Raw genomic sequence first — 115,343 nt, 5'->3', positions numbered from 1 at the left:
ACCACCGGCAGGCACAAAACCGTGACGCAACAACTGTAATTCAACCTTGGCGCCCATGCGCCGCAGCTGCGGCAACCAGGCTAGCTGTAGAAAATCAGTCGGAGGCGCCATCGGGTTATGAGTACCACCCGATATACGCACCCGACTGGCTTCAGGCGCCAGCAGCAACGCCGGCAACAGCGTCTGCAATACCAACGTGCAGCTACCCGCCGTGCCGATCGCAAAACTGAAATCCCCGCCGCGAATCGGACCCGGCTCGAAGGACAGGCACTGCGAACCCAATTCCGCACCTTGCACTTTTGCATCGCAAACCTGAGCCGCAGCCAGTACGGCAGTCAGGTGCTGACGCAACAATCCGGGCCGGCTGCGTTTGGCTCTGATGTTTTTAATTTGCAGTGCGCGACCGGTCACCATCGACAGGCTTAAAGCGCTGCGCAACACCTGGCCACCGCCAATGGCGCCATCCAGTTCAATCACTTCCTGTTTCATCTTCATCCTTATGCGTAGTGCCCGACAGTCTCTCTCAAGTAATCGTCGAGCAATCGCGAGTCTTCCTGAGTACGCGGCAGTTTAGGTACGGCACGCTCCAACTCTGCGGCGATGAACGCGTGCAGGGCGTTGCGTCTTGGGCCGTATGCACTTTCATCGGCGTTGCGTTTGAGCACCAACAACTCGGCGACTTCATCCAGCAACGACTGATCATCGACTGTGCTCAGCAAGTCGGCGAACGTCATCGGCGGGCGACCCAGCCCTTGATCGATCCAGCGCACGGCGAGCAACGGCCGTAGAACGTAGAAGTACTTCTTGAATCTCACGCTATCGCCTTGCAGATAACCGCGAAAGTTCTTCTTGGCCATCGACAGATAATGGTTTCGTGCTGCCGGTGGGCTGTAGAAGGTTTCGGCCAGCTCACGCAGACGCCCGGTCGCGGCAGGTTCGCTGCGATACACCAAAGGCGAATCCAGCCACTCGAGCAAGGTCGGATTGGACTTGCGCAACAAACCCAAGGTCTTGCGCAACTCCCAGCCGCTGACATCAAGCTCATCGTCCAGCGGTCGCTCGATTACATCCCGCGCGGTATCAACCTGGACGAACCAGTCGGGTTTCTCTACATACACAAAACGCACATCGTAATCGCTGTCAGTCGAAGCAAAACCCCAGGCTCGGCTACCGGATTCGCAGGCATAAAGCACGGTGACGTTACGCTCGCGTTCGATGCGTTCCAGCTCTTTCAGGACTCTGGCGCGCATCTCGGGCGCCAGAGGGTGATGATCGTGATATTCCATTTTCCCTATCCTTTTACGCACACTACCTGACGCAGGGTGTGCAGCACTTCCACCAGCTCACGCTGGGCGTGCATGACTTGGTCGATGTCCTTGTAGGCCATCGGTATTTCATCGATGACAGCAGCATCCTTGCGGCACTCCACGTGGGCGGTGGCGCGGATCTGATCTTCGACGGTGAACATGTTTTTCGCTTTGGTGCGACTCATGGTGCGGCCGGCACCGTGGCTGCAAGAGCAGAATGATTCCTCGTTACCGAGCCCGCGGACGATGAAGCTTTTTGCCCCCATCGATCCCGGAATAATCCCCAGTTCGCCCTTCTTCGCCGACACTGCGCCTTTTCGGGTGACCAAAATATCCTCACCAAAATGCCGTTCTTTTTGCACATAGTTGTGGTGGCAGTTCACCGCTTCCAGTGCAACCTCAAAAGGCTTGCTGATCACCTGCCGCGTCGCTTGAATCACCGCTTGCATCATCAGTGCGCGGTTCTGTTTGGCGAAATCCTGGGCCCAACCGACCGCCTCGACGTAATCATCGAAGTGTTGGCTGCCTTCCTCGAAGTAGGCCAGGTCGCGATCAGGCAGATTGGCGATGTGCTGACGCATATCCGCCTGCGCCAACTGAATGAACAGGTTGCCAATAGCGTTACCGACCCCACGGGATCCACTGTGCAGCATGAACCAGACCCGATTGGCTTCATCCAGGCACACCTCGATGAAATGGTTGCCGCTACCCAACGTGCCCAAATGCCCACGGTTGTTGGTGTTGGCCAGCTTCGGATACTTGTCAGTGATCGCCTTGAACCGCGGGTCCAGCGCCGACCAGGCCTTATCGGCTTGTTGAGGTACATCGTCCCAGGCGCCCTTGTCCCGACGTGAACGTGTGGATGTGCGCCCGTGCGGCACCGCTTTCTCGATCGCGCAACGCAGGCCATGCAGGTTGTCCGGCAAATCACTGGCCGTCAGTGACGTGCGCGCGGCAATCATGCCGCAACCGATATCCACCCCGACAGCAGCCGGAATGATCGCCCCAACGGTAGGAATCACGCTGCCTATAGTCGAGCCCTTGCCCAAATGCACATCCGGCATCACTGCCAGGTGCTTGAAGATGAACGGCATCTTTGCGGTGTTCATCAACTGCTGTCTGGCTTCGTTTTCTACCGGGACGCCCTCGGTCCACAGTTTGATCGGTTTGCCGTTGGCGACTTCCAGCAGTTGGTAGGTATGTTCTTTCATGATTTCGATTCTTTTCTATTGGCCGATTGTCTCGGCGTTGTTCTGGAGCCTGGGGCGACAAGGTTTGGTGAAACATGCATCGCGCTCTACCGCTGAGCTACAGCCTTTCGGCTGGCGGGACTCGAACCCGCGACCACGTTGTCCTGTAGTTCCACCGGCATTCGCCGGGCAAATCTTAAAAGGTGGCACGACAAAAAATGAGTGACTGTTGCGCGTTACCGCGCACCGGGGTTAACCGGTCCTGGATGTACAGCCAATCGGCATTCGTGCCTTTCACACACGCTGACAAGGGTTTGATGAGACGTCGTTTGATGTAGTCCCATCGGCATTCAGCGCCTGTAAAAAACTCAATTCTGCGTGTTGACGATCAAAGTTCCATGGCTTCGATCGCTTTCACCCAGTGTTGCGCGCCATAGTTGCCACGGGTGAACTGTTCAATCACATCGAACACCGCGTCGCTAAAACCACCGACATTCAATATGTCCTCGCGGTCCGCCGCCTGCGTTGTGGCGCCGGGTTGCATATCGATGCACACCAACCGTGCCTGCGGGTTGATCTGCTTGATCCGCTCCCATTGCCGCATCGTCTCAGTGCCGCCGTGGTGACGCGCATCGATCCAGGACTCGTTATCCGAGACAAGAATCAGCGTATCGACCCTGGCTTTGGCGTTCGCCAGTTTTGCCAGCGGCGCCGAGCAGTTCGTCCCGCCACCACCTATTGCAGCCAGTTTTGCGGCATTGCTCATCACGCTGTCGCGAGGGTTGAGCTGAATATCCACCACCTGCGTTTCAAACGGCATCACCTGAGCTGCCGGCTGTTTGCGTAATACCGCCGCAGCCACCAGCGCAGCCACATCAATGCAGCGTACTGCCGTGGTCGCGCCTTGACGATAACCGGTCACGGGACTGTGCATCGAACCCGAGACATCCGGGCAAACGATCACCGAACCTTGCAACGTCGGAACGTTGGCCAACGACAGTTCCAGCGCTTCCTGCAATGCTTCACGCACCACGTGCGGAACGTCATTGCCAGTCATGCGATAGGCCGCAAGCAACTGGTATGGATAAACCCGCGCCTTGGCTACCGCTTCGGCATCAGCCAGGCGTACCGCTGCATATTTGGCGAATCCCGGCACCTGAAACGCACCGTGGCGTGCCAATGTATTCAGGTTCATGCGCAGCCCCTGCCACCCCATGTTCCGTGCTTGAGACGCCCATTGTTCTTTGCTCAACGTTTCATTGCCGAGCAACTGAAAGGGTACCTGCGGCACCTCATCGCTCGCCCCGCTGCGAAACGCCAGCAACGAGCGTGTCAGTGCTGGCAGCGTCTGCACATCCACCGGCTTACCGATCAGCCAGGCAAAGAAGGCTGCACGCCATGCCTCATGGGGTTTTGGGTGAACCATCTTCACCACGTCTGCCAACGATGGCTGGTTACCAATCGACGCCTGCAACAGCTGATATTCACTGGCGTTGTTCAACCAGTTTTGCACCAGACGCTTTGGCTGCGACCCGAGCGACTTTCGCCCTGTCACGCCGCTGCGCAGGATCTGCACGAAATTACGCAGCATCTTTCCACTGTCTACCACTTGCTCAAACAGCTCCGGCACCAGCATTGAACGCTGTGCCGTCAGGGCTGCCAGCATCAAGGCCGGCATGTCTTTCATATGGCCTTTTTTACGAGCGTAAAGCGCGGCCTTAGCCACATATCGGCTGTCCAGTTCGGTCACCAGTTGCAACACATTCTCCAGCTGGCTTTCGGCCGAAGCGTAAAAGGTCTGGTTCAGGCAACCGGTCGCGGCCAGTTGGGCAAGTTTGTGTTTGGCTGTGTAGGCATAAGCCGGAGCTTGAGCCGCGTTCAGCATGTCGCAAGCTGGCACTGTTGCCTGTTGGGTGTTGAACAGCTTGAAGTTGGCCATCGTGGCGTCTCGCTCTGTTGTCTTGTTCGTTGCCAGAGGTATTGCAGTCGACGTGCCAGTTTTGTTCCTACGACGAACTTTATTTTTATCTTATTGATTTTTAAGTATTTTTTAAGTTTTGTGAAAAACACATCTCAAGTTTTAGAAAAATCTGCCGTCTATTAACTATCTTCAGTTATCGCTATTTATCTTTTGGTATACGCATGTCAAAGAAGCGCACGGTCGCCATCGGATTTATCGGATCTACACTCGACCGCGTTGGCAAGGGCGCCAATCGCTGGAGTCACTGGCGACCGAGCGTGGGGCTGTGCCAGCAACAAGATGTGGTGATTCATCGGCTCGAGCTGATCCATGGCACCGATGCCCGAGACGTCAGCCTGGCCGAGCGTGTTCGCGAAGACATTCGCCAGGTCTCGCCAGAGACCGAAGTGCACCTGCACCCGATGTCGCTGCGCAACCCGTGGGATTTCGAAGAGGTGTACGGCGCACTTCACGACTTCACCACCGCCTATCGTTTCGACACTGAACACGAGGACTACCTGGTGCACATCACCACCGGGACCCACGTGGCGCAGATTTGCTGGTTTTTGCTCACCGAAGCGCGCTACCTGCCGGCAAGGCTGATACAGACCTCTCCCGCTCGCCGGCTTAACGAGCAAGAGCGCGCCATCGGCACCCACGCCCTGATCGATCTCGATCTGTCGCGCTACGACCGCATTGCCACGCGCTTCGCCCATAAACGCCTGGAAGGCCTGGCCTTTCTCAAATCAGGGATCGCCACCCGAAACGCCGCGTTCAACCGCGCCATCGAGCAAATCGAGCGCGTCGCGGTGCGCTCGCGAGCGCCGATGCTGCTGATCGGCCCGACCGGCGCAGGCAAATCCTTTCTGGCCCGACGTATCTATGAACTCAAGCACAGTCGCCACCAGGTGCAGGGCCGTTTCGTCGAAGTGAACTGCGCCACACTGCGCGGTGACGGCGCCATGTCGACCCTCTTCGGCCATATCAAAGGCGCGTTCACCGGCGCGCAAAACGCTCGCGACGGCCTATTGCGAGCCGCCGATGGTGGCATGCTGTTTCTGGATGAAATTGGTGAGCTGGGCGCAGATGAGCAAGCCATGCTGCTCAAGGCCATCGAGGAGAAACGCTTCTTCCCTCTAGGATCGGACAAGGAAGTGGAGAGCGATTTCCAGATCATCGCCGGCACTCACCGCGACTTGCGCAGCCGGGTGGCCGAAGGCCTGTTTCGCGAAGACTTGTATGCGCGAATCAACCTGTGGACATTCGACCTTCCCGGTCTGGCCGGGCGCCGCGAAGACATCGAGCCGAACATCGATTTCGAGCTCGCGCGCCACGCCCGCGAACAAGGTCACATGGCGCGCTTCAACCTCGAAGCACGACGCCGCTACCTGGCCTTTGCCAGCTCAAGTGAAGCCGCGTGGCTGGGCAACTTCCGAGAGCTTTCAGCCTCCATCACCCGCATGGCGACATTAGCCGACAGCGGGCGAATCGATGAAACCCAGGTTCAGGAAGAAATCGATCGCCTGCGCTATGCCTGGGGCCTGGCACAACCGGATGACGGGCTCGACCAACTGCTCGGTGAAAACCTTGATATCGACCTGTTTGATCGACTGCAACTCAAAGCGGTGCTCGACGTCTGTCGTCAGTCAGACAGCCTGTCTGATGCTGGGCGACGGTTATTTGGAGTGTCCCGTCAAGCAAAGGCGCAGCCGAATGATGCTGACCGACTGCGCAAATACCTGGCGCGTTTTGCCCTCGACTGGAAGCAGGTGTCAGGCTGATGCAGCCGCCGCGAACGCGCGCTTCAGATCCTCAATCAACGCCTCGACATCCTCCAGCCCGATGTGCAAGCGCAGCACCGGATTCAATGAACGGTCCGCCGCACTCTGGCGATCCTGGGTGTCGGCCACGGTGATCAGACTTTCGAAACCGCCCCAGGAAGCGCCCAATCCGAACAGCTGTAACGCGTCAATGAAGCGCTCGACATAAGCGGCGTCCGCCTCGTTCAGCTCAAAGGACAGCAAGCCGTTGCTGCCTTTGAAGTCCCGTTGCCACAAGGTGTGGCCAGGGTGGTCGGGCAAGGCCGGATGGAACACCCGTTTCACCTGCGGTTGCGCTTGCAGCCAATGGGCGATTTCCAGCGCCTGGCGCTCATGCACCTCCAGTCTCGGTGCCAGGGTTCGTGCGCCGCGCAATACCAGATAAGCGTCATCCGGGCTGACGGTGACGCCAAAGATGTCGCTCATGGATGCCAGCGGTTGCCAGGCATCTTCGCGGACGCAGACGCTGCCCATGACCACATCGCTGTGACCGCACAGGTACTTGGTCAGCGCCATGATCGAGATGTCCGCGCCGAGGGTCAGCGGTCGGTACAGGTAACCCGAGCCCCAGGTGTTGTCGACGGCCAGCAGAATGCCTCGCGGTTTGCACAGGGCGGCAATGGCCGGCAAGTCGCAGAGTTCGTACAGCAAGGAGCCCGGGACTTCGGTGTAGACCATTTTGGTGTTGGCTTGCAGTTGCGCCTGCAAATCGCTGCCGTCGGGGACGAAGTAGCTGACCTGGATGCCGAACGGCTCAAGAAATTCCCGGGCCAGACGCCGCACCGGTGCGTACACCGCATCGGTGATCAGCACATGATCGCCGGGGCGCAGGTACGCCAGAAACGTCTGCGCGACCGCCGCTAGCCCGGTGCCGAACAGACGGGTGCGATAACCGCCTTCCAGTTCGGTGACCAGGTCTTCGAGGGCGAACGCGGTTGGATTGCCGCGCGCGCCGTAACTCAACACCCGCTCGGTGTCACGGCGGGCACGGGCGTCACGCATTTGCGCGAGGTTGTCGAACAGTACCGTGCTCAGACGGGTGACCGGCATGTTGACCGAACGACCGCCACTGCCCTGCTCAGTGCGTGCCGAATGGACCAGGCGTGTGCGTACCCGCGAATCCTCGGTGGCGTGAGGTTGCAGTGGTTTGAGACTGGCGATCTCATCGTCACTCATTTGCGCCAGCAAGCCGATTTCCCAGGCCAGGTACTGCCGCGCCGCATCCTTGTTGCCGGAGTGCCGATCATGGGTGAAGAACAGGAAATCGATGCACTGTTCATTGGCCGGTGTGTCCGGACTTTCCTGCACAGTGAAACCGGCCGTACGCCAGGCAGCGAGTCCGCCTTCCAGCAGTCGCAGTTGTGCGCGCTGGGTTTCCGGCAATTCCTGCACAGCGAACGCTGCCAGCAGCGGATCATCGGCCAGCAGAACCAGAGGACGCTGCTCGCCCGCTACGTGTGTCGCCAACAGTGAACGGATCGACCAGCGAGAGCCGGCAATATGGCCCTTGCGAAAGGTCATGCTCGGGCGCAAATCGATCAGCGCGACGGCGTCGTCCTTCAACGCGTCGGACAGTGCCTGCACCGAGATCGATGGCAACGCCTCATGGGCGGCAACTTCGGTCCCGGGCAACGCCAGACCGCTGCTCACGCCCCCTTCCAGCACATACGCCTCATGCCCCAACTGGCGCAGCCAACTGGCGACAATCGGCGCGCGAACGCCATCACTGTCAATCAGCACCAATCGTGCCTGACGCACGCCGACATACAGGTCGGTGGATTGAATCAACTGCCCGCCCGGCGTGTGCTGTGCGCCGGTCAGACTGCCAGCGGCAAACTCCTCGGCGGTGCGCACGTCGCACAGAAACAGACTGCGCCCGACCTCTTCGGCCCACTGCTCGACCTGTGCTGCCGTAACCGTTTTCACCCCGGCCCGTTCCGCCAGCCCGGCAGCGGCCAGGCGTTGCGCCGCCAATGGCGCAACGGATACCGCATCGGCATAACGACGGCTGCTGCCGTGTTCCAGCTGAAAATCTTCCAGGTACCAGCCCTGAGTACCGTTCTCCAACGCGTAGACCGGATTCTTCAAGCCCAGGTTGATCAGCGTTTGCGCGCCGATAATGCTGCGGGTCCGGCCGGCGCAATTGACCACGATTGGCGTGGTGTCATCCGGCACCAGATCATGGATGCGATAACCCAGCTCACCGTTCGGGCAGCACACGGAACCGGGAATGGTCATCTTGCGGTATTCATCGAACGGCCGGCCGTCCAGCACCACCAACGGTTCGCCACGGGTTTGCCATTCGGCCAACTGCTGCGCGGTGACATGCGGCGTGTGGCTGGCCTCCTCCACCAATTCGCCGAACGCCTTGGACGGCACATGCACGCCGGCAAACAACTGATAACCGGCAGCCTGCCAGCCATCGGCACCACCCTCGAGAACGTGCACGCGCTCATACCCCAACGCCTGAAGACGCCGGGCAGAACGCGTAGCGACATCGCCGCCATTCTGGTCATAGATCACCAGCCGCACCTGAGGGTTCGGCGCCAGCCGCCGAGCCTCCAGCTCCAGTCGGCTGTAGGGCAGATTGACCCCGTAAAACAGATGGGCCTCGCCATACTGGCCGTGTTCGCGCACATCAAACAGGGCGATTTCCTGCCCGTCGAACAGCCACTGTTGCAATTGCCCTGGGGTTACGGTCTGGCTCATGGAAGTCCCGCTTGAAAAGTAATTATTGAAGCGCCAGAGAGCGCTCATTGGCCGCCACGTCGCGGCCCTTCGCATACGCACGTTGAATCGCCGGCCGTGCCTTGAGGCGTTCGCGCCAGGCGTGGATGTGCGGGAAGTCCGCCAGGTCCTGGCCCTGACGTTGCGGCTGGATCCACGGGAAAATCGCCATGTCGGCGATGGAGTACTCGCCCGCCACATACGGCACGTCAGCCAGACGCGTTTCCAGCACCCAATACAGCCGCGTCGCTTCGGCACTGAGCAGGTCGAGGGCAAACGGAATCGGCTGCGGCGCCTTCTCCTTGAACACCTGCAACTGACTCAGGTACGGCGTGATATGCCCCACCTGCCAGAACAGCCACTCCTGGACTTTCTGCCGCTCGACACTGCCGGCCGGCGGCAGAAAACGCCCGGCCTTGTCGGCCAGGTAATTGAGAATGGCGCCGGATTCGAACAGGTTCAGCGGCTCGCTCAACCCCTCGGGTGCATGGTCGACAATCGCCGGGATCCGTCCATTGGCGCTGATCCGCTGGAACGCCGCCTGCTTCTGCTCGCCCTCGCGGATGTTGATCGGCACCACTCGGTAATCCAGCCCGAGTTCTTCAAGCAGGATGCCGATCTTCAAACCGTTGCCGGTCGGCCAGTAGTACAAATCGATCATGCGTAGGCCTTGATCGACGGCGCCATTTGCGAGGCGTTGTAATTGAGAATGCGCCCGTCCGCTTCGACGCCATAACGGCCGTTGAGGGATTCCAGCGGCAAGCCGTAGAGATGGAAATGCAAGGTCGCACTCTCGCCTTCAACGCGAATGCCGTGCAGGTCTTCACCGAGAAACGAAATCGACGTGCCGGGTTGCACGATCACTTCCTTTTGCAGATGCAGGGTGGTGAAACCCGGCTCGCGGCCTTCGTCATCACGACCATAGACGTAGTTGATCTCCTGGCCTTCGACGGCGCTGATGATCGCCCAGGTTTCGTGGTTGTGCGGGAGCGTGCTTTTGCCCGGCAACAACGAGTTCAGGTACAGCGTCGGCGTGTCGCCGTCGTCATTCAGACGGTAGCGAAACGCGGTGCTGCCCTGCCCCGGCACTGGCGCGGGAAACGCGTCGAAATTGAACAGATCGCGGCGCTCGGCCAGGGCTTCGAGCAGGGAGACGATCTCCACCAGCGCGGCGCGGTCGACGCCACGTTGGTTGATGACGCGGATTTTCTTCAGGAAATCCTCGATGACGGCGGCACGGTTTTCGGTACTCATGGACAGGCTCCTCGGTATTAGACGGACAGGCTGTAGCGACCCAGGTTGGTCAGCAGATACGGATCGTTGGCAACGGCGGGACGGCGTCCCGGATCACCCAAGGCATGGCGCAGGAATTCCTGGGTACGCTCGCTGCTCGGGTGCTGGAAAATCTGTGCGGCGCTGCCGTGCTCGACGATCACGCCGTTTTCGGTGAAGTAGACGATGTCGCTGATCTCTTCGGCGAAGCGCATTTCGTGGGTGACCAGCACGCAGGTCATGCCCTCTTCGGTCAGCTCGCGAATCACCGTCAGCACTTCGCCGACGGTTTCCGGGTCAAGGGCCGAGGTCACTTCATCGAACAGGATCAATTCCGGGCGCATCGCCAGCGCCCGGGCAATCGCCACACGTTGTTGCTGGCCGCCGGACAGTTGCCCCGGATAGGCATCGGCCTTGTGCTCCATGCGCACTTTCGCCAGCAAGGCACGCGCTTCTTTTTCGGCCTCGATGCGGCTGCGCCCCAACACCTTGCGCGGCGCAATCACCAGGTTTTCCAGCACCGACAAATGCGGGAACAGGTTGTACTGCTGAAAGACAAACCCCACGCGCTTGCGCAACTCGATGCGCTGGGCTTCCTGCGCCAGCGTGTGCACCTCGGTGGTGCCGACGCGGATGCTGCCGCGTTGGGGCTGCAACAACCCGGTGATGCAGCGCAGGATGGTCGATTTGCCGGAACCGGAGGGGCCGATGATCGACACCGCCTGCCCACGATGAACGTCGAGGTCGATGCCTTTGAGCACCGGGTTACTGGCGAACGACAGGTGCAAATCGCGCAGGCTGACCAGAGGCTCGGCGACGGTTTCAGTAGAAGGCATAACGTCGCTCCAGGCGTTGGGTGAGACGGGAAATCGGGTAGCAATAAGCGAAGAACAGCACCAGCAGGCTCAGGTAAATCACCACGGTGAAGCCGGTCATGTTCACGGTGTTGCTGGCGATCTGCGCGGTGTCGATCACGTCATGCACACCCACCAGCGAGGCCAGCGCCGTGCCCATGGTGATCACCGCATACAGGTTCATCCACGGCGGCAACATGCGTTTGAAGCACTGGGGCAGGATGATCGAGCGGAAAATCTGCCCACGTGTGAACGCCAGCGAACGGGCCGCTTCCCACTGCGTGCTCGGAATCGAAGCAATGGCGCCACGGAAGATTTCCGCGACGTTGGCACTTGCCGGCAAGGCCAGGCCGATGGTCACCTTGACCCAGTCGGGGAACGAGACGTAGGCGCTGCCGATCTTGATCTCGAACGGGAACACATAGGTGGTGAAATAGATCAGCACCAGCCACGGCGCATTGCGGAAAATCTGCACCCAGATCCGTGCCGGGAAACGCAGCAGACGCAGCGGCGACAACGCCAGTGCGCCCACCAGCAACCCCAGCACCGAACCCAGAGCAATGGCGACCAGACTGATCAGAATGTTTTGCCCGAAGCCCACGGCCAGGGCTGGTGACCATTGCAGCAGCGCCTTGAGCACCGGGCTTTGCGGGGCCAACCACAGCAACCCGAGCACAACGCAGATCAGCAGCAACAATTTGCCGACGTGCCGCCGCGGCCAGGTCACCGGCGCGGTGACGGACGATTCAATGGCCATAGCCGGGCATCCTCAGGCGCGCTTCCAGGTAGCGCCCCACACAATTGACGATAAAACTCAGCAGACCGAAAAAGCTCAGAATCAGGATCATCAGTTCCAGCACGTTATCGCTCTGGGTCCAGATCATGATCGACGCGTAGGTGATATCGCCCACGGCAATCGCCGAGGCGACGGCGGTCATCTTCACCAGGTCGATCAGGTTGTTGATCAACGATGGCAAGGCGAAGCGCAAGGCCAGCGGCAGTTGCACGTTCCACAACAACTGCCGAGCGTTGAACGCCAGGGAACTGGCCGCTTCCAGCGTCACACTCGGCACCGCCTCGATGCCGGCTCGCAAGGCTTCGGCATGGAATGCGCCCTTGTGCAGCGAAATCACAATCACCACCCAGGCGAACGGCGTCAGCGGGTTCGCCGCGCCGACCGCCTGGGTCAGCAACATGTTCAGCACCAGGAAGGCGCAATACAGCTGCACCAGCGTCGGCGTGTTGCGGGTGACTTCGACGAACACCCGCGCCGGTTTCGCCAGCCACGGCTTGCCCGACGTCAGCATCGCCGCCAATCCCACGCCGGCGAGCAGACTGCCGACGATGGTGAACAGGCACAACAACACCGTGGTCAGCGCGCCCTGCACCAGGGTGCCGCGTTGATAGGCGTCCAGCAGAAAGCTGTAGTTCAGGCCGAACCCGGCGCTCCAGCGGACGAAAAGCTCCAGCCAGTGACTCATGCCGTACCCCGCAGTTGCGCGCAGGCCCGGGCAATGCGGCGTCCGGCTTCAGCCACGCTGTCGGTCGCGGTGGCGATGGACAGGCGGAACCACGGCGACAGGCCATAGGCACTGCCCGCTACGCCAGCCACCCCTTCCTCCAGCAAATAGGCGACGACGTCGGCGTCGCTGTTCAAACGGACGCCGTCAGGACGATAACGCCCCAGCAAACCGGCGCAGCGCACAAACACAAAGAAACCGCCCTGAGGCTCAAGCACTTCGAGACCGTCTACGTCGCGCAACGTGCTCACCAACACATCCCTTCTCAGCTGATAAGCCGCAACGTGCTCGGGCAGGAAATCCAGCCCTCCGTCAAAGGCCGCCAATGCAGCCGCTTGCCCCACCGAGGAAGCCCCGGAGGTCGATTGCGACTGCACGACCGCCATGGCGCCCGTCAGCAGTTGTGGCCCGGCACCGAAACCGATGCGCCACCCCGTCATCGCGTAGGTCTTGGACACACCGCCGACCAACAGGCAGCGCGCTTGCAGATCCGGCGCGACATTGAGCAGGCTCTGCGGCGGCTGACCGTCGAAACGGATGTGCTCATAGAGTTCATCCAGCAGGATCAACACCTGCGGATGACGGCGCAGCACCTCGGCGAGCGCCTGCAACTCGGCTGCGCTGTAGACCGCGCCGCTGGGATTGCCGGGGCCGTTGAGGATCAACCAGCGCGTGCGCTCGCCGATGTGTTGCTCCAGTTGCGCGGCTGTCAGCTTGCAGCCCTGCTCCAGACCGCATTCGATAAACACCGGCTCGCCACCGTTGAAACGCACGCTGTCCGGAAACGACGGCCAGTACGGCGTGGGCACCAGCACTTCATCGCCTTCGTCGAGGGTCGCGGCAAAGGCGTTAAAGATGATTTGCTTGGCACCGTTGGCAATCACAATGGAGGGCAGCGAATACTCCAGTGCGTTTTCGCGCTGGAGCTTGCGTTGCACGGCAAGTCGCAAAGCCTTCACGCCCGGCGTCGGCGTGTACTTGGTGGCACCGGCGGCGATGGCGGCATACGCCGCCTGCTTGATGTGTTCGGGCGTGTCGAAATCCGGCTCGCCAGTGGTCAGGTCGAGAATGTCGCGACCGGCTTCGCGCAACTCGGTAGCGCGGGATTTGGCGGCGGCGTTGGCCGACAAGGACACACGCTGCACACGCCTGGAAAGTCTTAGTGTCATGGCTGGGCAACCTCCACGACCTTGCCCGGATTGAGCAGGTTTTTCGGGTCCAGCGCTTGCTTGATGCGCCGCATCAGATCCAGCTCCACCGGGCTTTTGTAGCGATCCAGCAGGCCCAGCTTGCGTTGGCCGATGCCGTGTTCGGCGCTGATCGAGCCGCCGTGGGCATGGGCGCTGTCGTGAACCAGCAGGCTGAGCGCCGCGTAGTTCGCCATGTGCGTATCCACCGTCGAATCCAGCGGATGAGCGACGTTGTAATGCAGGTTGCCGTCGCCCAGATGGCCGAAGGTGAAATGCCGGACACCGGGAAAGTGCGCCTGCAACAGCGCATCGGTGTGGCTGACGAACGCCACGACCTGGGAAATCGGCACCGAGATGTCGTGCTTCATGTTGCGGCCGGCACGTTTCTGCGCCTCGCTCATGTTTTCGCGCAACAGCCACAGCGCTTCACTTTGTGCGAGGCTTTCGGCGATCAGCGCATTGGCCAGCAAATCCTTTTCGAACGCATCGCCGAGCACCGCTTCAAAGGCATCGCGGGCGTGAGTTTCGCTGTGGTTATCCGAGAGTTCCAGCAACGCGAACCAGGGTTGGCTGACACCGAGAAAAGGTTGCGGTCCCTCGGGAAATTGCTCGCGCAGCAGCGCCAGGCAATCGGCACTGAGCAGTTCGAAAGCGGTGAGGCTGGCGCCAAACCCGGCGCGGGCATGGGACAGGAATTGCACCGCTTGCGCCAGCGAGTCGAAGGCCAGCAACGCCGTGGCTTGCGCCTTGGGCAGCGGGAACAGTTTCAGCGTGGCTGCGGTGATAATGCCGAGGGTGCCTTCGCTGCCGATGTACAGGTCGCGCAGGTCATAACCGGTGTTGTCCTTGCGCAGACCGCGCAGGCCATTCCAGATTTCACCCTCGGCGGTCACCACTTCCAGCCCCAGCGTCAGCTCGCGGGTATTGCCGTAGCGCAACACGGCGGTGCCGCCGGCGTTGGTGCCGAGATTGCCGCCAATCGTGCAACTGCCTTCGGCGCCCAGACTCAGAGGAAACAAGCGACCGGCCTCACGGGCGACGTCCTGCACGTTTTGCAGAATGCAGCCGGCTTCGACGGTCAGCGTGTCGTTGTCGGTGTCTACGGCGCGCACCCGGTTCAAGCGATCCAGTAACAGCAACACCGCACGGCCGCTGGCGTCCGGGGTGGCGCCGCCCATCAGCCCGGTGTTGCCGCCCTGCACCACCACGGGCGTATCGGCGGCCACGCAGGCGCGGACCACTGCCGCGACCTCTTCGGTATTGGCCGGGTGCACCGCGGCAATGACCTGGCCGACGTAACGGCCCTGTTTATCGGTCAAGTACGGCGCGGCCTCTTCGCTGCTCTGCACATGGCTGGCGCCGAGCAGTTGCTGCAAGTCTGCGAACAGACTCACGGAAGCACCGCCAGCGGCGCGGCATTGCGATATTTTTCGTGCAAGTCACGCAGGGCCTGAGACGGCGCCATGCCCGTGCGCTCGCCCAGCTCGATCAACCAGCCGCTGCGGTGCCAGTCGCGCACGATGGCATCGAGTTTCGCCTGGGTATCGTGCTCGCCTTTACGCAACCAGATCACCGAGTTGGAGGGGATCAAATCACCCGGCAGCGGGATTTCATAACCGGCCCACTCGGCATCGCTCAACAACGCATGCATGGTCGGGCTGACATGCACCGCCGCCACGCAGCCATTGCCGCGCAGCGACAACAACGACTCGGACTGGCTGCGGAACGCGTTGATCTCGGCGCCGTAGGTTTCCTGCAACGGCTTGATGAAGTTGCTGCCCTGGGACACGCACACCGGCTTGCCCTTGAGGTCGGCCCATTGGGTAATGCCCGAGCCTTTGCGAATCAACGCCGCGCCGCCCACCTCTTCATAAGGCGTGGGCACATAATCGAGGATCTCGGCGCGCTCGTCGGTGAACTGCATGTTGGCGATCAGGATGTCGACCTTGCCCTGCTGCAAAAACTGCACGCGATTCGGCGCCAGGACCGAGACAGTGCTGGCTTCGACGCCCAAGGCCTTGGCAACGCCTTTGGCCAGCTCGACGTTGTAGCCCAGGTGTTCGCCCGTCTTCGGGTCGATGGTGCCGAACGGCGGCCCGCTGAGAATCACCCCGACACTGATGGCGTGGCGCTGCTCGATCTTGTCCAGCGTGGCATCGGCTTGAGCCAGGCTCGCACCCAACACGACAGCGCCGGCCAGGCACAGCGAGGACAGGTTTTTTACGGAAAAATAGCGATTCATGCGCGACTACCTTGAACAGCCGTCGCGCAATGCGCCGGCGTAGTGAAGACGATGAGTTGAATCAGGCGCCGTTGGCCTGAAACTTCTTTTGCAACTCGACCAGCGCCGGTGACGCGGGCGTGATGTGGTTGCGGGTCTGCGCCTCGATCAGCCAGCCGCTGCGGTGCAGCTCCTTGACGATCGGGTCGAGCCTGGCCTGGGTGTCGCTTTCGCCGCGACGGGTCCAGATCACCGAGGGCGCCGGGTTCAGTTCCGGGGAGATCGCCCGGTAGTCTTTCCATTCGGCACTGTCGGCGATCAATGGATTGACCAGCGTGGCGTCGTGCACTGCGGCGACGCAGTTATTGCCGCGCAACGCCAGCAAGGATTCCGACGAGCTCTTGAAAGCTTTGATCTCGACGCCCAACTCGGTGAGCGGCTTGACGTAGCTGCTGCCTTGCGAGGTGCAGACCGGCTGCCCCTTGAGGTCTTCCCAACGGCTGATCTTGCTGTCCTTGAGCACCGCCGCGGTGCCGCCGACCCGGTAAAACGGCGTCGGCACAAAACCGAGAATCTCGCCGCGTTCCGCCGTCCATTCCATGTTGGCGATCAGCAAATCGACTTTGCCCTGCTGCAAAAACTGCACGCGGTTGGCCGGCAAGACTGGGACCAGCTCCACTTCAGCGCCCAACTGGCGACCCAGTTCCTGAGCGAGTTCGACGTTCAAGCCGCGCGGCTTCTGGGTGACCGGATCAATCCCGCCAAACGGGCCGCCCGACAACAGCACGCCGACCGCCAGCGCATGACGCTGCTCGATCTTGTCCAGCGTCGCGTCAGCCTGGGCAGCCGTGCTGGCGGCCAGTGAGACCAGGGCGCCCAACATCACAGGTAATATTCGTTTTACAGGTGTGCGCTCGAACAACATGGTTTTCCCCCTCATGGATGATCGGCGTCCCCCGACCTGATGTGGGGGATCCTAGGTACAGCGTTGGTGTAACGGAAATTCAAATATCTAATATCGTTATAACTTGGCGTTTAGCGCTGAAAGACAGAATGGCTACAACCCCTGTATTTGTTGCTTAAAACCCCTTTCGCACTGAATAACTCAGAAAAAACACATAACGAGTCTTAATGCTTATGTTTAAACTCGTGATGTAAAAACAGCCCTGGAAACGCCCATGTCGACCCTGCCCACGCTTGATCTCGAATTGCTGCGCACTTTCATCGCGGTGGTGGATCACCACAGTTTTGCCGAGGCCGGCGCGCAACTGGACCGCACGCAATCGTCAGTCACCCAACACATGCAACGCCTGGAGCAACAGGTCGGGGTGAATCTGTTCGAGAAACGCGGGCGGCAAAAACAACTGACGGAAGCCGGGCTGCAGTTGCTGCGCCACGCACGGCAAATGCTCTCGCTCAACGACGAAGCCTTGAGTTCCCTGCGTGAAAGCAGCTTGAGCGGCGTGTTGCGCATCGGCTCGCCCCATGACATCGCTGACACGATCCTGCCGCCGATCCTCAGCCACATCGCTCGCTCGGCACCGCGCTTGCGCCTGGAAATCGACGTCGGTCGCAGCCCGTTCCTGATGGAAGACCTGCACCGGGGCAAGGTCGACATGGTGATTTCCACTCGCGAAGACCCGAACCTCGAAGGCTTTGCCTTGCGCACCTCGCCGGTGTGGTGGATTTGCTCGGCGCAATACCTGCACAACCCCGGCGAACCCTTGCCGCTGATTCTCGTGGATGAGCCAAGCATCTATCGGCGCTATGCACTGGAAGCGCTGGAACGCGCGAACATTCCCTGGCGTCAGGCGTACCTGGCGTCGAACCTGATCGGCATTAAAGCGGCGACGCGCGCGGGACTGGGGGTCACCCCCCGAAGCATGGAAATGCTCGGCCCGGACATGCGTGTGCTGGGTGAAAATGATGGATTGCCGCGACTGCCGGACGTCACTTACTACCTGTGGATCCGGCCTAACACCGCCAACCTGATCGCGCGCAAGGCCTATGACCTGATCCGCGCGAGCCAGGGCCTGTCGTTTTCTTGAGAGTCGATTCAGAGCTTGGCAATCGAGACCTCGGTGGATTTGACGAAGGCGATGACTTCGCTGCCCACCCTCAATTCGAGGTCGCGCACCGAGCGGGTGGTAATCACCGAGGTGACGATCCCGGATGCGGTTTGCACATCGATTTCCGAGACCACTTCGCCTTCGACGATTTCCTTGATGACGCCCTTGAACTGGTTGCGAACGTTGATCGCTTTGATGGTCATGATGCGGCTTCCTGTGTGATGTCGAACGCATCCGAACGGATGTGCAGGCGCCCAAAGTGCACCTCCCGGAACGACATTAAAAGGAATATATAATTATCTATTTATATCTTTTAGGAATATAAGACCTCGCCCGCATTTGCATGGCACGCCAAATCTGTAGGAGCCCGACTTGCTGGCGATGGCGATCTCACGGACGCCATCGCCGGCAAGCCGGCTCCTACAAAATCGCGGGGGGATTCGGGATTGAGGTTCACGCCAAACCTGTAGGAGCCCGGCTTGCCGGCGATGGCGGTCTTGCGGGCGCTATCGCCAGCAAGCCGGCTCCTACGGATCGGGGGTGTGTTCGGGATTGGGGGTTCTCGCCACACCTGTAGGAGCCCGGCTTGCTGGCGATGGCGATCTGGCGGACGCCTTCGCCGGCAAGCCTGGCTCCTACAAAATCGCGGGGGGATTCGGGATTGGGGTTCACGCCGAACCTGTAGGAGCCGGCTTGCCGGCGATGGCGGTCTGGCGGGCGATGGCGGTCTGGCGGGCACCTTCGCCGGCAAGCCTGGCTCCTACAACATCGCGGGGGATTCGGGACTGAGGTTCACGCCGAACCTGTAGGAGCCGGCTTGCCGGCGATGGCGGTCTGGCGGGCGCCTTCGCCGGCAAGCCTGGCTCCTACAAAATCGCGGGGGTGTTCGGGACTGGGTTTACGTCGGGTTAAGACAGGCATGAAAAAGCCCAACCTGAAGAGGTTGGGCCGAGGTATTGAACAGGCATGTGTTTCCGTTCACTGGCGCGTATCCATCATTTTGTCGGCGAGCGCCTTGGCTCTTTCAATCAACAGATTCTGCCTGTCCTCATGAGTGGCCCCTCCTACAACCGGCGCCGTCAGATTGCTTTCCGCAATCAGCGCAGCGCAAAAATATTGATCCCAGACAGCTTTGTCCGCGGACGTCTGTGCGGTCATTCGGTCGGCAATCATCTCCGGCTCCTCCTGATGAAGTAGCACTGCCAGTTTACGCCCGATTCAAGCACATCCAAATGTCACCATTCGTCGCTAATGTAGACGCGACAAAGAATTGCCACAGCCTCTGGCGCAGGGATTGCAATCGCCGGTCGTAATCGCCCGGAAACGACGTAATTCTGACGCGACAACCATCAAATCAATATTTTGGACGCCAGCCATGCGCTGGGTCTTTTACCCGGAGATGTAACGTGTCAACTCTCAACGAAATCGCAGCGAACCACGCGAAAATGGCGAAAAAACTGGCGGGAGAGTCGACCGAAATGTGTGAGCGACAGCCGCTCGTAGTGGGTGGGTTTGAGGTCACTTCCGTTGTTGATGAGCAACCCCATGTGCCAATGCACCTCATCGTTGCCGGGCAGGACAGCCACCTCGTCCAGGCTGCTGGCTACTTGCCCTGAGTTATTGCGACAGACTCAACGACATCGCCGCGACGTTTACGCAGACCTGAAACGAAAAAAGGGATCAAGCATCTGGATGCATGATCCCCTTTGACGGATATGAAACAGCGGACCTCGCGATCAGTGGTCAGGGTTGACGTAGCATCCGCCGCGCCTTTCAGCTCGATTCGCTTTCCCGGATGAGCTTCTTGTTAATCTTCCCGACGCTGGTTTTAGGGATCTCGGCGACGAACCTGAACCGCTTGGGGATCGCCCATTTATTGATACGGCCACGCTCGACAAACCCTTGCAGGTGCACCTCCAGCATCTTGCGGTCGAGGTATTGCCCAGGCTCGCACACCACCAGCGCCATTGGCCGTTCGCCCCATTGCTCGTCCGCAATGCCCACGACCGCGACTGACATGACGGCCGGGTGTTCGCTGATCAGGCTTTCCAGTTCCAGGGAGCTGATCCACTCCCCGCCCGTCTTGATCACATCCTTGATTCGATCTTTGATTTCCACCCCTCCCAAAGGGTCAATGGAGGCCATGTCGCCGGTGTGCAGCCAGCCGTTGTGCCAAAGCTCTGCCCCCTTTTCGGGCTCCTTCAAATAGCCTTGGGTCAACCAAGGCGCGCGCACCACGATCTCGCCCAGGGACTCTCCGTCATGGGCAACGTCATTGCCATTGGCATCGATGATTTTCAGGTCGACCATCGGCACGGTTGTGCCAGTCTTGATGCGGATCGCCAGTTGGGCTTGCGTGGATTGTGCGAGGTCTTCGTCGCGCAGGTAAGTCAGGCACAGCAACGGGCAGGTTTCCGACATGCCGTAACCGCTGTGTACCTGAATACCTTTGGCACTCGCTTCACTGGCGATGCCCAAGGTCAGCGCGCTGCCGCCCAGGAGCATTTTCCAGCCATCAAAACGAGTCCGCTGCGCTTCCTCGCAGTTCAGGATCATTTGCAGAATGGTCGGCACACAGTGGGAGAACGTGACCTTCTCCTCTCGATACAGCCTGACCAGGCTGTTGGGCTCGTAGCGGCCGGGGTAGACCTGCTTGATGCCCATCAGGGTGGCGACATAGGGCACACCCCAGGCGTGCACGTGAAACATCGGTGTGATCGGCATGTAGACATCATCGGAGCGCAGCAGCGGCAACCCCTGGTAGACGCCCAAAGTGCCCACGGCATTCAAGGTGTGCAAGACCAATTGGCGGTGGGTGAAATACACGCCTTTAGGGTCGCCGGTAGTGCCCGTGGTGTAGAAAAGGGTCGCCACCGAGTTTTCATCGAAATCGGGAAAGTCGTACTGGTCTGCGGCCCCGGCCAACAGGTTTTCATATTCCCCCAGCACCGGCAGCGACGTGGGAGTGGCTGTGTCGTCCGTAAGCTGCAAGTAACCTTTGACGGTGTTGAGCTGACCCTGAATCTGTTCAACCAGAGGCAGGAAATCGTCATGCACGAGCACCAGGTCGTCCTCGGCATGGTTCATGGTGAAGAGCACCTGATCCGGCGAAAGACGAATGTTCACGGTGTGCAGCACCGCGCCGATCATCGGCACGGCAAAGAAACATTCCAGGTAGCGATGGCTATCCCAGTCAAGCAGGGCCACCGTGTCCCCGGCCTTGACGCCGGCAGCGGTCAAGGCGTTGGCCAGCTTGCGTATCCGCTGGTTGAGCGTCTGGTAGCTGTAGCGCAGCTTGTCGGCATACACGATTTCCCGGCCCGGCTCGTAGCGCACGCCGGACAACAACAATTGCTTGATCAGCAAGGGATAGGCGTAGGCGCCGTCGGCGGGCGGAATTATTTTTGTCGCCATCATGGTTGTGGTTCCCGGTCCTTTTTTACGTGAGCTCAGAACTGCTCTGCATCCAATTTATAGAGGCATTCGCTGCCAGCCTTGGCCGACGCGCTCAACGAGTGGATACGTGGCAGCAGACGGGCGAAGTAGAAGCGTGCAGTGGCCAGTTTGCTGACATAGAACGCGTCCTTGGAATGCGTGCTCATGGCCGCTTTGGCCATTCGCGCCCACATGTAGGCGTACGCGGTGTAGCCGAACACGTGCAGGTATTCGACCGAAGCCGCGCCGATTTCATTCGGGTTGTTCTGGGCTCGGTCCAGCAACCATGCGGTCAGTTCGTCGAGGGTGTCGACGGCGGCGTTCAACGGTCTGGTGAACTCGCCGAGGTCAGCGCAGGCATTGGCGGTAAAGTTGCGGATTTCCGAAGCGAACAGCCGGTAGAGCGCCCCGCCGCTGCCGACGATTTTGCGCCCGGCCAGGTCCAGTGACTGGATACCGTTGGTGCCTTCGTAGATCTGGGTGATGCGCACATCGCGAACCAATTGCTCCTGGCCCCATTCGCGGATGTAGCCATGGCCGCCGAAGGCTTGCTGGCCATGCACGGTGGTTTCCAGCCCCATGTCGGTGAGGAACGCCTTGGCCACAGGGGTCAGAAGCGACACCAGTTCCTGGGCGCGGCTGCTGATTGACTCGTCTTCGCTGTACTTGGCGGTATCCAGCTGCAGGGCCACGTAGCTGGAAAACGCCCGCCCGCCTTCGTTCAAGGCCTTCATGGTCAACAGCATCCGTCGTACATCCGGGTGAACGATGATCGGATCGGCGGCTTTGTCCTTGTTCTGCGCGCCCCTCGGCGAACGGCTTTGCAGGCGGTCACGGGCGTATTCGACGGCGTTCTGGTACGAGCGTTCGCCTTGCGCCAGGCCCTGAATACCCACGCCCAGACGTTCGTAATTCATCATGGTGAACATCGCCGCCAACCCTTTGTTCGGTGCGTCGACGATCCAGCCGGTGGCGCCGTCAAAGTTCATCACGCACGTGGCGGAGGCCTTGATGCCCATCTTGTGCTCGATGGAACCACAGGACAGCGAGTTGCGCTCGCCCAGCGAGCCATCGGCATTGACCAGCACCTTGGGCACCAGGAACAGCGAAATGCCTTTCGGTCCCGCCGGTGCATCCGGCAAGCGCGCCAGAACCAGGTGAATGATGTTTTCGGTCAGGTCGTGCTCACCGCCGGTGATGAATATCTTGCTGCCGCTGATCTTGAAACTGCCGTCGGCCTGAGGTTCGGCACGGGTGCGAATCAGGCCCAGGTCTGTGCCGGCATGCGCTTCGGTCAGGCACATCGAGCCGGTCCAGGTGCCGTCGTACAGGTTCGGCAAGTAGGTGGCTTTCAGTGCTTCGCTGGCGTGAGCATTGATCGACAGGCACGCGCCGGCCGTCAGCATCGGGTACAGGCCGAAGGACAGGCTGGCCGAATTGACCATCTCTTCGACCTGGGCCGAAATGGCCTTGGGCATGCCCATGCCACCGAACCGTGGATCGCCACCTACGCCCACCCAGCCACCTTCGGCAAAAGCCTTGTAGGCGGCGGCAAAACCATCCGGTGCCGTCACCGAGCCATTGCTCCAGGTGCAGCCTTGTTCATCGCTGCTGCGGTTCAGCGGTGCAATCACTTCGGCGCTGATCTTGCCGGCTTCTTCGAGGATCGCGGCGGCCGTTTCTTCATCGATTACCTCGGCCAGGCCAGGCAATTTGGCCCACAACCGGGACACCTGGAAAACCTCGTTGAGTACGAAGTGCATGTCACGCAAAGGAGCTTTGTAATCAGACATCGTTGGCTTACTCGGAAGTGGTCAGGGCATGAGGCATGCCCGGACGTTGAGAGATTTCGGTGTTGTCGGCTTGCGCAACAGGGCCGGGCGCCAGCGCCCGTTCGCGCAACAGGAAATAAGACAGGGCAGGAATCAGCACCAGCGCACCCAGCATGTTCCACAGGAACATGAAGGTCAGCAGGATGCCCATGTCGGCCTGGAACTTGATCGGCGACCAGACCCAACACACCACGCCAGCCGCCAGGGTGATGCCCACCAGCCCGACCACCCGGCCGGTGAAGGACACCGCATTGCGGTAGGCCTGGGACAGCGGCAAGCCCTGGCGCTGGAAGTGCAGTTGCACGCTGAGCAGGTACAAGGCGTAGTCAACACCGATGCCCACGCCGAGGGCGATCACCGGCAAGGTCGCAACCTTTACGCCGATCCCCATGGCGACCATCAGCGCTTCGCAGAGGATCGAGGTCAGTACCAGTGGCAACAGCGCCACCAGCGTGGCGCGCCAGCTGCGGAAGGTGATCAGGCAAAACAGCGTCACTGCCGCGTAGACGTAAAGCAACATGGTGCGATTGGCTTCGCGCACGACGATGTTGGTCGCTGCTTCGATGCCCGCGCTGCCGGCCGCCAACAGAAACTGACGATCTTCGGTGCTGTTTTCCTTGGCGAACTTGTCGGCAATCGCCACCACCGCATCCAGCGTTTCAGCCTTGTGATCCTTGAGGAACGTGATCACCGGCATCAGCGAGCAGTTGTTGTTGAACAGCTCAGGCGAGTTGACCGAAGCCTGCTGCGCGGCGTAGTTGAGCACGTCCTGGTTGCGCTGGATGCTGTTGAGCTTGGGGTTGCCTTCATAGGTGCCAGCAGTGATCTGCCGCACGGCGTTGACCAGCGAGGTCGTCGCCTGCACGCCTGGATACTGTTGCAGCTCCCAGGCCAAACGATCGGCAAGAACCAACGTCTTGTAGTTCAGGCAGCCTTCCGGCGCAGTCTTGATCATCACCGCAAACAGGTCGCTGGACAGCGCGTAATGCTGGGTGATGTAGGCGTTGTCGCGGTTGTAGCGCGAGTCGGCACGCAGCTCCGGCGCACCGCTTTCCAGATCGCCGATCTTCAGGTTGAGACTGACCATGAAGCCGCCGATGCCCATCAACACGGCGACCAATACTGCGCCGGTCGCCCACTTGGCGGTGGTGAAGCGGTCGAGCAGGTCCCAGAGTTTGCCAAAGCCCTTGTGGTGTTCGGCGCGGGTGTCGATTTTCAACGCGCGTTCGGCAGCCTTGGCACCAACACCGACATAGGACAGTGCCACCGGCATCAGCAACAGCGAGGTGAAGATCAGCACCGCGACGCCGATGCTGGCGGTGATCGCCAGGTCCTGGATCACCGGAATGTCGATCAGCATCAGCACCGCGAAACCCACGGCGTCGGCCAGCAACGCGGTGACGCCGGCAATGAACAGGCGGCGGAAGGTATAGCGCGCGGCGATCAACTTGTGAGTGCCTCGGGCGATGTCCTGCATGATGCCGTTCATCTTCTGTGCGGCGTGGGACACACCAATGGCGAAGATCAAAAACGGCACCAGCACCGAGTACGGGTCGATGGCATAACCGAGCCAGGCGACGATACCCAGTTGCCAGACCACCGCAATCAGCGAGCAGCCGACCACCAGCAACGTGCTGCGCACACAACGGGTGTAGGCATAGATGATCGCCAGCGAAGTGATGACCGCCAGGCCGAAAAACATCATCACCTGAATCAGGCCATCGATCAGGTCGCCCATCAGTTTGGCGAAGCCGATGACCCGAACCTTGTATTGGCCCTTGCCCTCTTCCCCGGATTTGCGCGCCGCGCTGTCGCCGGCGAATTCGATCTTGTCGCGCAACTGCTCTTCGAGCATCTGCGAGAACGCGTGATAGTTGATGGGCTGACCACCGGCGGCGGCTTTGTCCAGCAGCGGCACGATCAGCATGCTCGATTTGAAGTCGCTGGCCACCAGGCTGCCGACCAGACCGGCGCGGGAGATGTTCTGGCGCAGTTGCTCGATTTGTTCAGGCTGGCCGGAATAGGTATCGGGCATCACCGGGCCACCCTGGAAACCATCCTCGGTGACTTCGGTCCAACGCACCGCCGGGCTCCACAGGGATTTCATCCACGCGCGGTCGACGCCGTCGGTAAGGAACAGCTGGTCGTTGACCTGCTTGAGTACGTCGAGGTAAGCGGGGTCGAAAATATCACCCTGGGTGTTCTCGACCACCACGCGCACCGAGTTGCCCAGGCCACGCAGCGACTGACGGTTCTCCAGGAAATTCTGGATGTACGGCTGGCTCTGCGGAATCATTTTTTCGAAGCTTGGGCGCAGCTCCAGGCGTGTCACGGCCATGAAACCCAGCACCACGGTGGCCATTGCCATCAGCAGCATGAACAGCGGCCGATAGTTGAACACCCACCGTTCGAGGAGGTTGCCGGAGTGCTGGTCGAAATCCCGCAGGTCGCGGATTACCGGCATGGCGTCTTGTTTGATATTGCCCATGTCTGGGTTCTCGCTCTTAGGGTTCGAGGGCTAGCGTCTGGGCGCCACGGCTGCCCGCGACCACCAACGCACCAGCAGCGGACTGGGTAACACCGGCGATCGGGGTCGGCACCGGTTGGCGCAACAGGTGCAATTGCGCGCCCGTGCCCTGGCTGACCAGCATCTGCCCACCCTGGGTGAACAGACGGTAGTCGCCACGGGCACCGATCAGGCCAGCGGTGATGCTGACGTGCAGGCCGGTGTCGAGTGCCGCCCAGTTATGGCCGCCATCGGTGCTGCGCAGGACGTTGCCGCGCAGGCCATAGACGAGCGCTTCGCCAGGCTTGCCGAGCACGCCGAAAAAGCTGCCTTGATACGGCGTCGGCACGGCGCTGAAGCGTTGGGTGTGGTCATCCCATTTGAGCAACAGGCCTTGTTCGCCGGCGATGTACAACGCGTCGCCGGTGGAAGCGATGGCGTTGAGGTGGAAACCTTGCGGGTTGTCTGTGCGATCCTGAAATGGTGTCCAGCTCTGGCCGCCGTCCTCGGTGCGCAGGATCAGGTTGAACACGCCGACCACATAACCGACTTTGTCGTTGGCGAACCATGTGTCGAGCAGCGGTTTGTCTGCGCCCTGCTCGATCAACCGCTGGCCTTCGGCAACCAGCAACGGCCATTGTTCATTGCCCGGTTCGGCACTGGCCAACGCCGTGTAATGCTTGACCAGCAAGGCGCCGATCTGGCGGCCATCGAGCTGCTTTTGCCAGGTCGCGCCGGCGTCGCTGCTGTGCAGCACCACACCGTCGTTGCCCACCGCCCACCCTTGGGTGGTGGTCGGAAAATTCACCGCCGTAAGATCGGCACTGACCGGTACCGCTGCCTGCTGCCAGTGCTTGCCGGCATCATCGGAAAACAGAATATGGCCACGCTGGCCGACGGCGACCACGCGTTCACCGGCGCGAGCCATGCCGGACAACGGACTGTTGATGGCCAAGGCACTGACTCTGGCGGGCAGGTCCAGCACATCGACGTAATCAGCCGCGACGGTGACGCCCTGCAACAGGCCGAGCACAACGCCAAACGCCACCTGCAAATAATTCTTATACGAACACATACCGCGTCCTCTTCGGAAAACCTGGCGCCCACGCCGTCGGCGCACGGCCCACCGCCTTGTGAGCGGTGGACCTTGTAGGCGCTTTTTTGCGGTTGGCTTAGCGAATGCCGCTGCCGGCCAGGGATTCCGACGACCATTGGGCCTTGGAAAGCGGATCGATGTACTTGATGCCGCCATAAGGCCCGACCACGCCGTTGATGTTGTAGGAACCACCGACCAGGTCGTAAATCATGAAGGGCGTGGAATCCGGGACCTGCTTGTCGTAGCTCTGGCTGAGGAAGGCGAAGGAGCCACGGTACAACTGACCACGAGCGTCGTATTGATCCGAGGCCAGAGCGGTCCAGCTGTCTTCATCAAGGTAGAAGCGGCGCTTCTGATAAATGTGGCGGGAGCCGGCCTTGAGGTTGCCCTCCACCACCCAGACGCGGTGTTTTTCCCAGCGCACGAAGTCCGGTGCCAGGTGATTGGCGGTGGTCAGCGACTTCGGATCCTGGGCGTAGGTCAGCTTGTAGGTGTTGTAGGGCACAATCATTTCCTGCTTGCCCACCAGCTTCCAGTCGTAACGGTCCAGCGCACCGTTGAATACGAAAACATCGTCGTAGGTGCCCGCGCCGGCGGTGCCTGGGTTAGGCGTGTCGTAAGCCAGGTTCGGTGCCAGTTTGACCCGACGTTGACCCGGCAAGTACTGCCAGGCACGGCGCGGTTGCTGCAGCGGGTTGGCGGCGTCCTTGAGCATCACCGCTTCACCGGCCCGGCGCGCAGGGCCGGTGTACGACAGCTTCATCTGGTAGTACACGTCGGCGCTGCTGATCGGCTGCGCCAGGTTTTCGTAGATCGGGTAGGAGATGAACGCCTGCCCGGTGGTGGCCAGGCTCGGCACGCCGGCGGAGTCAACGTTCCAGGAGTCGTACTTGGAGTTGATGCTCACGCCTTGATAGCGCAGCAGGAAGTTCCACATCGCTTCGCTGCCCGATTGCGGGATCGGGAACGGTACGCCCGGCAGCACGTTATCGATGGCCAGACCGCCTTCGAGGGACTTGGCGCCGCTGGCATTCTTCACGCCGTTATCGAGGATGGCTTTTGGCAGCGAAACGGTGCGGTGGGTCGGGTATACATCGACACGGTAAGTCGGGAAACGCTTGGCCAGTTCCACCGTGGTAGCACTGAGCATGCCCTTGTACTGATCGACGTTTTTGCCGTCGATCACCAGCAACGGTTTTTCACTGGCATACGGATCCGGGCGCATGCTGTCACCGGATTTGAAACTGGCCGGCGGCGTGGTCAGGCCACCGTCGTAGGCGGGGATGGAACCATCAGCGTTCCCGGCCTTTTCGGCGCCCACCAGGGTCAGGCTACTGCCCAACTTGGCAGCGTCCTGGGTTGAAACAGCGGCCTGTGCCTGAGCGGCCAGGACCATGGCCAGCGAAGCGGCCAACACGGTTTTTGCGAATTTCATCTTGTTATTCTCCTGCTTGCATTGAGCAAATCAGTGTTGAATCAAAAAGTGGTTTTCATCGTCAGGTAAACGGCGCCACGGTCCTCAGTCGTTGCACCACCACCGGAAAAGGCTGAGTAGCCACCGGCGAAACAGGCGTAGTTTTCGTTACCGCTAAAGGCGTTCGGCGCAGCGCCGTCACCTCCGGTCGGGCCGGTACTCACACCACTGACATTGCACTTGTCGGTCTTGCCGAAAGAGTCCACGTACTTCAGGTCGACAAAGTATTTGTTGTACACAACGGCCCCGAGACCGATGGCGTAGTTACCGGTGTCTTTGGCACCGCCACCGGAGACCGGTGAAACGCCATCGAGACCGACGTTGATGGACATCGGCGCGTTGAGGTCGACACCGGGAAACACCTGGTACCAGGTCGGTGTGAAGTTGACCGCGATGCCCCAGTTGTCCCGGGTCGGCGCGTCGATGCCGTGGTAGGTACCCTTGCCCTTATAGAGCGCCTCATTCTTGCTATCGAGCTTGAGCAGGTTGCTGTAATACAACTCGCCAAGCAGGGTTGCCGAATCGAATACAGGCGTTTTGGCAATCGTCATCAGACCGTTGAGCGTCCAGTGCAAGGTGTCGCCGGTGGCGGCCATGCTGTCGCCCTTCTGCGGGGTGTCATAAACCACGCCGGTGGCAGCCGTACGCGCCGGCAACAGGCCAAGACCCGCGCCCAGGCCCAGCGGACTGTTAGTGCTGACAACGGCCGGAATACTCGCCAGCGGCATGTTGTGACGAATGTTCAGGTCCGAACCCACGCTCACCCCGCCCACATCCTTGGACAGGCTCAGGCCAACGATCTTGATGTTGTCGGCATAGGCCATTTGATAGGTGGCGGTGCTCAGCGAGTTGAGCGTATTGATCACTGCGGGCACTTGCCCTGCCGGGCGAGTTCCGTTCGGGTTGGCCGAGCTCAGGCCTCGGGCATCCAGCCAGGCTTGCGGGAGGATTTCCGAGGTTTCGCGGTAGTAAACGCCGAGGGTGCCGTCCAGCCAGGCTGGCGACCACTTGGCCATGAGGCCCCAGTCGCCGCGCTTGTCCGGCGTCAGGTCATGCCCGCGACGCACGTTGGTCAAGCCGTTGCACGGCGCCAGGCCGCAACCCAGAGGGCTGCCAGGCACGACAGCATTAGTGTTACCCAGCAGGAACGACTGCGCGCCGAAACCGACCAGGTCGGAGCCGCCGTAGTAGGTGCCGGCTTCCGGCAGGCGTGCGGCGTCCCAGTCGAGAAAGTACTGGGCGGCCACGGTCAGTTCGGGATTGATCGTGAAGGACATCGACAGCTGATTGCGCGGAACGAACAGCTCCTTGGCTTCGGTACCCGGCGACGCGGCCAGCTTGGCCAGGTCCAGGCCGGACTGGCCGTAGCTGATCGAATGCACCGGGTTGAGAATGGTCTCGCCCCAGAACACGTTGTGCTGGCCGGCCTTGAAGCTCAGCATCGACTCCTCGCCCACTTCGGTGCTGTAGAACACGAAGGCGTCGAGGATTTCGCCGGACGGGCCGGTGTAGTAACGCTGGGCATAGTTGCTCAGGTGCGGGCTGCCGTTGCCGACGTTGTCATTGGTGACCCCGGCCAGGCGCGGGTCGTTGGCGACCAGGCCCGAGGTTGAACCGTTGCCGTTGACGAACGGGTTCGAATTGGAACCGGTGTTCTCGTAGGCCTTGTCGTACCAACTGGCGGCGCTGACGCGAAAGCCCATGTGGTTCTGGTACACCACGTCCATCTCGGTCAACAGGTCGACGCGGTTGGTGATGTTGGTCCCGGCCTTGCGGAAGTTGTAGTCGCCGTCGTTGTTGTTCGGCGTGCCCAACATGCGCTTGTCCGCGCTTTCAGTGCGTACGCCATAGTTGTACTTGATGGTGTTATCCAGGCGAACGGTCCAGTCCGGGTTACCTGTCTCGATCTCTGCCGCATGGGCCATCGGCACCGTTGCCGCGAGAATGGCTGAGGCCAGCAAGGTGTAGCGTGAAGCGGTGAACCCGTGACTCTTATTGTTGTGCATTGCGTTGTCTCCGCCATTTTGTATTTGTTTTAAGCGCAGCCGCCCTCGCGCACCCTCTTGTTCCAGGGGTTTGCGTTTTTCAGGAGTGAGGGCAAATGCCGGATGGCGCGAGCCAACCGGCGCCTGAACTAGCGATCCAGCTCGAGGATGAGGGCTTCGGCTTGCGGCCAGTGCCCGTACCCGGCAGCAGGATTGAGATGACCGACGTCACCCAGATTGAGCAGTTCGCTGCCCCAGCCTTCGGCCATGTGCGTGACAGCTTCCAGGCTGGCGAGGTGATCGTTGGTGCTGGCGGCCACCAGACTGCGGAATGGCAGCGGGCCATTGGGTAGAGGGTCCCAACCCTGGCTACGCAGGGTTTCAGGCGATGGGTAGCCTGACGGCCAAGGGGCATCGAGGTCAGGTGGAGCGGCCAGCAGCGCGCCCTTGATCGGCCGGCGGTAGTGCGCGGCCCAGTGCGCGACCATCAGTACGCCGGCGCTATGGGCGACCAGGATCACCGGCCCGTCGATCTGCTCCAGCGCGTGCTGGATCGCTTGCACGCGCTTGTTGCAATCGAGCTTGTCGGTCTCCTGCGGCGGCACACTACGTACCTTGCTCAGCTTGGCTTCAAGCAACGTCTGCCAATGTTCGGCAACGTGCTCGCGCAGGCCCGGTACGATCAGAACGGTTGCGGCAGTTTGCAGTTTGTCCACTTCAGCACCTACGCTTTCTCGATGACTCGACTGGCTCTGTGGCCAGGGGCTTTTTGTAGGACTGACATTAAAGAGCGCCCACCCCAGGCGCTTTTCATTGGACGTCAGGCACTTTTCTTTTCATGACAGATTTCCAGGTATTGGCGCGCGCCGACCACTGGTCGAAAATCCCCACAGGTTCTCTGCAGCTCACTGTAATCAATGGGTGTGCGTCGATTGCTCCACGACAACGGAGGTGATTGCGGACAGAAACTGGCGAGCGCCCTCGACAACATCACAACTGTTCAATCGCTGATGTGCTGGATATAGTCGCCACGCTCATCTGAATCGCAACCGGCCCAGGAAAGACCTTCGCATGCCCAAGCTTGTTCGCGCCGCCGTCTTGACCAACTACCTGGAGGTTACTCAATACCTGGGGTTCAACCCGCGCGATGTACTGGCCGGCGTCGGCTTGAGCAAAGCCCTGCTGCAAGCCCCTGAACATCGCATTCCCATCGATGCCGCCGTGCGTCTGCTGGAGGATTCAGCCGCCGCCAGCGGCTGCCAGAACTTCGGCCTGAGCATGGCCGAGTCGCGCCAGCTCTCGGACTTCGGCGTGGTCAGCCTGCTGCTCAGCCATCAGCGCACGCTGCGTGATGCCTTGCAGGTGGTGGTGCATTACCGGCACTTGATGAATGATTCGCTGGCCATCTTCATTGAAGAGGCCGGCAAGATGGTGATCATTCGCGAAGAGGTGGTCACCGACTCGCCGATGCCCAGTCGACAGGCCACCGAGCTTGCCATCGGCGTGATGTTCCGACTGTGCGCCGCCCTGCTCGGCTCTCACTGGCATCCCTACAGCGTCAATTTCACTCACCAGCCCCCCGACAACCTTCAACTGCATCGTCGCCTGTTCGGCTGCACCCTGGAGTTCGGCAGTGAGTTCAACGGCATCGTCTGCGCAGGTGCCAGTCTGGACATGACCAACGCCAATGCCGACCCGGCCATGGCCCGCTACGCCCAGAGCTACCTCGATTCGCTGCAAAGCCACCAAGGCACTTCGATGCTGTTCGAAGTGCGCAAGGCCATCTACCTGCTGCTGCCCATGGGCCGCGCCACCATCGAGCAAGTCGCGCAGAGCCAGGGCATGAACGTTCGCACCCTGCAACGTCGCCTGAAGGATGATGGCTGTGCGTTCAACGATGTGATCAACGATGTGCGCCGCGACCTGGTGCTGCGTTATCTGGACAACCCGAATTACACGCTCGGTCGCATTGCCGACATGCTTGGCTACTCGATGGCGAGTTCGTTTACGCGGTGGTTCATCAGCCAGTTCGGCATGCCGCCGGCGACGTGGCGGGTGCAAAAGCAAGGTTCGGCAAAAGCCCCGACGGACGCTGCCCCGCCCAAACCCTACTGATATCGCGCCTGTTGTAGGAGTGAGCCAGACAGCCGACCAATCTCTTTCAGGTGTACATATCCATTCCTGCGGTAACGGCCGCTATGGGTTTCGCCCTTACGGCGAGTCACTTGCAGAAGCGGCAAGTAACCAAGCGCTCTTGCCCCTTTCGTTCGGTGCCTCGCCTAGGCTCGGCATGCCCTCGCTCCGGCCCTGCTCCGTGGGCCCGCCGCCATCGGCCATCCATGGCCGGGGGCGGCTAACCCGGCATCCATGCCGGGTTGCCCACTGCGCAGAACCTGCGCTCGGCCTCTCGAGGGGGCGCTCAGATCAAAAGCGGAAGGCGAGCTAACGCTCGGCCTGATGAGTGGTGGAAATCAAAAGCGTATGGGATTCCCTGTAGGAGCCGGCTTGCCGGCGAAAATCGTCTGGACACCGCGTTCATTCAGACAGCCCGCGTTATCGTTGACGTCCATCGCCAGCAAGCTGGCTCCTACAATTTTGACCGTGTGAACCCGATCCCGTGTAGGAGCCGGCTTGCTGGCGATGGCGTCCGTCCAACCAACACATTAATTGTCTGACCCACCGCTATCGCCAGCAAGCCGGCTCCTACAGGGGAGCGGTGTACATGCTCGGAATGAGTGAGCGCAGCAGAGAAGGAGAACGCGTACGCAAATGAGCCAGGTCGGCTTTCAGGCCGCCTCGGCGGCTGTGGCGGTGGTCGCCCCCTCGAGAGGCCGAGCGCAGGTTCTGCGCAGTGGGCAACCCGGCAAGGATGCCGGGTTAGCCGCCCCCGGCCAGGGATGGCCGATGGCGGCGGGCCCACGGAGCAGGACCGGAGCGAGGGCATGGCGAGCATTAGCGAGCCACCGAACGAAAGGGGCAGAAGCGCTTTGGTTACTTTCGCGCTTTTCGAAAGTGACTCGCCGTAAGGGCGAAACCAATAGCCGCCATCACCGCAGCAATGGATATGTACTCAGACAACAATCCCCCACAAGCTTTGACACAGCATGGATCAACGTCGGCAAAGACACCGACGGAGGTCAACGATGACGTGGGAAGCTTGGCCTCTGGCCCTTCCCTGGCGAGCTTGCACCGGGCAAAAAAAACGGCGACTGCTGGCACAGTCGCCGAAAAAAACCGGTGTTGTCGACACCGGTCGAGGACACCACCACAGTGAGGAGTCAACCGCGGTGCAGCCCTCTGTCAAAAAGCGTTATGCGTCGGGTGTCAAAAGCCCCAGTGCAGCAACAACAGCACCAGCACGACGAGAAACACCGTCTCCCCCACCATCAACAGGATCGGCTTGATACCCACCGCCGCCAGCTCCTTGAGCTGGGTCTTCATGCCCAGGGCACTGATGGACACCACCAGGCACCAGCGCGACAGCTCATTGATCGAGCCCTGCACCACCGGGGCCACCCAGCCGGTGCTGTTGATGCACGCCAGCAACAGGAAACCGACGGCGAACCACGGCAGCAACGGCGGTCGCTTGCCGGTCGGATCGGCGCCCTGCATGCGGGTGATCATCGCGGCGGTGACGATCACCGGCAGCAGCATGGCGACCCGCATCAGCTTGACCACCGTGGCCGTATCGCCAGTCTCGGTCGACATGCTGTAACCGGCGCCGACCACCTGGGCCACGTCATGGATGGTCGCCCCGAGAAACACCCCGGCCACTTGCGGCGACAGTTGCAGCCAATTGGCAATCATCGGGTACACGATCATCGCCAGAGTCGACAGCGCCGACACCCCAATCACCGTGAACAAGGTCGCGCGTTCTTTCTGCGGATGATTGGGCAGCGCTGCCGCCAGCGCCAACGCGGCCGATGCACCACAAATCGCGGTAGCCCCTCCGGTGAGCATGCCGAACAAACGCTGGAAGCCCAGCGCCTTGGCCGCGATCACCGACACGCCGATGGTCACCACCACCAGAATCACCACCAGCGCCACTGGCTTCCAGCCCAGCGCAGCCATCTGTTCGAGAGTGATGCGCATGCCCAGCAGCGCCACGCCGATGCGCAACACAGTGCGCGCCGTGAACTCGATGCCGGCCTTGCAGGCACCGTCGCCGGCCAGAAAATTCAGGGCCATGCCCAATAGCAAGGCAAACAGCATCACCGGCGCACCGTAGTGCTCGGACAAAAAGGACGCGGCCGCCGCCACGATCAGACTGACGACAAAACCCGGCGCCAGTTCGCGCGTTCGGCTGTGGATACGGGTGAGAGCGATGGCGTTCATGGCGCGGCCTCCTCGGGAACAATGACGATGAATGCCTGGCCGTCGATGATCTCGACCGGGTAGTTGGCGACTTTGACTGCGGTGGAATTGAGCAGGTAACCGCTGCGCAGATCGAAGCGCAGACCATGGGCGCAACACTGAATCACTCGCCCCTCAAGACGCCCGCCACACAGCGAGGCGCCCTGGTGCGGGCAACTGTCGTCGATGGCGAACAAGTCACCTTCGACGTTGAACAGCGCCAGGCTTTTGTCATCGAATTCGAACAGTGCACGACCGCCGACCTGCGGGTGTTTGCCGGCAGGCACGGGGATACGCCGGGTCATACAGGTTGCCGCTCGTAATCACTTTCTTTCAGTGCCTGGCTCATGGCCCCGAGCAACACCGCTGCAGGTTGCGCGCCCACCACCGTCATGCGGCGATCGAACTGAAAGCCCGGTACGCCACTGCTCGCCTCGGGTGATCCGGCAAATGGCGTGGCGTCGCCCGTCAGGCAGTCAGCCAAGACCTGCGCATCAATGCCGCAGGAGCGGGCAATGGCGAGCAAGGTCTCGCGGCAACCAAGGTTTTCGCGTTTGCGGAAATAAGCGGCGAACAGCCGCTCAAGCAACATTTCACTCTGGGCAGCGTTGCCCAGCGCGCTGACCCGCTCGAACAGGCGATGGGCGTCTGCGGTATTGGGCATCGTCTCGATCTGGCCGAGGTCGATGGTCAGTCCAACCGCCGCGGCAGCCTTTTGTACCTGGGCCTGGCGCATGGTCATGGCATCGGCATTGCCCAGGCGCTTGCGGTAGAAATCGACGAAGGGCTCACCCTCCAACGGCAACTGCGGCAGCAACTGCACGCCATGCCACTGCGTGCTGATCTGCACATCCGGATGGCGACTGCGAAACTGTACCTGCGCATGCTCCAGTTGGCGTTTGCCGATCAGGCACCAGGGGCAGATAAAATCGAAAAACACATCAATCTGTAGACGACGACTCACAACTTCACCTCTAACCCGGCCTGGCTGACGGGGTCAGGCACGCGCTGACCCTGAAGGCGGGCAATATCTTTGTGGTAATGACACTTGGCATAAAAGAACACGGCCGCTGCCGCGAGGCTGACCAATGGCACCAGTTGGAAAGCGGCATGCAGGCCGATGAGGTCCGACACCCTTCCTGTGATGAACGGCCCCGGCGCCAGTCCCAGCATGTTGTTGGCCAATGTCAGCGTGGCGAAGGCCGTGCCATGGACCGAGTAATGGGTCAGGTTGGCGACCATCGCGCCAGCCGGGCCGGTGGTGCCGGTGGCAATCAGCATGCCCAGGCAAATCAGTGCCAGTTGCATAGGTCCTGCCGTCATTGCGAACGCCGCCGACAGCAGCAGGCAACTGCCCAGGCAAAAGGCGATGGCCAGGCTGACCTTGCGTTCCGGCGAGTTGCGACACAGCCGATCACTGAGCATGCCGCACACAATCATCCCCGCACCGCTGCACAGCACGATGATCGCCGCCATGGCGCCGGCTTTGTCCGTCGGCATGTCGTAGTAGCGATTTAGGTAGCTGGGAATCCACACCATCACCGTGCCGCCGACGAACAGCTGCAAGCCGCTGGCGACGTAGGTCGCTACCACTGAACGACTGGACCACAGCGTACGCAGCGGACGCTTGGCCCCCGCGACAGCCTTGGCGACCCGTTGCGGTGCGATGCGCGCTTCCTTGACGATGATCGGATAAAGCATCGCCAGCACCAGGCCAAACAACGCCATGCCGGCGAACGACCAGCGCCAGCCTAGCTTGGCCGCGATGGCACCGCCCAACGCCATGCCCAGCACCGAGCCGAACATGCCGCCCGCCATGAACGCGCTGGCCAAGGTGGCGCGCATGTGTTTCGGGAACACCGAAATCACCACGGCGATACCGACGCTGCCATAAGCCGCTTCACCGACGCCGACCATGAACCGGGCAATGAACATTTGCTGGTAATCCTGCGCCAATGCGCAGCCCAGCGTGGCCAGGCTCCACAGCAACGCCATCAGCGCCAGGCTCTTGACTCGTCCAAAGCGGTCAGCCATCAACGACAGCGGGAATGTCAGCAGGCCGACCATCAAGGCAACGATGCCGCTGAGCAACCCGAGCTGGCCGTCGCTCAGGGCCCACTCGCTCTTGAGCAGCGGGAACACCGCGTTCAGCACCTGGCGCGACATGTAATCGGAAATCAACAGGCCGAACGTCAATGCAAAAACGATCCAGGCATATTGGCGCGAAACGCCGACGCAACCTGCGTCGTCATCGTCAGCGGCGATTGGGTGAAAGGCCATGCAGCCTCCTCAATGCTTTTATTTATTGTTGTTATCAAGCGTGTTGCAGTGCGGTGGACGAGAGGTTGCGGCCCCTCGTCCGGACCGCCGGTCAGCCGCGTTGCGGCACACCCTTTTGCCCAGCCTTGCGGTTGGGGGCCATACCGTTGGCCAACAGGGTCTGCTCGATGCTGTCGTACTTCACACCGATGCGATAAATCTCGCGGGCTTCTTTGCCCGTGGCGATTTCGCGACCCAGTTCATGGGCAATGCGCACGGTTTGCTGGATCTGCGCCACCGAGCCGAAGCGATCACCCTTGTGATCAATGATAGTGTCTTCATTGCCCACGCGTGGGTGCATGCCCATGGCCATCGACATGGTGTTGAACGGCATGACGTTCTTGAGCAGCGACTCGGAGGTCAGGGTGCAGCCGTTCGGCGCGCGGTGGATGAAATTGAAGAAGTTGAACGGGTTCGGGCCGTCGAAACCGCCACCGATGCCGATCCAGGTCAGGTTCAGCGGCCCCTTGTAGATGCCCTTGCGCACCAGGCGCTCGAGGGTTTCCAGGGCATGCATGCCGGTCAGCTGGAAGTGCGGCTGGATGTCGTTGTCCATCAGGCGCTTGAGGTGCTCGGCAACCCAGGCCGGGCCGGCCGGCACGGTCATTTCGCTGTAGGCAGCCTGGATCAACGGGTTAGCCAGTGAGGTACCTTCCAGGTATTGCGGATACAACAGCTCCATGATGTTCATCTGGGTGGTGTTGATCGCCACCGTGACCTGATCCGGTTTTGGCGTCAGCTCGGCCAGCATGTGGCGGGTATCGTCGGACAGCCACTTGGCGGCTTCGCCATCACTTTCCGGGGCGAAGGAAATCGAACCGCCGACCTGGATGATCATGTCCGGCACCGCTTCGCGCACACCGGCAATCAGCTCGTTGAACTTCGACAGGCGCTTGGAGCCCTTGCCGTCCAGTTCACGCACATGCAGGTGCAGCACGGTGGCGCCGGCTTCATAGCAATCGACCGCTTTCTGGACTTGCTCGTCCATGGTCAGCGGGATGTCTTCCGGGAAATCTTCAGGCATCCATTCCGGGCCGTACGGGGCCACGGTGATGACTACTTTTTCCATGTTTTCCGGGTGCAGGGAATCGTCGAAGAATTGCATGATTTACTCCACTTTTTATGATTGTCCCGCCCACCCGGGATCGTGCCGGGCAGACGTGTTTACGAGTGCGTATGCAGAAAGGGTCGATCAGTAGGTCTTGTCGCCGATGATCCCGGCGCGCTCCATCTTGCGATGGCACGGCGGGTAATCCATGACGGCGTAGTGCTGGGTACTACGGTTGTCCCAGATGGCGATGCTGTTGGGCTTCCAGCGCCAGCGCACCTGATACTCGGGGATGTACGCCTGGCTGATCAGGTAGCGCAGCAATTCGCTGGCGCCGGGGTTGGCGTCCTGGCCGAAGCGGACCCGCTCAGAGGTGTGGTAGTTGCTGATGTGGGTGGTGAAGGCGTTGACGAACAGCACCTTCTCGCCGGTTTCCGGGTGGGTGCGCACCACCGGGTGTTCGGCGTCCGGGTACATCGCCTTGAGCGCCAGGCGTTTCTCGATCGGCATCGCCGCACCGAAACTCGCTTCGATGCTGTGACGGGCACGCAGGTCGGCGATTTTCACCTTCACGTCTTCCGGCAAACGCGCATAAGCCTCGACCATGTTGGCCCACATGGTGTCGCCGCCGACCGGCGGGCATTCCACGCAGCGCAACACGCACCCCATTGGCGGCGCCTCGCGCCAGGTGGCGTCGGTGTGCCAGGCGTTTTCATAGCGGTCCATCGGCTGGTCCGGATTCTTGTAGATGCGCACCAGCCCCGGATGATCCGGATCGCTGCCGGCCACCGGATGGTCTTCCAACTCACCAAAGCGGCGAGCGAAGGCCACGTGCTCGTCGCGAGTGATGTCCTGATCACGCAGGAACACCACCCGGTGCTTGAGCAACTGGGCACGAATCTCGGCAAACAGACCGTCGTCATGCACCGCGTCGGCGAGGTTCACGCCGATCAGTTCGGCGCCGATGTTGCAGGTCAATTGTTCGACTTTCATGGCTGGCCGCTCCTTAAATGACGAAAATCGACGAACCGGTGGTCTTGCGCGACTCAAGGTCGCGATGAGCCTGCACCGCATCCTGCAAGGCGTAGTGCTGGTTGATCTCGATCTTGATCCGGCCGCTGCCGACGTGGTCGAACAACTCACCAGCCAGCGCGGCTTTCTCCGCAGGGTCGGCGATGTAGTCAGCCAGGGCCGGACGGGTCAGGAACAACGAGCCTTTCATCGCCAGCATCACCGGGTCGAACGCAGGGATCGGACCGGATGCCGTGCCGACGCACACCATCAGGCCACGACGCTTGAGCGAATCCAGGGAGCCGGCGAAGGTGTTCTTGCCGACGCTGTCGAACACCACGTTGACGCCAACGCCATCGGTCAATTCGCGAACGCGGGCGGCGACGTCTTCATGGCTGTAATTGATAGTATGGTCGCAACCGTGAGCCCGGGCGATTTGGGCCTTTTCCTCGGTCGAAACCGTGCCGATCACGTTCAAGCCGAGCAATTTGGCCCACTGCGAGACGATCAGGCCGACGCCACCAGCGGCGGCGTGCAGCAGAATGCTGTCGCCTTCCTTGAAGTCGTAGATGCGGCGCATCAGGTACGAAGACGTCAGGCCGCGCATGGTCATGGCCGCAGCGGTCTCGAAACTGATGGTTTCCGGCAGCTTGATCAACGGCGCAGCCGCGATCAGCCGCTCGGTGCTGTAGGCACCAAGGGTGTTGAGGAAACCGGTATAGGTGACGCGGTCCCCCACCTGGACGTTGGTCACCCCTTCGCCGACGGCCTGGACCACACCGGACGCTTCAACCCCCATGCCGTTGGGCATCGGAATCGGATAAGTGCCATTGCGAAAATAGGTGTCGGCATAATTAAGGCCCACCGCCACATGACGAAGACGAACCTGGCCTGGACCGGGATCGCCGACCTCGACCTCCTCATAACGGAGGACTTCGGGACCACCGGTTTCGTAGAAGCGTACGGCGTTGGCCATTTTTTCTTATTCTCCAGTCTGTACAGCGTCGATTTGCGCTGATTGGACTGTAGGACGCAGTCTGGTGAGCCGCTTCTCATCAGACGACACAGGCTTTTCATTTCATGACAGATGGTTGCGGGCATGGAACGCAATGCTGCGCTATGACCAGGTTGGACCTGCGTCAGATATCGTCATCCGCCGCCTTGGTTGTGACGATGAGGGGCTCGATACCCCAATCGCCGGGCACATTCCAGTCTTCGCCAAACATCTCGGCCGGATGCATCGTACGCTCGGAGCCATTGCCGCACGCCAACGACTTGGCCGGACAATACCGGTCGCACCCCCAGCAAATCCGCTCGGGGTGTTTGGGGTTGTCGGGGAAATTCTTGGCCATGCCGATCTCCGGTCTTTGAGAGGCGTTTTTCCAACCTACAGCCTCTGTGCAAAGTCGTCCTTGATGGATATCAAGCTATCGACATCGAGTGACTGCCCTCCCCCGATCATGATCCTGAGGCTAAGCTGATAACGGCCGAACAGACTTGGAGACGTCGCTCATGATCAATAAAAATCCTCACCCGAACGCAGAGACACCCGACCGTCCACCGCTGTCGACATGGGACGATCAAGACGCCGCAACATCCATCGATAGCGATGCCTTTATCGCCCCGCCTGCGCTGACAAACGCCGAACTGGTTCACTTGCGTGTCCGCGTGATTGCCCTGGAAAACCTGGTCATCGCGCTGCTGGCGGAAGGTTCGGAACGTCAGCTCGCCGTTGCCCGGGAAATGGCCGGCTACATTTCCCCCAGAGCCGGGTTTACCCAGCATCCCTTGACCGTCCATGCGGCGGCACAGATGACCCACAGCGTCGAGCGCGCCCAGCGATTTCGCCGGCGCGACGAGCCGTCGGTTTAATTACTCAAAACTTGATAGCAATCATTATTGTTCGCAGCAAACCTTCCTAGACTCGGGTTCCTACTCGACAGTGCCCAGGAAGAAATCATGCGTACCTCTCTCACACTCGCTTTGCTCTTGTTCGTACCACTGGCTCAGGCCAAGGAATACCCGATCGGCGAACCACAGCTGTGTCCGGGGCTGGAAGTCGGGGCGGTTTATCTGCAACCGATCGAGATGGAACCGGCGGGCATGATGCGCGCCACTGCGGATTCGGATGTGCACCTGGAGGCCGACATCCGCGCCACTGCGGATAATCACCAGGGCTTTCAGGAAGGCAGTTTCGTGCCCTATCTCAACGTCTCTTTCAATCTGAAAAAGCAAGGCAAAGACCCGGAACTCAAAGGCGATTTCCACGCCATGGTCGCCAACGACGGTCCGCACTACGGCGACAATGTGAAGCTGATGGGGCCGGGCAAATATCAACTCACCTTCACCATCCTGCCACCCGGTGGTCACGCCTCTCTCGGTCGCCACACCGACAAGGAAACCGGTGTCGCGCCCTGGTTCGAACGCTGCGAGCTGCACTACGAATTCGTCTACGCCGGCATTGGCAAAAAAGGTGGCTATTGAATGAAACGCCTGCAGGTTGCCTGCCTGCTGGTGGCTGGAGCCCTTGCGCCGTTGACCGCCCATGCCGAGTTGCCGAGCTACGAACTGATCCTGCGCGATGGTCACTTCACGCCGGCCTTGCTGGAGGTCCCGGCCGGGCAGCGATTCAAGATCGTCCTGAAAAACAACGGTCAGGGGCCGGCCGAATTCGAGAGCACACCGCTGCGGGTTGAAAAAGTCATGTCACCGGGCGTGACCACCTTTGTCGTCATTCACCCGCTCAGGCCCGGTCACTACCCGTTTTTCGACGAGTTCAATCCGCAACTGCCCGAGGGCGGCATCCTCGCGAAATAACCTGTCAGCGCACGGAGTTTTCATGAATCAATCAATGTTCATCGTCTGGCGCGAAAGCGTCGAGGCGTTGCTGGTGATCGGCATTCTCCAGGCCTGGGCCAGCCAGCAGTACCAGGGTCATCGACTGGTCAAATACTTGTGGGTCGGCGTGGGGCTGGGGTTGCTGCTCTCGGGTCTGTTGGCCGTGCTGATTCTGTTTGCCGGCGAGGCCATGAGCGGGTCGGCCAGTGAATGGTTCCAGGCCTCACTCGCGCTGGTCGCCAGCCTGTTGATCGTGCAAATGGTGGGCTGGATGCACCGTCACGGGCGCTCCCTCAAACAGGATTTGCAGCGCCACGCCGACAGCCATCTGGCCCGGCAAGGCGGCATGGGGTTGTTGCTGCTGGCGATGCTTGCGGTCAGTCGTGAAGGCAGTGAAACGGTCGTGTTTCTCTATGGCGCCGGTGCTCAACTGCGAGGCCCGCAGCTCGGTTTGTTTGCCATCGGCGGCGCCATGGGGCTGGTGCTGTCGGCGTTGACCATCATCCTGCTGCACAGCAGTCGCCGGTTCATTTCGTGGCAACGATTCTTTGCCATCAGCGAAGTCATCCTGCTCATGCTCGGGGCCGCATTGCTGGTCAGTGGCACCGAGCGAATCGGCGGCCAACTGCTCGCCCTCGATCTGCCGGAGCAGGTTTACGGCGTCATTGGCGACGCGTTCTGGGACAGCAGCGTCTTACTGAGCGACAGCCATGGGCTCGGTGGTTTCCTCGCCGGTTTTGCCGGTTATCGGGCAACCCCCAGCGGCCTGACCTTGCTGGTATGGATCGGTTACTGGCTGGTCGTCGGCGGATGGCTACGGCAACGGACGATGGAAAAAGTCCCATGCCTGAACTGAGTTGGCACAATCGATGGCTCCAGCAAATGGGCGACGGGATGCGTCGCCATGCGCGGTTCATTCGTGCCGCGCAGTGGCTGGTTGTGGTGTTTTACGCAGTGCTGCTGGTGATCCCGCCGCTGCTGCCGCTGCCGGACAGTCAGGCACGGATGCTCGACAACCTGACCTTGCTTGCGCAGTTTTTGTTTTGGGGGATCTGGTGGCCGTTCGTGCTGCTGTCGATCGTGATGTTCGGTCGGCTCTGGTGTGGCGTGCTGTGTCCGGAAGGCTCGCTCAGCGAATGGGCCAGCCATTACGGTAAAGGCATGGGCGTGCCGCGCTGGTTGCGCTGGGGCGGCTGGCCGACCCTGGCGTTCTGCCTGACGACCCTCTATGGCCAGTTGATCAGCGTCTATGACTACGCTCAGGCGGCGCTGCTGATTCTGGGTGGTTCGACTGTCGCTGCGGTGGTCGTCGGGTTGTTGTTCGCCCGAGGCAAGCGGGTCTGGTGCCGTTACCTGTGCCCGGTCAGCGGCGTGTTCGCACTGCTCGCCCGCCTGGCGCCGGTGCATTTTCAGGTCAACGAACAACGCTGGATAGAAAACGCCCCGCCACGCCTGCCGCCCCCCAACTGCGCTCCGTTGCTCGATATCCGACGCCTGCAAGGCGCCAGTGATTGTCATGCCTGTGGGCGCTGCAGCGGGCAACGCGGTGCCGTCCAGTTGATCGCCCGGTCGGGCAATCAAGAGATTCTTCACGCGACGTCGCAGACGCTATCCCCGTGGGATGCTCGCTTGCTGCTGTTCGGTGTGATCGGCCTGGCGATGGGCGCATTCCAGTGGACGGTCAGCCCCTGGTTCGTCGCCCTCAAACAAACGCTTGCCCAATGGCTGGTTGAACACGACCAGTTCTGGGCCTTGCAAGACAACGCGCCCTGGTGGCTGCTCACCCACTACCCGCAGCTCAACGACAGCTTCAGTTGGCTCGACGGGTTCAGCATCGTCACTTACCTGAGTTTGAGTTCGGTGCTGCTCGGCACCGTACTAATGGTTCTCTTGCGCCTGACCGCTCGACTGGCGGGTGATCGTGCACTGTATTGGCCCCTGGCGCTCACACTCACGCCCCTGGGTGGTGCGGGACTGTTTCTCGGGTTGTCGGCAACCACCGTGAAACTGCTGCGCTATGAAGGTTTGCTGCTGGAATGGGTGCAACCGGTCAGGGCCTGCCTGTTGGTGGCCGCGATAGGCTGGAGTTTGCTGCTGGGATGGAAGCGACTGAGCCGCGAAAACCGCTCTCTGGCGCGACGCATGTCGGGCAGCGCCTGCCTGCTGTTGGCCAATGGTTTGATCGGGGTTGGCTGGTGGTTGCAGTTCTGGGGCTGGTCCTGAGCGCCCACCTCCACAACCACCCGCCCGGGTGGTCTAGACCTTGAATCGCGCCACGGTCTGATGCAGCGCCCCGGCCATCTGCGCCAGTTCATGGCCTGCGGTGTCGGTGTGCTGCGCACCCAGCAAGACTTGCTCGGACAAGGTGCGAATCCCCACCAGATTGCGATCCACCTCACGCGCCACCAACGCCTGCTCCTCCGTGGCACTGGCAATCATCAGGTTGCGTTCATTGATCTGCGAGATGGACCGGGTGATCTGATCCAGTGCATCACCTGAGCGCTGCGCCACTTCCAGGGTGGCTCGCACCAGATGACTGCTGCTTTGCATGGCCGTCACCGCATGGCCGGTATCCTGGCGAATGTTGCCGATCATCTGCTCGATTTCCTGGGTGGACTCCTGCGTGCGATGCGCCAGCGCGCGCACTTCATCGGCGACCACGGCAAAGCCGCGCCCGGCATCCCCGGCCCGTGCGGCTTCAATTGCCGCGTTGAGGGCCAGCAGATTGGTCTGCTCGGCGATGCTGCGAATCACGTCCAGGACTTTGCTGATGTCCTGCACCCGGCCCGCCAGTTGTTCGATGCGTTGCGAGGTGTCGGTGACGCCATCAGCCAGTTCGCCGATGGCAACCACGGTTTCCTGAACCTGTTCGCGGCCGCGCTGCGCGGTTTGCTCGGACTGTTTGGAGGCCTCGGAAGTACTGACCGCGTTGCGCGCCACTTCATCCACCGCAGCCGTCATCTGATTCACCGCCGCAGCGGCCTGCTCGATCTCCAGCCCCTGCAATTGCAGGTTGCTGGCGGTCTGGCTGCTGACGGCACTCAGTTCTTCGGAAGAGCTGGCCACCCGGTCAACCGAAGAAGCGATGTGCTTGACCATGGCATTCAGGCTTTGCTGCATCTGATGCATGTTCATCATCACACTGCCGTCGGCACTTGCACCCACCGGCACCTGAATCGTCAGGTCGCCCTCGGCGATTTCACTCAAGAACCGTGCGGCATCATCCGGCTCGCCACCCAATGGCCGGGTCACACTGCGCGTGACGACTATCGCAGCGGCAATCACCAGCGCCAGGCAGAACAGGAACAACCCGAGCATGTTGCGCCGGGCATCGCTGTACAGCGCCTGCGCCGACTGTTCACGGTCGATGAAGATTTTCCCTTGCAGCGCCATCAACTCATCCAGGCTGCGATACACCTCGGCTTCGGCCGGTACGACTTTCTGCTTCAGCTGGGCCATGGCATCGTCGGAAGCCCCTTGCCGAATCAAGACCTGCACCTGGGTGAACGCGGCAACGTAGGCTTCGCGGTTCTTTTTCAAGGCCAGGTATGCGGCTTTGCCCTCTGGCAGATAGAACAGCGGCTCAAGGGTTTCGAGCGCCTGGGTGATGCGTTTCTTGGTGGCGTCGATCGACTGCTGCACTTGCTGATTGTCCTTGTTGATCAGCAAGTCCCGGGTGTTCCTGGCGTTATCGCGCACGCCCGTGGCAATGACCATGATCGGTTCGATCTTCGGCCAGTCCTGTTTGACGATGACCACCGCCTGTTCCTTGAGCGTTGCCAGATCGTGCAACGCGTAAAACGCCATGCCCATCAGCGCCAGCGGCGCGATTGCAAAGCCGATGACGATCCGTTGTGCCGTGGTTAATTTAGCCATATCAAATGCTCCCAGTTTGATACCTGCCTGATTGGCAGCGCATTTGAAATTCATGGTGGATGTCACTGTTGAACGTTGATTCGCAGGTTCGGTTACCCCCGTAACACGAACGCTGGAAACAACTCGCGCATCGCCTCCCAAAGATCGGGTAGCAAAGCCTGTGCCGAAACGCTCGGCAGCAGCGGATCGAACATCCGCTCGGTGCGCACCAGTTGCACGGCGAAGCGTTTGACGCCCAGCGCGCTCAATCGCTGCGCGAGGGTCAACAGACGTGCCGGTTCGACGAGATGCCAATGCACGGTGGTGCGGCATTCGTAGTCGACATCGCTGGCCAGCAGATGCTCGAGGCTGCGCCAGTTGGCTGTTCCGCTGCCCTCGACGCGGGTGATGGCCTGGCAATCCTCGGGCAATGCCTTGACGTCGAAGCCCACCCAGTCGGCCCCGGCCAGCGCCTTGGCGAACGCGGCCGGCTTGATGCCGGCGCTGTGCAAACCGATGCGAAATCCCATGGCGCGCACTTCATCCATGGCGCCGGGCAACGCGTCCTGCAAGGTCGGCTCACCGCCGCTGAACACCACGGCATCGAGCAGGTCCTGTCGACGTTGCAGAAACGCCATAACCCGCCGCCAATCCACTTCCTCGGTGCCACGAGGCGGGATCAGTTGCGGGTTATGGCAGTAACGACAACGCCAGGCGCACCCCTGGCAAAACAGCACGCAAGCGAGCTGTCCCGGATAGTCGATAGTGGTCAGGGGCACCATGCCCCCGACCCGCAGCATTCGACTCATTGGCGCCCGGCCACGGCCGCGCTTTCGGTGAAGTGCACCCGTTCGCGGTGCTCCGACTGTTTGCCCGGATTGAACGCCGACACCGGACGGTGATAACCCATCACCCGGGTCCAGACTTCGCAGCGTTGACGTTGAGCCTGGGGCAGTGTTTGCGATGCAATCATGGTGAAGCTCCTTGCGGTTGAGTGGATCGAAATCAGTGAACGGTGCCGGTTTGCTGTTCTTTGAGCAGCAGGATCTCGTCGCATTTAGGGCAGAACTCGTGCTCGCCATCGAGGTAGCCGTGCACCGGGCAGATGGAGAATGTCGGGGTCACGGTCAGGTACGGCAGGCGGAACCGCCCGAGGGCTTTGCGCACCAGTTGCTTGCAGGCTTGGGTCGAAGAAATCCGCTCGGCCATGTACAGATGCAAGACCGTCCCGCCGGTGTATTTGCATTGCAATTCGTCTTGCAGTTCCAGGGCCTCGAAGGGGTCTTCGGTGTAGCCCACGGGCAGTTGCGAGGAGTTGGTGTAATACGGCGCCTGCGCGCTGCCGGCCTGGAGAATGTCGGGATAGCGCTTGAGGTCTTCCTTGGCGAAACGGTAGGTAGTGCCCTCGGCCGGCGTCGCTTCGAGGTTGTAGAGGTGGCCGGTTTCTTCCTGGAAACGCACGAGCGTGGCGCGCACATGGTCCAGCATCCTCAGGGCAAACTGCCGGCCGTGCTCGGTGTGCATGCCCTCCTTGTCGCCGGTGAAATTGCGCAGCATTTCATGCAGGCCATTGAGGCCAATGGTCGAGAAATGGTTGCGCAAGGTGCCGAGGTAACGCTTGGTGTACGGGTACAAACCGGCATCCATGTGATGCTGAATCACCTTGCGCTTGACCTCCAGGCTCTCCATCGCCAGTTCCATCAGCGTGTCCAGACGCTTGAGCAAACCGCTGGTATCACCCTTGAATACATAACCCAGTCGCGCGCAGTTGATGGTCACCACGCCGAGCGATCCGGTCTGTTCCGCCGAGCCGAACAAGCCGCCACCGCGCTTGAGCAACTCGCGCACGTCCAGTTGCAAGCGGCAGCACATCGAACGTACCTGATTGGGCTGCATGTCCGAATTGAGGAAGTTCTGGAAATACGGCAAGCCGTAACGTGCGGTCATCTCGAACAGGCGGTCAGCGTTTTCACTGTCCCATGGAAAATCATGGGTGATGTTGTAGGTCGGGATCGGAAAGGTGAACACCCGCCCTTTCGCATCGCCGGCCTGCATCACCTCGATGTAGGCGCGGTTGAGCAGGTCCATTTCGGCTTGCAGGTCGCCATAGGCAAACGGCATTTCCTCACCGCCGATGATGGGGATCTGCTCGCGCAGATCCTGCGGGCAAACCCAGTCGAAGGTCAGGTTGGTAAAGGGCGTTTGCGTGCCCCAGCGCGATGGGACGTTGAGGTTGTAGATGAATTCCTGGATCGCTTGGCGTATCTGCTCGAAACCCAGCTGGTCTTTGCGCACATAGGGCGCCAGGTAGGTGTCGAACGAACTGAACGCCTGGGCACCGGCCCATTCGTTTTGCAGGGTACCGAGGAAATTCACCATCTGCCCCAGGGCACTGCTCAAGTGCTTCGGCGGACCGGCTTCGACCCGTCCCGGCACACCGTTGAGCCCTTCGTGCAAGAGCGTGCGCAGCGACCATCCGGCGCAATAACCGGCGAGCATGTCGAGGTCGTGCACATGCAAATCCGCCTCGCGGTGGGCCTGGCCGATGGCTTCGCTGTAGACCTCGTCCAGCCAGTAGTTGGCGGTGACCTTGCCCGACACGTTCAGCACCAGCCCGCCCAGGGAATAGCCCTGATTGGCGTTGGCCTGGACCCGCCAGTCTTCACGGTCGAGGTATTCGTTCATGGAGGTGGCGACCTCGACCAGGGTCCGGCGGTCGCGGCGCAAGCGTCCGTGCTGTTCGCGGTAGACGATGTAGGCGCGCATGGCGAAGAAAAAACCGGCGTCCATCAGCACCCGTTCGACACGGTCCTGGATCTGTTCGACATGCAGTCTCGGCAGCCCTTCCAGGCGGGCGAGTACGGCCTCGAGCAGGCCTTCGGCTTCAACGTCGGTGTATTCCCCGGTTGCCCTGCCGGCAGCGATCAACGCCTGACGGATCTTGTCGGCGTCGAAGGCAACCAGGTCACCGTTGCGCTTGTGCAGACGGTTACTTCCTACTGAGATCAGCGTGCTTTGCATTCGGCCTCCAGATACTACATATAGATTTTTATTCATCTAAAAACACAACATGCAGTGGAGGTTACGTACAAAGGGCGGATCTGCAATTGATCGATATCAAGATTTGGCGGTGATTGCCTAGCATTTGTTTTTGGTGTGTATATCCGTTTCTTCGGTGATGGCGGCTATTGGTTTCGCCCTTACGGCGAGTCACTTGGAAGAGCCCCAAGTAACCAAGGGCTCTTGCCCCTTTCGTTCGGTGCCTCGCCTAGGCTCGGCATACCCTCGCTCCGGTCCTGCTCCGTGGGCCCGCCGCCATCGGCCATCCCTGGCCGGGGGCGGCTAACCCGGCATCCATGCCGGGTTGCCCACTGCGCAGAACCTCCACTCGGCCTCTCGAGGGGGCGCTCAGATCAAAAGCGGAAGGCGAGCTAACGCTCGGCCTGATGAGTGGTGGAAATCAAAAGCGTATGGGATTCCCTGTAGGAGCCGGCTTGCCGGCGAAAAACGCCCAGACACCGCGTTGATTCAGAAACCCCGCGTTATCGTTGACGTCCATCGCCAGCAAGCTGGCTCCTACAATTTTGAATCGTGTGAACCCAATCCCCGTGTAGGAGCCGGCTTGCTGGCGATAGCGGTGGGTCAGTCGACGTATGTATTGGCTGGACGGGCACCATCGTCGGAACGCCGCCCGCAGCAAGCCGGCTCCTACAGGGGATAGGTGTACATATCCGGAATGAGGGAACGCGTGCACCAAAGAGCCAGGTCGGCTTTCAGGCCGCCTCGGCGGCTGTGGCGGTGGTCGCCCCCTCGAGAGGCCGAGCGCAGGTTCTGCGCAGTGGGCAACCCGGCATGGATGCCGGGTTAGCCGCCCCCGGCCAGGGATGGCCGATCGCGGCGGGCCCACGGAGCAGGACCGGAGCGAGGGCATGGCGAGCATTAGCGAGCCACCGAACGAAAGGGGCAAGAGCGCTTGGTTACTTGGCGCTTCTCCAAGTGACTCGCTGTAAAAGCGAAACCATTAGCGGCCGTTACCGCAGGAATGGATATGTACACCATCAGAAACTCGGCGCTTGGACTTACGGCAAATCAACCACCACTCATATTCATGAACCGAACAATCTGCACATCCCCCTCCGGAGTGAAATCATGGCGCAGCGGTTTACCGCGCAAAGCCTTTTGCACCGCATTGATCACCGGCTGGTCATCCAGCGGATAACGCCGCAGCAACCCTCTCAAATCCAGCGCATCGTCCTGCCCCAGACACAACAGCAGCTTGCCTTCCACGGTCATCCGCACCCGGTTGCAAGTACCGCAGAAGTTGTGGCTGTTGGGTGAAATGAAACCGATCCGGGTCTCGGGATGGCGTTCCAGGCGCACATAACGCGCCGGCCCGCCGCTGTTTTCCGTGCTGTCGAGCAAACGATGACGCTGAGCAATCAACGTGCGCACGTCATCACTGGAACAAAACGATTCGCCCCGTGATCGCCCGACGTCGCCCAGCGGCATTTCTTCGATAAAACTGATATCGATGCGCTGGTCGATGGCGTATTGCACCAGCGCCGGGACCTCATCGAAGTTGCGCCCCTTCATCACCACGCAGTTGAGCTTGATTCGCTCAAACCCCGCATCCCGCGCCGCTTCGATGCCGCTAAGCACCTGATCGAGATCGCCGTTGCGGGTGATCGCGCGAAATTTCTGCGCGTCCAGGCTGTCGAGGCTGATGTTCATCCGTTTAACACCCGCCTCCACCAACGGCCGCGCCAGGCGGCCCAGCTGCGAGCCGTTGCTGGTCATCACCAGTTCGCGCAAACCGGGCAACGCGGCGATGTTGCGACACAGATCGACAATGCCGGGACGGATCAACGGCTCGCCGCCGGTAAGGCGAATCTTGCGCACGCCCAATCCGACGAACAACGTTGCCAGGCGCTGCAATTCCTCCAGCGTGAGCACCTGCTGACGCGGCAGGAAGGTCATGTTTTTCGCCATGCAATACACACAACGAAAATCACACCGGTCCGTCACCGACATCCGCAGATAATCGATCTGCCGCCCAAAACCATCCTGCATCACAGCGTTCATCACATCTCCCGGTTAGCCTTGAGGCTCACTGCACCAGCGGTGAGTCAGCGCCCTGCAAATGAATACCGCGAACATCCGCCGCGCCAATCAGGGTTTGCAGGTATTGCACCAGGGCCTTTTGCCAGACGCCCTGCTGCAACTGCGTGCGGATCGCCGTCGACACCGCTTCATAGGGCAACGGCATGCCTTCGATCCGCTGATCGACACTGACCACATGCCAGCCATAACGACTTTCCAACGGTTTGCTGGCCAGCCCCGGTGCCAGCGTGAACAGCTGCCGCTCCAGTTCCGGCACGGTCTGGCCTTTGCTGATCTGCCCCAGGGAACCACCTTGTGCCTTCGACGGGCAGGCCGAATATTTCACCGCCAGCTCGGCGAAGCTGCCGGGGAAGTCTTCCAGCCGTTGCAGCAGGATTTCTGCCTGGGCATGCGCCAGCTCGCGGGCTTCGGCATCGTCCGGCGCGCACTCCAGCAGGATGTGCCGCACCGCCAGCAACGGCGCGCTGTGAAAGCGCCCGCGATTGTTTTCGTAGTAACGAAGGCTGGTTTGCTCGTCGCATTGCGGCACGATCACCTCGCGTTCGAGCAACAAGCGCGTGGCGGCTTCTTCTTCGTTCTCACCGGCACCGACCTCCAGCGACACGCCCAGTTCGGCAATGCGCTGCTGCAACAACTCGCGGATCACCAGCGCCTTGGCGGCCAGATACACCGCCTCTTCGCGGCTTTCGGCCGGGTGATATTGCAGCTCCTGGGCCATCGCTTCCGGGGTGATCACCACCTCGTTGACGCTGATGATCGGCCACTCCTGCTCGCTGCTGGCGATCAACTGCGCCGGCGCGTCATCGGCCGCCGCAGGCTCAACCGCGAGCTCTTCAAACGGCGCGACATCGTCCGGCACCGCAACCTCTACTTGTTTGGAAGATCCGCAGCCACCGCTGCCGCCGTTACCGCCGCCACATCCACATCCACCTGACATGATTGTCTCCTCAGAATTTCTGCCGAACGATTTGATAACGGCGTCCCAGGTACCAGACCGGTGCACTGATCACGTGTACGAGACGGGTGAAGGGGAACAACACAAACAGGGTCAGGCCGAGGAACACGTGCAGCTTGTAGGTCAGCCCGACCGGAGCGATGGAGGCCGCCGCTTCCGTCGGCCGCAACAGCACGGTGTTCTGCGCCCAGTCGGCGAGCATCACCATCACCGAACCGTCCATGTGCGCGGTGGACGCAACGATGGTCAGCAGGCCGAGCAGCAACTGCGCCAATAGCACCAGCAGAATCAGGATGTCCGACGTACTGGACGTGGCGCGGACCCGAGGATCGCTCAGGCGCCGGTTGACCAGCATCAGCAGGCCGATCAGGCACAACAGGCCGAAGAAGCCGCCGGACACCATCGCCAGCAACTGCTTGTTCTCAGTGCTGATGACATGGTGGTAAACCGACGCAGGCGTCAGCAGGCCGACGAAATGCCCGGCCAGCACGAACAACACACCGATGTGGAAGAAGTTGCTCGCCACGCGCATGCCGCGCTGGTTGAGCATTTGGCTGGAGCCCGCCTTCCAGGTGTACTGCGACAGGTCGAAGCGGGCCCAACTGCCGATCAGGCAAATGGCCAAAGCGATATAGGGATAAATCCCGAACAACAACAGGTTCCATTTAGACATTGCCTACCTCCTGGACTGGCGCGGCGGCCAGTCCTTCATGCTGAAAATCCACCCAGTGCAACGGCACCGCGCTTTCTTCCCGGGCCTTGCCCGGCGCGCTTGGCAGCGAACCGCAACGGTCCTGCTGTTCGGCCTGGAGAAAGTCCACGGCCTCCTCTTCCCAGATCTTGTCGAGGGCTTCGAGCGAGTCGTCGCGCACTTCCGCCGCGACCTGCTCACGCAGGTCGGCCACGGCCTGATGCGGTTCGGCCCCGGCAATCTGCAGCAGCGCCCGGAAGCAACTGGCGTAGGCGCTTTCACGCTCCTCCAGACGCGCCGCGAGCAAGGCCAGCAGGTGCGAGACATCCGCCAGGCCCTCGCGGGCCTCGATGTCTTCGCGAGTGGACAGAAACTCCAGGTACAGCGGGATGTAGTCCGGCAGCTCTTTGACGCCGATGGCAAAACCGGCGTCTTCGTACTGCGCCATCATGTCGACCATGGCCTGGCCACGGTCGCGGGACTCGCCGTGCACGTGTTCGAACAACAGCAACGAGAGCGCGCGCCCCCGACCGAACAGCGCACCGTAGTGCTCCTGCCCGTCCATCAGGTCATTGGCGCAGATCAGCTCCAGCAACTCGAACAACGCACCGCGCTGCTTCGGGCTGATTTCACGCGACTGAATGATCGCCTGCTCCAGTTCGTCGCGGCCGCTGATCAGCGTTTCAGTCGGGTAATCGAGCAGCAGCGAAATCACTTTGAGAATTTGCATGCTCATTCCTCCCACAACTGCACGGTTTTCAGGACGTCGCGACGGTTGGCCTTTTTCGCGCCGAACATGTTGGTGTCGGAGCTGCCGCTGCAACCGCTGCCGAAACTGAAACCGCAACCGGAGCGTTCGGCAAAGGCGTCGCTCATGGCGTCTTCGCGGTGGGCGGTCGGTACCACAAAGCGGTCCTCATAGTTGGCGATGGCCAGGTAGCGGTACATTTCCTCGACCTGGTCCACGCTCAAACCGACGTCCGCCAGCACTTGCAGGTCTTGCACGCCATCGACTTGCTCGGAACGCTTGTAGGCACGCATCGCCAGCAAGCGTTTCAACGCACGCTTGACCGGTTTTTCATCGCCGGCAGTCAGCAGGTTGGCCAGGTACTTCAGCGGAATACGCAGGCTGTCGACGTCCGGAATCACCCCGTTCATGCCGACGGTGCCGGCAGTTGCAGCGTTTTGAATCGGCGACAGTGGCGGTACGTACCAGACCATCGGCAAGGTGCGGTATTCCGGGTGCAGCGGCAGCGCGAGTTTCCAGTCCACGGCCATTTTGTAGACCGGCGAACGCTGGGCGGAATCGATCACGGACTGCGGTACACCGTCTGCCAGGGCCTGACGGATCACAGCCGGGTCATTCGGATCGAGGAAGATCTCCAGTTGTTTTTCGTACAGATCCTGCTCATTGGCGGTGCTCGCGACTTCGCTGATGCGGTCGGCGTCATACAGCAACACGCCGAGGTAACGGATACGACCGACGCACGTTTCGGCGCATACGGTCGGCATCCCGGCTTCGATACGCGGGTAGCAGAAAATGCACTTCTCGGACTTGCCGCTTTTCCAGTTGAAGTAGATTTTCTTGTACGGGCAGCCGCTGATGCACATGCGCCAGCCACGGCATTTTTCCTGGTCGATCAGGACAATGCCGTCTTCTTCACGCTTGTAGATCGCCCCGCTCGGGCACGATGCCGCACACGCCGGGTTGAGGCAGTGCTCGCACAGGCGCGGCAAATACATCATGAAGGTGTTTTCGTACTCGCCGTAAATGTCCGCCTGGATCTTGTCGAAGTTCTTGTCCTTGCGACGCTTGGCGAATTCGGTGCCGAGGATTTCTTCCCAGTTCGGGCCCCACTCGATTTTCTCCATGCGCTTGCCGGAGACCAGCGAGCGTGGGCGCGCCGTCGGCTGATGCTCGCCCAGCGGTGCGGTGTGCAGGTGTTGGTAATCGAAGTCGAACGGCTCGTAGTAGTCGTCGAGGCTCGGCAGGTCCGGGTTGGCAAAGATGTTGGCCAACACGCGGAACTTGCCGCCGATGCGCGGGTTGATCGAGCCGTTGGCATTGCGGATCCAGCCGCCCTTCCACTTGTCCTGGTTTTCCCATTCTTTCGGGTAGCCGATCCCGGGTTTGCTTTCGACGTTGTTGAACCAGGCGTATTCCATGCCTTCACGGCTGGTCCAGACGTTTTTGCAGGTGATCGAGCAAGTGTGGCAACCGATGCACTTGTCCAGGTTCAGCACCATGCCGATTTGTGAGCGAATCTTCATCTCAGTTCTCCTCGATATCGGTCGGCAGAGGACGCGGCAGGTCATCACCGGACGAACCATCGAGCCAGTCGACTTTGGACATTTTGCGCACCACGACGAACTCGTCGCGGTTGCAACCGACCGTGCCGTAATAGTTGAAACCGTAGGCCTGCTGGGCATAGCCACCGATCATGTGGGTCGGTTTGAGCACGACGCGGGTCACCGAGTTGTGGTGGCCGCCACGGGTCTTGGTGGTTTCCGATCCGGGCACGTTCACGATCCGTTCCTGGGCGTGGTACATCATCACCATGCCGTCCTTGACCCGCTGACTGACCACCGCACGGGCGGTCAGCGCACCGTTGGCGTTGAAGCACTCGATCCAGTCGTTGTCTTCGATACCGGCGCTTTTCGCGTCGTTCTCCGACAGCCAGACAATCGGGCCGCCACGGCTTAAGGTCAGCATCAGCAGGTTGTCGCTGTAGGTGCTGTGGATGCCCCACTTCTGGTGCGGCGTGATCCAGTTCAGGACGATTTCCTTGTGGCCGTTGCTGCGCTTGCCTTTCACCCCGGCGATGGTCCGGGTGTTGACCGGCGGCCGGTAACTCATCAGCTGCTCGCCGAACGCCTGCATCCACGGGTGATCCTGGTAGAACTGCTGGCGACCGGTGATGGTGCGCCATGGAATGGCTTCATGAACGTTGGTGTAACCGGCGTTGTAGCTGACGTGATCGTCTTCGAGACCCGACCAGGTCGGGCTGGAAATGATCTTGCGCGGCTGCGCCTGGATGTCGCGGAAGCGAATCGCCTCATGCTCCTTGCCCACCGCCAGATGGCTGTGGTCGATACCGGTGAATTCCGACAGCGCGGCCCAGGCCTTGACCGCTACGTGACCGTTGGTTTCCGGTGCGAGCGACAGGATCACTTCCGCGGCATCGATGGCCGAGTCGATTTTCGGACGGCCGTGGCTGATACCGGCGTCCCGTTCGTGGTGGTTGAGCTCACCGAGGAACTTCACTTCGGCCTCGGTGTTCCAGTTGATGCCCTTGCCGCCGTTGCCGTGTTTCTCCAGCAATGGCCCGAGGGACGAGAACTGCTTGTAGATGTTCGGGTAGTCGCGCTCGACCACGTGCAGGTTCGGTGCGTTTTTACCCGGCACCGGTGCCACGCCTTCGCTTTTCCAGTCGGTGCCGCCAAACGGCTGGGCCAGTTCGCCGACGCTGTCGTGCATCAGCGGAATGGTCACCAGATCCTTTTCGACGCCCAGGTGCCCTTCGGCCATGCTGGAAAACGCCTTGGCGATGCCTTTGTAGATTTCCCAGTCGGAACGCGATTCCCACGCCGGGTCGATCGCGGCCGACAACGGGTGAATGAACGGGTGCATGTCCGAGGTGTTCATGTCGTCTTTTTCGTACCAGGTCGCGGTCGGCAAGACGATGTCGGAATAGACGCAGGTCGAGGACATGCGGAAGTCCAGCGTAGTCACCAGATCGAGCTTGCCGATGGCGCCCTCGTCCACCCATTCGGCTTCTTCCGGTTTGCAGTCGCCGACCTGGCCGATGTCTTCGTTCATCACCCCGTTCTTGGTGCCGAGCAGGTACTTGAGCATGTACTCGTGGCCCTTACCCGAGGAGCCCAGCAGGTTGGAGCGCCAGATGAACATGTTGCGCGGGAAGTTCACCGGGCTGTCCGGTTGCTCGCAAGAGAAGCGCAGCGAACCGTCCTGCAGCGACTTGACCACGTAATCTTTCGGTTCCATGCCGGCAGCAGCGGCATCACGGCAAATGTGCAGCGGGTTGGTGTTGAGTTGCGGTGCGCTAGGCAACCAGCCGGCGCGTTCGGCGCGGATGTTGTAGTCCAGCGCATGCTCGGGGAATTGCGACTTGTCGGCCAATGGCGAGAGCACGTCGTGCATGCTCATCTTCTCGTGGCGCCACTGCGAGCTGTGGGCGTAGAAGAAGCTGGTGCCGTTCATTTGCCGTGGCGGACGGTTCCAGTCCAGGCCGAACGCCAGGGGCAGCCAGCCGCATTGCGGACGGAGTTTTTCCTGGCCGACGTAGTGCGCCCAACCGCCACCGGTCTGGCCAACACACCCGCAGAGCATGAGCATGTTGATCAGCCCGCGGTAGTTCATGTCCATGTGGTACCAGTGATTCATCGCCGCGCCGACGATGATCATCGAGCGGCCCTTGGTCTTGTCGGCGTTATCGGCAAACTCACGGGCAATCTGGATCGCTTTCTCGCGGCTGACGCCGGTGATCTGCTCCTGCCAGGCCGGAGTGCCGGGCACCGAGGCGTCGTTGTAATCCTTGGCGACGTTTTCGCCACCCAGGCCACGGTCGATCGCCAGGTTAGCGGCCGACAGGTCGAACACGGTGGCGACTTTGGCCACGCTGCCGTCAGCCAGAACGAGGCTGTGCACCGGCACACGACGGTATTGCACGGCATCGCCGGCCACGTGCTGGAAGTGCTCGTGGGACTCGCCGGCAAAATACGGGAACGCCACTTCGGCCACGTCATCGCCGATCAGGCTCAGTTTCAGATCGATCTCGCGACCTTCGCCGCCTTCACGCGGCAGAATGTTCCACTTGCCCTTCTCGCCCCAGCGATAACCGATGGAGCCCTGAGGGGACACCAGTTCGCCGCTGGTATCCAGGGCGATGGTTTTCCATTCCGGGTTGTTTTCCTGGCCGAGGTTGTCGGTCAAGTCGCTGGCACGCAGGAAGCGGTCCGGCTGGTAACCGGCGCCCGGCGCCTTGTCGGCCATTTGCTTGAGCAGCACCAGCACCGGCAGATCGGTGAAACGCTTGGCGTAGTCAGTGAAATAGGCGCTCGGTTTGTCCAGGTGGAATTCTTTGAAGATCACATGGTTGAAGGCCTGCGCCAGCGCCGCGTCGGTGCCCTGCTTGGGGTTCAGCCACAGGTCGGTGAGCTTGGCGACTTCCGAATAGTCCGGAGTGATCGCCACGGTCTTGGTGCCCTTGTAACGGACTTCGGTGAAGAAGTGCGCATCGGGGGTACGGGTCTGCGGAACGTTGGAACCCCAGGCAATGATGTAGTTGGAGTTGTACCAGTCGGCCGATTCCGGCACGTCGGTCTGCTCGCCCCAAACCATCGGCGAGGCCGGTGGCAAGTCGCAGTACCAGTCATAGAAGCTCAGGCAGGCACCGCCGATCAGCGACAGGTAACGCGAACCTGCGGCGTAGCTGACCATCGACATGGCCGGGATCGGCGAGAACCCGACGATCCGGTCGGGGCCGTACTGTTTGATGGTGTAGACGTTGGACGCCGCGATGATCTCGTTGACTTCGTCCCAGCTGGAACGAATGAAGCCGCCCATGCCGCGCTTGCTTTTATAGGAGTCGGCCTTGGCCTTGTCCTCGACAATGCTGGCCCAGGCTTCGACCGGTGCCATGGTCTGGCGCGCATCGCGCCAGAGCTTGAGCAACGGCTTGCGGATTTTCGGGTACTTGAGCCGGTTGGCGCTGTAGATGTACCAGCTGTAACTGGCGCCGCGCGGGCAGCCACGAGGCTCATGGTTGGGCAGGTCGTTGCGGGTACGCGGGTAGTCGGTCTGCTGGGTTTCCCAGGTGATCAGTCCGTTCTTCACGTAGATCTTCCACGAGCAAGACCCGGTGCAGTTCACCCCATGGGTGGAACGCACGATCTTGTCGTACTGCCAGCGCGAACGGTAGACGTTCTCCCAGTCGCGCGACTCTTTGCGGGTCTCTCCATGACCCTCGGAAAACTCGTTTTGCTTGCGATTGAAAAACCGCAATTGATCCAGTAAATGACTCACGGTGTAGTCCTCTCAGGCTTGCTGCGGGGTTCTGTGCCCCGCCCACGCAATGGTTGGATTCGGGTCGTCTCAGCAGGGTGTCGCGGCGCCTTTGCGCGCGTACCACCACCAGGTCACGACGATGCAGCTCAGGTAAAAACCGACGAACATGTAGAAGGCCATCTCCGGTCCGCCGGTCTGGGCCATCGAAGTGCCGAAGGATTTGGGAATGAAGAACGCACCGAAGGCGCCCATGGCCGAACTGAAGCCCAGGACGGCGGCGGACTCTTTGCCGGCATTCTTGAGTGCTTGTTCACGTACGGCCGGAGATTTTCCGGCAGCGGCTTTTTCATGCTGGGTGCGGAAGATCACCGGGATCATGCGGAAGGTGGAGCCGTTGCCCACGCCGGTGGTGATGAACAGCAGCATGAACATGCCGAGGAAGCCGTAGAAGTTGCCGCCCGTACCGTTCTGCGGCAGGAAGTGCATGACACCGAAGACCATCACGATCATCGCGACGAAGTTCCACAAGGTCACTTTTGCGCCGCCGAGCTTGTCCGCCAGCCAGCCGCCCAATGGACGCACGAGCGCACCCACCAACGGGCCGAGGAAGGCGAATTTCAGCGCGATCACATCAGGGAACGAGGTTTTGATCAGCAATGGAAACGCAGCGGAAAAACCGATGAACGAACCGAAAGTCGCCAGGTACAACCAGCACATCAGCCAGTTGTGCTTGCGTTTGAAGATCACCGCTTGCTCGCTGAACGAGGCCCGCGCACTGGACAAATCGTTCATGCCGAACCAGGCCAGCACCGTCACCAAAACAATGAACGGCACCCAGATGAACCCGGCGTTCTGCAGCCACAATTGGCCACCGTCCGGCAGGGTTTGCGGATTGCCACCCATGACGCCGAACACGCCGAAGGTGATCACCAGTGGTACGCAGAACTGCATCACCGAGACGCCCAGGTTACCCAACCCGGCGTTGAGGCCCAGGGCCGTGCCTTGCTGGGACTTTGGATAGAAGAAACTGATGTTGGACATGCTCGAGGCGAAGTTGCCGCCGCCAAAACCGCAGAGCAAGGCAATCCATACGAACACGCTGTACGGGGTGCCCGGGTCCTGCACCGCGAAGCCCATCCAGATCGATGGCACCAGCAACGATGCGGTGCTCAGGGCGGTCCAGCGCCGGCCACCGAAGATCGGCACCATAAAGGAATAGAAGACGCGCAAGGTCGCGCCGGACAGGCCCGGCAACGCCGCCAGCCAGAACAACTGGTCGGTGGTGAAGGTGAAGCCGATGGCGTTCAGGCGCACGATCACCGTGCTCCAGACCATCCACACCGCGAAGGCCAACAGCAGCGCGGGAATGGAGATCCACAGGTTGCGCGTGGCGGTCTGTTTGCCGCTGCTTCCCCAGAACGCAGGGTCCTCGGGGCGCCAGTCATGAATGACCGGCCCTTTTTCAGGCTTTTGCAGAACGGACATGTTGTTCTCCTTGGGCAATGCTGGAAATCGGGGACGGGGTCAGCGTCGGCGCTTTACCAAGCACCGGGCTTTTGCGCATTTCGCTGAAGTACATCCAGGTGAGGGAGACCCAGACCACGCCGTACATCAACATGAAGCAGGACGAGCGCACGCCGGTGAGGTCCACCAGGGCGCCAAACATGATCGGCAGCACGAAACCGCCCAGGCCACCGGCCAGACCGACGATGCCGGACACCGCGCCCATGTTTTTCGGGTAGTCATTGGCGATGTATTTGAAGACCGAAGCCTTGCCGAACGCGAAGGCAATGCCCATGACGAACAGCAGCACGGTGAACAGCGCGGGATTGAGGCCGATGTGGAAATCCACGGTGCCGTTGATGGTCTGCACTTGCAGTTGGGTCTGTGGGTACGAGAGCAGGAACAGGCAGATCCAGCTGACCCACAACACCCACCAGGTCACGCTTTGCGCGCCCCAGCGATCCGACATCCAGCCACCGACGGCACGCAGCACGCCACCGGGCAGGGAAAAACACGCCGCCAGCAGCGCCGCGCTTTGCAGGCTGAAACCGTATTCCTGCACGTAGTACTTGGTCATCCACAGCGCGAGGGCCACATAACCGCCGAAGACAATCGAGTAGTACTGGCAGTAGCGCCACACCGCAGGATCTTTCAGCGAACGCAGTTGCTCACGCAGCGTGGCGCCCGAGGCACTGCGGTGGTCCTTGTTTTCGGCACTGAGGAACCAGAACGACAGCGCAGTGATAAAGAGGATGGCGCTGAAGACTTTCGGCACCAGCTGCCAACTGCCGGCGGCGATCAGGGCCGGGGCGAGAAACTTGGTGACCGCAGCCCCGGCGTTACCGGCGCCGAAGATGCCCATGGCGAAGCCCTGGTTCTCTTTGTCGAACCACTTGGCGACGTAGGCAATCCCGACCGAGAACGAGCCGCCGGCCAAACCGACGAACAGGCCCAGCAGCAAAAACTGCCAATAAGCGGTGGCGTGGCTGATCAGGTACAGCGGTGCGACGCAAGACAGCATCAGCAGAAAGAACACGCTGCGCCCGCCAAAGCGGTCGGTCAGCAGCCCCAGCGGCAAACGCACCAGCGAGCCGGTCAAGACCGGGGTCGCGGCCAGCAGGCCGAACTGGGTTTCGTTGAGCTGGAGCAGTTCCTTGATCGGCACACCGAGCACGGCAAACATCATCCAGACCATGAAACATACAGTGAAGGCCAGCGTGCTCATGCCCAGCACCAAGCCTTGTCGTACACGGGGTTGGGTCACAATGCTCTCCAGTCAGTTAGCCATGGCGGCAGACTAGAGAGAGCAACCCCGTAAAAACTTGATCCACGTCAACGAAGCCCAAGCGGGCCCAAGCCTATGCTTGCACTGCCTACCTCCAAGGAGGTAGACCGGAGAATGCTTAAAACCCCTTGTTTATCAGCGTTTTAACTTTTTCCACCCAGTGTTCTGTCGACAGGGAGCCGTCGACAACTCTTTAGAGGTAGCGCACCTCTGGATCGCCTTCGCGGGCAAGCCTCGCTCCTACAGGATTGAAGTCGTTCCCATTTTCGGCAGCCGGACCCAATCCTGTAGGAGCGAGGCTTGCCCGCGAAGAGGCCATAACAAACAACCTCACTCTGGAGCTATACATGCTCTGCTTTCTGCTTTACCCCGGGACCTGCGCCGATGATTCGCTGGTTGCGCAGCTCCCTGCCCGCCCGCGCCGGGCTCGCGGTGATCCTGATCGCCGTGCTCGCGCTCGCCAGCTCGTTGAGTGCCGGGTTGATCGCCTGGTTCAGCCAGGGCGATGCCGCCGCCATCAATACCGCGGGCTCGGTGCGCATGGAAACCTACCACCTGAGCTGGAAACTCGCCGCCGGTGCCACCGATGAAGAAATCATCGGCATCACTGAAAGCCTGCAACGTCGCCTCAACAGCCAGTCACTCAAGGCCGTGCTGGAAGATGGCCCGACCACCGCGTTGCAAACCAGCTATGGGCAACTCCAGCAACAATGGAACGAAGCGTTGCGCCCGGCGCTGGAACGCGGCGATGCCGTGGCGTTTCAAGCCCAGGCCCGGCCGTTCGTTGAGCAACTGAACCAGTTCGTCAGCCTGCTCCAGCGCCAGAGCGAGCAAAAGCAGGGCTGGCAACAAGTGATCCAGGGCATGGCGCTGTTCACCACCATGATTGTCCTGCTGATCGGTTTGTACGAGTTGCAGTACGGCGTCGTCACGCCCCTCAAGGAATTGGTGGACGCAACCCAGCGCTTTCGACGCGGTGATTTCAAGGTGCGGGTCAACCATCAGTCCCAGGACGAACTGGGCCAGTTGGCCACGAGCTTCAACGCCATGGCCGAAACGATAGAAGAGTCGCACCGCACGCTGGAAAGTCAGGTCCGGCAAAAAACCCTGAACCTGCAACAAGCCAACGCTGCGCTGGAGCTGCTGTATCAAAGCAGCCGCAGCCTGGCCACACGCCTGGCCAATGCCGAAGGGCTGGACGAGTTGATCCGGCGCTTCCAGCAACGCCTGCCGGGCCTGCGCCTGTCGCTGTGTTTGCAGGGCCAGGCGCAGGCGCCTGCCCAGCAACTGATCGCCCTGCATGGCGCCAACATCCGCGACGTCTGCGCCAGCAGCGATTGCGCCACGTGCCAGAAACACCACGACGCGAGGCCGCAATCCTTCAGCATCAGCAACCAGGGCAGCGAACTGGGTGAACTCAAGGCTTACTTTGTCGACGGCCACCCCACGCAAGCCTGGGAAACCCAACTGATCCAGGCCCTGGCCAACCTGATCGGCACTTCGCTCTCACTCAAGCGTCAACGGGAACAGGATCATCGGCTGCTGTTGCTGGAAGAGCGCACGATCATCGCCCGCGAACTGCACGACTCACTGGCCCAGGCCCTGTCCTACATGAAGCTGCAAGTCAGCCGCATGCAGACCCTGATGCGCCGGGGCGAGCCGGTGCAGACCCTGGAAAACGTCACCGCCGAATTGCGCGAAGGACTGAACAATGCCTACCGCCAATTGCGCGAACTGCTGACCACTTTCCGCTTGCAGATTAACGATGCCGGGCTGGTGCAGGAACTCAAGGACACCGCCGCAGAATTCTCCCGTCGTGGCGAATTCCAGGTGCACCTGCACGTCGATGCGCTGGCCTTTCAACTCTCGGCCAGCGAGCAGATCCACATCCTGCAGATCACCCGCGAGGCGCTTTCCAATTGCCTGCGCCACGCCCACGCGCAAAACGCCTGGCTGGAACTGCGTCAGGACGGCGAAACCGTGAGGCTTTCGGTCGAGGATGACGGGCGCGGCTTCAGCGGCGACGTTGACCAGCGCGAACATCACGGCCTGAACATCATGGATGAGCGGGCGCGGAGCTTGCGCGGCCACTTGCACATATTTTCCAGGGAGCCTCAAGGCACCCTCGTCCAGCTGGAATTCCACCCGGAATTTCTCGGACAGCACACAGAAGGTAGCGTCACATGAACCCGTCCCCACACCATAGAATCCTGCTGGTAGACGACCATCCCATGATGCGTCGCGGCATCCGTCAAATGCTCGAACTGGAAGATGACTTCCTGATCGTCGGCGAAGCCAACCATGGCGAGGAAGCGCTCAGCCTGATCGAACCGCTGCAACCGGACCTGGTGTTGCTCGACAACAACATGCCGCAAATGAACGGCATTGAAACCCTGCGTCGACTGCGCGCGATGCACTACACCGGCAAAGTGTTGCTGTTCACCGTGTCGGACGCCGAAGACGATATTCGCGACGCGTTGCGCCTGGATGCCGACGGTTATCTGCTCAAGGACATGGAGCCCGAACTGTTGATCCAGTACATCCGCGAAGCGTTGGACGGTGCATTGGTCATCAGCCCCGGCCTGACCCAGGTCATGGCCCAGGCGTTGCGCTCGCCGCCACGCCAGGCGGTGGTTGAACTGACCGAGCGCGAACGCCAGGTGTTGAAAACCATCGCCAGCGGCTTCAGCAACAAGGTCATCGGGCACAAGCTGGGCATCACCGAAGGGACGGTCAAGGTTCACGTCAAGAACCTGCTGCACAAACTCGGTTTGCGCTCGCGGGTCGAGGCGGCGGTGTGGGCCATGGAGCATCTGCGCAGTGCGGGCTGACGGCCATGCCTCCTTGGAGGTAGGCCTGCAGAGGCATAGGTCAACCGGCCTGCGCTCTCTACTATGACCGTCAGCGGAGGTACGCCATGCTGACCCACCCTTCCATCGTTTTAACGTTGCGTCGTCATCATCTGTTCAGCCAATTGCCGGAGAAAGTCTTCGAGGAAGTCTGTGCCCTGGCCATGCTCAAGCGCCTGCCCTGTCACAGCACGCTCATGCATCAGGGCGATCCGGCCAAACGCTTTTTTCTGCTGGTCAGCGGCCAGGTCAAGTTGTACCGGCTCACTGGCGAAGGCCAGGAAAACCTGGTGGAGATCATCCAGCCCGGGCAAACCTTTGCCGAAGCGCTGCTGTTCAGCCAGGCCCGGCTCTACCCGGTGAGCGCCACCGCGTTGAAGGACAGCGTGCTGGTCAGCATCGAGGGCACCCACTATCGCAATGCGCTGGAGGACCAGCCGAAAGTCTGCCTGGCGATTCTGGCGAGTATGAGCGTGCACCTGCACTTGCGGCTGCGGGACATCGACACCTTGACCATGGCGAGCGCGAGCCGCCGGGTGATCAATTTCCTGTTTCAGGAACGCAACCCGGTCACCGGCCAGATTGTCTTGCAGATGTCCAAACGCCTGGTGGCGTCGAAGCTGGGGATTCAGCCGGAAACCTTTTCGCGGATTTTGCATCGCCTGGTGGACAGCGGCCTGATCGCCATGGAGCGACGCCACATCAGCATCCTCGCGGAAGAGGACCTGGCGGCGTTCCAGTAACCGGAATTGACTGCCATCAATGCGCAATGCCCCGTGCCTTGCACACTTGAACACCCCATCAACGGAGAGCATCAATGCCCCCTTCGACTTTGCCTCTGGTCTATGCCTGTTCCGGCTGTTCCAATGTTGCGCAACTGGCCAACACATTGGCTGTGCGCCTGGATCGCAGTGGCGTTGCTGAAATGTCCTGCATTGCCGGTGTCGGCGGGCATGTGGCCGCGCTGGTCAACAAGGCGCGGTCGGGGCGGCGGATTTTTGCGCTGGATGGTTGCCCGCTGCAATGTGTCGAGAACTGTCTGAAGCAGCATGGATTGCATGCGGATGTGCATTTGATTCTGAGTCATTACGGGTTGCGTAAGCGTTATGGCGAGGATTGCACCGAGGCGCAGAGCGATGAGTTGTTTGAGGGGATCAGGGGGTTGATTGTCAGTGATACCCGGCAGCATGAAAGCCGGGTTTGAGGGCAGCGAACATTCCCTGTAGGAGCCGGCTTGCTGGCGATGGCTGTGTTTCGGCTGACGAGTTTTTTGATGGGGTACATATCCATTGCTGTGGTAACGGCGGCTAATGGTTTCGCCCTTACGGCGAGTCACTTGGAAGAGCCCCAAGTAACCAAGGGCTCTTGCCCCTTTCGTTCGGCCCTTCGCTTAGGCTCAGGGTCCCCTCGCTCCGGTCCTGCTCCGTGGGCCCGCCGCCATCGGCCATCCATGGCCGGGGGCGGCTAACCCGGCATCCATGCCGGGTTGCCCACTACGCAGAACCTCCACTCGGCCTCTCGAGGGGGCGCTCAGATCAAAAGCTGAAGGCGAGCTAACGCTCGACCTGATGAGTGGTGAAAATCAAAAGCAAGCGCGATTCCCTGTAGGAGCCGGCTTGCCGGCGAAAAACGTCCGGACAACGCGTTTATTCAGACAGCCCGCGTTATCGTTGACGTCCATCGCCAGCAAGCTGGCTCCTACAAAGGAAATGCATATGTATTTGGATAAATACGATCAACTGTAGGAGCCGGCTTGCTGGCGATAGCGGTGGGTCATCCAACATATTTATTGACTGAACGGACGCTATCGCCAGCAAGCCGGCTCCTACAGGGGAATGCGTACGATCATAGAGACAGGTCGGCTGGCAGGCCGCCTCGTTTTTGCTTTGCTTTGGCTTTTGATTTTGATCTGCCCCGTCGGGAGGCCGAGTGGAGGTTCTGCGCAGTGGGCACCGCGGCAAGGATGCCGCGGTAGCCGCCCCCGGCCAGGGATGGCCGATGGCGGCGGGCCCACGGAGCAGGACCGGAGCGAGGGTACCCTGAGCCTAGGCGAAGGGCCGTACGTCAGGGGCAAAGCCTTTTGGTTCCTTTTTGGCGTTTGAAAAAGGGACTCGCCGTAAGGGCGAAACCATAAGCGGCCGTTACCGCAGCAACGGATATGTACACCATCAAAAAACTCGACACACAGCCATCGCCGGCAAGCAATACCGGTCACCCCGCCGCCAGCCCCTTCCCCGCCCGCTCCAGATTCCGCCACAACCAGACCGGCAACACATCAGGATCAAGACTGTCGATCAGATTCTTCAACGCCAGCCCCAACTCAGTATCACCCTCAATCACCAGACGCCGACGAAAAAACAGCGTATCAGGATCCTCCTGACGACTGGCCAACAGTAAAAACTCACGCCAGTTCCCGCTGATCGTCACCGCCGCCGTAGCATGCTCGGCAATCCGCAACCCCTGGCGACTGAGCGTCAAGTACCAGGACAACCCCAGATCCGGAATCCGCAGACACAACCAACGCCCGCGCAACACCTCAAACTCACCATCACGCAACGGCTCGGCGAGGCAGCGATTGAGCGCCTGCTGCAACGCCAGGCGCTGCACGGCAAACGGCACCCGACGCACCAGCGGCAACAACCGGTCGGCACCTTTGAGCAGCCACTTTTTTCGGTTCAGCACAGGCCAACCTCCTCGACGCGCAACATGCCGGCCTGGCCATGCCAGTAGCCATTGCACCCTTCGACAAACAACGGCGGCATCTCGCCCGAACGAACCCGCTGATAACTGTCAATCACCTCAGCCATGCCCTGCGCACGCGGGCTCAGGCGCAACAGATCTGCACCGCAGTCCACCAGCCCGGAATAATCGGCGAGCAAATTGGTGACTTCGGCCGACATGGTCTGAATACCGTTAAGGGTAAACAGCGGCTGCCCTTCCTGGCTGGTCAGCGCCATGCCGTCGGGGTAGTTGATGCAGCAAAACTGGCAGTCGTCCTTGGGTCGGTTTTCCGCACGGGCAGTGAAACAGCGGGCGGAATAGGCCAGGGGCAAATGCCCATAGGCAAAAATTTCAACTTCCGGCACCGCTCGGCCCAGTTCGCGGACCTGCCCGATCACGTCGCGGATCAGCGCCGCCGAACACTCCACGGGCGGCACCCAGCGGGTCATTCCGCAGTCGAGCAGCTGCGCCAGCGAGTGGCCGTTGTACAGGTTGAGGGCCGGGCCACCCACGAACGGCAACTGGCGCTCGGCGAGAAACTGCACCGCGCCCATGTCATTGGCCTCCACCAACAGTTGGCCGTTGTCACACAGCCGGCGCAGGCTGGAAAGTTCCGACGCTGCTTCGATCAGCGTCAGGCTGGAGAGCACCAACTGCGCCCGGCTGCACTCCTGTAACTCGCGCCCCAGTCCCAGCCACTGATCCAGTGAAAAGGCCCGGCGTTTCGAGCACACGGTTTCCCCCAGGTAAATCACGTCCAGGGGCATGGCCGACATCTCGGCGTAAAAGTTGCTGAGTTGCTCCTTGTCCCAATAAAACAGGACCGGTCCCAGGCTGAGCTTCATGTCGCGTCCCCTCATTGCCATGATCGATGATAAGCACCCAGGGTGGTCTGGCTGCCCTCGGACAACCCGGCCAGCACCTGACGCCATTCTTCCTTGACCCGAAAAGCACCCGGCGCACCGCGATGGGCATCCAGCGCGGCGCGCCAGACCCGGGTGACTTGCTCGACATAAGCCGGGCTGCGTTGGCGGCCTTCGATTTTCACGGCTTCGACGCCGATGGCCGTCAGCTCCGGCAGCAGGTCCAGGGTGTCGAGGCTGGTGGGTTCTTCCAGGGCATGAAAGCGTTTGCCGTCGACCAGGAAACGGCCTTTGCACAAGGTCGGGTAACCGGCCGGTTCGTCGGGGGTGTAGCGGTCGATCAGGACTTCACTGAGCCGCGCGCTCAACCCTTCCGCGTCCTCGCTCCAGCGCACCGCCTTGGCCGGCGAACAGACGCCGCACAGGTTCGGTGACTCGCCGGTGATGTAGGACGACAGGTGGCAACGCCCTTCGGCCATGATGCACAGGCTGCCGAAGCCGAAGACTTCAATGGGCACCGGACTGCTGGCGGCCACCTGGCGCACCTGCGCCAACGACAACACCCGTGGCAGCACGGCGCGCCGAATATCGTAGCGCTGCGCGTAAAACGCCAACGCGGCGGCGTGGGTCGCCGAGCCCTGGACCGAGAGGTGCAACGCCAGTTGCGGATGGCGCTGGCTGGCATAGTTGAGCACCCCGGGGTCGGCGGCGATCAGCGCATCCACACCGAAATCGGCAGCACGATCCACCGCCCGCTGCCAGCGCTCCCAGCCCTTGGGTTGCGGGTAGGTGTTGACGGCGACATAGAGTTTGCGTTGATGCTGACGGATGTGGGCGACGGCGGCGTCGAACTGTTTGTCGTCCATGTTCAGCCCCGCGAAATGCCGGGCGTTGGTGTCATCGCGAAAACCGACATAAACGGCATCGGCGCCTTGGCGCACCGCCGCTTTGAGCGCAGGCAGGTTCCCTGCCGGGCAGACCAGTTGCATGGGTAATCCTCATGAAAAAAGCGGCGCTGCCAGTCTAGTCAGACCGGCAGGCACTGCCTTGACGGCAATCAATTGCCCTCACTGCATCAGGTCGGCAAAGGACAGGAACATCACGTTGTCGTGCTTGAGCACTTGCTGCTCGCAGTCGATCACTGCCAGCCCGTCAGCCCAGCACGCGGCCGTCAACATCGCCGAGCTTTGCTGAGGGTGCAATTCCACGCTCAACTGGCCGCCGGCGCCGGGCGTCAACCTGGCTCGCAGGTATTGCCGGCGCTTGTTGCGTTGCAACCAGTCGAACCCGGCGGGCACGGCCAGTGGCCGTGGCATCACGTCCGTCATACCCTGGGCCCGGAGCAAGAACGGTCGCACCACCACCAACGCGGTTATCAATGCCGCCGAAGGATTGCCGGGCACGCCGATCCACGGTTTGCCCGCCACTTCGCCAAAGGCCAGCGGTTTGCCCGGCTGCATGGCGATGCGCCAGAAATCGACGCTGCCCAGTTCCTCGATGGCGTGCTTGAGATGATCTTCCTCGCCGACCGAAACGCCGCCGCTGCTCAGCAACAGGTCGCATTCCGACGACGCCAGGCTCAAGGCGTGCCGACTGGCCGCCAGCTCATCGGCCATCACGCCGTAGTCATGCACCTCGACGCCCCAGCCACGCAACAGCTCCGCCAGACAGTAGCGATTGCTGTTGTAGATCTGCCCCGGCGCCAAGGGATCGCCCGGCTCGCGCAGTTCATTGCCGCTGCTGAGCAAACACACCTGCAACGGTCGATAGACTTCGATCCGCGCAATTCCGGCGCCAGCCAGCAACCCGATTTCCTGTGCGCGCAGGCGCTTTCCCGCCTTGAGCAGCAGGTGCCCGCGACGAACTTCTTCACCCTCTTTGCGCACGTGATCGCCAACGCTTGCGGGCGGCAACCAGACACGCTCGCCGTCGACCCGGCAACGCTCTTGCGGCACGACGGTGTCGGCGCCCGGAGGCAAGGGTGCACCGGTAAAAATCTGCACCGCTTGTTGCGCGAGCAACGGTGCGCACGCCTGATCCCCCGCCGCAATTCGCCCGCCGATCAACAGCCAGCCACCCTCCTCGGGCAGGTCGACGGCCCTGAGGGCGTAACCGTCCATGGCGCTGTTGTCCCAGGCCGGCAGGTTCACCGGGGAATGGATATCCGCTGCCAGCACGCGCCCCATCGCTTGATCCAGGCGGATCATTTGCACCAGGGGCGGCGGCGGTGCCTGATCGAGCAGGCGGCTGATGGCCTCGTCCACCGGCATCAGGTTGCCGAGGTCGCACACCCGGCCGGTCATGAGCGTGTCTCGCAGGCATCAATGACGCGCTGGGCCTGAGGTTTCAAATGCGGGGCGAAATTGCAGGGGCCGGTGCGACTGTCCAGTTGTTCGAGCAGGATCTTGTTCCAGGCCGTCCGGCAGGCACCCGGCGAACCGGGTACGCAGCACACCAGCACGCCGTTGCTCATGCCGGCCAGTGCCCGGGATTGCAGGCTGGACATGCCGATTTCCTCCAGGGATACCTGACGGAACAATTCGCCGAAGCCTTCCACGTGTTTGTCCAGCAGCGGCAGGACAGCCTGCGGCGTGTTGTCGCGAGCGGTGAAACCGGTGCCGCCGGTCATCAGCACAACTTGTACTTCGGGGTCGGCGATCCACCGGGAAACGGTGGCGCGGATCTGATAGATATCGTCCTTGACCAGGTCACGATCGATCAACACATGCCCGGCGGTTTGCAGCAAATCGGTGAGGGTCTGTCCTGAGGTGTCTGTGTCGAAGGTGCGTGTATCGCTGATGGTCAGCACGGCAATGTTCAGGGGTTCAAATGTGCGTTGCGCCAGATGGGCCATGTCCAGGTTTTCCCGTAGATGAGGGTATGGGCCCAAGCCTGAACCGGAATCCTTGATGAGCCTATTCCTCCAAGGAGGTACCTCTCGGGCGCATGGATTTCTGGCTGATGGGGGGATGGGTTTGTTGGGGGGCATATCCGTTGCTGCGGTGATGGCGGCTATTGGTTTCGCCCTTACGGCGAGTCACTTTCGAAAAGCGCGAAAGTAACCAAAGCGCTTTTGCCCCTTTCGTTCGGTGGCTCGCTAATGCTCGCCATGCCCTCGCTCCGGTCCTGCTCCGTGGGCCCGCCGCCATCGGCCATCCATGGCCGGGGGCGGCTAACCCGGCATCCATGCCGGGTTGCCCACTGCGCAGAACCTGCGCTCGGCCTCTCGAGGGGGCGCTCAGATCAAAAGCTGAAGGCGAGCTAACGCTCGGCCTGATGAGTGGTGAAAATCAAAAGCGCACGCCGATCCCTGTAGGAGCCGGCTTGCCGGCGAAAAACGTCCGAACAACGCGTTTATTCAGACAGCCCGCGTTATCGTTGACGTCCATCGCCAGCAAGCTGGCTCCTACAAGGGAAGTGCATATGTGTTTGGATAAATACGATCCCCTGTAGGAGCCGGCTTGCTGCGGGCGGCGTTCCGACGATGGCGGTGGGTCAGTCACGTATGTATGGGCTGGACGGACGCTATCGCCAGCAAGCCGGCTCCTACAGGGGATTGGTGTACATGTCCGGAATGAGTGAACGCAGCAAAGAGCCAGGTCGGCTTTCAGGCCGCCTCGGCGGCTGTGGCGGTAGTCGCCCCCTCGAGAGGCCGAGCGCAGGTTCTGCGCAGTGGGCAACCCGGCATGGATGCCGGGTTAGCCGCCCCCGGCCATGGATGGCCGATGGCGGCGGGCCCACGGAGCAGGACCGGAACGAGGGCATGCCGAGCATTAGCGAGCCACCGAACGAAAGGGGCAAGAGCCCTTTGGTTACTTTGGGGCTTTTCCAAAGTGACTCGCCGTAAGGGCGAAACCAATAGCCGCCATCACCGAAGAAACGGATATACACACCAACAAAGCCCCCCACCATTTCCCATCAGACTCAAGGCGCCAAACGGCTCCGTTTCCAGACACCCTCATGCAAGCGATAGTCAATACGGTCATGCAACCGGTCCGCACGCCCCTGCCAAAACTCCAGGCGCTCAGGATGCAGGCAGTACCCACCCCATTGCTCAGGTCTCGACACAGTCTGCCCGACGAAGCGTTTGATCGTGTCAGCCAACAGCAATTCAAGCGCTGCCCTACTCGCCAGCGGACGGCTTTGCGGTGAAGCCCAGGCACCGAGACGACTGGCCATGGACCGGGAATCAAAGTACTCATCCGACAACGCCGGATCCAGCCTCGAGACGCGACCTTCGATTCGCACCTGCCGCTCCAGCCCCGGCCAGAAAAACGTCATGGCGGCATAGGGATTGGCGGCCAGTTGCTGCCCCTTGTCACTCTGGTAATGACCGAAGAACGTAAACCCTTCCTCGCTCAAGCCCTTGAGCAACAGGACACGACAGTGCGGCCGCCCTTCGCTGTCGACCGTCGCCAGCATCATGCTATTGGCTTCGACAGGCGCGCTCTCGGTGTCGCGGGCCAGTTGCAGCCATTGGCGAAACATCACCAAAGGGTCATCCAGCGCATGCTCGTCCTGCAAACCATACAGGGTGTAGTTGCGGCGCATTTGGGCCAGGGAAAGCGGCATGACAGTGATCTCCGGAAGGTTTTGCTCAGTGTGCGAGGCACTGCACCAACCGACCTTGACCGCCATCAACAGTGTCGATTACTTGAGCCGCAGACGCCGCGCCAGTTTGTGCAAATTGCTCGGATCGACTTCCAGAATCCGCGCCGCGCTGGCCCAGTTTTCCCCGGACAGGCTCAGGGCCTGGAGAATTTTCTTGCGTTGATAATCGTCGACGGCTTCACCCAGCGGCTGGAATGGCAGATCAGCCGGAGCGGCGTCGCAAGGCTCAGTAACAACCTGCGGTGCGCTCGGAGCACTGTCGAGATCAAGAATCTCGGGCTCCAGCGTCATGATCAACGCACGACTGCTGCCGCGACTGAGCTGCTTCAAGGCGGCACGACTGATCACATGCTCCAGCTCGCGCACGTTGCCCGGCCAGGTATACGCCAGCAACGCGCGTTCCGCCGCCGGCGACAGACGCAAGCCACGCAGGCCGAGCCGCGCCCGATTGAGCTCAAGGAAATGCCCGGCCAGCATCAACACGTCATTGCCGCGTTCGCGCAACGACGGGATCGGCACCGGGTACACCGAGAGCCGGTGATACAGATCGGCCCGAAACAGGCCATCGCGAATGCTGTCCGGCAGGTGCCGATTGGTGGCGGCGATGATGCGCACATCGACATGCAGCGGCTTGTCCGCGCCCAGGCGCTGGATCTCGCCGTTCTGCAAGGTGCGCAGCAATTTCGCTTGCACACTCAATGGCAACTCACCGACTTCATCGAGGAACAGCGTGCCACCGTTGGCCGCATCGAAGCGCCCGGCACGGTCACCCGTGGCGCCAGAGAAGGCGCCTTTGACGTGTCCGAACAATTCACTTTCCGCCAACGACTCGGGCAGGGCCGCGCAGTTGACCTGAATCAGCGGCTTGTGGCTGCGCCGCGACAGACGATGCAAGCGCCGGGCGAACAGTTCTTTGCCAACGCCGGTTTCGCCCAGCAGCAACACCGGCAGATCGGAGTCGGCCAACACGTCCAGCTCATTGAGTAGCTGATGCAACACCTCACTCTGCCCGAGGATCTCGCCCTCCTCGACCGGCATTCGCAAATCCTGAGGATCGCTGCGGGACAGGCGCAAGCTGCGGTTTTCCTGTTCCAGGCGAGTGACCCGTACGGCTGCTTCGATCTGCAAGGTGCAGCGCTTGAGCTCCTCCCGTGCGCGGCTGTCGAAGGTTCCGGCGTGCAGCGCATCAAGGGTGATCGCGCCCCAGATCCGCCCCTCGACATACAGGCTCACGCCCATGCAGTCATGCACCGGCAGCGGTTCGCCGATGTGGTTGTCGAGCAATCCGTCGTAAGGATCCGGCAGGCGACTGTCGGGCTCGAACCAGACGGGTTCGCGCGAGGCCATGATCGCCGCCAGCCGGGGATGCTGGGCAATGACGAACCGGCGCCCCAACGCTTCATGCACCAGCCCCACCGTCGCCACGGGCCTGAGGCTGTCGTCATCCAGACGCAATAAACCCACCGCGCCACTGTTGAAGTATTGGCGCAGGGTCTGGACCAGTCGTTGCAACCGTACGGCATTGGGCAACTCGACAATCAGGTCGGCCGCCAGGCTTTCACGCAGCATGGTTTTAATTACCCTCTATGGTGGGATTCACCCTAATGCGTCAGGGTGCGCATCACCACAACTAAAAATAAATTCATATTTATCAATCAGTTAAATATGGCATGCCGGATGCAACAAGCCAGGGGAACCGTTGAAACCCAAGCAAGGAAACCCTGATGAGCCAGACCCTACTGGAACAAAGCCTCGGCCAACTGGCCTGCGACATTCCCGGCGCCACCCGAATCTTTCACAACTTCAAACTGGACTTCTGTTGCGGCGGGCATAAAAGCCTGCGGGAAGCGGCCCTTGGCAAAGACCTCGATCCGCTGCTGATTGCCGATGCCCTGGAAACCCTGCAAGACACCGGCGAAACCCAGCACGACTGGCGCACCGAAACGTCCGAGGCGTTGATTGCCCACCTCCTGACGCGCTACCACGCCCGCCACCGCGAGCAACTGCCGGAACTGATCCGCCTGGCCCGACGCGTCGAGCAAGTGCACGGGGCGCGCAGCACCTGTCCCAACGGCCTGGCCGATCTGCTGAGCGACATGCAGCAAGAACTCGAAGGCCACATGCTCAAGGAAGAACAAGTGCTCTTCCCGATGCTGCAACAAGGCATCGGCCCGCAGGCCGCACCGCCGATCCAGGTGCTGCGTTTCGAACATGATCAACATGGCGAAGCGCTGGAACAGATGCTCGCCCTGACCCACCACATCACTCCGCCGGCGGATGCCTGCAACACCTGGCGCGCACTCTATCGCGGGTTGCTGGAATTCAAGGACGACCTGATGCAACACATTCACCTGGAAAACAACGTGCTGTTCATCAACGCCCTGAACCCACACCACTGATCACACTTTTCGCGAGCAGGCTCGCTCCCACAGGGATCAACATTCCCCTGTGGGAGCGGGCTTGCTCGCGAATGGCGCCACCTCAGAACTACCGGTGTTCCAGCGCCATCAGCCGTGCCAATAGAACATCGCCTTGGCCAGGATCACGATCAACACCATGTGCCCGAGGATGCTGCGGCGAATCCAGGTCGCGCGGGTCGTGGACAGCCGCGCGCTTTTCAGCCAATACGCCAGCAGCAGGTAATGGCCGATGATGCTCAGGGCCAGGATGATTTTCAGGCTCAGCAAAGTGCCAAAACTGCTGGCCAGCGGCTGGCTCAAAACACCGCGGTGTTGCCAGGCGAGCGCGATGCCGGCGCCATACAACAGCAACACCACACCGTGCAGCACCTTGCGCGAGCGCACGGCAATCGCCTGATCCGCCGTCACTCGCGCCGCTTCTGCCAGCGGCTGGCGGGCGCGGTGCCAGATCACCACTTCGAAAAACAGCGTGCCGATGAAGGCGATGGCTGCCAGCAAATGCGTAATCAACAAAAAGGGATACATCATCGCCCGCCTCCATTCTTTGGCCTGCTCATCCCGGATGACCGTCGACCCGGGCCCGCAGCAGCATCGGCCCATAACGCCAGGCGTACAGCGCAAACGCCAGCGTCCAGCACAGACCGGCCAGCCACAGCGCCGGCAAAGGGAAAAACACAATCAACACGACCCGACTCAGACACGCCAGGTTGAGCAAAATGAACGCCAAGGTCATGCCCGACGGTGGCTCCAGCGCACGGCCGGTATGCCCGAGCGTTACCCGCGCGATCATCGCCAGCACCAGACCGCCCATGGCGCCGATTGTCAGGCAATGCACTGCCAGGCTCGGGTTCAGCGGTACGCCGAAATGCCACAGCGCCATGCCGAGACAAGCCACCGCCAGCCAGCCGTAAGCCAGGTGCAGCGACCACAACAACGGCACGCGCCACAGGCCGCGATCTTGCCAGCGCACCAGGCGCACCAGATGCCCAGCCCCCAGCATCGCGAACAACAAACCTACCCAGACATTGGCGTTGAGCGCAGGGCCGACGGCATACAGCAACGCCACCAGTGGCGAGCCAATCAGCAGCAGCCAATCCAGCCATGGCCAAGGGGCAACAGCGTCAACCCGGCCGAGGCCGCGCTGGGTGAAGAACGGAATCACGCGCCCGCCGATCAACCCCATCATGGCCGCCACCAGCCAGATGCCGGTCAGCACGCCCTGACGCTGCCAGCCTTCATGACCTGCGACCAGCCCCGACACGGACAACCCGTCGGCCCCGGCCAGCAACAGCAGGACCACCACAATCGGGTAGTTACGCTTTTGCCGCACCTTCCACAACGTGAAGCCCATCAACGCCGCCACCGCCAGCGGGAACGCCATTTCCAGCACCACCAGCAGCGGCCACGGGGCATTGACCAGCCACGCCACGCGCGCCGCCAACCACAGCAGCGCCAGCGCGGCCAACGGTTTGCCGCTGAGGCCGGGGCGACTGGTCCAGGTCTGTACGGCCGTCAGCAGGAAGCCCGCAATAATCGCCAGCCCGAACCCGAACAGCAATTCATGCCGATGCCAGCCCAGCCAACCACCGGCCGGCTGCCACGCGGACAACGAACCACTGAAGGCTGCCAGCCAAAGCGGGATGACCAGCACGGCCAACAGGCCGCCCGCGAGGAAGAACGGCCGAAAGGCCAGACGTAACAGCGGCGCGATGGCCATCGCTTTACGGCGGTCAAGCACTTGCATAAAGCCACTCCTCTACCTTGTTGCTGACCTGGCGCCAACCAGCGCGCGAGGTAATTCCGGGTGCAATCATCGGGTATTGCCGAGCAATTGCCTTTGTCGCAGATCAAGTGTGCAAGGGCCGTGCCCCCGCTCCAGATCAACGGCTGGCGGCACTTCCTAGCTGTAACGGTAGCTGATGCAGGGTAAAAATGACCATTTGAAGGTTGTTTTTACCCTAAATGCATGGGTCTTTTTTACCCTGTCCGTCTACAACCCCAATAAACAAAGGCCTTCAGGCATGGCCCGCGTTTTGCTCAAGCCTCGGGAACTCAAAGCAAACTCGATCCCGGGAGTCCTCATGAAAAAAGTCGTCCAGCCACTGGCCTGGTTTGTGGTGTTGACCTCCGTCCTGGCGGTAGCCAGCGGCATCTCCCTGGGCCTTGTCTGATTCTTGATCGCAAGCCACTCCTCAACCTTCAGGATGAATTCCCATGGTGCTTCATCGCGTCCATCACCAGATTCTGCGCAGTCATCACTTGTTCGAGCCGTTGAATGAAGAACAGCTGGATGAATTGATGAGTACCAGCCAACTGCTGAGCATCGACAAAGGCGAGCCGTTGTTCCGTCAGGGCGAGCCGGCCGATTCGTTTTATTTCGTGATTGCCGGGGCGGTGAAGATCTACCGCCTGACACCCGACGGGCAGGAAAAAGTATTCGAGGTTCTCAGCGATCGGCAAACCTTCGCCGAAGCGATGATGCTGATGGACACCCCCAACTATGTGGCCTCGGCCGAAGCGGTCTGCCCTACCCAGCTCTACCGGTTATCCAACAGCACCTACATGCGCTTGCTGCAGAACAACAGCCGGCTGACTTTCGCGCTGCTGGGCAAGCTCTGCGTTCGCCTGCACCAGCGGGTCAACGAAATCGAAACCCTGTCACTGAAAAACGCCACTCACCGGGTCGTGCGCTATCTGCTGACGCAACTGGTGCGCCAGCAAACCATCGACAGTCAATTCGAACTGCCGATGGCCAAGCAACTGATTGCCGGGCACCTGTCGATCCAGCCGGAGACGTTTTCGCGCATCATCCGCCGCCTGATCGATGAAAAAATCATTACCCAGGACGGCCGCCAGATCGCCATTCTTGATCGTCCACGCCTGGAACAGTTCGAGTGAGCGCCATGCCCGTCTGCCTGTATTGCCAACACGTCAACCCATCCAAAGAAACCGAATGCCGCCACTGCGGCATGCCCCTGCCGGCGCTGGCCGAACGCGCCGGGGAGCGTCGGCAGCATCGGTTCATGTGGTTCTGCATCGGCCTGACGATCTTTTGCGTGGCGATGTTTTTCTGGCTGCCGCGCTGAAGCCAGGGTCAAGGCTGGGTCAACTGGCGATACAACTGCGGTAAGCGCAAAGGCAGTTGTTCGGGCTGGCGGATCAAGGTGTAGCCATTGGCGCCGAACATGTACGGCAAGTAATCCCCGGCCTCGCGATCAATCGTGATGCAGAACGGCGTCAACCCCTGGCGCCGCGCCTCCCGCACCGCCTCGCGGGTGTCTTCGACACCGTAGCGGCCCTCATACAAATCCAGATCATTCGGTTTGCCGTCGGTCAGCAGCAGCAACAATTTGCTGCGTCGTTTGCTGGTGCCCAGCAGTTTGGTGGCCTGGCGAATGGCGGCGCCCATGCGTGTGTAATAACCCGGCTTGAGCCCCTGGATGCGACCTCGGGTGTTGTCGTCATAACGCTGGGTGAACGACTTGAGTTCCTGCATGCGCACTTGCTGGCGACGCAATGAGGAAAACCCGTACAGGGCAAAATCATCACCCAGCACCGACAGGGTTTCGCCGAACAGCAGCAAGCTGTCGCGGATGACGTCGATGACACGATGTTCATCGTTGAGATGGGCGTCGGTGGACATCGACACATCGGCCAGCAGCAGGCACGCGAGGTCGCGGCGGGTCTGGCGTTGTTCCATGAACAAACCCCGTTCGGCGCACTCGCCATGCTCGCGTTCAACGTGAAAATCCAGCCAGGCCTGCATGTCCAGTTCAGAGCCCTGGGGTTGCTGGCGTAACCACTGGCGGTCGTTGCGCAGGTGCTCGAACTGACGACGCAAACGTCGCGCCGAAGCATTGAGTCGTGGCGGCAACGGCTGCGCTTCACAGTCGCGCGGCACCATCATTTGCAGATTGACGAAGCTGTCCTGCATCCGTTGCTTGCGATAGTCCCACTCCGGCAACTTGATGCCCTCGCCCAAGGGAATATCGTCGACATCGGCCGGCGGCAGATCCAGGTGCAGCTTGAGGCCACCGCCCTTGCGCAGACGGGTGCGCGACAGCGTCAGTTCGTCCAGGTCATCGGCGACCCGGGCGGCGTCCGGGTCTTCGCTGTCGTCCGACCAGCGATCCAGATCCACGTGTTCGGTCCAACTGAACAGGTTCTCCAGGCGCACCACCAACAGCCCGCCATCACGGGTACTTTCATCGATCCGCGTGGCACGTTTGCGTCCGCTTTTCTGTTCTCCGGGTGGCGTGGTCAACGACTCTTCGGATTCATCGCCCAGATCGGCTGCCTGCGCGCTGGCGAAATTTTGCGGCGGGTACAACCACAATGGCAGCGGCCAGGCTGCACGTTCGCTACGAGGAAAATGCTCGACACTGCCCGGCTCACGCAACGCCTGGCATAACGCCCGTTCCAGCGCGGCTTCGCTGCGGTTCAACGAGGCCGGATCCGGGCGTAATTGCAGATGCGCATCGACCAGGCGTTGATAGCGGACGCGCAACGCAGGGAAGCGCTGCAACAGCTGTTGCGTCCAGCGCTGATTGTCCCGCCCCCAGTGACGCATCGGCCCGGCCTGCGCCGCCAGCAGCGCGAGCCAACGATAGAGCTCCTCGTTCAGAGCAACGTCAGGAAACACCGCCAGGCTCGACGGCAGCCGTAGATTTGCGTCGTCGCACCACGCCAACGGCACTTGTTTGCAAGTGCCGGCGATCTGCTGCAACACGTTGCGCCGCAGCAGCAGATCGCGGTCGCTGGCGGCTTCGACGCCGACACCGTTGGCACCGCCCATGGCGCGAAACAACAGCGCCAGCGGGCGTTGCTGGCTGATCAGCTCAACGCGTGCCTCGGGGAAATCCGCGCTGGCGCGCCGGGTGATGAAACGGTGCCAGACACTGCCGACCCACTCTTCCAGTTCAACGGTAAAGGCCATGGTAGTTGCCCTTTTTTCAAAGCAAAAAAACGGCCCGCTGTCTCAGCCGGGCCGACCTTTTCTAGCCGTTATGCAGGCTCATGACGGAACCACGGCAGCCGGGGCGCGCAAAGCGGCGCGGCCACGTTGCTTGAAGCTGAACAAGTAGCAGAGCAACCCGGCGAAGAAACCCACACCGGAACCCAGGCGGGCCCAGAACAGCACTTGCAAATGTTCGACCGTGGACATGAAGGGCAACGCGATTCCGTCGGCCTGCCAGCGTTGCAGGTAGACCTGCACGACACCCGCAGCGGTGAGGAACAATGTGATCATCACCATCGACAGGGTCATCAACCAGAAGCCCCAGATCTCCAGCGTCTGCGAGCGCTCGTCGCCGGCTTCACCCAAGCCGCGCAAGCGTGGCATGGCGTAGCTGATCAAGGTCATCACGATCATCGCGTAAGCGCCGTAGAAGGCCAGGTGACCGTGAGCCGCCGTCAGTTGCGAACCGTGGGTGTAGAAGTTGACCGGGGCCAACGTGTGCAGAAAACCCCAGACGCCCGCACCGAAGAACGCCGTGACCGTGGTGCCCTTGGCCCACAGCGTGGCCGCACGATTCGGGTGTTGCCGACGACGGTTCTTCACCATGCTGAACGCGAAGATCACCATGGCCAGGAATGGCAGCGGTTCCATGGCGGAGAAGATCGAGCCGACCCACAACCAGACCTCGGGCGCACCGATCCAGAAGAAGTGGTGACCGGTGCCGATGATCCCGGTAATCAGCGCCATGGCGATGATCACGTACAGCCATTTTTCCACGACTTCCCGGTCTACCCCGGTGATCTTGATCAGCACGAAGGCGAGCATCGAACCCATGATCAATTCCCACACGCCTTCCACCCAAAGGTGCACCACCCACCACCAGTAAAACTTGTCACGGGCGAGGTTGCCGGGGTTGTAGAAGGAGAACAGGAAGAACACCGCGAGCCCGATCAACCCGGTCATCATCACCATGCTGACGGTGGTCTTGCGACCTTTGAGCAGGGTCATGCCGATGTTGTAGAGGAAGCCCAGGCACACCACCACGATGCCCATCTTGGTGATGGTCGGCTGCTCGAGAAACTCCCGGCCCATGGTCGGCAGCAACTCGTTGTGGGTCAGCCTGGCCAGGCCCGCATAAGGCACCAGCAGGTAGCCCAGGATCGTCAGCACACCGGCGGCGGCGAACACCCAGAACAGGAGGATCGCCAGTTTCGGGCTGTGCAGCTCTCGGTCGGCTTCTTCCGGGATCAGGTAGTAGGCCGCGCCCATGAAGCCGAACAGCAGCCAGACAATCAGCAGGTTGGTGTGCACCATCCGCGCCACGTTGAACGGAATGATCGGGAACAGAAAGTCGCCGATCACGTATTGCAGGCCCATGATCAAACCGAACAGCACCTGACCGAGGAACAGGATCAGGGCAAACACGAAGTACGGTTTGGCCACGGCTTGCGAGGCGAATTTCAGATGTGGATTGGCAATGCTCATTGCTCAGCCCTCCTTGTTTGGCGGCCAGCCATTGGTGTTGATGTTCGAGCTCCATTTGAGGAACTCGGCGATGTCATCCACCTCCTGGTCACTCAATTTGAACTGAGGCATCGCGCGCCGGCCCGGTACGCCCAGCGGCTGCATTTTCATCCAGGCATGCAGGAAAGGTTTGAAGCCCTGCTCCCCGCCGCGCCGCTGAAAGACGTTGCCCAGCTCAGGCGCAAAGTAGGCGCCCTCGCCCAGCAGCGTGTGGCAGCCGATGCAGTTGTTTTGCTCCCAGACTGTTTTGCCGCGAATCACTGATTCGGTTAACTGCGCTTCGTTACTGCGCACCGGGAAGGTCTGTTCCGTGTGGTAGGTCAAGGCCAGGAATACCAGGAAGAAGAAGATGCTTCCCCCGAAGTAGATGTTCCTGGCCATGCCTTTGGTGAAGGTCTCTGACATGGTCGCTTCCTCTTTGCTTGGCCCGTCCATGATAGGAAGCGAAGGGTTGAAACCTGCTTGATGGCGATCAAGAAACTCCGATGGTTTTGCTCGGGTATTGCCGATGGCGCAGATCGAATGCGGGAGCGTTTTTGTGTCAGGTGGTTTGTTTTTTTGAAGGGGGGGGGCATATCCGTTTTTGCGGTGATGGCTGGTATTGGTTTCGCCCTTACGGCGAGTCACTTTCGAAAAGCGCGAAAGTAACCAAAGCGCTTTTGCCCCTTTCGTTCGGTGCCTCGCCTAGGCTCGCCATGCCCTCGCTCCGGTCCTGCTCCGTGGGCCCGCCGCCATCGGCCATCCATGGCCGGGGGCGGCTAACCCGGCATCCATGCCGGGTTGCCCACTGCGCAGAACCTCCACTCGGCCTCTCGAGGGGGCGACTACCGCCACAGCCGCCGAGGCGGCCTGAAAGCCGACCTGGCTCTTCAGTTGTCCGCGTTGTCCTTCTTTGATGTGTTCACTCATTCCGGACATGTACACCGCTCCCCTGTAGGAGCCGGCTTGCTGGCGATGGCGTCTGCCCAGCCAATACATACGCTAACTGACCCACCGCTATCGCCAGCAAGCCGGCTCCTACAGGGATCGGCGTACGCTTTTGACTTTCACCACTCATCAGGCCGAGCGTTAGCTCGCCTTCAGCTTTTGATCTGAGCGCCCCCTCGAGAGGCCGAGTGGAGGTTCTGCGCAGTGGGCAACCCGGCATGGATGCCGGGTTAGCCGCCCCCGGCCAGGGATGGCCGATGGCGGCGGGCCCACGGAGCAGGACCGGAGCGAGGGCATGCCGAGCCTAGGCGAGGCACCGAACGAAAGGGGCAAGAGCCCTTGGTTACTTGGGGCTTTTCCAAGTGACTCGCCGTAAGGGCGAAACCAATAGCCGCCATCACCACAGAAACGGATATGTACTCAATCAACCACCACCAACATCCCCCCCACAACCACCGCCAACACCAACGCCCAACTCACCAACAACCGACGCCACAATCGCGGCGCATGGCGCATTTCCATAAAGCCATCAGTAATCAACCAGGCCTTGACGACCGCCACCAGCAAAATGGCCACGGACAACACCCCTGTCGCACCCGACTGCGCCAGCAACACAGTGCTTACGCTCAGCGTGGCCAGCGCTGCCCAGCAGACAAACAAGAACCTGGAAGCAGACATGAAAACCTCATCAACCCAGCACGTAAACCAGCGGAAACAACACCACCCAGATCAGATCAACCATGTGCCAATACAACACGCCGGATTCAAATCCGCTGCGATTACTGGCGTCGTACAACCCACGACGGCAACGCTCGGCCAGCCATCCGAGGATGAACATGCCAAGCAACACATGAAGAAAATGAAACCCGGTGAGGATCCAGTACAGCGTGAAAAACGTGTTGTGCTCCATCCCCAGCCCCGAGCCCAGCAAGTGTCGGTACTCGGTGACTTTCAACACCACATAGACACTGGCGACGAACAACGCGGCCAACAGCCAGACAGCACCGTGGCGAGGCCGTGAGCGCCTGACTTGCGCCTGCGCCAGCGCCGCGAACAGCCCGGCGGTCAGCAGGCTCAGGGTCATCGCCAGACCGGTCGACGTGTTCAGCAACAGACGGCTTTCGCTGAACAGCTGCGGCTTGAGCGCCTGGGTCACGGCGAACGCCAGAATCAGAATGGCAAACACCGACAGCTCGGCGAGAATGAAAAACCACATCGCCAGATCGCCCGGCAAATGCCTGGGCGCGACGCCGCCGGGCTCAACCGAAGTGGACATCAACCACGTCCATCAGCGCCGCAACGGTCAGCGGATCGTCGCTCAATGGTTCAGCCAGGCAGGCCATGCACGCCTCACGCGGGCTCATGCCGGCGCGGATCATTCGTGCGGTGAAAATCAGCAACCGCGTCGAAGCGACTTCCTCCAGATCATGCTGATCGAGCCGGCGTAGCGCCTGCCCCAGCCTGACCACTTGCGCTGCCAGCGCGCTGTCCACCTGAGCCTCGCGGGCAACAATGCGCTCCTCATCGGCCACCGGCGGGTAATCGAAACGCATCGCCACGAAGCGTTGTCGGGTACTGGGTTTCATGCCTTTGAGCAGGTTCTGGTAACCGGGGTTGTAGGACACCACCAGCATGAAGGACGGCGGCGCCTGCAACACCTCGCCGGTGCGCTCCAGGAACAACTCGCGACGATCGTCGGCCAGCGGATGCAACACCACCACGGTGTCCTGGCGCGCCTCGACCACTTCGTCGAGATAACAGATGCCGCCTTCACGCACAGCGCGGGTCAGCGGTCCGTCCTGCCACCAGGTGCCCTGGGCACCGATCAGATGGCGACCGATCAAGTCAGCCGCGCTCAGGTCGTCGTGGCACGCCACGGTGTACAGCGGCAAGTTCAACCGATGCGCCATGTGCTGGACGAAACGGGTTTTGCCGCAACCGGTCGGCCCCTTGATCAGCACCGGCATGCCGTGTTGCCAGGCCTGCTCGAACAGCGCCTCCTCATTGTTGAGCGGTTGGTAGAAGGGTTCGGCCTTGTGTTCGCCAGACGGGAGATGGTCCATGGGGCACCTGATTCAACAACAGAATTGAGGGACACGCTACGGACCCCTGCGACAACCTGGCAAGTGACATGGCCGACAAACTTGATCGCCGTCAAGCGGGCATTGGCCTGCTCGGGCATAGCCTTGCAGCGCACTAAGAACCTGCGTCCTGCGCTGTCGTTCCAGCGCATCGCAAAGGTCTTGCCTGAGGAGAAATGGAATGCTGATCAGCAATAGAAAAACGTTTGCTCTGACCGTCGCCACCCTGTGTTCGACACTGGCCTTTGCGGTGTCTCACGCAGCCAGAGCCAACGAGCCCGCCGCCTCACCGCCCATGGTCAAAACCGCTGGCGCTCCCGACATGAGCCGGGCCGAGTTCGATTCATCCAAGGAAATCTACTTCCAGCGCTGCGCCGGCTGTCACGGCGTGCTGCGCAAAGGGGCGACCGGCAAGCCGCTGACCCCGGACATCACCCAGTCACGCGGGCAACCGTTCCTGGAGGCCTTGATTACCTACGGTTCACCGGCAGGCATGCCGAACTGGGGGACATCAAATGCCCTGACCAAGGAGCAAATCACGGCCATGGCGAAGTTCGTTCAGCACACGCCGCCGACACCACCGGAATGGGGCATGGCCGAGACGCTGAAAACCTGGAAGGTGCTGGTCAAACCCGAGGATCGTCCGAAAAAACAACTGAGCAAACTTGACCTGCCCAACCTGTTTTCGGTGACGTTGCGCGATGACGGCAAGATTGCCCTGATCGACGGCGACAGCAAGAAAATCGTCAAGCTGATCGAGACCGGTTATGCGGTGCACATCTCGCGGATCTCCGCCTCGGGCCGCTACTTGCTGGTGATTGGCCGCGACGCCCGGATCGACATGATCGACCTGTGGCCGGTGGAGCCGACCAAGGTCGCCGAAGTCAAAGTGGGTATCGAAGCGCGCTCGGTCGAGACCTCCAAATTCAAGGGCTACGAAGACAAGTACACCATCGCCGGTTCCTATTGGCCGCCGCAGTTCACCATCATGGACGGCGAAACCCTGGAGCCGAAGCAGATCGTCTCGACACGCGGCATGACCGTCGACAAGCAGGAATATCACCCTGAGCCGAGGGTCGCGGCGATCATTGCGTCCCACGAATGGCCGGAGTTCATCGTCAACGTCAAGGAAACCGGCAAGGTCATGCTGGTCAATTACCAGGACATCAAGAACCTCACCGTCACCTCCATCGACGCCGCGCCGTTCCTGCATGACGGCGGTTGGGACAGCACGCACCGCTACTTCATGACCGCCGCCAACAACTCCAACAAAGTCGCCGTGATCGACTCCAAGGAGCGCAAGTTGACCGCGCTCGTGGACGTCGGCAAAACCCCGCACCCTGGGCGCGGCGCCAACTTCGACCACCCGACCTACGGGCCGGTCTGGGCCACCAGCCACCTGGGCGACGAAGGCATCTCGCTGATCGGCACCGACCCGGTCAAACACGCGCAATACGCCTGGAAACAGGTCGCCTCGATCAAGGGCCAGGGCGGTGGATCGCTGTTCATCAAGACCCACCCCAACTCCCGTCACCTGTACGTCGACACCACCCTCAACCCGGACGCAAAACTCAGTCAGTCGGTGGCGGTGTTCAACATCGACAAGCTCGACGCCGGCTATACCGTGCTGCCCATCGCCGAATACGCGGGCATCAAGCAAGGGGCGATGCGCGTCGTGCAACCGGAATACAACAAGGCCGGCGATGAAGTCTGGTTCTCCGTGTGGAGCGGTCAGGCCGACGAATCGGCGCTGGTGGTGATCGACGATAAAACCCTGAAGCTCAAGTCAGTCATCAAGGACAAACGACTGATCACACCCACCGGAAAGTTCAACGTCTACAACACCCAACACGACATCTATTGAGCTCCATCAATGCAAGGAAACACCATGAAAAATACTCTGCTTTCACTGTTCGCCCTGACCGCTGCGCTGAGCGTGCAACCGGCCATGGCCCAGGACGCGCTGGAGCTGTTCAAAAGCAAACCCTGCGCCGCCTGCCACTCCATCGACACCAAACTGGTCGGCCCGGCACTCAAGGATGTAGCAGCCAAGAATGCGGGCGTAGCCGGGGCCGCGGACACCCTGGCCAGTCATATCAAAAACGGCACACAGGGCAATTGGGGACCGATGCCGATGCCGGCAAACCCGGTCACGGATGAGGAAGCGAAGATTCTCGCGACCTGGGTCCTGACACTCAAATAACCGCCTGGAGGGCGCCATGATGATTTATCGAAAGGCTCTGGTTCTGGCGGCCCTCCTCCTCATTTGCGCAACCACGGTTGCCGCGCCCGACGCCCAGCGTCAGGCGCAACTCGAACACCTGCTGGCCCAGGACTGCGGCGCCTGCCATGGGCTGCACATGACCGGCGGCCTCGGCCCCGAACTGACCCGCACAGCGCTGGCGGGCAAGTCCAGGGACAGCCTGATCGCCACCGTCACCCATGGCCGGCCCGGCACCGCGATGCCCGGTTGGGCCCCGCTGCTCAGCACCGCCGACATCCGTTGGCTGATCGATCTTCTTCTCCAGGGATATCCCGCACCATGATCCGTTCAATCCTGCTGTCAGCGGCGACCGGGCTGTTATTGTCCGCCTGCGCTCAGCCACCCTTGCGTGGCACCGGCGACTTGGGCGTGGTGGTGGAACGCGCCACCGGCAGCCTGCAAATCATCGAAAGCGACAACCGCACTTCGCTGGCCCGGCTCGAAGGGTTGGGCGACCTGTCCCACGCCTCGGTGGTGTTCTCCCGCGACCAGCGCTATGCCTATGTGTTCGGCCGCGACGGCGGTCTGAGCAAGATCGACCTGCTGACCCGACGCATCGATCACCGAGTGATCCAGGGCGGCAACAGCATCGGCGGCGCCATCAGTCAGGACGGCAAGCTGATCGCGGTCTCCAACTATGTGCCGGGCGGGGTCAAGGTTTTTGATGCGCAGACCTTACAGCTGGTGGCCGACATTCCCGCCACCCCGCTGGCCGATGGCAGCAAGCGTTCCCGTGTGGTCGGCCTGGTCGACGCGCCTGGCCAGCGTTTTGTGTTCAGCCTGTTCGACACCGGCGAGATCTGGACCCTGGATTTCAGCCAGGGTACCACCCCGCAGATCAGCCGCTTCACCGACATCGGCGAGCAACCCTACGACGCGCTGATCACCCCGGACGGGCGCTACTACATGGCCGGCCTGTTCGGCGAAGACGGCATGGCGCAACTCGACCTCTGGCATCCAGAGCGTGGGGTAAAGCGGGTGCTCGGTGATTACGGACGCGGCCAGGCAAAACTGCCGGTCTACAAAATGCCGCACCTTGAGGGCTGGGCCGTCGCCGACCATCAGGCCTTCGTCCCCGCTGTCGGTCGCCATCAAGTGTTGGTGATGGATTCGCGCACCTGGCAGCAGAGCGCCGTGATCCCCGTGGCCGGCCAACCGGTGTTCGTCACCTCGCGCCCGGACGGTCGGCAACTGTGGGTCAATTTCGCCTACCCGGACAACGATCGGGTCCAGGTGATCGACACCGAAACCCACGCCGTGGTCGCCGACCTGCGACCGGGCCCGGCGGTGCTGCACATGGAATTCACCGCGCGCGGCGATCAGCTGTGGCTGTCGTTACGCGACGGCAATCAGGTACAGATCTGGGACCCGTACAGCCTGAAACAGCTGAGCACCCTGCCGGCCACTGCACCGAGCGGCATCTTCTTCAGCAGCCGCGCACAAAAAATGGGCTATTGAAATGGACCTCGACCTGCTTGCCTGCCAACTGATCGATCGCTTCCAGCATGGCATGCCGCTGTGTCCGGAACCTTATCGTGAAATGGCCCAGGTGTTGGGTTGCAGCGAGTCGCAAGTGATCGCCTGCCTGCAACGCCTGGAACTGGCCGGGGCCTTGTCGCGGATCGGCCCGGTGTTCGACCACAGCCGTGCCGGCGCCAGCACCCTCGCCGCCCTCGCCGTGCCCGCCGAACGCCTGCATCAGGTCGCCGAGCGCGTCAGCCAGTACCCCGAGGTCAATCACAACTATGCGCGCGAGCATCACTACAACCTGTGGTTTGTGTTGACCGGGCCCGATCGCCAACACATCGAGCGCATTCTCGAAGAACTGGAGCACGACACCGGCCTCACCCCACTGGACCTGCCGATGTTGACCGCTTACCGCATCGACCTCGGCTTTGCCCTGGGAGAAAGCCGATGAAAGCGCCATTGAATCCCAAACAGGCACTGGCCCTGCGTCGGCACCTGGAAGGCGGGTTGCCGCTGGTCTCGCGTCCTTATCAGGCACTCGCCGAACGGGTCAACGCCGAGGAAAACCAGGTGCTCGCGCAAATGCACCAGTGGCACGAACAAGGGTTGTTCCGCCGGGTTGGCCTGGTGCTCAACCATCGCGCACTGGGCTTTACCGCCAACGCAATGCTGGTGCTGGACATTCCGGACGCGTTGATCGACGAAGTCGGCCAGCGCCTGGGGCGAGCGCCCGGCATCACCCTCTGCTATCAGCGGCCGCGACGCCTGCCTGACTGGCGATACAACCTGTTCTGCATGGTTCACGGTCGCCAACGCGATCAAGTCGCGGCGCACATTCAGGCGCTGCTCGAAGAACACCTGCTGAGCGACCTGCCCCACCAACTGCTGTTCAGCACCCACGCCTTCAAACAATGCGGCGGGCGCTTTGCGCCTTCATCAACAGGAGCCTCCGACCGTGGATGACCTCGACCGTCGACTGATCAACCGCTTGCAATTGGGCCTGCCGCTGGTGCGCCATCCCTGGAAAGTACTGGCCGCCGAACTGCAAAGCAGCAGCAGCGAACTGCTCGATCGGCTCCACGCACTGCTGGAAGACGGCGTACTCACGCGCTTCGGCCCGATGTTCGACATTGAACGGCTGGGCGGTGCCTTCACGCTCGCGGCGCTGGCGGTGCCGGAAGAACGCTTCGAAGACGTCGCCGAACAACTGCACGCCCTGCCGGAAGTGGCCCACAACTATCGACGCGAACACCCCTGGAACATGTGGTTTGTGCTCGGTTGCCCGACCGAACAAGGCATTGCCGAGACCCTGCAGCGCATTGAATCCCTGACCGGCTTGCCGCTGCTGAATCTGCCCAAAGAGGAGACCTACCATGTCGGTTTGTATTTCCCGGTCTGAAGACACCCTGGCCCATCGCCTGATCGAGCTGACCCAGACCGGCCTGCCCTTACTGGACGACCCTTGGGCCTGGCTCGCCGAGCAGCTGGACTTGAGCATCGAATCCACCCTGGACTTGCTCAAGCGCTTGCAGGCAGAGGGCGCCATCCGGCGCATCGCCGCCGTCCCCAACCACTATCGCCTGGGTTATCGCTACAACGGCATGACGGTCTGGGATGTGCGCGACGCCGACATGCCGCGCCTCGGTGCGCTGATCGGTGCGCAGCCCTTCGTCAGCCATTGCTATCGACGCCCGCGCCGTGAGGACTGGCGCTACAACCTGTTTGCCATGGTGCACGGTCGCAGCAGCGAGGAAATCGACAGCTACCGCGAACACCTGCGCTACTTGCTGGGCGATGCCTGTGCCGCCGACGAGATGCTGGTGAGCAGCCGCATCCTGAAAAAACCGGATTGCGCCTGCCACCCGCAACGCACTGAAGGCGCGCCGACTCAAGGAGAGTTGCATGTTAAGGATCAGCCAATACCTGCGTGCGCTGGCCGGCCAGGCGCCCGCCCCCAGAACCAGCCCACCGGGCAGCAACCGGCCGCCCGTGGTGATCTGGAACCTGCTGCGGCGCTGCAACCTGACTTGCAAACACTGCTACGCAACCTCGGCCGACAGCGTTTTTCGCGATGAACTGGATACGCCCGCCGCACTGAGCGTGATCGATGATCTGCGCGCTGCCGGGGTGAAGGTGCTCATCCTGTCCGGCGGTGAACCGCTGCTGCGCGATGATCTGTTTGTGCTCAGCGCCTATGCCCGCGCCAAGGGTTTCTTTGTTGCCTTGTCCACCAACGGCACGCTGATCGATGAGCACAACATCACGCAGATCCGTGCGGCGAATTTCGACTATGTCGGGATCAGCATCGATGGACTGGAAGCCACCCATGACGCCTTCCGCCAACTCAAGGGCAGTTTTGCCAGTTCCATGCGGGCGATCCGCCTTTGTCGCGAACAAGGTATTCGGGTCGGCCTGCGCACCACCCTGACCCAGGAAAACCATACGCAGCTTCCCCAATTGCTGGCGCTGATGCGCGAGTACGACGTGCAAAAGTTTTACCTGTCACACCTCAACTACAGCGGTCGCGGCAAACGCAGCCGCCAGCTCGACGCCCGGCAACAGATGAGCCGCGAGGCGATGACGCAGATTTTCGAACGCGCCTGGGAAGACATCGCGCAGGGTCGCGACAGCGATTTCGTCAGCGGCAACAACGATGCCGACGCAGTGCTGTTGCTGCAATGGGTGGGGCTGCATCTGCCCGAACATTACCCGCGACTGGAGCACATGCTGCGCGCCTGGGGCGGCAATGCCTCGGGCAGCGGCATCGCCAACATCGACAACACCGGCGAAGTGCACCCGGACACCTATTGGTGGCAGCACTCGGTGGGCAACGTGCGGCACACGCCGTTTCGCACGCTCTGGCTGGACCGGCCGGACACTTTGTTGCAACAGCTGCGGGCGCATCCGCGCGCCGTCGGCGGCCGCTGTGGCCAATGCCGCTGGCTGGACATCTGCAACGGCAACACCCGAACCCGCGCCTGGGCCGAAGGCGATCTGTGGGGGCAGGACCCCGGTTGCCACCTCAGCGATGAAGAAATCGGTGTGCCGCCCATCACGACAATCCCTTGCGTCATGCACTGAAGCATCCGCCTGGCAAGCCCCGGCCAACCTGATGAAGAACCAAGGACGTCCCATGTACCCATCGATTATTTTACCGGCCGCACTTGCGTCCCTGTTCAGACCGGGCGAAGTCGCCCTGGTCGGCGCGGGCCCCGGCGATCCACGCCTGCTGACCCTGCGCGCCTGGAGCCTGTTGATGCAGGCCGACGCCGTGGTTTACGACCGTCTGATCAGCCCCGACCTGCTGACGCTGATCCCCCTCACTTGCGCCCGGCATTACGTCGGCAAGGCCAGCGGCTGCCACAGCCTGCCCCAGGAACAAATCAACGAGCTGCTGGCCGACCTCGCCGAGCAAGGGCAACGCGTGGTCCGGCTCAAGGGTGGCGACCCGTTCATCTTCGGTCGCGGCGCCGAGGAGTTGCAGTATCTGCTGCAGCGCAACATCGACTGCCAGGTGGTGCCGGGCATCACCGCCGCGTCCGGGTGCAGCGCTTACGCCGGCATCCCGCTGACGCACCGGGACCTGGTCAACTCCTGTCGATTCATCACCGGCCACTTGCAACACGACGGCGAGTTGAAACTGCCTTGGCGCGATCTGGCCGACAGCAGCCAGACCCTGGTGTTTTACATGGGCTTATCGAACCTCGGGGTTATCGCTAAGCACCTGATCGAGGCCGGGTTGTCGGCCGACACACCGGCAGCGCTGATCAGCAACGGCACGCGACCCGACCAGCACGTTGCCCGTGGTTTGTTGCACCAACTGCCGACGTTGGCGCTGGAGTGCCCGCCCGGTATTCCGACGCTGACGGTGATTGGCAAGGTGGTCGATCTGTTCGCTGCACAACCGATGGAATACCCGGCGCGTTTTTATCCTGTCCAGGCGTTGCAACGGCACGGCAAGGTGGCGCTATGAAGCGCGGGCTGCTGCTGCCGTTGTTATGGGTCAGTGCTGTCGCTGGCGCCGCTGATCCGGCACTTGAACACGCCGCGAACGACTACCGCCAGCATTGCCAAAGCTGCCATGGCGCCAACCGTTTCGGCGGTACCGGGCCGGCGTTGTTGCCAGAGAGTCTGAGCCGGATCAAACCCGATGAAATCCGCAGCGTGATCCAGAACGGCCGCCCCGCAAGCCAGATGGCCGGGTTTGCCAACGTGTTCAACCCGGCGCAGATCGACGCGCTGGTGAGCTACCTTCAGCAACCGCCCGCCACCCCGCCGACCTGGAGCAACGACGAGATTCGCGGCAGTCACTCGATGCTCGCCGACATCAGCAAGCTGCCCTCCACGCCCCAGCATGGCGCCGATCCGCTGAACCTGTTCGTGGTGGTGGAAGCTGGCGATCACCACATCAACATCCTCGACGGCGATCGTTTCGAAGTGCTGGCGCGGTTTACCTCGCACTTTGCCGTGCATGGCGGGCCGAAGTTCTCACCCGACGGGCGCTTCGTCTACGTCGCCTCGCGCGATGGCTGGGTCAGCCTGTACGACCTGCACAACCTGAAGCTGATCGCCGAGGTCCGCGCCGGGCTCAACACCCGGAACCTGGCGGTGAGCAAGGATGGTCGCTGGGTGTTGGTGGGTAACTATTTGCCGGGCAATCTTGTCGTGCTGGATGCCCGCGATCTGTCGCTGGTCAAGACCATTCCAGCCATCGGCCGGGACGGCACGGCGTCACGGGTCAGCGCGGTCTACACCGCGCCGCCACGGGACAGTTTCATCGTCGCGCTCAAGGACGTGAAGGAGGTCTGGGAACTGTCGAGCGCCGGGACTCCGGACTTCGAGCCGCGACGGATCGAGGCTGAGGACATGCTCGACGACTTTTCCTTTTCACCGGACTACAAGCAGTTGCTGGCCACGTCGCGCAAGGCCAAAGGTGGTCAGGTGATCGACCTCGACAGTGGCAAGGTGGTCACCGACATTCCGTTGCCGGGCATGCCGCACCTGGGGTCCGGGACCTATTGGAAACGCAACGGTCAGTGGGTGTTTGCCACGCCGAACATCAGCAAGGGGCTGATCTCGGTCATCGATTTCAAGACCTGGAAGCTGATCAAGGAAATCCCGACGCTGGGGCCGGGGTTTTTCATGCGCAGTCACGTCAATTCGCGGTATGCCTGGACGGATGTGTTCTTCGGGCCGGACAACGATGCGATTCATTTGATCGACAAACAGACTCTGGAAATCGCCCGTACCTTGCGTCCGATGCCTGGCAAGACGGCGGCGCACGTCGAGTTCACTCGCGATGGTCGGCACTTGCTGCTGAGTATTTGGGCCACTGATGGGGCGCTGATTGTTTATGACAGTGACACGCTTGAGGAGATCAAGCGTATCCCGATGAACAAGCCGTCGGGCAAGTACAACGTTGGCAACAAGATCGAGTTTGTGGAGGGGACTTCGCATTAGGGGTTGGGGTTGGGGTTGGGGTTGGGGTTGGGGTTGGGGTTGGGGTTGGGGTTGGGGTTGGGGTTGGGGTTGGGTGTATATCCGTTTTTTTGGTGATGGCGGCTGGCGGTTTCGCCCTTACGGCGAGTCACTTGGAAGAGCCCCAAGTAACCAAGGGCTCTTGCCCCTTTCGTTCGGTGCCTCGCCTAGGCTCGGCATGCCCTCGCTCCGGCCCTGCTCCGTGGGCCCGCCGCCATCGGCCATCCATGGCCGGGGGCGGCTAACCCGGCATCCATGCCGGGTTGCCCACTACGCAGAACCTCCACTCGGCCTCTCGAGGGGGCGCTCAGATCAAAAGCGGAAGGCGAGCTAACGCTCGACCTGATGAGTGGTGGAAATCAAAAGCAAACGCGATTCCCTGTAGGAGCGAGGCTTGCCCGCGAAAAACGACCGGACAACGCGTTCATTCAGACAGCCCGCGTCATCGTTGACGTCCATCGCCAGCAAGCTGGCTCCTACAATTTTGAATTGTGTGAACCCAATCCCTGTGTAGGAGCCGGCTTGCTGGCGATGGCGTTCGTCCAGTCAATAAATATGTTGGCTGACCCACCGCCATCGCCAGCAAGCCGGCTCCTACAGTTGATTGGTGTCATGGCCAATTACCGCGTCTGCTGCTGTTGCTTTGCTTTGCTTTGCTTTGGCTTTTGATTTTGATCTGCCCCGTCGGGAGGCCGAGTGGAGGTTCTGCGCAGTGGGCAACCCGGCATGGATGCCGGGTTAGCCGCCCCCGGCCAGGGATGGCCGATGGCGGCGGGCCCACGGAGCAGGACCGGAGCGAGGGTATGCCGAGCCTTAGCGAGGCACCGTACGTCAGGGGCAAAGCCTTTTGCTTACTTTTCGGCGTTTGGAAAAGTGAGTCGCTGTAAGAGCGAAACCATAAGCCGCCGTTACCGCAGAAATGGATATGTACCCCGATCCCCCCCGTCAGCCCAACGTATAACCGTTATCAACCTTCCAGTCCTGCCCATAAACCCCCCGCGCCCCCTGGGACAGCTGAAAAATAATCACGTTGGCCACCGCAGACGCATCAAGAAAATGCCCCGGCAAAAGACGCTTGCCAAGCGTGTCAGCAACATCGTCAAGCTCACCGTCACTCAAGCCCAGGTTGTCCCACATCGAGGTCGCGGTCGGCCCCGGCGAAACCAGGTTGATGCGCACATCGTAACGGGCAAACTCCACCGCCAAAGTGCGCGCCTGCGCCGCCAATGCCGCCTTGCTGGCAATGCAGGCCGCCAGACCGGGAAAACTCGACCCCGTCAGGAAGCTGCCGACAAACACCACCGACGCCGGGTTCGCCAACTCACCGCGCAACGCCGCCAGGGTGTTCAACGCACCCGCACCGTTGACCGCCCATTGCCGCTGAAAGGCCGGCATGTCCAGGCTGTCGGCCATTTCGGCAATGCCGGCGTTGGGCACCAGATAATCCACCCGCCCCAACGTCGCCGCCCGCCGGGCCAACCCTTGCAGATCGTCCTCGCAGGTAACGTCCCCGGCACACCATTGCAGCCGTTCACCATAAATCTGCTGCAAGGCCGGCAAGTCACCGACGGTGCGCGACATCGCCAACACCCTGACCCCACGCGGCAAAAGCGCCGCGCACAAGGCCAGGCCAATCCCGGAACTGGCGCCGGTGATCACGGCCAAACGATCCTGAAACTCGGTTTGCATCATGTTCTCCTGGGCATCGTCGATGCCAAGCACTGGGGACCTGGCGGGACCCTATCTTTGAACAGATGCAAAAATACCGACTTGACGGCGATCAGATTTTCTCAATGGATCGACAGTTCAATGAGTCGAGTGCGACATGGCCGGTTGTTGCAGCACCGACTGATCGATCTCGCTGAACCGCAGCACGCGACCGCCCTGCTCCGTGGCCAGTTTTTCAGCAGCCTGCTGGCTGGAGAACGACGCCAACACCACACCCATCGCCCCCTTGAGCCGGGTGCCGACCACGTAATACGCATCTTTGGCATCGATCAGTTGGGTGTCATCCGGCGAATTCCAAGGGCTGTGCTCCATGTCGTGGACATACAGCCTGGCATCGCCATGATGGTTTTCCGGTTGCAACCACCAACCGATCATTTCCGCCGTGGAGCAGAATTTCTTGATGCCGCTGTGCTCGACCACTTCACCCTTGGGGCCGGGGAAGCCATCGATGATCATGCCGCAGACATGGCACTCATCACTGGGATGAAAGGCGCTGGGGGCATCGCTGTAGCTGGCTTGCACGGGTTTGTCACACGCCGTCAGCAGCACACAGACCATCAGGCCCGCCAGGTTGCGCAGCGTCTTCCAATCAAGCGTTCTCATCATCAGGTGCTCCAAAAAACCAAAGTAAGAATTCAAGTCGCCCGTCGACGGAACAGCAGCCAGGCCGTACCCAACGGCGCCGCCACCCACAACAGCAGGCAGAGCCAGAGCATCGAGCCCGGCACAGGCAAATCGCTGCCCAGGGTCAGCACGCCAGCGGTACTGGCGACGGCGTCAAAACCGGAAAGATTGATCAAGCGATAGAGGTCGGCGGGATTGAACAGCAGCAACCAAGGCAGCACTTTCGGGTTGAAGTGCCCTTCGCTGAGCACCAGCAGGGCGAGCAGCGCCAGGTCGAACACCAGCACGAAAAAGAACCACACGCCCAGCGCCAAACCGGCAGCCGTGGATTTCTCGGCCGCCACACTGCTCAGCACATAAGCCAGCCCCAGGAAGCCCCAGCCCAGTAGCGTCGACGACACAATGAATCTTCCGAAAGCCCAGAGCAGCAGGTTCAGTTCGACGTCGTCCACCAGCACGGCGATCGCGAGCATCGCGCAGCCGAAACCGATCAGCGTCGCCAGCGCCAGGATCAACCCGTGGCCAATGAACTTGCCGAGCAGGATGTGCCCGCGCCCCAGCGGATAGGTCAACAACAGCAGCAAGGTGCCGCTTTCGTCCTCGCCGACAATGGCGTCATACGCCAGCATCAAGGCAATCAGTGGCATCAGGAACGTCGCCAGGCTGGCCAGGCTGGCGATGGTCGCGGGCACCGAGGTAAAGCCCAACTGACCGGAGGCCGCCGCTCCCAACCAGGCAATACCAGTGGCCAGCACCGCGAACAACAGGCTGATCGCCAACAACCAGCGGTTGCGCAAACCGTCATTGAATTCCTTGCGGGCCATGTTCCAGATCGGGTTCATAGAATCTCTCCACTGTGGGTCGCAGCGGCCCGTCCCATGTAATAGCGGTAGAGGTCTTCCAGGGACGGTGGAGTGATTTCCACGTCAGCCGGCTCATCCTCATTGAGCAACTGGCGCAACAGGCCCAGTTTGCTGCCATTGAGCGCGGCCACTTCCAGGCCCTCCACGCCCCAACGTTGAGTGACATGCCCGGCGATGTTCCACGAGGCCTGCAAGGGGCCGGCATGCTTGAGTCCGTTGGCGCGAATCAGCGTCGGCAACCCGGCTTCCTCGCGCAGGCTGCGCAGACTGCCGAGGGCCAGCAGACGCCCCTGGGTCAGGATCGCCGCACGATTGATATGCGCCTCGACCCCCGGCAAAACGTGGGAACAGAGAATGACGCTGGTGCCCTGGCTGCGCAGACGGTCGAGCAACCGATACAGGTCCTGAGTGGCGATGGGATCGAGGCCGACCGTCGGCTCGTCGAGCAGCAACAGGCGCGGTTCGCCGAGCAACGCTTGCGCGAGCCCGAGGCGTTGGCGCATGCCTTTGGAGTAGGTCTTGACCCGTCGATGCGCCGCCCCTGCCAGGCCAACTTCCTCCAGCAGCCCGTCCACTTGAGCGAACGCGGCCCCTTTGAGTCGCGCGAAATGACGCAAGGTTTCCAGACCGCTCATTTGCGGATAAAACGTCACGTTCTCCGGCAAATAGCCGAGCAGACGCCGGACATTCGGATCACTGGGCAAGCGCCCAAACACCCTGACCTGCCCTTCGCTGGCCTGCAGCAAACCGAGCACCAGTTTCATGCTGGTGGTCTTGCCCGCGCCGTTGTGCCCGAACAAACCCAGCACTTCGCCTTCGGCCAGGCTCAGGCTCAACTGATGCAACACCGTGGTGTGCCCATAACGCTGGCTGACGCCTTCCAGATCGACGACATTCATGTGACGGGCTCCTTGGTCAGGGTGTGCGTGGTGGATTTCATCAACGGATGGCTGTCGAGTACGCCCGGCGATTTCATCACCGGAAACGCCCGTTGCACCCAACGCAGCAGTTCAATTCCGGGGCTGTTCATCAACAGCCGCACCTGCGGGTACAGCCACAGCAGGCGGTCGACGTTGTCGTTGGGTTCGTAGGCGATATCGCCCAGGCCATCGTTGTTGCGGTCCCAGCCCAGATAGTCGCTCCAGTAATTGCCCCGGCCATCCGCCGACCATTCCTGCAAGCGGGTGGCGACGTATTTGACCTGGCGCTGGTTGCCGACAAACGCGTTGTCGGCGATGCGGTTGTCTTCGGAGCCGGCGGTGAGGTGAATGCCCACGGCGCTGTGCTCGAAGTGGTTGTGTTCGATGCGGTTGAACAGCGAGTTGTAGATGAACAGCGCCTTGCCCTCGGCGCCGCTGATCATGCTGTCGCCGGTCGAGCCGTCGCGCACGTCGGTGACGAAGTTGTCGCGCAAGGTCGAATAGGTGATGTAGTTCATCAGGATGCCGTAGTTCTGATCCTGTTCGGAGCGGTTGCCGATCACCGTGAGCTTGCGGCTTTGCATCAGGGCGTAGCCGGTGCGGGTGCGGCGGGTGGTGTTGCCGATCAACTGGTTGTCGTTGGCGAACATGTAATGCACGCCGTAACGCAGGTCTTCCAGGGTATTGCCTTGCAGCAGGTTGCCGTTGGAGGTGTCGATGTAGATGCCATCGCGGGTGTCGCGCACCTGGTTGCCGATGACCCTGGCGCCATGCACTGCATACAGGTGAATGCCGTTACCGCGATCCTGTGAACGCATCGCCGGATCGCCCTGGATGCGGTTGTCGATCAGGCTCGCATCCTGAGTCCCATCGACCCAGATCCCGAATCCCTGACCTTGCAGGCGATTGCCTTTGATCACCGCGCCACGCGCCTTGGGCTGGAGGAACACCGCCGCATTCATGGCCGTGAGGTCGTGCCCCCAGTCCAGAAAAGTGCAGCCCTCGATCCCGACGTCCGGCGCGCTGACAATCACCCCGTTGCCCTGCCCTTGCGCCTGAAACACTGCGCCGGGCTCGCACACAATCTGCATCGGTTGATCGACGCTGAACGAGCCACGGTATTCGCCCGCCGGCACGTGCCAGCGTTGCTCGGCATCAAGGCGCAACGGCAGCGTGGTAATGGGTTGCACCGCCAGCACGCTGCCGGGCATCAGCAGGAGCGCAAGCGCGATCACCTTGATCGGGTTTCCCTTGATGTCGGTCATCGGTCCGCTCCTGTCGATGCTCAACCGTCAGGCCCGCTCGACCTTCATGCGGCCGACCATTTCCATGTGCAGCGCATGGCAGAACCAGCTGCAGTAATACCAATGCAGGCCGGCCTTGTCGGCGGTGAAGGTGATGGACGAGGTTTGCTGCGGGCTGATCTCCATGCTCGCGCCGTGGTTGGTCATGACGAAACCGTGGGACACGTCCTCGATCTGGTCGATGTTGGTGATGGTCACGGTCACTTCGTTGCCCTGCTTGACGGTGAACTCGGTCAAGCCATACGCCGGCGCCATGGAGGTCATGTAGACCCGCACATGATTGCCGTCGCGGATCACCTTGTTGTCGGTCTCCAGGTTGATGCCATCCTTCTTGGCCAGCTCCACGGTGGCGGCGAAGAACGGGTCGTTACGGTTCCAGATTTTTTGCGTCTTGATCTGATCCCGCCGCGCGAGGATGCAATCGTGCGGTTCGGCAAACGCCGGGCCGTCGTGCACCAGCTTCATTTCTTCGCCGGAAATATCGATCAACTGGTCGTTTTCCGGGTGCAGCGGCCCGGTCGGCAGGAAGCGGTCCTTGGAGAACTTGCACAACACCACCAGCCATTTGCCGTCCGCCTCACTGGTTTCGGTCAGCGACGCGTGGTTGTGGCCGGGCTGGTAATGCACGTCGAGTTTTTGCTTGATGTAATTGACCTTCTCGCCCTTGTAGGCACGTACCGCGTCCGCCATGTTCCACTTCACCACCTGGCTGTCGATGAACAGCGTGGTGTAGGCGTTGCCGCGACCGTCGAAGGTAGTGTGCAACGGGCCCAGGCCCAGTTCCGGCTCGGCGGCGATGACTTCGCGCGGGTCCTTGAATTTATCGGCGAACAGGTCGTCCAGGCGGTCGATGGCGATCATCGATACGGTCGGCGACAGCTTGCCGTTGGCAATGAAGTACTTGCCATCGGATGAGGTGTTGAGGCCGTGGGGGTTCTTCGGCACCGGGATGTAACGGGTGAATTCGGAGTCCTTGCCATCGGTTTTACGACCGTCGACCACCGGCACTTTCGAGTTTTCCAGGGTGATGAACTTGCCGGCCTTGATCGCGGCTTCGATGCGCGGAATGTTGAACACCACGACCCAGTCGCGCTCGTTGCGCATCATGCCGCCGAGGTCGTAGGCCTTCTCCGAGTTGTAGCAGGTGGACGCGGCGTACTTGCCGGTGTAGTCCATGTCGGCGTTGTCCAGATTGCCGTCGACGATCACCTGAAACGCCATTTCCATTTTTTCGGCATCGACGGCGTTGAACATGGTGAAGCTGTTCTTGTCTTGCAGGTCGAAGGTGTGGCCGTCATTGGGGTGCGGAATGACGAACTCGGCGTTGGCGAACACGTACTTGGTGTACGGCACTTTTTGCAGGCGCAGGCCGTGAATGGCTTGCACGTTCGGCACCGTGAGCATCTTGTCGCACTTCATGATGTCCAGGCGGATGCGCGCGATACGGGAGTTGGCCTTGTCGTTGATGAACAGGTACTTGCCGTCGTACTTGCCGTCCGTCATGGAGATGTGCGGGTGATGGCAATCGCCATTCTGGAACTTCGCGCTGTCGCCCATGATGCGCTTGCTTTCGTTGGTCAGGCCCCAACCGGTGGCCGAGTCGACGTTGAACACCGGAATACGCATCAGCTCGCGCATCGACGGCACGCCCAGCACCCGCACTTCGCCCTGATGACCGCCGCTCCAGAAGCCGTAGTATTCGTCCAGCTCGCCGGGGCCGACATGGGTTTTCGCCTGCGCATCCTTGACCGCAGCCGCCCATGACTCGCGGCTGAACACCGCCCCGCCCAATGTCGTGGCCCCTGCCAGCACCGCCCCGGTGACGGCGCTGCTACCGAGAAAACCGCGACGGCTGAGTCCGGTGTGCTCTTCTTCCTGCACCGGTTTTGTGGATTCTGTGTCAGTCATGCTGCGTACTCCTTGAAGGGATAAAAACTGTGTGCGGGTAGAACTCGGTCAACTGTAGGAGCGAGCCTGCTCGCGATGGACTCAAGAGCGCCGCGTTGAGCCAGTCATTACGCGTCAACGTTAGCGACCATCGCGAGCAGGCTCGCTCCTACAAGGGCGCGTCATTCAGGGGCGGTCACTTCCACGACAGGTATCAGTTGCGCCGCCACAGGTGCCGGTTTGCCGCGCTTCTTGCGCTTGTTGATCAGCGGCGGGCATTTGTGTTCGTTGTGGTAAGTCATCTGGCAATCGAGGCAGTAGTGGCACTCGTTGGCATTGATCCGCCCATCCGGGTGAATCGCCTGGATCTCGCATTCTTTGGCGCACAACTGGCAGGGGTTGCCGCATTCCTTGCGGCGCTTGAGCCAGTCGAACAGGCGCAGCTTGGTCGGGATCGCCAACGCGGCACCCAACGGGCAGATGTAGCGGCAATAGACTTTGCGCGTGAAGATGTTGATGACCAGCAGCGCCACCGCGTAAAGGACAAACCACCATTGGCGGTCGAACCTGAGGGTGATGGCGGTCTTGAACGGTTCCACTTCGGCGAACAGTTCGGCGGTGGACATGGATTCGAGGGAGATACCGAACAGCAGCAGCAAAATGATGTACTTGATCGCCCACAACCGCTCATGCACCGCGAAGGGCAATTCGTACTGGGGGATTTTCAGCTTGCGCGCGGCTTCGTTGATCAGTTCTTGCAAGGCACCGAACGGGCACAACCAGCCGCAGAACACCCCACGCCCCCACAACAGGATGCTCGCGGCGGTGAACACCCACAGCATGAAAATCAGCGGGTCGGTGAGAAACAGCTCCCAGCGAAAGTGCTCGAACAACGCATGGACAAAGGTCAGGACATTGACCACCGAGAGCTGCCCCAGCACATACCAGCCGAGGAACACCACGGTGAAGATCAGGTAACCGCGACGCAGCCAGTGCAGGAAATGCGGGCGGCGGGTGAACTTGTCCTGCAGGAACAGGATCGCGGTCAGCAGCAACAACGCGGTGGCGAGTACACCGACCTGGAAGTGTTTCTGATACCAGATCGTCAACCACATCGGCCGGTTGGCTTCCTCGATGGCGGCCAGTTCTTCGGCACTCGGTGCGGGGCGCTCAAGGTATTGCTCGGGCAATTGATAAGACAGTTCGAAGCTGCTGAACATGCCGCTGACCGGACCGGTCTGACGCCGTACCAGCAACTCCAGGGACCAGGGCGATCCCGGATCGAAACCCGCCTGCTTGCGCACAATGAACACCGACATCTCATTGAACTCGGGCATGCCCTTGGCGAACACGTCGGAGAGGCGCTGATGGTCCATGTCGCGAAAGCTGATGACATTGCCGAACTGGCGCAATTGCACCCGGTCGAAAATCCCGCCGCGCACGTAACCCGAGCCTTTATACGAATACAAGCCGCGTCCCAATACAGCAATGGCTTGCTCGCCGGGCTTGAGGTCTTGCATGAGGACACGGTATTGAATGTCACCCAGCAACGCGCGGCCGATGGTCGGCGGGTTCAGGTCGGCGGTGTACAACTCGATAAAGGTGTCATCGACCTGGTCAGGCGCGGCCGTGTCGACGCCTTCGGCCTCGGTGCCTTTGAAGGCGGCATCGACCTGTCCACGGGTCAGGTTCAAGCGGCGGATGGCGCCGTTTCCGCTCAGTTGCTCCCAGGTGGCGGGCTCGAAAAAGTCCTGGCGCACGGTGGCGGGCTTGCTCGCCACTGCACCCTTGTCTTCGATCAGCTTGAGCGATACGGCCACTTCATGAGCGGCCCGCATGATGACTTCATTGACCACCATGGCGGTGACGGTTGCACCGGCAATGGCATCCACGGTGACCGCACTCGGGTCACTGGAGTGGCCGACAACCACTCGCTGGCTGACCTTGATCCCTGTGTAGCGGGCACTGAAACCGTGGAGTTTTTCTTCGGGGATGCCGATCAGCAGAATCGGCTCATGGTGTTCCAGGACGTAGGCATCCTGAATCACACCGGCGGTGTCGAGGATCACCTGGGTATTGATCGGCTTGCCCGAGTAGGCCGGAATGTCCACCACGTCCAGGCTCTGGAAGACATAACCGATGACCTTGCCGGCCGCTGATATCGTCCGCACCTTGAACGGGCCTTCCGCTGCGGAAACCGAATCGGTTTGCGGGAAGACCTTCTCGATGCGCTGCTGCTCGATGTCGCCGTATGACTTGGCCTCAACCACCGCGAACATCGCGAGTATCAGCAAGACCGTCACCACCAGACCAACGCTCCAGATGCGCAGGTTGCCAGGTATCGAAGGCGAAGAGATTGTCATGAGCAGGCTGATTTCAAAGGGTCTGCGCCCATGTTAGGGAGCATTGCGCCCCCGTCCCTTGATTGAAATCAACTTGCCGACAATCCCCGTTCCAGAGCGCCAGAATGTCTCAAACAGTGCGCGAAAACTGGCCTTTTTGCTGATCGCCCAAGTAGGCATCAAACGCCATCGCGGCGCTGCGCATCATCAAATGCCCTTGCGGCAACAGCACCAGCTCGTCACGGTGAATCTGCAAGAGCCCGTCGCGAACGTGCTCGCCAAGTTGGGCCAATGACTCGGCGAAATACTCGGTGAAGCAGATCGCGTGACGCGCTTCGAACTTGGCGAAATCGATCCGGCCATGGCACATCAGGTCGCTGATCACTTCGCGGCGCAACAGGTCGTCAGCGCTCAGGCGATAACCCCGATGCACCGGCAGCAGACCTTGATCGATGCGTGCGTAGTACTGCGAAAGCTCCTTGACGCTCTGGCTGTAGCTGTCGCCGACCTTACCGATCGAAGACACCCCGAGGCCGATCAAGTCGCAGTCGGCATGGGTCGAGTACCCCTGGAAATTGCGTTGCAGCGTGCCATGGGCGCGGGCCAGCGCCAGCTCGTCATCCGGCAAGGCGAAATGGTCCATGCCGATGTAGACATAACCGGCCTCGGTCAAACGGCGAATGGTCAGTTCGAGCAACTCCAGCTTGCGCTCCGGCGGTGGCATGTCCTCCGGGCGAATCAGCCGTTGCGCGCGCACCATCTCCGGCAGATGCGCATAACTGTAGGCAGCAATCCGGTCCGGGCGCAGGGCAATGATCTTGGCGAGGGTGACGTCAAAACTCTGCAACGTTTGCAGGGGCAGGCCGTAAATCAGATCGACGCTGATCGACTTGAATTGCGCCTCGCGCGCCGCCGCGACCAGCGCATAAATCTGCGCTTCACTTTGCTGGCGATTGACCGCCGCCTGGACGTCGGGATCGAAGTCCTGCACGCCAAAGCTCAGGCGATTGAAGCCCAATTGGCGCAGCGAATGGATCTGTTCGCTGCTGATGGTGCGCGGGTCGACCTCGATGGAAAACTCATGGTCATCGCTGTCGTCCATGTCGAATGCCTGGTGCAGGCAGTCCATCAGGTCGGCCAGTTGTTCTTGGGTCAAATACGTCGGTGTGCCCCCGCCCAAATGCAGTTGCGTAAGCTTGCGCGTGCTGTCGAACAGCGCGGCCTGCATGGCGATTTCACGCTTGAGGTACGTCAGGTATTCGACGGCACGATGGGTCTTTTGGGTAATGATTTTGTTGCAGGCGCAGTAGTAACAAAGGCTTTTGCAGAACGGGATGTGGATGTACACCGACAACGGTTTCGGCACAGCGGCCTGGTTGCTGTCGTGGGCGGCACGCTGATAGTCGTCAACGGCAAACGCCTGATGAAACTGCGGTGCCGTCGGGTAAGAGGTGTAGCGCGGCCCGGGCCGGTCATATTTTTCGACCAGGGCACGATTGAAATCGAATGAAGGCTTCATGATCAATCAACTCGCAGGTGGGTTAATGTTTTGCACTGTCCACCTCCTTTTCAAACAGGCTGCAGATAGCATCCACCTCCTGCCGGCCGGCGGGAAGGATGCTGATGAAACGCTCTGACAATTCAATCAAACCGTCACGACTCAATTGCTCCAGCAACGGCCAGACGGATGAGAAATACATGGGGAACACCAGCCCATAGCGCCGCTCGATGGCACGGATATCCAGCTCCTGATCACACGCCAGTCGCTCCATGACCATTTGCCTGATCTGCTCCCCCGCCTCGAAACGCCAGCCACGTGCTGTCGGCAGCTGGTCGTTGTCCAGCTGACGCTGATAGCGCTCAATGGCGTCGGTATTTTGCGTGTACAAATCGTCGATCCGGCTGATGGCGCCCACACCGAACCCGATGTGGTCGCAATAGCCGTGACGGGTGAAACCGTCGCAGGTGCGGCTCAAGCGGCCCCGCTCCTGAGCGATCGCCAGGTCATCATCGGGCCGGACAAACTGCCCCATGCCGATGTAGTGATACCCCGCTGCCAGCAATTGCTCGAAGCAGATCTGACGCATCGCGCCTTTGTCGTCCTGGCTGCACAACGCCCTGGCCTTGTCACCGAGCACAGGCCGATAGCGGCGTGGCGGCCGTGCGTAGTCGAACACCATCAGGCGGTCGGGTTCCAACTCGATAATCGTCGTCAGCTTCAGCGCAAAACTGTCCGGCGTTTGCCAGGCATGGCCAAATCCCAGATCGACATTGATGGAGCGATAACCAAACGTGCGCGCGGCATCGATGAGCGAATGGATCGGCGCCGGATTCTGGTAGCAAGCCACGGACATCTCGCACTCGGTGTCGATGTCCGGAACACCAATGCTAACGTGATTGAATCCCTGGTCACGCAGCACGCCCATGGTCGACCAATCGGTGTGATGCAAATCCACTTCAACGCTGTAGTCGCCAGACTCATGCGCCAGAAAGTTGAACCGGCGACGCAAATGCCCCATCAGTCGCTGAATATGGGCGATGGTGGGCGTTCCACCGCCCAGGTGAAATTGCTCGACCCGTTGCTCTGGATGGGTGTGGCAACCGACCAGGTCGATCTCGTGTTCCAGACGCCGCAGGTACTGCTCGATGGCGCCCTGCTCGCCGCAGGCATCAGCAAGGGTGCAAAAGGACGGCTTGAGGCTGGAAGGCAGGCGCAAGTTCAGGGAGAGCGGCCGGCGTTTCTGGCGGCTGATGCGCAAGGCACGAAGCAAATCCAGAGAGCCGATGCCGTTGTGAAACTTTTGCGTATCGGCATGGCAGTTGGGGTCGAGCACACCCTGATCGCACCGAGCGACAAGCTCGCCAGGGTTGTGAAAGAAATCGAGCATGACGGGTCTCCCAGACTGGCTGCAGATCTTCAGTGTCCGGGATCGGCAATCATCGCTCCTTGATTTGTATCAAGCCGCCAGCCAAGTGTTTGCAGAGGCCGACCATCGGTCACCACGTCAGGTAAAACATGCCCTTGGCCAGCAAGACGATGGCGACCATATGGCAGAACAGACTGCCGTGGATGAATTGCAGGTAACGAGCATTCATGCGCCCGCTTTTGAACAGAATCATGGCCACCAGAAAATGCAGGAGCACGCTCACGGCAACGACGATTTTCACCATCAGCAGCGTGCCGAACGAGGACGCCAGCGGCGTGGCAAGAGCGGGCAAGTAACGCTGCCAGACCATGCCGATCCCCGCGCCGAACAACACCAGCAACACCCACGGCATCAGCGTCCGGGCTCGACGACCGATCCCCTGCTCGACCAGCATCATCACCCTGTCGGGCAATTGCTTGCGAATGCTTTCCAGAAACAGGACCTCGAAGAACACCGTGCCGATGAAGATCAGCGCGGCGAACAGGTGCAATGTCAAAAAAACGGGATAGACCATGAGAGGGATGGCTCTGATGACTCAGCGAGAGGAACATCAATCCCATTGTGTCGCCAGTGCCGGTGAACTTCGGCCCAATGGGAACTCGCGCGTTCATCCGCAAGGGCGCGCGAGTGTTGTTTCACAGAATACAGAGCTGCCCGTCCCACCCGTTTGACACCGATCAAGAAACGTCCCTGTCCCTGATGCGGGCTAGCCCACCTTTCAGTGGGGCGCGCGAGGAATCGTCTTGAGCAGATCTTCAGGGCTGATGTAACCGACCACCGGCTCCGCGACGCTGCCCGGTAGCGGCAGGTCAAGGATGTGGCCCTTGATCTTGCCGATCACGTGCATTTCGCAAGGTTTGCAGTCGAACTTCAATGTCAGCACCTCGTCACCGTGCACCAGTTGCATCGGCGCGACCTTGGTGCGAACGCCGGTGACCCCTTTGGCCTGTTTGGGGCAAAGGTTGAAGGAGAAGCGCAGGCAGTGCTTGGTGATCATCACCGGCACTTCTCCGGTTTCCTCGTGGGCCTCGAAGGCTGCATCGATCAGCTTGACGCCGTGACGGTGATAGAAGTCGCGAGCCTTTTGGTTGTAGACGTTGGCCAGGAACGACAGGTGCGACTCCGGGTACACCGGCGGCGGGTTTGTCTCGGCCTTGCGACCACCCCGTGGGTGGGCCAGCAGACGGGCCGCGGTCAGCGCTTCGATCACTTCCCGGCGCAGCGCTTTGAGCTGCGAGTTGGGGATGAAGAACGCCTGGGTTGCTTCCAGCTTGATGCCGGTGGCGTGGTAGTCGGTGGTGCCCAGTTGACCGAGCAAATCACGCAGTTGGTCCAGGGCCTGCTCCGGCTTGTTGGCCAGACCGAACGGACCGTCTAGGGACACGCTGGCACTGACGCCCTCCTCGCTGGTGGCGGTGAGTTGCAGGCGTTGCTCGTCCAGCTGTGCGACCCAGGCCAGACCGATACGACGTTCAGCGGAAGTCTTCTGCAAGGCTTGCTGCCAGTTATGGTCCAGGTTGCGGCTCAGTGGATGGTTGGGCCGCAGCTTGTACATCCCGTCCGGCATCTCGTTGGGCTCGACACGGTAGCGATAGCGCTTCTCGCCCTCTTCGAGGAACTCACCCTTGGGCTCAGCGATGTTGGCGCGGAAACCCACCACTTCGCGCTTGATCTGCACGTTGAGACCGTCGCCGTTGGACAGCGGCTCAGAGGTCACCACCTGCAAGTCACGCTTGCCCACCTTCTCCACCACGCCCACTGGCAGGCCAGTGAAAGTCGGTGAATCGAAGGCACCGATGTCGACCTTGCGGTCGGTGACAAAGTAGTCGGTGCTGCCACGGTGGAAGGTCTTGTCCGGGTCAGGCACAAAGAAATGCGCAGTGCGGCCACTGGACGCACGGGCCAGGTCCGGACGATCTTCAAGAACGTCGTCCAGGCGCTGGCGGTAGTAGGCCGTGATGTTCTTCACGTAGCCCATGTCCTTGTAACGCCCTTCGATCTTGAATGAGCGAACACCGGCTTCCACCAACGCACGGATGTTGGCGCTCTGGTTGTTGTCCTTCATCGACAGCAGGTGTTTTTCGTAAGCGACGACGCGGCCCTGGTCGTCCTTGAGGGTGTACGGCAAACGACAGGCCTGTGAACAATCGCCACGGTTGGCGCTGCGACCGTTCTGTGCGTGGGAGATGTTGCACTGGCCGGAGAACGCCACACACAACGCGCCGTGAATGAAGAATTCGATCGCCGCATCGGTCTCGTCGGCGATGGCGCGAATCTCTTGCAGATTCAGCTCGCGGGCCAGTACCAGTTGGGAGAAGCCCGCCTGGTCAAGAAACTTCGCCCGTGCCAGGGTGCGGATGTCGGTCTGGGTGCTGGCGTGCAGCTCGATCGGCGGAATATCCAGCTCCATCACGCCAAGGTCCTGGACGATCAACGCATCAACGCCGGCATCGTAGAGCTGATGGATCAGCTTGCGCGCTGGCTCCAGCTCATTGTCATGCAGGATCGTGTTGATCGTCGTGAACACCCGGGCGTGGTAGCGCCGGGCGAACTCCACCAGTCCGGCGATCTCACTCACTTCGTTACAGGCATTGTGGCGGGCGCCGAAGCTCGGGCCACCGATATAAATGGCGTCGGCACCATGCAGGATCGCCTCGCGAGCGATGCTCACGTCACGGGCAGGGCTGAGCAGTTCCAGGTGATGTTTGGGCAAGGACATATTTTTTTATCTGGTTTGTCACGGTCGAGGCACGCATTGTAGCGGGCAAATGTTTGACCGGCATCCGTGGGCTTCTTGGTCAGGGTTGATATCACCTGCCTGTAACAAGCCGAAAGGCGCTTCTGGGCCGCAAAAACGACAGCATCACCCGTCACGACTCCGGCGTTGACCTCGGGCAGCTGAGTGGAACTGCGCGTCAGCCACTATTTGAATTTTATTGTCATCAGCAACTCCCCAGGAGGCGTTTGTTCAGGAATGCCCTGCAGGTTGAAAGCTACGGGTTCGTTGCATATACCCTTCTCCCAGAGCCGTTTCGCTATGGGCGAACTGACGGCTGCAACCACCGACTCAAAAACAAAGTAATTTCGAATCTCAGGACTTACCTCCATCACCGCCTTCAAACCCTCTGCCAGGACGATGTGCGTATTTTTGAACGAGTAATCCTTGTACCCGGGGTAACCACACTCATGAGCCACGAAAAGCCAATCGTGAATTATGTAAGCCGGGGCGTACCCCCAAGGGGAATAACCATTGACGCCCCATAAAAATCGAGGAATTGACCCCCCATCGGTATACATGGGGCCAGGGCGAATTACTTCACCATTAGAACGTGTAAATCGAAACGGATCATCCTTGCTTGGAACAAACAGAAAATAGTCATTCTTGATCCAGCGCACATCCAAGGCGCCTTCAAACCTTCCCTCATCGGTTTCGCGATACGATATCGGAGCGCAGGCTTGCAGCGTGAGAACAAGAAACACAAGAATTAGAAAGCGCATATTAAGCCTTCCTTGAAAGACGAAAAATTTGCCATTAAAGATGACAAACACCGCACTTCCACCTTACTTCACCCCTTCAATATTATTTTGGACGGCCTGCTGCCCTCGACTTTTTTCCAGCTTTTCCATCAGCATCAAATTATCTTTTGCATATCCGCTATTATAATCGGATACAGCTTTATCAAAATTCTCCTTAGCCTTGTCATTTTCGTTGCGATACATATAGATCAGCCCTAGATTATTATAAGCCGCCTCAGCCACCTTGGAATCCATATTGCTTTTGTTCTCGATCGCGGCATTGATATCGACAATCGCACCAGCGGTATCACCATTTAAAAACCTGACCCAACCCATAGAGTTATATATTGACGCATCCGCAACATCATTAGTTTCCTTAATAGTTTTGGCTCGCTCAAAATAGTCTATTGATTGTTTATAGTCTCCTTCAAGGGCCGCTGCCTTTCCGAGCGCAGAATACGCATAATAACTTTTCGGATTGGATTCCACGTATGTTTTCAATTTCTCTACGGCGGAGGGGTAACCGTTCTCGGAAATTGTTGACTTTATATCCACAGGAAGCTCTAACGAAGCATCGTCAGCACAAGCAAATGGCATCAAAAAAATACTGATGATGGCAATCATGACTTTCATTGCCCGAACCCTCCCATAGGCGTGCGAGTAGGCAGAAGAGTTTTATTATAATCACTTAACTCTCCCAGTTTATTAACGAGTCTCTCCACCCCGATCCTTATATTGTCCTTATCGCCAACCTGGATTTGTGCAAAACCCTCAACTATTTCAACTTTCGTCTTATCATGACTGACTAAAACAAAGCCCTCATATTGCTTGAGCCCTTCAGGCCAAGGAGAAGGTGTCACCATTACGTTTGCCATGGTTTGATGCGGTGTTGGCGTATAAATTTGTGCGCCAACACCTATCAAAAACAGAGCGAGGCAAAGCCCCATGAAAATCCTCACTTCCTTGAGAAGCCGCCCAAGAATACCGCCCGCTTTCGACGCCGCATCCGGCCCCCACATGGCAAGTGATTTATTAAGGAGTCTGAATGTCAAAATAGCCATTACTATTGCAGCACCATGAAATCCGACCTTGATGACGTCAAGTAGAATCGGGTTCATACAAACCTCCTGTTTATGGCACTAACGACGGGACTAACAACAACCTACCCATATCAACAAACTCTAAAATGTGATCGCCCTGCCTGAATCCCGATCCCAAAGCAAAAACCTGATGGAAGACACGGCAACCAAGAGTCTCTTTGGATCATTTGTATGTTGCGGTGATTTACCACCGTCAGCAAAGCCAAATAAATAGCCACCACCGGGCATGTCTCTGACCTTGGCTTCAGAGGCGGAATAATCATTCAGAAGCGATATGGGCAAGAACTCTTCAGTCTTTAGATCAGACCACCGCTCATAGGATCGGAATACCACAAGCCAGTGACTTGACTTCGAAACCCTGGCGCCTGGACCGTCTAATTTCTCGATAATAAGAGCGAGTGCACGCATTCGGTGCTGCATTTCTGACCGACCGACAGCACGCAACTTATCGAAACATATGCTGTTGGACAGAGCATTGGTGACATAGTCAGCTCTCATGATGTCGGAAAAGTTGACCATCACGTTCGATCCGTCCGCCACTAAAAATGGTCCATGCTCCCCGTCCCAGCCAGGAGTTGGCTGCCCATTTATCGCAGCCGGGCTATCTGGATGCAGCCCTAGTTCCTCATCTGTCAAAGGGATCGCTGTCGGCGTTTTAGTTCGGTTGAATGTGCGCGATGCATCTGGCGACGCGGCAGCCCACATACCGTTGGCGGCAGCACATAACTTTGCGTCTTCAACAAACGGCGAGCCCAAACCGGCGGTGTGATAATAAGGTGCCGAAAAAACACTGTCTCTGCCGTAGGTCACGTCCCAACCAGGTGCAAAGACATTCGAAGCACCATCCGACAAGGCAGTCGACACATCGACCACTCGCTCCGTGTGGGCCATCCCCTCCCTGCGTGGTGGTCTGCTGACAGCAGTAACGATAGTGTCATCTGAAGTAAAAATCGGTGCCCCTGTATCAGGGTCAGTCATCCGTGCATTTGCGCCCAACCGTCCTTCGCACAATGCAGACGGGCCACCCTCCTCAAAATTACTTGAGAACTTTTTGAGCTCCAGGTTTCCAACATATGGAAAAAAGTCAGGGGCCGTAATAATTGAAAAAGCAGGTGTCACGTCGTACTTGTGATCATTACTGCTATACATGGCAGCCACATAACCATCGCAAATATCATCAAGGTAGAGGGCTATATCATAGCGACCTGCATCAAGTATCGACTCAAACTCTGTCGCATCAGGAATGCTGATGTTTATGTCATTCACAGCGCCGGTTTCATCATTCAGCTGATGACGCATATTAATGAATTCAGAACAGTTGCGCGGTGAAAGGAACGGCCGTTCGTTTGCCGCCACGACTCCGATGATGGCGGCGGCGGAAATATAGTCGAGGCCTGCGCTGAATAATTTCTGCCCAACACGAAGTGTCGAGTACCTTCTGTTCTCGATATAGGCTTCGATCCCGGGTCCCTTCGGAGGCACCTCAGTGGCACCATGTTGAACCTGGCCGACACCGGTGCCCATCGACACCATGACCTCTCGCACAAGTGGTTGAGGTTCTGCGCAGACTGTAAGGGTTGCACCTTTCAATTCGGCGTTGATCAATAACCCGTCGTTGCGACTTGTGCGCGTATAGGGCGGTTGGTTAAGGTCCGCACTCTTGATGTTCGGTAGTTTTCCGACGGAAAAAAGACGGCGCAGTCGATCAGTGAAGTGGAAAGCAGAGAACTCAACAGTCTCACAGGTAAAGGTGTCCAGTCTCAAACCTGGAAAAAGCTTAACGATCGGAACAAGAAATTGGCGGCTCGCATCGCCAAACTGTGAACCACCTAAATAGCACCCCTCAAAATCACGACCCTCTACACGCTCGCAAAGGAAGGCAGCATAGCGGGCAGGCATGACCCGCACTTCGTGTGATAGATCGGTATCGTGCCGATAGTTGCGTATCGTGGGGTCGTAAAGTGCCGGCGCATTTCCGACACGAGCGATACCCGTGCGACTGAAAACAAGGTCTGCATGCATGCGATGCGGTGTTCCAGCGGCTTCCCGATACTCATAAGCGAAGACGGCCGCCACCCATTTGCGCCGTTGTTGATCAGAAACATCAACCAGGCTGTAGATGTAGTTTTCGACCAGTTCCAGCTCTTCCTGTGTCGGATAGTCGCTTTGCTCCAAACCTGATGGTTGAACCGCAGGGCTCGCCAGACAGTGATAAAGCAAACTCCTCGCGGGATCACCCGGTTGAATAAGAGCTGCTTTATCCGTACTGAAATCATGGAAGCCAAGGACTGTACGATCCACGGTGAGTTCTGCTGAAAACTCTGTTTGCGCGTTGACACCATGCGCGCCAAGAACCGTTTTCCAACGGGTGGCCAGCAACTTTACCAGCAGATTACGAACATCTTGTTCAAGCGTCATATGACCACTCCAAAGGTAGTTGCCACTCTTGAAGCAAAGCCTATGGGGTCGTCCCGGCCCGATGCGCTCTGATAGAACGCATTGAGCCGTTGGCAGTCGCCCAGGAACCACCCCGTTATCATTGCGCAGTAATCTTCCAGAGCCTCGGTTGAGTTGCGCCCAAGGTAAACACTCACCGCGTTCGCGGCAGCCATTCCCGAAACCAGGGCTCGATACACCCCCCGAGAAGCCGCAGGATCGAGCTTGCAAGCCGCATCACCCGTTAGTACAAATCGGGGCGAGGCCAATTGATCGGCAATGCGCCAAGTACTGTCGGCCCTGAGGAAGCCCATACGCGATGTATGAACTTTACGGCGCCCTTCAAAGGTCATCTCGCACTCGACGTGTCGACCCGATCCAATATTGGATGTCCACCGCCACCCTTGCGAGCCAAGGTGAAAAGACGGATTCATATCATCATCGACCGAGTCGCTATAGCGGTACGCGACCTCAAGAGGGTTACTCAAACACAGCGCTTCAATACCCGTTTTCTTGCTAAGCCAATTGGCTGAACCCGTACTGTCAATGACAACTCGGGATGTCAATTGACCGCATGTTGAGTTAACGGTGACTAAACCTGCATCGCACAAATCAATTGATCTTGCAGATGCAGGCCGAAAAAGACGAACGCCGGCCCTGGCCGCCGCGGTCAACAACGCCTCGTCCAATTCGAACCGATGCACATGAATGCCACTTTGTTCAAAACCGAAATGATTCAGCCTTTGAGCGTTGTCATCCGTAAATTTGATCGTGTCGTGAGTTGCTTTCGGAAGCTGAGAAAAAGCTTCACTTCCGAGCAATTGAGAAATGAGAAGAGCTGTACCTGGCGCAAGGGATTCTCCAGGTCGGAACCGAGGACCTCCAGAAACTTCGATCACCGCCGTGGACAACCCAAGCTCCGCAGCACGAATCGCTGCCGAAGAGCCTGCTGGCCCACCACCGACCACGATCAAATCAAAGTCCGCCCCAGCACTCTCCATGCCTCTATCTCCCTTGATTCGCTTCCCGGCTCGGGCGGTAGATCGATTTGCATGCCTTGGTAATCCGCCGTTTTGTGATTCGGAGGGAGGCTACCTGACGTTAGCCAATGGCCATCACTCTGTCCAATTCCCGCCCCCTCTGCTTTGGCGCTGCGCAGACGAATACTTAGGCGCTACTGTGTTGTGGGGCGTAAAAGCAGGAGTAATCCATTTCATGGCCAAAAGGAGGATCCGTGGTCGTCATGTCAGCCCTGCCACCCTCCTCCCAGCGCTTTGTACAAATCGATAGTTGCCGCTCGTTCGGCCAACTGATCACTGATCAACGCTTGTTGTGCAGCGAACAGCGTCCGTTGCGCGTCCAAAAGAGTCAAAGAGCTGTCGATACCTGTCAGGTAGCGACTTTCCGCCAGCCGATAGTATTTGGCACTCGCGCTGACCAGCCCTTGTTGCGCCTCAATCTGCTGTCCAAAGGTCTGCGTTGCAGCCAGTCCATCGCTGACTTCCCTGAAGGCTGACTGGATCGCCTTTTCGTAACGCGCCACTTGTATGTCTTTCTCGACTTGAGTGACGTCCAGGCTGGCTTGCAAGCGGCCCGCATTGAAGATTGGCAGACTGATCCGGGGGAAAAAGCTCCAGACACCCGAGCCTCCATTGAAGAGCCCTGACAGTTCTTCGCTCGAGGTGCCAGCATCCGCCGTCAGGCTGATTCGGGGAAAGAACGCAGCCCGGGCTGCGCCGATATCCGCATTGGCAGCCTTGAGCAATAACTCTGCTTCCACTATGTCGGGCCGACGGTTGAGCAGATCCGACGGCAACCCCACTGGCACCTCAGGTAAAGATTGTCGCTCCCAATCACCGCTCGACAGATCGGCGGGGAGTTCACCTCCAATCAACAACACCAACTGGTTTCGGTCTTCGGCAACCTGCCGACGATACCGGGCCATCGAGCCGCGCGCGCCTTGCACCAGGGTTTGTGCCTGGCTCAACGCCAAATCTGAAACGGTACCTACTTCAGCGCTGCGACGTGTCAGCTGGTAGCTGTTTTCATAGGTGTCGAGGGTATCGCTGG

The 115,343-nt window shown here is 60.5% G+C and carries 101 protein-coding genes and 1 pseudogene (2 of these 102 running past the window's edge); 27 read left to right on the top strand and 75 right to left on the bottom strand.

Annotated elements, in window-relative coordinates:
* From rtcA to K5R88_RS01670, 4 genes are all read right to left on the bottom strand, one after another.
* Positions 1–489, bottom strand: the start of a protein-coding gene (rtcA, locus tag K5R88_RS01685; RefSeq protein ID WP_192226529.1) for an RNA 3'-terminal phosphate cyclase. The gene continues 531 nt to the left of window position 1, outside the view; 489 of the gene's 1,020 nt are visible here — the first part of the coding sequence; its start codon is at positions 487–489; the stop codon falls past the left edge of the window.
* Positions 490–497: 8 nt separating this feature from the next.
* Positions 498–1,286 (bottom strand): nucleotidyltransferase domain-containing protein, encoded by a 789-nt coding sequence (locus K5R88_RS01680; protein ID WP_226299040.1) that lies wholly within the window; start codon positions 1,284–1,286, stop codon positions 498–500.
* A gap of 5 nt (positions 1,287–1,291) precedes the next feature.
* Positions 1,292–2,518: an RtcB family protein gene (locus K5R88_RS01675; protein WP_223452472.1), complete on the bottom strand. Its 1,227-nt coding sequence runs from the start codon at positions 2,516–2,518 to the stop codon at positions 1,292–1,294.
* A gap of 367 nt (positions 2,519–2,885) precedes the next feature.
* Positions 2,886–4,436 carry an RNA-binding protein gene (locus K5R88_RS01670; protein ID WP_226299039.1) on the bottom strand — a complete coding sequence of 517 codons (1,551 nt, stop codon included), beginning with the start codon at positions 4,434–4,436 and terminating at the stop codon, positions 2,886–2,888.
* A 203-nt stretch (positions 4,437–4,639) separates the two neighbouring features.
* Between K5R88_RS01670 and rtcR the strand changes: the two genes are divergently transcribed.
* Positions 4,640–6,238 carry an RNA repair transcriptional activator RtcR gene (gene rtcR, locus K5R88_RS01665; protein ID WP_226299038.1) on the top strand — a complete coding sequence of 533 codons (1,599 nt, stop codon included), beginning with the start codon at positions 4,640–4,642 and terminating at the stop codon, positions 6,236–6,238.
* Here rtcR and metC read toward each other — a convergent pair.
* The 10 genes from metC to K5R88_RS01615 all read right to left on the bottom strand — a co-directional run bounded on the left by metC (position 6,230) and on the right by K5R88_RS01615 (position 16,986).
* The gene (gene metC / locus K5R88_RS01660) at positions 6,230–8,986 is read right to left on the bottom strand and encodes a cystathionine beta-lyase (RefSeq protein ID WP_226299037.1); all 2,757 of its coding nucleotides are present in this window, start codon (positions 8,984–8,986) and stop codon (positions 6,230–6,232) included. The genes rtcR and metC overlap by 9 nt on opposite strands.
* A gap of 22 nt (positions 8,987–9,008) precedes the next feature.
* Positions 9,009–9,665, bottom strand: coding sequence for a glutathione S-transferase N-terminal domain-containing protein (locus K5R88_RS01655; protein ID WP_226299036.1), 657 nt, complete (start codon positions 9,663–9,665; stop codon positions 9,009–9,011).
* Positions 9,662–10,258 (bottom strand): hypothetical protein, encoded by a 597-nt coding sequence (locus K5R88_RS01650; protein ID WP_008032837.1) that lies wholly within the window; start codon positions 10,256–10,258, stop codon positions 9,662–9,664. The genes K5R88_RS01655 and K5R88_RS01650 overlap by 4 nt, the downstream gene beginning before the upstream one ends.
* A 17-nt stretch (positions 10,259–10,275) precedes the next feature.
* On the bottom strand, positions 10,276–11,112 hold the full coding sequence (locus tag K5R88_RS01645) for an amino acid ABC transporter ATP-binding protein (RefSeq protein WP_008041176.1): 837 nt from the start codon (positions 11,110–11,112) through the stop codon (positions 10,276–10,278).
* The gene (locus K5R88_RS01640) at positions 11,099–11,887 is read right to left on the bottom strand and encodes an amino acid ABC transporter permease (RefSeq protein WP_223413851.1); all 789 of its coding nucleotides are present in this window, start codon (positions 11,885–11,887) and stop codon (positions 11,099–11,101) included. The genes K5R88_RS01645 and K5R88_RS01640 overlap by 14 nt, the downstream gene beginning before the upstream one ends.
* A complete protein-coding gene (locus K5R88_RS01635) occupies positions 11,877–12,611 on the bottom strand; it encodes an amino acid ABC transporter permease (RefSeq protein WP_226299035.1) in 735 nt (244 codons plus the stop codon). Before K5R88_RS01635 ends, K5R88_RS01640 begins: the two co-directional genes overlap by 11 nt.
* Positions 12,608–13,819 (bottom strand): aminotransferase class I/II-fold pyridoxal phosphate-dependent enzyme, encoded by a 1,212-nt coding sequence (locus K5R88_RS01630; RefSeq protein ID WP_226299034.1) that lies wholly within the window; start codon positions 13,817–13,819, stop codon positions 12,608–12,610. Before K5R88_RS01630 ends, K5R88_RS01635 begins: the two co-directional genes overlap by 4 nt.
* Positions 13,816–15,234, bottom strand: a complete 1,419-nt coding sequence (locus K5R88_RS01625) for an FAD-binding oxidoreductase (RefSeq protein ID WP_226299033.1) — start codon at positions 15,232–15,234, stop codon at positions 13,816–13,818. The genes K5R88_RS01630 and K5R88_RS01625 overlap by 4 nt, the downstream gene beginning before the upstream one ends.
* On the bottom strand, positions 15,231–16,082 hold the full coding sequence (locus K5R88_RS01620) for a transporter substrate-binding domain-containing protein (protein ID WP_226299032.1): 852 nt from the start codon (positions 16,080–16,082) through the stop codon (positions 15,231–15,233). Before K5R88_RS01620 ends, K5R88_RS01625 begins: the two co-directional genes overlap by 4 nt.
* A gap of 61 nt (positions 16,083–16,143) precedes the next feature.
* The gene (locus K5R88_RS01615) at positions 16,144–16,986 is read right to left on the bottom strand and encodes a transporter substrate-binding domain-containing protein (RefSeq protein ID WP_226299031.1); all 843 of its coding nucleotides are present in this window, start codon (positions 16,984–16,986) and stop codon (positions 16,144–16,146) included.
* A gap of 253 nt (positions 16,987–17,239) precedes the next feature.
* Between K5R88_RS01615 and K5R88_RS01610 the strand changes: the two genes are divergently transcribed.
* Entirely contained in the window at positions 17,240–18,109 is an 870-nt protein-coding gene (locus tag K5R88_RS01610) for a LysR substrate-binding domain-containing protein (protein ID WP_008032824.1), read from the top strand.
* Positions 18,110–18,117: 8 nt separating this feature from the next.
* Here K5R88_RS01610 and K5R88_RS01605 read toward each other — a convergent pair whose 3' ends face one another.
* Positions 18,118–18,333: a TOBE domain-containing protein gene (locus tag K5R88_RS01605; RefSeq protein WP_008032823.1), complete on the bottom strand. Its 216-nt coding sequence runs from the start codon at positions 18,331–18,333 to the stop codon at positions 18,118–18,120.
* A 775-nt stretch (positions 18,334–19,108) separates the two neighbouring features.
* Positions 19,109–19,303 (bottom strand): hypothetical protein, encoded by a 195-nt coding sequence (locus tag K5R88_RS01600; RefSeq protein WP_008032821.1) that lies wholly within the window; start codon positions 19,301–19,303, stop codon positions 19,109–19,111.
* Between the two features lie 233 nt (positions 19,304–19,536).
* Between K5R88_RS01600 and K5R88_RS01595 the strand changes: the two genes are divergently transcribed.
* Positions 19,537–19,746 carry a hypothetical protein gene (locus K5R88_RS01595; protein WP_223452514.1) on the top strand — a complete coding sequence of 70 codons (210 nt, stop codon included), beginning with the start codon at positions 19,537–19,539 and terminating at the stop codon, positions 19,744–19,746.
* A 157-nt stretch (positions 19,747–19,903) separates the two neighbouring features.
* Here the strand turns inward: K5R88_RS01595 and K5R88_RS01590 are convergent, their stop codons facing one another.
* The 7 genes from K5R88_RS01590 to K5R88_RS01560 form a co-directional block, all read right to left on the bottom strand.
* Complete coding sequence (locus tag K5R88_RS01590; protein WP_226299030.1) at positions 19,904–21,547, bottom strand: fatty acid--CoA ligase; 1,644 nt, start codon at positions 21,545–21,547, stop codon at positions 19,904–19,906.
* Between the two features lie 32 nt (positions 21,548–21,579).
* Positions 21,580–23,358 (bottom strand): acyl-CoA dehydrogenase C-terminal domain-containing protein, encoded by a 1,779-nt coding sequence (locus K5R88_RS01585; RefSeq protein WP_226299029.1) that lies wholly within the window; start codon positions 23,356–23,358, stop codon positions 21,580–21,582.
* 7 nt (positions 23,359–23,365) lie between these two features.
* On the bottom strand, positions 23,366–25,885 hold the full coding sequence (locus K5R88_RS01580; RefSeq protein WP_226299028.1) for an efflux RND transporter permease subunit: 2,520 nt from the start codon (positions 25,883–25,885) through the stop codon (positions 23,366–23,368).
* Positions 25,886–25,901: 16 nt separating this feature from the next.
* Positions 25,902–26,978: a WD40/YVTN/BNR-like repeat-containing protein gene (locus K5R88_RS01575; RefSeq protein ID WP_226299027.1), complete on the bottom strand. Its 1,077-nt coding sequence runs from the start codon at positions 26,976–26,978 to the stop codon at positions 25,902–25,904.
* Positions 26,979–27,075: 97 nt separating this feature from the next.
* Complete coding sequence (locus K5R88_RS01570; protein WP_008032811.1) at positions 27,076–28,434, bottom strand: DUF1329 domain-containing protein; 1,359 nt, start codon at positions 28,432–28,434, stop codon at positions 27,076–27,078.
* A 41-nt stretch (positions 28,435–28,475) separates the two neighbouring features.
* Positions 28,476–30,479 (bottom strand): DUF1302 domain-containing protein, encoded by a 2,004-nt coding sequence (locus tag K5R88_RS01565; RefSeq protein WP_226299026.1) that lies wholly within the window; start codon positions 30,477–30,479, stop codon positions 28,476–28,478.
* Between the two features lie 128 nt (positions 30,480–30,607).
* Complete coding sequence (locus K5R88_RS01560; protein ID WP_226299025.1) at positions 30,608–31,174, bottom strand: RBBP9/YdeN family alpha/beta hydrolase; 567 nt, start codon at positions 31,172–31,174, stop codon at positions 30,608–30,610.
* Between the two features lie 355 nt (positions 31,175–31,529).
* On the opposite strand from K5R88_RS01560, the gene K5R88_RS01555 reads away from it, so the two are divergent.
* Positions 31,530–32,573: an AraC family transcriptional regulator gene (locus tag K5R88_RS01555; protein ID WP_008032805.1), complete on the top strand. Its 1,044-nt coding sequence runs from the start codon at positions 31,530–31,532 to the stop codon at positions 32,571–32,573.
* Positions 32,574–33,782: 1,209 nt separating this feature from the next.
* On the opposite strand, the gene K5R88_RS01550 is transcribed toward K5R88_RS01555, so the two are convergent.
* The 8 genes from K5R88_RS01550 to K5R88_RS01515 form a co-directional block, all read right to left on the bottom strand.
* Positions 33,783–34,793, bottom strand: coding sequence for a YeiH family protein (locus tag K5R88_RS01550; protein ID WP_192226493.1), 1,011 nt, complete (start codon positions 34,791–34,793; stop codon positions 33,783–33,785).
* A complete protein-coding gene (locus K5R88_RS01545; RefSeq protein WP_008043850.1) occupies positions 34,790–35,116 on the bottom strand; it encodes a Rieske (2Fe-2S) protein in 327 nt (108 codons plus the stop codon). The genes K5R88_RS01550 and K5R88_RS01545 overlap by 4 nt, the downstream gene beginning before the upstream one ends.
* Positions 35,113–35,775, bottom strand: coding sequence for a DsbA family oxidoreductase (locus tag K5R88_RS01540; protein ID WP_192226492.1), 663 nt, complete (start codon positions 35,773–35,775; stop codon positions 35,113–35,115). Before K5R88_RS01540 ends, K5R88_RS01545 begins: the two co-directional genes overlap by 4 nt.
* Entirely contained in the window at positions 35,772–37,091 is a 1,320-nt protein-coding gene (locus K5R88_RS01535) for an MFS transporter (protein ID WP_008032908.1), read from the bottom strand. The genes K5R88_RS01540 and K5R88_RS01535 overlap by 4 nt, the downstream gene beginning before the upstream one ends.
* Positions 37,092–37,182: 91 nt before the next feature.
* Entirely contained in the window at positions 37,183–38,235 is a 1,053-nt protein-coding gene (locus K5R88_RS01530; protein ID WP_008032909.1) for a 3-keto-5-aminohexanoate cleavage protein, read from the bottom strand.
* 87 nt (positions 38,236–38,322) lie between these two features.
* Positions 38,323–39,171 carry a TauD/TfdA dioxygenase family protein gene (locus tag K5R88_RS01525; protein WP_223452505.1) on the bottom strand — a complete coding sequence of 283 codons (849 nt, stop codon included), beginning with the start codon at positions 39,169–39,171 and terminating at the stop codon, positions 38,323–38,325.
* A 13-nt stretch (positions 39,172–39,184) separates the two neighbouring features.
* Positions 39,185–40,165 carry a quinone oxidoreductase family protein gene (locus K5R88_RS01520; protein ID WP_008032914.1) on the bottom strand — a complete coding sequence of 327 codons (981 nt, stop codon included), beginning with the start codon at positions 40,163–40,165 and terminating at the stop codon, positions 39,185–39,187.
* Between the two features lie 163 nt (positions 40,166–40,328).
* Entirely contained in the window at positions 40,329–40,541 is a 213-nt protein-coding gene (locus K5R88_RS01515; protein WP_223452503.1) for a DUF3079 domain-containing protein, read from the bottom strand.
* 160 nt (positions 40,542–40,701) lie between these two features.
* Here K5R88_RS01515 and K5R88_RS01510 point away from each other — a divergent pair, with 160 nt between their 5' ends.
* The 5 genes from K5R88_RS01510 to K5R88_RS01490 all read left to right on the top strand — a co-directional run bounded on the left by K5R88_RS01510 (position 40,702) and on the right by K5R88_RS01490 (position 44,250).
* Positions 40,702–41,061: a hypothetical protein gene (locus K5R88_RS01510; RefSeq protein WP_192226490.1), complete on the top strand. Its 360-nt coding sequence runs from the start codon at positions 40,702–40,704 to the stop codon at positions 41,059–41,061.
* An 87-nt stretch (positions 41,062–41,148) separates the two neighbouring features.
* The gene (locus tag K5R88_RS01505; RefSeq protein WP_008043843.1) at positions 41,149–41,673 is read left to right on the top strand and encodes an iron transporter; all 525 of its coding nucleotides are present in this window, start codon (positions 41,149–41,151) and stop codon (positions 41,671–41,673) included.
* On the top strand, positions 41,674–42,006 hold the full coding sequence (locus K5R88_RS01500; protein WP_008032923.1) for a cupredoxin domain-containing protein: 333 nt from the start codon (positions 41,674–41,676) through the stop codon (positions 42,004–42,006). It abuts the gene before it with no gap.
* Between the two features lie 22 nt (positions 42,007–42,028).
* Positions 42,029–42,883, top strand: coding sequence for an FTR1 family iron permease (locus K5R88_RS01495; protein ID WP_226299024.1), 855 nt, complete (start codon positions 42,029–42,031; stop codon positions 42,881–42,883).
* Positions 42,871–44,250, top strand: coding sequence for a 4Fe-4S binding protein (locus K5R88_RS01490; protein ID WP_226299023.1), 1,380 nt, complete (start codon positions 42,871–42,873; stop codon positions 44,248–44,250). The genes K5R88_RS01495 and K5R88_RS01490 overlap by 13 nt, the downstream gene beginning before the upstream one ends.
* 33 nt (positions 44,251–44,283) lie before the next feature.
* Here the strand turns inward: K5R88_RS01490 and K5R88_RS01485 are convergent, their stop codons facing one another.
* From K5R88_RS01485 to K5R88_RS01435, 12 genes are all read right to left on the bottom strand, one after another.
* Positions 44,284–45,903: a methyl-accepting chemotaxis protein gene (locus K5R88_RS01485; RefSeq protein WP_008032931.1), complete on the bottom strand. Its 1,620-nt coding sequence runs from the start codon at positions 45,901–45,903 to the stop codon at positions 44,284–44,286.
* Positions 45,904–45,995: 92 nt separating this feature from the next.
* Positions 45,996–46,691 (bottom strand): anaerobic ribonucleoside-triphosphate reductase activating protein, encoded by a 696-nt coding sequence (locus K5R88_RS01480; protein ID WP_008043833.1) that lies wholly within the window; start codon positions 46,689–46,691, stop codon positions 45,996–45,998.
* The gene (gene nrdD / locus K5R88_RS30710) at positions 46,688–46,855 is read right to left on the bottom strand and encodes an anaerobic ribonucleoside-triphosphate reductase (protein WP_008032934.1); all 168 of its coding nucleotides are present in this window, start codon (positions 46,853–46,855) and stop codon (positions 46,688–46,690) included. Before nrdD ends, K5R88_RS01480 begins: the two co-directional genes overlap by 4 nt.
* 32 nt (positions 46,856–46,887) lie before the next feature.
* Positions 46,888–48,903: a ribonucleoside triphosphate reductase gene (locus K5R88_RS01475; RefSeq protein WP_207286742.1), complete on the bottom strand. Its 2,016-nt coding sequence runs from the start codon at positions 48,901–48,903 to the stop codon at positions 46,888–46,890.
* A 1,068-nt stretch (positions 48,904–49,971) separates the two neighbouring features.
* Positions 49,972–50,964 carry a GTP 3',8-cyclase MoaA gene (moaA, locus tag K5R88_RS01470; protein ID WP_192226482.1) on the bottom strand — a complete coding sequence of 331 codons (993 nt, stop codon included), beginning with the start codon at positions 50,962–50,964 and terminating at the stop codon, positions 49,972–49,974.
* A 25-nt stretch (positions 50,965–50,989) separates the two neighbouring features.
* Positions 50,990–51,940 (bottom strand): peptidylprolyl isomerase, encoded by a 951-nt coding sequence (locus tag K5R88_RS01465; RefSeq protein ID WP_192226480.1) that lies wholly within the window; start codon positions 51,938–51,940, stop codon positions 50,990–50,992.
* 10 nt (positions 51,941–51,950) lie between these two features.
* A complete protein-coding gene (narI, locus tag K5R88_RS01460) occupies positions 51,951–52,631 on the bottom strand; it encodes a respiratory nitrate reductase subunit gamma (protein WP_008030998.1) in 681 nt (226 codons plus the stop codon).
* Entirely contained in the window at positions 52,624–53,379 is a 756-nt protein-coding gene (gene narJ / locus K5R88_RS01455) for a nitrate reductase molybdenum cofactor assembly chaperone (RefSeq protein ID WP_008043733.1), read from the bottom strand. The genes narI and narJ overlap by 8 nt, the downstream gene beginning before the upstream one ends.
* A 2-nt stretch (positions 53,380–53,381) precedes the next feature.
* Complete coding sequence (gene narH / locus K5R88_RS01450) at positions 53,382–54,920, bottom strand: nitrate reductase subunit beta (RefSeq protein WP_008030993.1); 1,539 nt, start codon at positions 54,918–54,920, stop codon at positions 53,382–53,384.
* Position 54,921: 1 nt separating this feature from the next.
* Complete coding sequence (locus K5R88_RS01445) at positions 54,922–58,695, bottom strand: nitrate reductase subunit alpha (RefSeq protein WP_008043732.1); 3,774 nt, start codon at positions 58,693–58,695, stop codon at positions 54,922–54,924.
* A 69-nt stretch (positions 58,696–58,764) separates the two neighbouring features.
* On the bottom strand, positions 58,765–60,162 hold the full coding sequence (locus K5R88_RS01440) for a NarK family nitrate/nitrite MFS transporter (protein WP_008043731.1): 1,398 nt from the start codon (positions 60,160–60,162) through the stop codon (positions 58,765–58,767).
* Positions 60,140–61,444, bottom strand: coding sequence for an MFS transporter (locus K5R88_RS01435; protein WP_008030986.1), 1,305 nt, complete (start codon positions 61,442–61,444; stop codon positions 60,140–60,142). Before K5R88_RS01435 ends, K5R88_RS01440 begins: the two co-directional genes overlap by 23 nt.
* A gap of 405 nt (positions 61,445–61,849) precedes the next feature.
* On the opposite strand from K5R88_RS01435, the gene K5R88_RS01430 reads away from it, so the two are divergent.
* From K5R88_RS01430 to K5R88_RS01415, 4 genes are all read left to right on the top strand, one after another.
* Positions 61,850–63,652 carry a HAMP domain-containing protein gene (locus tag K5R88_RS01430; protein ID WP_226299022.1) on the top strand — a complete coding sequence of 601 codons (1,803 nt, stop codon included), beginning with the start codon at positions 61,850–61,852 and terminating at the stop codon, positions 63,650–63,652.
* The gene (gene narL, locus K5R88_RS01425; RefSeq protein ID WP_008030980.1) at positions 63,649–64,296 is read left to right on the top strand and encodes a two-component system response regulator NarL; all 648 of its coding nucleotides are present in this window, start codon (positions 63,649–63,651) and stop codon (positions 64,294–64,296) included. Before K5R88_RS01430 ends, narL begins: the two co-directional genes overlap by 4 nt.
* Before the next feature lie 86 nt (positions 64,297–64,382).
* Positions 64,383–65,057, top strand: a complete 675-nt coding sequence (locus K5R88_RS01420; protein ID WP_008030978.1) for a Crp/Fnr family transcriptional regulator — start codon at positions 64,383–64,385, stop codon at positions 65,055–65,057.
* A gap of 74 nt (positions 65,058–65,131) precedes the next feature.
* Entirely contained in the window at positions 65,132–65,518 is a 387-nt protein-coding gene (locus K5R88_RS01415) for a putative zinc-binding protein (protein WP_008030976.1), read from the top strand.
* 1,007 nt (positions 65,519–66,525) lie between these two features.
* Here the strand turns inward: K5R88_RS01415 and ubiT are convergent.
* From ubiT to norR, 7 genes are all read right to left on the bottom strand, one after another.
* Positions 66,526–66,996, bottom strand: a complete 471-nt coding sequence (ubiT, locus tag K5R88_RS01410) for a ubiquinone anaerobic biosynthesis accessory factor UbiT (RefSeq protein WP_008044144.1) — start codon at positions 66,994–66,996, stop codon at positions 66,526–66,528.
* Complete coding sequence (locus K5R88_RS01405) at positions 66,990–67,880, bottom strand: U32 family peptidase (protein ID WP_008034783.1); 891 nt, start codon at positions 67,878–67,880, stop codon at positions 66,990–66,992. The genes ubiT and K5R88_RS01405 overlap by 7 nt, the downstream gene beginning before the upstream one ends.
* A gap of 11 nt (positions 67,881–67,891) precedes the next feature.
* On the bottom strand, positions 67,892–68,887 hold the full coding sequence (ubiU, locus tag K5R88_RS01400; RefSeq protein WP_008034782.1) for a ubiquinone anaerobic biosynthesis protein UbiU: 996 nt from the start codon (positions 68,885–68,887) through the stop codon (positions 67,892–67,894).
* A gap of 78 nt (positions 68,888–68,965) precedes the next feature.
* Positions 68,966–70,201: a molybdopterin molybdotransferase MoeA gene (locus K5R88_RS01395; protein ID WP_226299021.1), complete on the bottom strand. Its 1,236-nt coding sequence runs from the start codon at positions 70,199–70,201 to the stop codon at positions 68,966–68,968.
* Complete coding sequence (moaB, locus tag K5R88_RS01390; protein WP_226299020.1) at positions 70,198–70,752, bottom strand: molybdenum cofactor biosynthesis protein B; 555 nt, start codon at positions 70,750–70,752, stop codon at positions 70,198–70,200. Before moaB ends, K5R88_RS01395 begins: the two co-directional genes overlap by 4 nt.
* Before the next feature lie 1,070 nt (positions 70,753–71,822).
* Positions 71,823–72,470 (bottom strand): pyridoxamine 5'-phosphate oxidase, encoded by a 648-nt coding sequence (gene pdxH, locus K5R88_RS01385; protein ID WP_223453073.1) that lies wholly within the window; start codon positions 72,468–72,470, stop codon positions 71,823–71,825.
* Between the two features lie 78 nt (positions 72,471–72,548).
* A complete protein-coding gene (gene norR / locus K5R88_RS01380; RefSeq protein WP_223453072.1) occupies positions 72,549–74,078 on the bottom strand; it encodes a nitric oxide reductase transcriptional regulator NorR in 1,530 nt (509 codons plus the stop codon).
* A gap of 155 nt (positions 74,079–74,233) precedes the next feature.
* Between norR and ytfE the strand changes: the two genes are divergently transcribed.
* The gene (ytfE, locus tag K5R88_RS01375) at positions 74,234–74,908 is read left to right on the top strand and encodes an iron-sulfur cluster repair protein YtfE (RefSeq protein WP_008029646.1); all 675 of its coding nucleotides are present in this window, start codon (positions 74,234–74,236) and stop codon (positions 74,906–74,908) included.
* Positions 74,909–75,016: 108 nt separating this feature from the next.
* On the opposite strand, the gene K5R88_RS01370 is transcribed toward ytfE, so the two are convergent.
* Positions 75,017–75,454 (bottom strand): CopD family copper resistance protein, encoded by a 438-nt coding sequence (locus K5R88_RS01370; protein WP_226300301.1) that lies wholly within the window; start codon positions 75,452–75,454, stop codon positions 75,017–75,019.
* Positions 75,455–75,482: 28 nt separating this feature from the next.
* Entirely contained in the window at positions 75,483–76,673 is a 1,191-nt protein-coding gene (locus K5R88_RS01365; protein ID WP_226299019.1) for an NnrS family protein, read from the bottom strand.
* Between the two features lie 470 nt (positions 76,674–77,143).
* On the opposite strand from K5R88_RS01365, the gene K5R88_RS01360 reads away from it, so the two are divergent.
* Positions 77,144–77,827: a Crp/Fnr family transcriptional regulator gene (locus K5R88_RS01360; RefSeq protein ID WP_008029654.1), complete on the top strand. Its 684-nt coding sequence runs from the start codon at positions 77,144–77,146 to the stop codon at positions 77,825–77,827.
* Between the two features lie 5 nt (positions 77,828–77,832).
* On the top strand, positions 77,833–78,015 hold the full coding sequence (locus K5R88_RS01355) for a protein DnrP (RefSeq protein ID WP_226300300.1): 183 nt from the start codon (positions 77,833–77,835) through the stop codon (positions 78,013–78,015).
* A gap of 8 nt (positions 78,016–78,023) precedes the next feature.
* Here K5R88_RS01355 and K5R88_RS01350 read toward each other — a convergent pair whose 3' ends face one another.
* From K5R88_RS01350 to K5R88_RS01325, 6 genes are all read right to left on the bottom strand, one after another.
* A complete protein-coding gene (locus K5R88_RS01350; protein WP_226299018.1) occupies positions 78,024–79,865 on the bottom strand; it encodes a nitric oxide reductase activation protein NorD in 1,842 nt (613 codons plus the stop codon).
* A 78-nt stretch (positions 79,866–79,943) separates the two neighbouring features.
* Positions 79,944–81,371: a cbb3-type cytochrome c oxidase subunit I gene (locus K5R88_RS01345; protein WP_008029660.1), complete on the bottom strand. Its 1,428-nt coding sequence runs from the start codon at positions 81,369–81,371 to the stop codon at positions 79,944–79,946.
* 3 nt (positions 81,372–81,374) lie between these two features.
* On the bottom strand, positions 81,375–81,815 hold the full coding sequence (locus K5R88_RS01340; protein ID WP_008029662.1) for a c-type cytochrome: 441 nt from the start codon (positions 81,813–81,815) through the stop codon (positions 81,375–81,377).
* Between the two features lie 942 nt (positions 81,816–82,757).
* Positions 82,758–83,015, bottom strand: coding sequence for a cytochrome C oxidase subunit IV family protein (locus tag K5R88_RS01335; RefSeq protein ID WP_008043677.1), 258 nt, complete (start codon positions 83,013–83,015; stop codon positions 82,758–82,760).
* A gap of 10 nt (positions 83,016–83,025) precedes the next feature.
* Entirely contained in the window at positions 83,026–83,613 is a 588-nt protein-coding gene (locus K5R88_RS01330; protein ID WP_223413824.1) for a cytochrome c oxidase subunit 3 family protein, read from the bottom strand.
* On the bottom strand, positions 83,597–84,400 hold the full coding sequence (locus K5R88_RS01325) for a CbbQ/NirQ/NorQ/GpvN family protein (RefSeq protein ID WP_008043675.1): 804 nt from the start codon (positions 84,398–84,400) through the stop codon (positions 83,597–83,599). Before K5R88_RS01325 ends, K5R88_RS01330 begins: the two co-directional genes overlap by 17 nt.
* Positions 84,401–84,713: 313 nt before the next feature.
* On the opposite strand from K5R88_RS01325, the gene nirS reads away from it, so the two are divergent.
* From nirS to K5R88_RS01270, 11 genes and pseudogenes are all read left to right on the top strand, one after another.
* Entirely contained in the window at positions 84,714–86,282 is a 1,569-nt protein-coding gene (nirS, locus tag K5R88_RS01320; RefSeq protein WP_223413864.1) for a nitrite reductase, read from the top strand.
* 24 nt (positions 86,283–86,306) lie between these two features.
* On the top strand, positions 86,307–86,621 hold the full coding sequence (locus K5R88_RS01315; protein ID WP_008043673.1) for a c-type cytochrome: 315 nt from the start codon (positions 86,307–86,309) through the stop codon (positions 86,619–86,621).
* A 16-nt stretch (positions 86,622–86,637) separates the two neighbouring features.
* Positions 86,638–86,964: a c-type cytochrome gene (locus K5R88_RS01310; protein ID WP_226299017.1), complete on the top strand. Its 327-nt coding sequence runs from the start codon at positions 86,638–86,640 to the stop codon at positions 86,962–86,964.
* On the top strand, positions 86,961–88,139 hold the full coding sequence (locus tag K5R88_RS01305) for a cytochrome D1 domain-containing protein (protein ID WP_226299016.1): 1,179 nt from the start codon (positions 86,961–86,963) through the stop codon (positions 88,137–88,139). The genes K5R88_RS01310 and K5R88_RS01305 overlap by 4 nt, the downstream gene beginning before the upstream one ends.
* Position 88,140: 1 nt before the next feature.
* Complete coding sequence (locus K5R88_RS01300; RefSeq protein WP_226299015.1) at positions 88,141–88,599, top strand: Lrp/AsnC family transcriptional regulator; 459 nt, start codon at positions 88,141–88,143, stop codon at positions 88,597–88,599.
* Positions 88,596–89,111: a siroheme decarboxylase subunit beta gene (gene ahbB / locus K5R88_RS01295; RefSeq protein ID WP_226299014.1), complete on the top strand. Its 516-nt coding sequence runs from the start codon at positions 88,596–88,598 to the stop codon at positions 89,109–89,111. Before K5R88_RS01300 ends, ahbB (K5R88_RS01295) begins: the two co-directional genes overlap by 4 nt.
* Positions 89,104–89,547 carry an Lrp/AsnC family transcriptional regulator gene (locus K5R88_RS01290; protein WP_008034421.1) on the top strand — a complete coding sequence of 148 codons (444 nt, stop codon included), beginning with the start codon at positions 89,104–89,106 and terminating at the stop codon, positions 89,545–89,547. Before ahbB (K5R88_RS01295) ends, K5R88_RS01290 begins: the two co-directional genes overlap by 8 nt.
* Positions 89,522–90,024, top strand: a pseudogene (ahbB, locus tag K5R88_RS30770) (siroheme decarboxylase subunit beta). The gene K5R88_RS01290 and the pseudogene ahbB (K5R88_RS30770) overlap by 26 nt, the downstream one beginning before the upstream one ends.
* 26 nt (positions 90,025–90,050) lie before the next feature.
* On the top strand, positions 90,051–91,229 hold the full coding sequence (nirJ, locus tag K5R88_RS01280) for a heme d1 biosynthesis radical SAM protein NirJ (protein WP_226299013.1): 1,179 nt from the start codon (positions 90,051–90,053) through the stop codon (positions 91,227–91,229).
* Positions 91,230–91,281: 52 nt separating this feature from the next.
* Positions 91,282–92,121: a uroporphyrinogen-III C-methyltransferase gene (gene cobA / locus K5R88_RS01275; protein ID WP_223556958.1), complete on the top strand. Its 840-nt coding sequence runs from the start codon at positions 91,282–91,284 to the stop codon at positions 92,119–92,121.
* Positions 92,118–93,608, top strand: a complete 1,491-nt coding sequence (locus tag K5R88_RS01270) for a cytochrome D1 domain-containing protein (RefSeq protein ID WP_223453065.1) — start codon at positions 92,118–92,120, stop codon at positions 93,606–93,608. The genes cobA and K5R88_RS01270 overlap by 4 nt, the downstream gene beginning before the upstream one ends.
* Before the next feature lie 963 nt (positions 93,609–94,571).
* Here K5R88_RS01270 and K5R88_RS01265 read toward each other — a convergent pair.
* The 17 genes from K5R88_RS01265 to K5R88_RS01185 all read right to left on the bottom strand — a co-directional run.
* Positions 94,572–95,315, bottom strand: coding sequence for an SDR family NAD(P)-dependent oxidoreductase (locus tag K5R88_RS01265; RefSeq protein WP_008032084.1), 744 nt, complete (start codon positions 95,313–95,315; stop codon positions 94,572–94,574).
* Positions 95,316–95,432: 117 nt separating this feature from the next.
* Entirely contained in the window at positions 95,433–95,957 is a 525-nt protein-coding gene (locus K5R88_RS01260; RefSeq protein ID WP_008037451.1) for a nitrous oxide reductase accessory protein NosL, read from the bottom strand.
* Between the two features lie 32 nt (positions 95,958–95,989).
* Positions 95,990–96,820, bottom strand: coding sequence for an ABC transporter permease (locus K5R88_RS01255; protein WP_008037452.1), 831 nt, complete (start codon positions 96,818–96,820; stop codon positions 95,990–95,992).
* Positions 96,817–97,740, bottom strand: a complete 924-nt coding sequence (locus tag K5R88_RS01250; RefSeq protein ID WP_008037453.1) for an ABC transporter ATP-binding protein — start codon at positions 97,738–97,740, stop codon at positions 96,817–96,819. Before K5R88_RS01250 ends, K5R88_RS01255 begins: the two co-directional genes overlap by 4 nt.
* Complete coding sequence (locus K5R88_RS01245) at positions 97,737–99,026, bottom strand: nitrous oxide reductase family maturation protein NosD (protein WP_008032076.1); 1,290 nt, start codon at positions 99,024–99,026, stop codon at positions 97,737–97,739. The genes K5R88_RS01250 and K5R88_RS01245 overlap by 4 nt, the downstream gene beginning before the upstream one ends.
* 27 nt (positions 99,027–99,053) lie before the next feature.
* Positions 99,054–100,973, bottom strand: a complete 1,920-nt coding sequence (nosZ, locus tag K5R88_RS01240; RefSeq protein WP_008037454.1) for a TAT-dependent nitrous-oxide reductase — start codon at positions 100,971–100,973, stop codon at positions 99,054–99,056.
* A 161-nt stretch (positions 100,974–101,134) separates the two neighbouring features.
* Positions 101,135–103,315, bottom strand: a complete 2,181-nt coding sequence (gene nosR / locus K5R88_RS01235) for a transcriptional regulator NosR (protein WP_226299012.1) — start codon at positions 103,313–103,315, stop codon at positions 101,135–101,137.
* 109 nt (positions 103,316–103,424) lie between these two features.
* A complete protein-coding gene (gene hemN / locus K5R88_RS01230) occupies positions 103,425–104,813 on the bottom strand; it encodes an oxygen-independent coproporphyrinogen III oxidase (RefSeq protein WP_226299011.1) in 1,389 nt (462 codons plus the stop codon).
* 22 nt (positions 104,814–104,835) lie between these two features.
* Positions 104,836–106,182, bottom strand: coding sequence for a coproporphyrinogen III oxidase (locus tag K5R88_RS01225; RefSeq protein ID WP_226299010.1), 1,347 nt, complete (start codon positions 106,180–106,182; stop codon positions 104,836–104,838).
* 109 nt (positions 106,183–106,291) lie between these two features.
* Positions 106,292–106,735, bottom strand: a complete 444-nt coding sequence (locus K5R88_RS01220) for a CopD family copper resistance protein (RefSeq protein WP_008032069.1) — start codon at positions 106,733–106,735, stop codon at positions 106,292–106,294.
* Positions 106,736–106,939: 204 nt separating this feature from the next.
* Positions 106,940–108,940, bottom strand: a complete 2,001-nt coding sequence (locus K5R88_RS01215; RefSeq protein WP_032832365.1) for a peptidase U32 family protein — start codon at positions 108,938–108,940, stop codon at positions 106,940–106,942.
* A gap of 203 nt (positions 108,941–109,143) precedes the next feature.
* A complete protein-coding gene (locus tag K5R88_RS01210; RefSeq protein WP_226299009.1) occupies positions 109,144–109,719 on the bottom strand; it encodes a DUF1353 domain-containing protein in 576 nt (191 codons plus the stop codon).
* Positions 109,720–109,782: 63 nt separating this feature from the next.
* On the bottom strand, positions 109,783–110,370 hold the full coding sequence (locus K5R88_RS01205) for a tetratricopeptide repeat protein (protein ID WP_223451222.1): 588 nt from the start codon (positions 110,368–110,370) through the stop codon (positions 109,783–109,785).
* Positions 110,367–110,855, bottom strand: coding sequence for a hypothetical protein (locus K5R88_RS01200; protein ID WP_226299008.1), 489 nt, complete (start codon positions 110,853–110,855; stop codon positions 110,367–110,369). Before K5R88_RS01200 ends, K5R88_RS01205 begins: the two co-directional genes overlap by 4 nt.
* A 63-nt stretch (positions 110,856–110,918) precedes the next feature.
* Positions 110,919–113,255, bottom strand: a complete 2,337-nt coding sequence (locus K5R88_RS01195) for a hypothetical protein (protein WP_226299007.1) — start codon at positions 113,253–113,255, stop codon at positions 110,919–110,921.
* Positions 113,252–114,274 carry an NAD(P)/FAD-dependent oxidoreductase gene (locus tag K5R88_RS01190; protein ID WP_226299006.1) on the bottom strand — a complete coding sequence of 341 codons (1,023 nt, stop codon included), beginning with the start codon at positions 114,272–114,274 and terminating at the stop codon, positions 113,252–113,254. The genes K5R88_RS01195 and K5R88_RS01190 overlap by 4 nt, the downstream gene beginning before the upstream one ends.
* Before the next feature lie 245 nt (positions 114,275–114,519).
* Positions 114,520–115,343, bottom strand: partial view of an efflux transporter outer membrane subunit gene (locus tag K5R88_RS01185; protein WP_226299005.1) — the 3' portion only. It continues 562 nt past the right edge of the window; 824 of the gene's 1,386 nt are visible here — the last part of the coding sequence; its start codon lies off the right edge, out of view; the stop codon is at positions 114,520–114,522.

It is taken from the genome of Pseudomonas sp. MM213 (genome assembly GCF_020423045.1).
In the GTDB taxonomy this organism is placed as follows: Bacteria; Pseudomonadota; Gammaproteobacteria; order Pseudomonadales; family Pseudomonadaceae; genus Aquipseudomonas; species Aquipseudomonas migulae.
The sequence above is the reverse complement of the archived record's forward strand: the minus strand, read 5'-3'. Positions and strand labels throughout refer to the sequence as shown.

Excerpts from the sequence above, each read along its gene's own strand:
- K5R88_RS01495 (WP_226299024.1), top strand. The coding sequence starts at position 42,029 with ATGAATCAATCAATGTTCATCGTCTGGCGCGAAAGCGTCGAGGCGTTG.
- metC (WP_226299037.1), bottom strand. The coding sequence starts at position 8,986 with ATGAGCCAGACCGTAACCCCAGGGCAATTGCAACAGTGGCTGTTCGAC.
- narJ (WP_008043733.1), bottom strand. The coding sequence starts at position 53,379 with ATGCAAATTCTCAAAGTGATTTCGCTGCTGCTCGATTACCCGACTGAA.
- K5R88_RS01490 (WP_226299023.1), top strand. The coding sequence starts at position 42,871 with ATGCCTGAACTGAGTTGGCACAATCGATGGCTCCAGCAAATGGGCGAC.
- K5R88_RS01605 (WP_008032823.1), bottom strand. The coding sequence starts at position 18,333 with ATGACCATCAAAGCGATCAACGTTCGCAACCAGTTCAAGGGCGTCATC.
- K5R88_RS01525 (WP_223452505.1), bottom strand. The coding sequence starts at position 39,171 with ATGAAAGTCGAACAATTGACCTGCAACATCGGCGCCGAACTGATCGGC.
- ahbB (WP_226299014.1), top strand. The coding sequence starts at position 88,596 with ATGAAAGCGCCATTGAATCCCAAACAGGCACTGGCCCTGCGTCGGCAC.
- K5R88_RS01250 (WP_008037453.1), bottom strand. The coding sequence starts at position 97,740 with ATGAATGTCGTCGATCTGGAAGGCGTCAGCCAGCGTTATGGGCACACC.
- K5R88_RS01575 (WP_226299027.1), bottom strand. The coding sequence starts at position 26,978 with ATGTGTTCGTATAAGAATTATTTGCAGGTGGCGTTTGGCGTTGTGCTC.
- K5R88_RS01565 (WP_226299026.1), bottom strand. The coding sequence starts at position 30,479 with ATGCACAACAATAAGAGTCACGGGTTCACCGCTTCACGCTACACCTTG.
- K5R88_RS01520 (WP_008032914.1), bottom strand. The coding sequence starts at position 40,165 with ATGGCCAACGCCGTACGCTTCTACGAAACCGGTGGTCCCGAAGTCCTC.
- K5R88_RS01365 (WP_226299019.1), bottom strand. The coding sequence starts at position 76,673 with ATGCAAGTGCTTGACCGCCGTAAAGCGATGGCCATCGCGCCGCTGTTA.
- K5R88_RS01405 (WP_008034783.1), bottom strand. The coding sequence starts at position 67,880 with ATGAAGCTCAGCCTGGGACCGGTCCTGTTTTATTGGGACAAGGAGCAA.
- narL (WP_008030980.1), top strand. The coding sequence starts at position 63,649 with ATGAACCCGTCCCCACACCATAGAATCCTGCTGGTAGACGACCATCCC.
- K5R88_RS01675 (WP_223452472.1), bottom strand. The coding sequence starts at position 2,518 with ATGAAAGAACATACCTACCAACTGCTGGAAGTCGCCAACGGCAAACCG.
- K5R88_RS01475 (WP_207286742.1), bottom strand. The coding sequence starts at position 48,903 with ATGCAAAGCACGCTGATCTCAGTAGGAAGTAACCGTCTGCACAAGCGC.
- K5R88_RS01200 (WP_226299008.1), bottom strand. The coding sequence starts at position 110,855 with ATGAACCCGATTCTACTTGACGTCATCAAGGTCGGATTTCATGGTGCT.
- K5R88_RS01590 (WP_226299030.1), bottom strand. The coding sequence starts at position 21,547 with ATGATGGCGACAAAAATAATTCCGCCCGCCGACGGCGCCTACGCCTAT.
- K5R88_RS01580 (WP_226299028.1), bottom strand. The coding sequence starts at position 25,885 with ATGGGCAATATCAAACAAGACGCCATGCCGGTAATCCGCGACCTGCGG.
- K5R88_RS01570 (WP_008032811.1), bottom strand. The coding sequence starts at position 28,434 with ATGAAATTCGCAAAAACCGTGTTGGCCGCTTCGCTGGCCATGGTCCTG.
- K5R88_RS01220 (WP_008032069.1), bottom strand. The coding sequence starts at position 106,735 with ATGGTCTATCCCGTTTTTTTGACATTGCACCTGTTCGCCGCGCTGATC.
- K5R88_RS01210 (WP_226299009.1), bottom strand. The coding sequence starts at position 109,719 with ATGCGCTTTCTAATTCTTGTGTTTCTTGTTCTCACGCTGCAAGCCTGC.
- K5R88_RS01305 (WP_226299016.1), top strand. The coding sequence starts at position 86,961 with ATGATCCGTTCAATCCTGCTGTCAGCGGCGACCGGGCTGTTATTGTCC.
- K5R88_RS01515 (WP_223452503.1), bottom strand. The coding sequence starts at position 40,541 with ATGGCCAAGAATTTCCCCGACAACCCCAAACACCCCGAGCGGATTTGC.
- K5R88_RS01225 (WP_226299010.1), bottom strand. The coding sequence starts at position 106,182 with ATGCTCGATTTCTTTCACAACCCTGGCGAGCTTGTCGCTCGGTGCGAT.
- K5R88_RS01260 (WP_008037451.1), bottom strand. The coding sequence starts at position 95,957 with ATGAGAACGCTTGATTGGAAGACGCTGCGCAACCTGGCGGGCCTGATG.
- K5R88_RS01300 (WP_226299015.1), top strand. The coding sequence starts at position 88,141 with ATGGACCTCGACCTGCTTGCCTGCCAACTGATCGATCGCTTCCAGCAT.
- K5R88_RS01330 (WP_223413824.1), bottom strand. The coding sequence starts at position 83,613 with ATGTCCACTTCGGTTGAGCCCGGCGGCGTCGCGCCCAGGCATTTGCCG.
- narH (WP_008030993.1), bottom strand. The coding sequence starts at position 54,920 with ATGAAGATTCGCTCACAAATCGGCATGGTGCTGAACCTGGACAAGTGC.
- K5R88_RS01655 (WP_226299036.1), bottom strand. The coding sequence starts at position 9,665 with ATGATCGATTTGTACTACTGGCCGACCGGCAACGGTTTGAAGATCGGC.
- K5R88_RS01430 (WP_226299022.1), top strand. The coding sequence starts at position 61,850 with ATGATTCGCTGGTTGCGCAGCTCCCTGCCCGCCCGCGCCGGGCTCGCG.
- K5R88_RS01530 (WP_008032909.1), bottom strand. The coding sequence starts at position 38,235 with ATGCAATTCTTCGACGATTCCCTGCACCCGGAAAACATGGAAAAAGTA.
- K5R88_RS01645 (WP_008041176.1), bottom strand. The coding sequence starts at position 11,112 with ATGCCTTCTACTGAAACCGTCGCCGAGCCTCTGGTCAGCCTGCGCGAT.
- K5R88_RS01215 (WP_032832365.1), bottom strand. The coding sequence starts at position 108,940 with ATGTCCTTGCCCAAACATCACCTGGAACTGCTCAGCCCTGCCCGTGAC.
- K5R88_RS01585 (WP_226299029.1), bottom strand. The coding sequence starts at position 23,358 with ATGTCTGATTACAAAGCTCCTTTGCGTGACATGCACTTCGTACTCAAC.
- K5R88_RS01485 (WP_008032931.1), bottom strand. The coding sequence starts at position 45,903 with ATGGCTAAATTAACCACGGCACAACGGATCGTCATCGGCTTTGCAATC.
- K5R88_RS01500 (WP_008032923.1), top strand. The coding sequence starts at position 41,674 with ATGAAACGCCTGCAGGTTGCCTGCCTGCTGGTGGCTGGAGCCCTTGCG.
- K5R88_RS01620 (WP_226299032.1), bottom strand. The coding sequence starts at position 16,082 with ATGAATCGCTATTTTTCCGTAAAAAACCTGTCCTCGCTGTGCCTGGCC.
- nirJ (WP_226299013.1), top strand. The coding sequence starts at position 90,051 with ATGTTAAGGATCAGCCAATACCTGCGTGCGCTGGCCGGCCAGGCGCCC.
- K5R88_RS01255 (WP_008037452.1), bottom strand. The coding sequence starts at position 96,820 with ATGAACCCGATCTGGAACATGGCCCGCAAGGAATTCAATGACGGTTTG.
- K5R88_RS01360 (WP_008029654.1), top strand. The coding sequence starts at position 77,144 with ATGGTGCTTCATCGCGTCCATCACCAGATTCTGCGCAGTCATCACTTG.
- cobA (WP_223556958.1), top strand. The coding sequence starts at position 91,282 with ATGTACCCATCGATTATTTTACCGGCCGCACTTGCGTCCCTGTTCAGA.
- K5R88_RS01550 (WP_192226493.1), bottom strand. The coding sequence starts at position 34,793 with ATGAACGCCATCGCTCTCACCCGTATCCACAGCCGAACGCGCGAACTG.
- K5R88_RS01545 (WP_008043850.1), bottom strand. The coding sequence starts at position 35,116 with ATGACCCGGCGTATCCCCGTGCCTGCCGGCAAACACCCGCAGGTCGGC.
- K5R88_RS01265 (WP_008032084.1), bottom strand. The coding sequence starts at position 95,315 with ATGCAAACCGAGTTTCAGGATCGTTTGGCCGTGATCACCGGCGCCAGT.
- K5R88_RS01270 (WP_223453065.1), top strand. The coding sequence starts at position 92,118 with ATGAAGCGCGGGCTGCTGCTGCCGTTGTTATGGGTCAGTGCTGTCGCT.
- ytfE (WP_008029646.1), top strand. The coding sequence starts at position 74,234 with ATGAGCCAGACCCTACTGGAACAAAGCCTCGGCCAACTGGCCTGCGAC.
- K5R88_RS01510 (WP_192226490.1), top strand. The coding sequence starts at position 40,702 with ATGATCAATAAAAATCCTCACCCGAACGCAGAGACACCCGACCGTCCA.
- K5R88_RS01505 (WP_008043843.1), top strand. The coding sequence starts at position 41,149 with ATGCGTACCTCTCTCACACTCGCTTTGCTCTTGTTCGTACCACTGGCT.
- K5R88_RS01555 (WP_008032805.1), top strand. The coding sequence starts at position 31,530 with ATGCCCAAGCTTGTTCGCGCCGCCGTCTTGACCAACTACCTGGAGGTT.
- nrdD (WP_008032934.1), bottom strand. The coding sequence starts at position 46,855 with ATGATTGCATCGCAAACACTGCCCCAGGCTCAACGTCAACGCTGCGAA.
- pdxH (WP_223453073.1), bottom strand. The coding sequence starts at position 72,470 with ATGCCGCTTTCCCTGGCCCAAATGCGCCGCAACTACACCCTGTATGGT.
- K5R88_RS01370 (WP_226300301.1), bottom strand. The coding sequence starts at position 75,454 with ATGTATCCCTTTTTGTTGATTACGCATTTGCTGGCAGCCATCGCCTTC.
- K5R88_RS01635 (WP_226299035.1), bottom strand. The coding sequence starts at position 12,611 with ATGAGTCACTGGCTGGAGCTTTTCGTCCGCTGGAGCGCCGGGTTCGGC.
- K5R88_RS01335 (WP_008043677.1), bottom strand. The coding sequence starts at position 83,015 with ATGTCTGCTTCCAGGTTCTTGTTTGTCTGCTGGGCAGCGCTGGCCACG.
- K5R88_RS01310 (WP_226299017.1), top strand. The coding sequence starts at position 86,638 with ATGATGATTTATCGAAAGGCTCTGGTTCTGGCGGCCCTCCTCCTCATT.
- K5R88_RS01615 (WP_226299031.1), bottom strand. The coding sequence starts at position 16,986 with ATGTTGTTCGAGCGCACACCTGTAAAACGAATATTACCTGTGATGTTG.
- K5R88_RS01600 (WP_008032821.1), bottom strand. The coding sequence starts at position 19,303 with ATGATTGCCGACCGAATGACCGCACAGACGTCCGCGGACAAAGCTGTC.
- narI (WP_008030998.1), bottom strand. The coding sequence starts at position 52,631 with ATGTCTAAATGGAACCTGTTGTTGTTCGGGATTTATCCCTATATCGCT.
- moaA (WP_192226482.1), bottom strand. The coding sequence starts at position 50,964 with ATGAACGCTGTGATGCAGGATGGTTTTGGGCGGCAGATCGATTATCTG.
- K5R88_RS01190 (WP_226299006.1), bottom strand. The coding sequence starts at position 114,274 with ATGGAGAGTGCTGGGGCGGACTTTGATTTGATCGTGGTCGGTGGTGGG.
- K5R88_RS01680 (WP_226299040.1), bottom strand. The coding sequence starts at position 1,286 with ATGGAATATCACGATCATCACCCTCTGGCGCCCGAGATGCGCGCCAGA.
- K5R88_RS01315 (WP_008043673.1), top strand. The coding sequence starts at position 86,307 with ATGAAAAATACTCTGCTTTCACTGTTCGCCCTGACCGCTGCGCTGAGC.
- K5R88_RS01350 (WP_226299018.1), bottom strand. The coding sequence starts at position 79,865 with ATGGCCTTTACCGTTGAACTGGAAGAGTGGGTCGGCAGTGTCTGGCAC.
- K5R88_RS01340 (WP_008029662.1), bottom strand. The coding sequence starts at position 81,815 with ATGTCAGAGACCTTCACCAAAGGCATGGCCAGGAACATCTACTTCGGG.
- ubiU (WP_008034782.1), bottom strand. The coding sequence starts at position 68,887 with ATGCAACTGGTCTGCCCGGCAGGGAACCTGCCTGCGCTCAAAGCGGCG.
- K5R88_RS01395 (WP_226299021.1), bottom strand. The coding sequence starts at position 70,201 with ATGACCGGCCGGGTGTGCGACCTCGGCAACCTGATGCCGGTGGACGAG.
- K5R88_RS01440 (WP_008043731.1), bottom strand. The coding sequence starts at position 60,162 with ATGTCCGTTCTGCAAAAGCCTGAAAAAGGGCCGGTCATTCATGACTGG.
- K5R88_RS01195 (WP_226299007.1), bottom strand. The coding sequence starts at position 113,255 with ATGACGCTTGAACAAGATGTTCGTAATCTGCTGGTAAAGTTGCTGGCC.
- K5R88_RS01205 (WP_223451222.1), bottom strand. The coding sequence starts at position 110,370 with ATGAAAGTCATGATTGCCATCATCAGTATTTTTTTGATGCCATTTGCT.
- K5R88_RS01420 (WP_008030978.1), top strand. The coding sequence starts at position 64,383 with ATGCTGACCCACCCTTCCATCGTTTTAACGTTGCGTCGTCATCATCTG.
- nosR (WP_226299012.1), bottom strand. The coding sequence starts at position 103,315 with ATGACAATCTCTTCGCCTTCGATACCTGGCAACCTGCGCATCTGGAGC.
- K5R88_RS01535 (WP_008032908.1), bottom strand. The coding sequence starts at position 37,091 with ATGGCCTTTCACCCAATCGCCGCTGACGATGACGACGCAGGTTGCGTC.
- K5R88_RS01245 (WP_008032076.1), bottom strand. The coding sequence starts at position 99,026 with ATGACCGACATCAAGGGAAACCCGATCAAGGTGATCGCGCTTGCGCTC.
- K5R88_RS01480 (WP_008043833.1), bottom strand. The coding sequence starts at position 46,691 with ATGAGTCGAATGCTGCGGGTCGGGGGCATGGTGCCCCTGACCACTATC.
- moaB (WP_226299020.1), bottom strand. The coding sequence starts at position 70,752 with ATGGCCCATCTGGCGCAACGCACATTTGAACCCCTGAACATTGCCGTG.
- norR (WP_223453072.1), bottom strand. The coding sequence starts at position 74,078 with ATGCTGCGTGAAAGCCTGGCGGCCGACCTGATTGTCGAGTTGCCCAAT.
- nosZ (WP_008037454.1), bottom strand. The coding sequence starts at position 100,973 with ATGACTGACACAGAATCCACAAAACCGGTGCAGGAAGAAGAGCACACC.
- K5R88_RS01670 (WP_226299039.1), bottom strand. The coding sequence starts at position 4,436 with ATGGCCAACTTCAAGCTGTTCAACACCCAACAGGCAACAGTGCCAGCT.
- K5R88_RS01325 (WP_008043675.1), bottom strand. The coding sequence starts at position 84,400 with ATGGACCATCTCCCGTCTGGCGAACACAAGGCCGAACCCTTCTACCAA.
- nirS (WP_223413864.1), top strand. The coding sequence starts at position 84,714 with ATGGTCAAAACCGCTGGCGCTCCCGACATGAGCCGGGCCGAGTTCGAT.
- K5R88_RS01650 (WP_008032837.1), bottom strand. The coding sequence starts at position 10,258 with ATGAGTACCGAAAACCGTGCCGCCGTCATCGAGGATTTCCTGAAGAAA.
- hemN (WP_226299011.1), bottom strand. The coding sequence starts at position 104,813 with ATGAAGCCTTCATTCGATTTCAATCGTGCCCTGGTCGAAAAATATGAC.
- K5R88_RS01355 (WP_226300300.1), top strand. The coding sequence starts at position 77,833 with ATGCCCGTCTGCCTGTATTGCCAACACGTCAACCCATCCAAAGAAACC.
- K5R88_RS01640 (WP_223413851.1), bottom strand. The coding sequence starts at position 11,887 with ATGGCCATTGAATCGTCCGTCACCGCGCCGGTGACCTGGCCGCGGCGG.
- rtcR (WP_226299038.1), top strand. The coding sequence starts at position 4,640 with ATGTCAAAGAAGCGCACGGTCGCCATCGGATTTATCGGATCTACACTC.
- K5R88_RS01630 (WP_226299034.1), bottom strand. The coding sequence starts at position 13,819 with ATGACACTAAGACTTTCCAGGCGTGTGCAGCGTGTGTCCTTGTCGGCC.
- K5R88_RS01415 (WP_008030976.1), top strand. The coding sequence starts at position 65,132 with ATGCCCCCTTCGACTTTGCCTCTGGTCTATGCCTGTTCCGGCTGTTCC.
- K5R88_RS01465 (WP_192226480.1), bottom strand. The coding sequence starts at position 51,940 with ATGTCAGGTGGATGTGGATGTGGCGGCGGTAACGGCGGCAGCGGTGGC.
- K5R88_RS01345 (WP_008029660.1), bottom strand. The coding sequence starts at position 81,371 with ATGAGCATTGCCAATCCACATCTGAAATTCGCCTCGCAAGCCGTGGCC.
- K5R88_RS01610 (WP_008032824.1), top strand. The coding sequence starts at position 17,240 with ATGTCGACCCTGCCCACGCTTGATCTCGAATTGCTGCGCACTTTCATC.